Origin of the sequence: Cobetia sp. MM1IDA2H-1, assembly GCF_002916775.2 — a bacterium.
Taxonomy (GTDB): Bacteria; Pseudomonadota; Gammaproteobacteria; order Pseudomonadales; family Halomonadaceae; genus Cobetia; species Cobetia marina.
On record NZ_CM133225.1, the window covers coordinates 56880 to 169713 of the forward strand.

At 63.2% G+C, this 112834-nt stretch carries 103 protein-coding genes, 2 tRNA genes, 1 other RNA gene and 1 pseudogene (1 of these 107 running past the window's edge); 65 read left to right on the forward strand and 42 right to left on the reverse strand.

Annotated elements, in window-relative coordinates; genetic code table 11:
* Positions 1-1118, forward strand: the 3' portion of a protein-coding gene (locus tag BOH68_RS00255) for a Fic family protein (RefSeq protein ID WP_077379644.1). It extends 187 nt beyond the left edge of the window; only the last 1118 of its 1305 coding nucleotides appear in the window; the start codon falls outside the window, past its left edge; it ends in the stop codon at positions 1116-1118.
* A 155-nt stretch (positions 1119-1273) separates the two neighbouring features.
* Here BOH68_RS00255 and trhA read toward each other — a convergent pair whose 3' ends face one another.
* Complete coding sequence (gene trhA / locus BOH68_RS00260; RefSeq protein WP_077379642.1) at positions 1274-1972, reverse strand: PAQR family membrane homeostasis protein TrhA; 699 nt, start codon at positions 1970-1972, stop codon at positions 1274-1276.
* Between the two features lie 134 nt (positions 1973-2106).
* Entirely contained in the window at positions 2107-2742 is a 636-nt protein-coding gene (ribA, locus tag BOH68_RS00265) for a GTP cyclohydrolase II (RefSeq protein WP_077379640.1), read from the reverse strand.
* A 339-nt stretch (positions 2743-3081) separates the two neighbouring features.
* Here ribA and hemE point away from each other — a divergent pair, with 339 nt between their 5' ends.
* The 7 genes from hemE (at position 3082) to BOH68_RS00300 (ending at position 10543) form a co-directional block, all read left to right on the forward strand.
* Positions 3082-4179, forward strand: coding sequence for a uroporphyrinogen decarboxylase (hemE, locus tag BOH68_RS00270; RefSeq protein ID WP_077380000.1), 1098 nt, complete (start codon positions 3082-3084; stop codon positions 4177-4179).
* Positions 4180-4235: 56 nt separating this feature from the next.
* Entirely contained in the window at positions 4236-4607 is a 372-nt protein-coding gene (locus tag BOH68_RS00275; RefSeq protein ID WP_136939468.1) for a VanZ family protein, read from the forward strand.
* Between the two features lie 271 nt (positions 4608-4878).
* Positions 4879-5742, forward strand: a complete 864-nt coding sequence (gene speE, locus BOH68_RS00280) for a polyamine aminopropyltransferase (RefSeq protein WP_077379636.1) — start codon at positions 4879-4881, stop codon at positions 5740-5742.
* 413 nt (positions 5743-6155) lie between these two features.
* Positions 6156-7181, forward strand: a complete 1026-nt coding sequence (locus tag BOH68_RS00285; RefSeq protein ID WP_077379634.1) for an amino acid ABC transporter substrate-binding protein — start codon at positions 6156-6158, stop codon at positions 7179-7181.
* A 229-nt stretch (positions 7182-7410) separates the two neighbouring features.
* Complete coding sequence (locus tag BOH68_RS00290) at positions 7411-8601, forward strand: amino acid ABC transporter permease (RefSeq protein WP_077379632.1); 1191 nt, start codon at positions 7411-7413, stop codon at positions 8599-8601.
* Between the two features lie 10 nt (positions 8602-8611).
* Complete coding sequence (locus BOH68_RS00295; RefSeq protein WP_077379630.1) at positions 8612-9736, forward strand: amino acid ABC transporter permease; 1125 nt, start codon at positions 8612-8614, stop codon at positions 9734-9736.
* Between the two features lie 78 nt (positions 9737-9814).
* Complete coding sequence (locus BOH68_RS00300; RefSeq protein WP_043331784.1) at positions 9815-10543, forward strand: amino acid ABC transporter ATP-binding protein; 729 nt, start codon at positions 9815-9817, stop codon at positions 10541-10543.
* Positions 10544-10687: 144 nt separating this feature from the next.
* Here BOH68_RS00300 and BOH68_RS00305 read toward each other — a convergent pair whose 3' ends face one another.
* Entirely contained in the window at positions 10688-11224 is a 537-nt protein-coding gene (locus BOH68_RS00305) for a hypothetical protein (protein WP_077379628.1), read from the reverse strand.
* A gap of 374 nt (positions 11225-11598) precedes the next feature.
* Between BOH68_RS00305 and BOH68_RS00310 the strand changes: the two genes are divergently transcribed.
* Together BOH68_RS00310 and BOH68_RS00315 are read left to right on the forward strand one after the other, a co-directional pair.
* Positions 11599-13527 (forward strand): methyl-accepting chemotaxis protein, encoded by a 1929-nt coding sequence (locus BOH68_RS00310; RefSeq protein WP_181013930.1) that lies wholly within the window; start codon positions 11599-11601, stop codon positions 13525-13527.
* A 257-nt stretch (positions 13528-13784) separates the two neighbouring features.
* Positions 13785-14213 carry a host attachment protein gene (locus tag BOH68_RS00315; RefSeq protein ID WP_077379624.1) on the forward strand — a complete coding sequence of 143 codons (429 nt, stop codon included), beginning with the start codon at positions 13785-13787 and terminating at the stop codon, positions 14211-14213.
* Positions 14214-14360: 147 nt separating this feature from the next.
* Here BOH68_RS00315 and BOH68_RS00320 read toward each other — a convergent pair whose 3' ends face one another.
* Positions 14361-15308: a LysR family transcriptional regulator gene (locus BOH68_RS00320; RefSeq protein ID WP_077379622.1), complete on the reverse strand. Its 948-nt coding sequence runs from the start codon at positions 15306-15308 to the stop codon at positions 14361-14363.
* Between the two features lie 281 nt (positions 15309-15589).
* Here BOH68_RS00320 and BOH68_RS00325 point away from each other — a divergent pair, with 281 nt between their 5' ends.
* The gene (locus BOH68_RS00325) at positions 15590-16366 is read left to right on the forward strand and encodes a ferredoxin--NADP reductase (RefSeq protein ID WP_077379620.1); all 777 of its coding nucleotides are present in this window, start codon (positions 15590-15592) and stop codon (positions 16364-16366) included.
* Positions 16367-16604: 238 nt separating this feature from the next.
* Here BOH68_RS00325 and glnK read toward each other — a convergent pair whose 3' ends face one another.
* The 3 genes from glnK to BOH68_RS00340 form a co-directional block, all read right to left on the reverse strand.
* On the reverse strand, positions 16605-16943 hold the full coding sequence (gene glnK, locus BOH68_RS00330) for a P-II family nitrogen regulator (RefSeq protein WP_024951507.1): 339 nt from the start codon (positions 16941-16943) through the stop codon (positions 16605-16607).
* Between the two features lie 150 nt (positions 16944-17093).
* Positions 17094-18341, reverse strand: a complete 1248-nt coding sequence (locus BOH68_RS00335) for an ammonium transporter (RefSeq protein ID WP_077379618.1) — start codon at positions 18339-18341, stop codon at positions 17094-17096.
* A 32-nt stretch (positions 18342-18373) separates the two neighbouring features.
* Entirely contained in the window at positions 18374-18712 is a 339-nt protein-coding gene (locus tag BOH68_RS00340) for a P-II family nitrogen regulator (RefSeq protein WP_065392452.1), read from the reverse strand.
* Between the two features lie 436 nt (positions 18713-19148).
* Between BOH68_RS00340 and BOH68_RS00345 the strand changes: the two genes are divergently transcribed.
* Positions 19149-19523 (forward strand): accessory factor UbiK family protein, encoded by a 375-nt coding sequence (locus BOH68_RS00345; protein WP_077379616.1) that lies wholly within the window; start codon positions 19149-19151, stop codon positions 19521-19523.
* An 85-nt stretch (positions 19524-19608) separates the two neighbouring features.
* On the opposite strand, the gene BOH68_RS00350 is transcribed toward BOH68_RS00345, so the two are convergent.
* Positions 19609-19887: a CBU_0592 family membrane protein gene (locus BOH68_RS00350; protein ID WP_077379614.1), complete on the reverse strand. Its 279-nt coding sequence runs from the start codon at positions 19885-19887 to the stop codon at positions 19609-19611.
* 526 nt (positions 19888-20413) lie between these two features.
* Here BOH68_RS00350 and BOH68_RS00355 point away from each other — a divergent pair.
* Entirely contained in the window at positions 20414-20695 is a 282-nt protein-coding gene (locus tag BOH68_RS00355; protein ID WP_139345497.1) for a hypothetical protein, read from the forward strand.
* 352 nt (positions 20696-21047) lie between these two features.
* Complete coding sequence (locus tag BOH68_RS00360) at positions 21048-22586, forward strand: YifB family Mg chelatase-like AAA ATPase (RefSeq protein ID WP_077379610.1); 1539 nt, start codon at positions 21048-21050, stop codon at positions 22584-22586.
* Between the two features lie 28 nt (positions 22587-22614).
* On the opposite strand, the gene BOH68_RS00365 is transcribed toward BOH68_RS00360, so the two are convergent.
* From BOH68_RS00365 to BOH68_RS00380, 4 genes are all read right to left on the reverse strand, one after another.
* Complete coding sequence (locus BOH68_RS00365; protein ID WP_077379608.1) at positions 22615-23646, reverse strand: Lnb N-terminal periplasmic domain-containing protein; 1032 nt, start codon at positions 23644-23646, stop codon at positions 22615-22617.
* A gap of 10 nt (positions 23647-23656) precedes the next feature.
* Positions 23657-24808 carry a pyridoxal phosphate-dependent aminotransferase gene (locus BOH68_RS00370; protein ID WP_077379604.1) on the reverse strand — a complete coding sequence of 384 codons (1152 nt, stop codon included), beginning with the start codon at positions 24806-24808 and terminating at the stop codon, positions 23657-23659.
* Positions 24809-24896: 88 nt separating this feature from the next.
* Complete coding sequence (locus tag BOH68_RS00375) at positions 24897-25427, reverse strand: hypothetical protein (protein ID WP_139345496.1); 531 nt, start codon at positions 25425-25427, stop codon at positions 24897-24899.
* Positions 25415-26425: an alpha/beta hydrolase gene (locus BOH68_RS00380; protein ID WP_077379600.1), complete on the reverse strand. Its 1011-nt coding sequence runs from the start codon at positions 26423-26425 to the stop codon at positions 25415-25417. The genes BOH68_RS00375 and BOH68_RS00380 overlap by 13 nt, the downstream gene beginning before the upstream one ends.
* Before the next feature lie 282 nt (positions 26426-26707).
* Between BOH68_RS00380 and BOH68_RS00385 the strand changes: the two genes are divergently transcribed.
* Entirely contained in the window at positions 26708-28888 is a 2181-nt protein-coding gene (locus BOH68_RS00385; RefSeq protein WP_077379597.1) for a malate synthase G, read from the forward strand.
* A gap of 279 nt (positions 28889-29167) precedes the next feature.
* Positions 29168-29584 carry a PaaI family thioesterase gene (locus BOH68_RS00390; RefSeq protein WP_077379595.1) on the forward strand — a complete coding sequence of 139 codons (417 nt, stop codon included), beginning with the start codon at positions 29168-29170 and terminating at the stop codon, positions 29582-29584.
* A gap of 27 nt (positions 29585-29611) precedes the next feature.
* Here the strand turns inward: BOH68_RS00390 and BOH68_RS00395 are convergent, their stop codons facing one another.
* Positions 29612-30031, reverse strand: a complete 420-nt coding sequence (locus BOH68_RS00395) for a DUF423 domain-containing protein (protein WP_077379593.1) — start codon at positions 30029-30031, stop codon at positions 29612-29614.
* 115 nt (positions 30032-30146) lie between these two features.
* Between BOH68_RS00395 and thiS the strand changes: the two genes are divergently transcribed.
* The 4 genes from thiS to BOH68_RS00415 all read left to right on the forward strand — a co-directional run bounded on the left by thiS (position 30147) and on the right by BOH68_RS00415 (position 33171).
* Positions 30147-30347 carry a sulfur carrier protein ThiS gene (thiS, locus tag BOH68_RS00400; RefSeq protein WP_077379591.1) on the forward strand — a complete coding sequence of 67 codons (201 nt, stop codon included), beginning with the start codon at positions 30147-30149 and terminating at the stop codon, positions 30345-30347.
* A gap of 67 nt (positions 30348-30414) precedes the next feature.
* Positions 30415-31248 carry a thiazole synthase gene (locus BOH68_RS00405; protein ID WP_077379589.1) on the forward strand — a complete coding sequence of 278 codons (834 nt, stop codon included), beginning with the start codon at positions 30415-30417 and terminating at the stop codon, positions 31246-31248.
* A gap of 61 nt (positions 31249-31309) precedes the next feature.
* Positions 31310-32134 carry a tRNA (guanosine(46)-N7)-methyltransferase TrmB gene (gene trmB, locus BOH68_RS00410; RefSeq protein ID WP_077379587.1) on the forward strand — a complete coding sequence of 275 codons (825 nt, stop codon included), beginning with the start codon at positions 31310-31312 and terminating at the stop codon, positions 32132-32134.
* A 128-nt stretch (positions 32135-32262) separates the two neighbouring features.
* The gene (locus BOH68_RS00415) at positions 32263-33171 is read left to right on the forward strand and encodes a putative RNA methyltransferase (RefSeq protein ID WP_240704346.1); all 909 of its coding nucleotides are present in this window, start codon (positions 32263-32265) and stop codon (positions 33169-33171) included.
* 240 nt (positions 33172-33411) lie between these two features.
* Here the strand turns inward: BOH68_RS00415 and BOH68_RS00420 are convergent, their stop codons facing one another.
* Positions 33412-34341, reverse strand: coding sequence for an AEC family transporter (locus tag BOH68_RS00420; RefSeq protein WP_077379585.1), 930 nt, complete (start codon positions 34339-34341; stop codon positions 33412-33414).
* 228 nt (positions 34342-34569) lie between these two features.
* Between BOH68_RS00420 and BOH68_RS00425 the strand changes: the two genes are divergently transcribed.
* Positions 34570-35163, forward strand: a complete 594-nt coding sequence (locus tag BOH68_RS00425) for a hypothetical protein (RefSeq protein WP_077379583.1) — start codon at positions 34570-34572, stop codon at positions 35161-35163.
* Positions 35164-35221: 58 nt separating this feature from the next.
* Positions 35222-35881, forward strand: coding sequence for an SCO family protein (locus BOH68_RS00430; protein WP_077379581.1), 660 nt, complete (start codon positions 35222-35224; stop codon positions 35879-35881).
* Positions 35882-36305: 424 nt separating this feature from the next.
* Here BOH68_RS00430 and BOH68_RS00435 read toward each other — a convergent pair whose 3' ends face one another.
* Positions 36306-37013 (reverse strand): FKBP-type peptidyl-prolyl cis-trans isomerase, encoded by a 708-nt coding sequence (locus tag BOH68_RS00435; protein WP_077379579.1) that lies wholly within the window; start codon positions 37011-37013, stop codon positions 36306-36308.
* Positions 37014-37146: 133 nt separating this feature from the next.
* Positions 37147-37752 carry a TIGR02444 family protein gene (locus BOH68_RS00440; RefSeq protein WP_170877490.1) on the reverse strand — a complete coding sequence of 202 codons (606 nt, stop codon included), beginning with the start codon at positions 37750-37752 and terminating at the stop codon, positions 37147-37149.
* Positions 37753-37858: 106 nt separating this feature from the next.
* On the opposite strand from BOH68_RS00440, the gene BOH68_RS00445 reads away from it, so the two are divergent.
* Positions 37859-39793 (forward strand): ABC-F family ATP-binding cassette domain-containing protein, encoded by a 1935-nt coding sequence (locus BOH68_RS00445; protein ID WP_077379575.1) that lies wholly within the window; start codon positions 37859-37861, stop codon positions 39791-39793.
* A 3-nt stretch (positions 39794-39796) separates the two neighbouring features.
* Positions 39797-40585, forward strand: coding sequence for a pseudouridine synthase (locus BOH68_RS00450; RefSeq protein WP_077379573.1), 789 nt, complete (start codon positions 39797-39799; stop codon positions 40583-40585).
* A gap of 10 nt (positions 40586-40595) precedes the next feature.
* On the opposite strand, the gene BOH68_RS00455 is transcribed toward BOH68_RS00450, so the two are convergent.
* Complete coding sequence (locus tag BOH68_RS00455; protein ID WP_077379571.1) at positions 40596-41819, reverse strand: patatin-like phospholipase family protein; 1224 nt, start codon at positions 41817-41819, stop codon at positions 40596-40598.
* Between the two features lie 196 nt (positions 41820-42015).
* Positions 42016-42465 (reverse strand): YqaA family protein, encoded by a 450-nt coding sequence (locus BOH68_RS00460; protein WP_374700435.1) that lies wholly within the window; start codon positions 42463-42465, stop codon positions 42016-42018.
* 120 nt (positions 42466-42585) lie between these two features.
* Here BOH68_RS00460 and thiD point away from each other — a divergent pair, with 120 nt between their 5' ends.
* Together thiD and BOH68_RS00470 are read left to right on the forward strand one after the other, a co-directional pair.
* Entirely contained in the window at positions 42586-43386 is an 801-nt protein-coding gene (thiD, locus tag BOH68_RS00465; RefSeq protein WP_077379570.1) for a bifunctional hydroxymethylpyrimidine kinase/phosphomethylpyrimidine kinase, read from the forward strand.
* Positions 43387-43555: 169 nt separating this feature from the next.
* Positions 43556-44086 carry a chalcone isomerase family protein gene (locus tag BOH68_RS00470; RefSeq protein WP_258038368.1) on the forward strand — a complete coding sequence of 177 codons (531 nt, stop codon included), beginning with the start codon at positions 43556-43558 and terminating at the stop codon, positions 44084-44086.
* Positions 44087-44246: 160 nt separating this feature from the next.
* Here BOH68_RS00470 and BOH68_RS00475 read toward each other — a convergent pair whose 3' ends face one another.
* Positions 44247-45338 (reverse strand): TRAP transporter substrate-binding protein, encoded by a 1092-nt coding sequence (locus tag BOH68_RS00475; RefSeq protein WP_217493015.1) that lies wholly within the window; start codon positions 45336-45338, stop codon positions 44247-44249.
* Between the two features lie 444 nt (positions 45339-45782).
* Here BOH68_RS00475 and BOH68_RS00480 point away from each other — a divergent pair, with 444 nt between their 5' ends.
* The 3 genes from BOH68_RS00480 (at position 45783) to dtd (ending at position 48413) form a co-directional block, all read left to right on the forward strand.
* The gene (locus BOH68_RS00480) at positions 45783-46445 is read left to right on the forward strand and encodes a TRAP transporter small permease (protein ID WP_077379568.1); all 663 of its coding nucleotides are present in this window, start codon (positions 45783-45785) and stop codon (positions 46443-46445) included.
* Positions 46446-46569: 124 nt separating this feature from the next.
* A complete protein-coding gene (locus tag BOH68_RS00485; RefSeq protein WP_077379566.1) occupies positions 46570-47844 on the forward strand; it encodes a TRAP transporter large permease in 1275 nt (424 codons plus the stop codon).
* A gap of 119 nt (positions 47845-47963) precedes the next feature.
* On the forward strand, positions 47964-48413 hold the full coding sequence (gene dtd, locus BOH68_RS00490; RefSeq protein WP_077379564.1) for a D-aminoacyl-tRNA deacylase: 450 nt from the start codon (positions 47964-47966) through the stop codon (positions 48411-48413).
* Between the two features lie 123 nt (positions 48414-48536).
* On the opposite strand, the gene BOH68_RS00495 is transcribed toward dtd, so the two are convergent.
* From BOH68_RS00495 to BOH68_RS00520, 6 genes are all read right to left on the reverse strand, one after another.
* Entirely contained in the window at positions 48537-49583 is a 1047-nt protein-coding gene (locus tag BOH68_RS00495) for a TRAP transporter substrate-binding protein (protein WP_240499768.1), read from the reverse strand.
* Positions 49584-49834: 251 nt separating this feature from the next.
* Positions 49835-51241, reverse strand: coding sequence for a TRAP transporter large permease (locus BOH68_RS00500; protein ID WP_077379560.1), 1407 nt, complete (start codon positions 51239-51241; stop codon positions 49835-49837).
* Positions 51241-51810 (reverse strand): TRAP transporter small permease subunit, encoded by a 570-nt coding sequence (locus BOH68_RS00505; protein ID WP_077379558.1) that lies wholly within the window; start codon positions 51808-51810, stop codon positions 51241-51243. The genes BOH68_RS00500 and BOH68_RS00505 overlap by 1 nt, the downstream gene beginning before the upstream one ends.
* A gap of 503 nt (positions 51811-52313) precedes the next feature.
* Positions 52314-53150, reverse strand: coding sequence for an endonuclease/exonuclease/phosphatase family protein (locus tag BOH68_RS00510; protein WP_077379556.1), 837 nt, complete (start codon positions 53148-53150; stop codon positions 52314-52316).
* Complete coding sequence (locus BOH68_RS00515) at positions 53150-53794, reverse strand: thiol:disulfide interchange protein DsbA/DsbL (RefSeq protein WP_065392489.1); 645 nt, start codon at positions 53792-53794, stop codon at positions 53150-53152. The genes BOH68_RS00510 and BOH68_RS00515 overlap by 1 nt, the downstream gene beginning before the upstream one ends.
* 261 nt (positions 53795-54055) lie before the next feature.
* Complete coding sequence (locus tag BOH68_RS00520) at positions 54056-54739, reverse strand: c-type cytochrome (RefSeq protein WP_258038366.1); 684 nt, start codon at positions 54737-54739, stop codon at positions 54056-54058.
* Positions 54740-55053: 314 nt separating this feature from the next.
* Here BOH68_RS00520 and yihA point away from each other — a divergent pair, with 314 nt between their 5' ends.
* Positions 55054-55743, forward strand: a complete 690-nt coding sequence (yihA, locus tag BOH68_RS00525; RefSeq protein ID WP_077379554.1) for a ribosome biogenesis GTP-binding protein YihA/YsxC — start codon at positions 55054-55056, stop codon at positions 55741-55743.
* A 193-nt stretch (positions 55744-55936) separates the two neighbouring features.
* Here yihA and BOH68_RS00530 read toward each other — a convergent pair whose 3' ends face one another.
* The 8 genes and pseudogenes from BOH68_RS00530 to argH all read right to left on the reverse strand — a co-directional run bounded on the left by BOH68_RS00530 (position 55937) and on the right by argH (position 63105).
* The gene (locus BOH68_RS00530; RefSeq protein WP_077379552.1) at positions 55937-56386 is read right to left on the reverse strand and encodes a hypothetical protein; all 450 of its coding nucleotides are present in this window, start codon (positions 56384-56386) and stop codon (positions 55937-55939) included.
* 222 nt (positions 56387-56608) lie between these two features.
* Positions 56609-57331, reverse strand: a complete 723-nt coding sequence (locus BOH68_RS00535; protein ID WP_077379550.1) for an HAD family hydrolase — start codon at positions 57329-57331, stop codon at positions 56609-56611.
* The gene (locus tag BOH68_RS00540) at positions 57331-58389 is read right to left on the reverse strand and encodes a tyrosine recombinase XerC (RefSeq protein ID WP_077379548.1); all 1059 of its coding nucleotides are present in this window, start codon (positions 58387-58389) and stop codon (positions 57331-57333) included. The genes BOH68_RS00535 and BOH68_RS00540 overlap by 1 nt, the downstream gene beginning before the upstream one ends.
* The gene (locus BOH68_RS00545) at positions 58386-59177 is read right to left on the reverse strand and encodes a DUF484 family protein (protein ID WP_077379546.1); all 792 of its coding nucleotides are present in this window, start codon (positions 59175-59177) and stop codon (positions 58386-58388) included. Before BOH68_RS00545 ends, BOH68_RS00540 begins: the two co-directional genes overlap by 4 nt.
* Positions 59178-59247: 70 nt before the next feature.
* Complete coding sequence (dapF, locus tag BOH68_RS00550; RefSeq protein WP_077379544.1) at positions 59248-60078, reverse strand: diaminopimelate epimerase; 831 nt, start codon at positions 60076-60078, stop codon at positions 59248-59250.
* Complete coding sequence (lysA, locus tag BOH68_RS00555; RefSeq protein WP_077379542.1) at positions 60078-61349, reverse strand: diaminopimelate decarboxylase; 1272 nt, start codon at positions 61347-61349, stop codon at positions 60078-60080. The genes dapF and lysA overlap by 1 nt, the downstream gene beginning before the upstream one ends.
* Positions 61350-61483: 134 nt before the next feature.
* A pseudogene (lptM, locus tag BOH68_RS00560) lies at positions 61484-61618 on the reverse strand (LPS translocon maturation chaperone LptM); the annotation flags it as partial.
* A 92-nt stretch (positions 61619-61710) separates the two neighbouring features.
* Positions 61711-63105: an argininosuccinate lyase gene (argH, locus tag BOH68_RS00565; RefSeq protein ID WP_077379988.1), complete on the reverse strand. Its 1395-nt coding sequence runs from the start codon at positions 63103-63105 to the stop codon at positions 61711-61713.
* Positions 63106-63387: 282 nt separating this feature from the next.
* Between argH and hemC the strand changes: the two genes are divergently transcribed.
* The 5 genes from hemC to BOH68_RS00590 all read left to right on the forward strand — a co-directional run bounded on the left by hemC (position 63388) and on the right by BOH68_RS00590 (position 69041).
* Positions 63388-64335 carry a hydroxymethylbilane synthase gene (hemC, locus tag BOH68_RS00570; protein ID WP_255303209.1) on the forward strand — a complete coding sequence of 316 codons (948 nt, stop codon included), beginning with the start codon at positions 63388-63390 and terminating at the stop codon, positions 64333-64335.
* Positions 64328-65263, forward strand: coding sequence for a uroporphyrinogen-III synthase (locus tag BOH68_RS00575; RefSeq protein ID WP_308457349.1), 936 nt, complete (start codon positions 64328-64330; stop codon positions 65261-65263). Before hemC ends, BOH68_RS00575 begins: the two co-directional genes overlap by 8 nt.
* Positions 65264-66829, forward strand: a complete 1566-nt coding sequence (locus BOH68_RS00580; protein ID WP_077379538.1) for a uroporphyrinogen-III C-methyltransferase — start codon at positions 65264-65266, stop codon at positions 66827-66829.
* Positions 66826-68049: a heme biosynthesis HemY N-terminal domain-containing protein gene (locus tag BOH68_RS00585; protein WP_077379537.1), complete on the forward strand. Its 1224-nt coding sequence runs from the start codon at positions 66826-66828 to the stop codon at positions 68047-68049. Before BOH68_RS00580 ends, BOH68_RS00585 begins: the two co-directional genes overlap by 4 nt.
* A 407-nt stretch (positions 68050-68456) precedes the next feature.
* The gene (locus tag BOH68_RS00590; RefSeq protein ID WP_077379535.1) at positions 68457-69041 is read left to right on the forward strand and encodes a DUF2780 domain-containing protein; all 585 of its coding nucleotides are present in this window, start codon (positions 68457-68459) and stop codon (positions 69039-69041) included.
* A gap of 139 nt (positions 69042-69180) precedes the next feature.
* Here the strand turns inward: BOH68_RS00590 and ybiO are convergent, their stop codons facing one another.
* Positions 69181-71640, reverse strand: coding sequence for a mechanosensitive channel protein (ybiO, locus tag BOH68_RS00595; RefSeq protein ID WP_170877489.1), 2460 nt, complete (start codon positions 71638-71640; stop codon positions 69181-69183).
* A 426-nt stretch (positions 71641-72066) separates the two neighbouring features.
* On the opposite strand from ybiO, the gene BOH68_RS00600 reads away from it, so the two are divergent.
* From BOH68_RS00600 to BOH68_RS00615, 4 genes are all read left to right on the forward strand, one after another.
* Positions 72067-73023, forward strand: a complete 957-nt coding sequence (locus BOH68_RS00600) for an ABC transporter substrate-binding protein (protein WP_077379531.1) — start codon at positions 72067-72069, stop codon at positions 73021-73023.
* Between the two features lie 155 nt (positions 73024-73178).
* Positions 73179-74147 carry a FecCD family ABC transporter permease gene (locus BOH68_RS00605; protein WP_077379982.1) on the forward strand — a complete coding sequence of 323 codons (969 nt, stop codon included), beginning with the start codon at positions 73179-73181 and terminating at the stop codon, positions 74145-74147.
* Positions 74148-74196: 49 nt separating this feature from the next.
* Positions 74197-75300: a FecCD family ABC transporter permease gene (locus tag BOH68_RS00610; protein ID WP_077379528.1), complete on the forward strand. Its 1104-nt coding sequence runs from the start codon at positions 74197-74199 to the stop codon at positions 75298-75300.
* A gap of 132 nt (positions 75301-75432) precedes the next feature.
* Positions 75433-76293, forward strand: a complete 861-nt coding sequence (locus tag BOH68_RS00615; protein ID WP_077379526.1) for an ABC transporter ATP-binding protein — start codon at positions 75433-75435, stop codon at positions 76291-76293.
* 87 nt (positions 76294-76380) lie between these two features.
* Here the strand turns inward: BOH68_RS00615 and ssrA are convergent.
* Positions 76381-76735: a transfer-messenger RNA gene (gene ssrA / locus BOH68_RS00620) on the reverse strand.
* Positions 76736-76916: 181 nt separating this feature from the next.
* Complete coding sequence (gene smpB / locus BOH68_RS00625; protein WP_077379524.1) at positions 76917-77393, reverse strand: SsrA-binding protein SmpB; 477 nt, start codon at positions 77391-77393, stop codon at positions 76917-76919.
* 162 nt (positions 77394-77555) lie between these two features.
* Between smpB and BOH68_RS00630 the strand changes: the two genes are divergently transcribed.
* Complete coding sequence (locus tag BOH68_RS00630) at positions 77556-77993, forward strand: type II toxin-antitoxin system RatA family toxin (RefSeq protein ID WP_077379522.1); 438 nt, start codon at positions 77556-77558, stop codon at positions 77991-77993.
* 72 nt (positions 77994-78065) lie between these two features.
* Positions 78066-78374, forward strand: coding sequence for an RnfH family protein (locus BOH68_RS00635; protein ID WP_077379521.1), 309 nt, complete (start codon positions 78066-78068; stop codon positions 78372-78374).
* Between the two features lie 159 nt (positions 78375-78533).
* Here the strand turns inward: BOH68_RS00635 and BOH68_RS00640 are convergent, their stop codons facing one another.
* Positions 78534-78962 (reverse strand): outer membrane protein assembly factor BamE, encoded by a 429-nt coding sequence (locus tag BOH68_RS00640; RefSeq protein WP_077379518.1) that lies wholly within the window; start codon positions 78960-78962, stop codon positions 78534-78536.
* A 78-nt stretch (positions 78963-79040) separates the two neighbouring features.
* On the opposite strand from BOH68_RS00640, the gene fur reads away from it, so the two are divergent.
* On the forward strand, positions 79041-79463 hold the full coding sequence (gene fur, locus BOH68_RS00645) for a ferric iron uptake transcriptional regulator (protein WP_077379516.1): 423 nt from the start codon (positions 79041-79043) through the stop codon (positions 79461-79463).
* Between the two features lie 155 nt (positions 79464-79618).
* On the opposite strand, the gene recN is transcribed toward fur, so the two are convergent.
* Complete coding sequence (gene recN, locus BOH68_RS00650) at positions 79619-81289, reverse strand: DNA repair protein RecN (RefSeq protein WP_077379980.1); 1671 nt, start codon at positions 81287-81289, stop codon at positions 79619-79621.
* A 364-nt stretch (positions 81290-81653) separates the two neighbouring features.
* Between recN and grpE the strand changes: the two genes are divergently transcribed.
* The 3 genes from grpE to dnaJ all read left to right on the forward strand — a co-directional run bounded on the left by grpE (position 81654) and on the right by dnaJ (position 85739).
* Entirely contained in the window at positions 81654-82283 is a 630-nt protein-coding gene (grpE, locus tag BOH68_RS00655; RefSeq protein WP_077379514.1) for a nucleotide exchange factor GrpE, read from the forward strand.
* 216 nt (positions 82284-82499) lie between these two features.
* Entirely contained in the window at positions 82500-84422 is a 1923-nt protein-coding gene (dnaK, locus tag BOH68_RS00660) for a molecular chaperone DnaK (protein ID WP_077379512.1), read from the forward strand.
* A gap of 168 nt (positions 84423-84590) precedes the next feature.
* Complete coding sequence (dnaJ, locus tag BOH68_RS00665) at positions 84591-85739, forward strand: molecular chaperone DnaJ (RefSeq protein WP_077379510.1); 1149 nt, start codon at positions 84591-84593, stop codon at positions 85737-85739.
* A gap of 133 nt (positions 85740-85872) precedes the next feature.
* Here dnaJ and BOH68_RS00670 read toward each other — a convergent pair whose 3' ends face one another.
* Positions 85873-86898, reverse strand: coding sequence for an esterase-like activity of phytase family protein (locus BOH68_RS00670; RefSeq protein ID WP_077379508.1), 1026 nt, complete (start codon positions 86896-86898; stop codon positions 85873-85875).
* 210 nt (positions 86899-87108) lie between these two features.
* Here BOH68_RS00670 and dapB point away from each other — a divergent pair, with 210 nt between their 5' ends.
* The 5 genes from dapB to BOH68_RS00695 all read left to right on the forward strand — a co-directional run bounded on the left by dapB (position 87109) and on the right by BOH68_RS00695 (position 93987).
* On the forward strand, positions 87109-87915 hold the full coding sequence (gene dapB / locus BOH68_RS00675; protein ID WP_077379506.1) for a 4-hydroxy-tetrahydrodipicolinate reductase: 807 nt from the start codon (positions 87109-87111) through the stop codon (positions 87913-87915).
* A gap of 577 nt (positions 87916-88492) precedes the next feature.
* A complete protein-coding gene (gene carA, locus BOH68_RS00680; RefSeq protein WP_181013928.1) occupies positions 88493-89638 on the forward strand; it encodes a glutamine-hydrolyzing carbamoyl-phosphate synthase small subunit in 1146 nt (381 codons plus the stop codon).
* A 67-nt stretch (positions 89639-89705) separates the two neighbouring features.
* Positions 89706-92936: a carbamoyl-phosphate synthase large subunit gene (gene carB, locus BOH68_RS00685; protein WP_077379502.1), complete on the forward strand. Its 3231-nt coding sequence runs from the start codon at positions 89706-89708 to the stop codon at positions 92934-92936.
* Positions 92933-93409: a transcription elongation factor GreA gene (gene greA, locus BOH68_RS00690; protein ID WP_077379500.1), complete on the forward strand. Its 477-nt coding sequence runs from the start codon at positions 92933-92935 to the stop codon at positions 93407-93409. The genes carB and greA overlap by 4 nt, the downstream gene beginning before the upstream one ends.
* A gap of 125 nt (positions 93410-93534) precedes the next feature.
* Positions 93535-93987 carry a hypothetical protein gene (locus BOH68_RS00695; RefSeq protein ID WP_077379498.1) on the forward strand — a complete coding sequence of 151 codons (453 nt, stop codon included), beginning with the start codon at positions 93535-93537 and terminating at the stop codon, positions 93985-93987.
* A 106-nt stretch (positions 93988-94093) separates the two neighbouring features.
* On the opposite strand, the gene yhbY is transcribed toward BOH68_RS00695, so the two are convergent.
* Positions 94094-94408, reverse strand: coding sequence for a ribosome assembly RNA-binding protein YhbY (gene yhbY, locus BOH68_RS00700; RefSeq protein ID WP_077379496.1), 315 nt, complete (start codon positions 94406-94408; stop codon positions 94094-94096).
* A gap of 175 nt (positions 94409-94583) precedes the next feature.
* Here yhbY and rlmE point away from each other — a divergent pair, with 175 nt between their 5' ends.
* The 15 genes from rlmE (at position 94584) to pnp (ending at position 110822) form a co-directional block, all read left to right on the forward strand.
* Positions 94584-95312 carry a 23S rRNA (uridine(2552)-2'-O)-methyltransferase RlmE gene (gene rlmE, locus BOH68_RS00705; RefSeq protein WP_077379494.1) on the forward strand — a complete coding sequence of 243 codons (729 nt, stop codon included), beginning with the start codon at positions 94584-94586 and terminating at the stop codon, positions 95310-95312.
* Positions 95313-95761: 449 nt separating this feature from the next.
* Positions 95762-97765 (forward strand): ATP-dependent zinc metalloprotease FtsH, encoded by a 2004-nt coding sequence (gene ftsH / locus BOH68_RS00710; protein ID WP_065392485.1) that lies wholly within the window; start codon positions 95762-95764, stop codon positions 97763-97765.
* Positions 97766-98155: 390 nt separating this feature from the next.
* Positions 98156-99049 carry a dihydropteroate synthase gene (gene folP, locus BOH68_RS00715; RefSeq protein ID WP_077379979.1) on the forward strand — a complete coding sequence of 298 codons (894 nt, stop codon included), beginning with the start codon at positions 98156-98158 and terminating at the stop codon, positions 99047-99049.
* Positions 99046-100398 carry a phosphoglucosamine mutase gene (gene glmM / locus BOH68_RS00720; RefSeq protein WP_077379492.1) on the forward strand — a complete coding sequence of 451 codons (1353 nt, stop codon included), beginning with the start codon at positions 99046-99048 and terminating at the stop codon, positions 100396-100398. The genes folP and glmM overlap by 4 nt, the downstream gene beginning before the upstream one ends.
* Positions 100399-100571: 173 nt before the next feature.
* Positions 100572-101318, forward strand: coding sequence for a triose-phosphate isomerase (tpiA, locus tag BOH68_RS00725; protein WP_077379490.1), 747 nt, complete (start codon positions 100572-100574; stop codon positions 101316-101318).
* Between the two features lie 5 nt (positions 101319-101323).
* Positions 101324-101710, forward strand: a complete 387-nt coding sequence (gene secG / locus BOH68_RS00730; protein ID WP_077379488.1) for a preprotein translocase subunit SecG — start codon at positions 101324-101326, stop codon at positions 101708-101710.
* Positions 101711-101773: 63 nt separating this feature from the next.
* Positions 101774-101860 (forward strand) — tRNA-Leu (locus tag BOH68_RS00735).
* Positions 101861-101963: 103 nt separating this feature from the next.
* Positions 101964-102040: transfer RNA gene (locus BOH68_RS00740), tRNA-Met, on the forward strand.
* A gap of 123 nt (positions 102041-102163) precedes the next feature.
* Positions 102164-102622, forward strand: a complete 459-nt coding sequence (gene rimP / locus BOH68_RS00745; RefSeq protein ID WP_077379486.1) for a ribosome maturation factor RimP — start codon at positions 102164-102166, stop codon at positions 102620-102622.
* 76 nt (positions 102623-102698) lie between these two features.
* A complete protein-coding gene (nusA, locus tag BOH68_RS00750; protein WP_077379484.1) occupies positions 102699-104192 on the forward strand; it encodes a transcription termination factor NusA in 1494 nt (497 codons plus the stop codon).
* 28 nt (positions 104193-104220) lie between these two features.
* On the forward strand, positions 104221-106671 hold the full coding sequence (gene infB / locus BOH68_RS00755) for a translation initiation factor IF-2 (RefSeq protein WP_077379481.1): 2451 nt from the start codon (positions 104221-104223) through the stop codon (positions 106669-106671).
* 27 nt (positions 106672-106698) lie between these two features.
* A complete protein-coding gene (gene rbfA, locus BOH68_RS00760; protein ID WP_065392581.1) occupies positions 106699-107124 on the forward strand; it encodes a 30S ribosome-binding factor RbfA in 426 nt (141 codons plus the stop codon).
* Positions 107124-108053 (forward strand): tRNA pseudouridine(55) synthase TruB, encoded by a 930-nt coding sequence (gene truB / locus BOH68_RS00765; protein WP_077379479.1) that lies wholly within the window; start codon positions 107124-107126, stop codon positions 108051-108053. The genes rbfA and truB overlap by 1 nt, the downstream gene beginning before the upstream one ends.
* Before the next feature lie 98 nt (positions 108054-108151).
* On the forward strand, positions 108152-108421 hold the full coding sequence (rpsO, locus tag BOH68_RS00770) for a 30S ribosomal protein S15 (protein WP_065392421.1): 270 nt from the start codon (positions 108152-108154) through the stop codon (positions 108419-108421).
* A 247-nt stretch (positions 108422-108668) separates the two neighbouring features.
* Positions 108669-110822: a polyribonucleotide nucleotidyltransferase gene (pnp, locus tag BOH68_RS00775; protein WP_077379477.1), complete on the forward strand. Its 2154-nt coding sequence runs from the start codon at positions 108669-108671 to the stop codon at positions 110820-110822.
* A 112-nt stretch (positions 110823-110934) separates the two neighbouring features.
* Here pnp and BOH68_RS00780 read toward each other — a convergent pair whose 3' ends face one another.
* A complete protein-coding gene (locus BOH68_RS00780; protein WP_077379475.1) occupies positions 110935-112116 on the reverse strand; it encodes an acetyl-CoA C-acetyltransferase in 1182 nt (393 codons plus the stop codon).
* Between the two features lie 278 nt (positions 112117-112394).
* Positions 112395-112775: an aspartate 1-decarboxylase gene (gene panD / locus BOH68_RS00785; RefSeq protein WP_077379473.1), complete on the reverse strand. Its 381-nt coding sequence runs from the start codon at positions 112773-112775 to the stop codon at positions 112395-112397.
* Positions 112776-112834: the final 59 nt, after the last annotated feature.

Consider the following 112834-nt stretch of genomic DNA (forward strand, 5'->3'; position numbering starts at 1 on the left):
TGTCCGGCGTGGTATTTGGCAGGGCCGCATTGCGCGATGCCCTTTACCAGGCATTGGGGCTGGAATCCGGACAGCTGGAGGCGCCCCGTGGGCAGGTGCCGGGGATTGATGTCTTCGTGGATGTCATGCTCGAAGTGGTGCGGACGGCCTTCCAGCCGCTGGCGCGTGAGCAGGTACTGGAATGGCATCGCCGGCTGGGCCCCTTCCTGCCGCGCAGCAGTGGTCAGCGTCTCGGTGAATGGCGTGATGGGCCCCATGAAGCGGTCAGCGGACGTTATGGCCTCAAGCGATTGCGCTACCGAGCGCCTGGCATGACCGGTGATGAACTTGCGGATGAGCTGGAGCGTTTCTGGCAGCGTCTGGAAGAGGAGGAGCCGGAGGCTGGCAATCCCGGAGTGATCAACGCCCTCAGGCTGCATGCCCACTGGCAGGCGCTCTCACCACTGGCGCTGGGCAACGGGTTGATCGGACGCTTGCTGCTGACTCGCTGGTTGACGCGCGTCGATACGCTGGCGGCATTGCAGCAGCAGGGAGAGTGGACGGGGCGGGTGGCGAAACACTGGGAAGCAGAGGCGTTGGAGCAGCTCTGCTGGCGTCGCCAGACATTGTTCACGGTGGTGGCGGAGCGTCAGGAGGAGCTGCGTGAGCTCGAACAGCATTGTCTTGGTACGCCGGGCACCTCGCCGAGTGGGCAAGCGCTTCCACCTGAGCTCAACCGTGCCTTGAATGGCGATGCGGCCGATGAGGTGCTGCCGGGCGACATGAATGCCTGGGTCGCGTGGTGGCTGAGACAGCTGCGCGATGGCGGACGACGGACGGCATCCCACTACCTGAGAGTGCAGCGTGCCGAGCGCCTGTGGATGGAACATGCCAGAACGCCACTGAATTCCCGTCAGCGCGAACTGGTGCTGACCCTGCTGGAGCGTGATGACGACGAGGGTATCGGGCGTGCGGAGTATCGCGCGCTTGTCGAGACCTCAGACCCGACGGCAGCGCGAGATCTCGCCGATCTGACCGCCAAGCAGGTGCTGGAAAGCTATGGTGTCGGGCGCGGCACGCGCTATCGGCTGCCGGTCTTCGCGCCGCAGGAAGACAGCGCCGTGAGAAACGAGCCCTGAAAAGCGCGTCTTGAAGGCGCGCCTTGAAAGCGAAAATATCGCGAAAAAAAGCGGGAAGGGTCATGACGACCCTTCCCGCTTTTTTTTCATCTGGCTTGCCAGTGCTCTCAAGTCAGTGCTCTCAAGCCAGTGTGCTCAAGAGAGCCTGCCTTGTGTCAAACCTCATACGGCAGCACACCTGTGTAGATCGCGAAGAAGTGGCAGGTGCTGCCGCCGAGCACGAACAGATGCCAGATGGCGTGGTGATAGCGCAGGCGTGTCATCAGGAAGAAGATGACGCCCAGGGTATAGGTGATGCCTCCGGCCACCAGCAGGATGAGCCCCGTCTCGGAGAGCTGCTCGACCAGCAGGGGTGACGCGAACACGATCAGCCAGCCCATCAATAGATAGACGGTGACGCGTAGCGCACTGAAACGCGCTGGCCAGCGCAGCTTGAGAAAGATGCCGCCCAGCGCGAGGGACCAGATGATGGCAAACAGTGTCCAGCCTGTCGGACCCCGCAGATTGACCAGCAGAAAGGGGGTATAGGTGCCAGCGATGAGCAGATAGATGGCGCAGTGGTCCATCAACTGGAAAGCGGACTTGAGGCGTGGGTGGCGGATGCCATGATAGAGCGTCGAGGCAGCGTAGAGCGCGACCAGGGTGGTGCCATAGAGGCTGATGCTGATGATCTTCCAGGGATCGGCCTCTGCCGCCAGACAGGCCATCACGATCAGCACCACGGTGCCGATGAGTCCCATGACAGCGCCGAGACCGTGGCTGGCACTATGTAGCCATTCTTCAAACCGGGTATAGAGAGCGGGACGTGACGATGTCTCGGATGACGATGTCGGTGAGGGTGAGGGCTTGCGCATGGTGATGTCTCCGGCGCGGATTCCTCTCAAGCCTACTCTCTATAGGATGACGCCGTCATGTCACGCTCTTTCGCCGCCTTCATGGGCTCTCGATGGGCGGGAGCACATCAGTGCCCCCTCCCGCATCTCGATCTCTACTCGCTGCGCTCGATATCCACGTCGCTGGCGTGGGTGAAGTCATCGAGTGCCATCATGTGGCCAAGCTTGCCGGCCTTGGTCGAGAGGTATTGCTCGTTGTGCGGGTTCAGACCGGTGGTGATCGGCTGACGCTCGCTGATGGTGACGCCATCGCGGGTGAGCGCATCGACCTTGCGCGGGTTGTTGGTCATCAGCTTGAGGGTGCTGACCCCGAGATGCTCCAGCATCGGGACGCAGATATCGTAGCGGCGCATATCAGCGCCGAAGCCCAGGCGCTCATTGGCTTCGACGGTATCGGCACCGCCATCCTGCAGCTCATAGGCGCGAATCTTGTTGAGCAGGCCGATGCCGCGCCCTTCCTGACGCAGGTAGAGCAGCACGCCACGCCCTTCGGCGGCAATGCGCTTGAGCGCTTCCTGCAGCTGATAGCCGCAGTCACAGCGCATGGAGAAGAGGGCGTCGCCGGTCAGGCACTCGGAATGCACACGGCCCAGCACCGGGGCACCGTCATCGATGTCGCCCAGGGTCAGAGCGATGTGGTCCTTGCCGGTGGTTTCGTCCTCGAAACCGTGCATGGTGAAGGTCGCCCAGGGGGTTGGCAGCCGCGAGGCGGCGATGAATCGAATGGTCACTGTTCACCTCGAACGCCCGAACAATCGCCGGGCTGAAAAAGCACGGGCATGCGGGGACTCGGCAATGTCTCGATGAGTGATTCACGTCATTGGCGGCCAGCATGCAATCATCAGGCGAGTTTACCAGTCTGAAGCGTGCGACTCATCGCCTGCGATGGAAAAGCGTTGTTGCCGACACCACCACAATCCGTGGAAGCACTTCAGGAGGAGAGGCCGGGCGGGTGTCTGGGCGGAAAGCGAGGGGAAAGCCAATGCATTTGTTGCATCGTCGCGATGGGCGGGATTTTGCTCAGGCTCTGATAGAATGCCGGGACATTCCCGAGCTGATGTGTGATTCTGATGACCCTGAAGAATGATCGCTTCCTGCGCGCGCTGGCCCGTCAGCCGGTTGACCGTACCCCTGTCTGGATGATGCGCCAGGCGGGCCGTTATCTGCCGGAATACCGTGAAATCCGCGGTCAGGCCGGTGGCTTCATGGACCTGTGCATGGACACCGCGCGTGCCTGCGAGGTGACGCTGCAGCCGCTGGAGCGTTTCCCGCTCGATGCCGCGATTCTGTTCTCCGATATCCTGACCATCCCGGATGCCATGGGCCTCGGGCTTTACTTCGAGACAGGTGAAGGTCCGAAATTCCGCAAGACGGTGCGCACCGCCGCGGAAATCGAGGCGCTGAGCGTTCCGAACGTCGAGCGTGATCTCGATTACGTCATGCGTGCCGTCTCGACCATCCGCCGCGAGCTGAACGGTCGCGTACCGCTGATCGGTTTCTCCGGCAGTCCCTGGACACTGGCGACCTATATGGTCGAGGGCGGTTCCAGCAAGGACTTCCGCCATGTGAAAGGCCTGATGTATTCCAGCCCCGAAGCCATGCATCAGTTGCTCGACACCCTCGCTCAGGCCGTCACCGATTACCTGAACGCCCAGATCGCGGCGGGTGCCCAGGCAGTGCAGATCTTCGATACCTGGGGCGGCACCCTGTCCACACCGGCCTATCTCGAGTTCTCGCTGCGTTACATGGAGCAGATTGTCGCTGGCCTCAAGCCTGACAGCGAAGGCAATCGCGTGCCGGTGATCCTGTTCACCAAGAATGGCGGCCAGTGGCTCGAGCACATCGCCGCCAGCGGTTGTGACGGTGTCGGCCTGGACTGGACCACCGAGATGTCGGATGCGCGCGCGCGCGTCGGCCATCGCGTGGCCTTGCAGGGCAATCTGGACCCGAATGCGCTGTTCGGCACTCCCGCCGCGATTCGTGCCGAAGTCGGCCGCATTCTCGATAGCTACGGTCAGGGGCCTGGCCACATCTTCAACCTGGGGCATGGCATCAGCCAGTTCACTGACCCGGGCAACGTCAATGCTCTGATGGACGCTCTGCATGAGCTGAGCCCCGCCTATCATCAGGATGACACCGCCAACGCCACGCCGCTGGCGCGCGATTGAACCATGTCACTGATGGCTGACAGCCCCGCCGTGTCTTTCATGGCGGGGTATCACGCATGACGCCGCTGGAGCAACGCCTCGCGCCGAGGCGAGGCTGGGCGTGCGTGGCACTGTTCTGCCTGCTGCTGATCCTGTTCGGCACGCTCTCGCCGGGTGAGCCTCACCCGGAGCAGACCTTCCCCTGGGACAAGCTGCAGCATTTCTCCGCCTTCGCCTTGCTGGCACTGACCACGCGGCTGGCCGGGTTGAGCAGTCTTGTCATCCTGCCCGCCTTGCTGCTGCTGGGCGTTGGCATCGAGGGGCTGCAGCTGGTGATTCCCTATCGCGGGGCAGAAGTGCTGGATGCGCTGGCGGATTTCCTCGGCATTCTTGCCGGGCTTGGCTGCCACCTGGGCGGACGTCTGATGGTGCGCCTGAGCCGCCTGTGACGGGCCGTGTGCCAGGCCTCTACCCGCCAGAAGAGGCCTGGCGGGTGAGTCGTTGGTCATCGCGCGTCAACCCCAGTGCCTCGAGATCGTGCACAAGCTCTTTCCACTCCGCGTGTCTTTGGCTATGGTGCTGCGCCTGAGTCCTGTTGATTGATCAGGACTGCATCGCCCGATGACGCGTGCGTCGATGATTCAGGCCTTGAGGGTCTGATGTCCCGTCCTCTTATTCATACCTTGATATCCGACTCCGATATCCCTTGTGAGGGTTCTCATGACCGAACATCTCGATGGCTCCTGGTTCACCGAAATCTTCGACCGCCACGGCAGCGCCTTCTCGCTCAAGGTCAGCCACAAGCTGCATGACGAGCAGACGCCTTATCAGCACCTTGAGGTCTATGCCACCGAGACCTACGGCAATCTGATGGTGCTGGACGGCTGCGTGATGCTGACCGACCGCGACAACTTCCTCTACCACGAGATGATGTCGCATCCGGCGCTGTTCACCCACGCGGCCCCCAAGCGTGTCGTCATCATCGGGGGGGGCGACTGTGGCACCCTGCGTGAGGTGCTCAAGCACCCGGGCGTGGAGAAGGTCACCCAGATCGACATCGATCCGGCGGTCACGCGGGCTTCCGAGCAGTTCTTCCCGGCACTGGTCGAGTCCAATGATGACCCGCGTGCCGAGCTGCTGTTCGAGGATGGCGTCAAGTGGGTCGACAACTGCCCGGACGAGAGCATCGACGTGCTGATCGTCGATTCCACGGATCCGGTCGGTCCGGCGGAAGGTCTGTTCAAGACCGACTTCCTCAAGCGCTGCCACCGTATCCTCAAGCAGGGGGGGGTGATGGTGCAGCAGAGCGAGTCGCCGCTGTATCACACCGACTCCATCATCAAGGACCTGCGCAACGACATGGGCGAAGCGGGCTTCGACAGCGTCGCGACCCTGCCGTTCCCGCAGCCGGTATACCCGTCCGGCTGGTGGAGCTGCACCCTGGCGGGCAAGGGATGTGACGTGAAGTCCTTCCGTGAGGAAGACGCGGCTGCGGCCAGCTTCGCGCGCGATTTCTATACCGTGGAAGGCCATCGTGCCGCCCTGGTACTGCCTCCCTTCATGCAGCGTCTGCTGGAAGACTGAGTCATCCAGAAGCGCATCGGGGCGTGAAGGATGCGTTTCAGTGCGCGGTAGCGTTGAGTCAGGGTGGCTGCGACATTGGTCGCAACTCCCCAGACCGGAGCGCAGGAAAGTTCAAGAACGGCCGTTTCGTCATGAAACGGCCGTTTTTATTTTGCACCGATATGAAGCGAACGAGGCGTCAGACGCCACTATCTGCACGCTTGTCTCGCCATATGATCGACGGTCGGCATCGGGAGGTTTGGCCGTTTTCACTGCCGTTCGGCTGTTTTTTCAGCGTTGAACGCAGCGGATCACACGATAGGCGGAAATTGGAACGGAGCTTGCTATTGTCGAGGGGTGCCATGCACAGCATTGCACCATCACCGTCTCGGGGTGTTTCCGAGCGGATTCCAGACATACGCGAGGGATTCAAGATGCATAACAACAAGAAGCCACTGCTGATCGCTAGCGCCGCCCTCCTGGCTGCCTCGGTAGCCAGTGGTGCCAGTGCCGCGACTCTGGATAGCGTCAAGGAAAAGGGCTTTGTCCAGTGTGGTGTCAGCACCGGTCTGCCGGGCTTCTCGGCGCCGGATGACGCCGGCAACTGGCAGGGCCTGGATGTCGATGTCTGCCGTGGTGTCGCGGCGGCTGTGCTGGGTGATGCCAGCAAGGTGCGCTACGTCCCGCTGACGGCCAAGGAACGCTTCACCGCGCTGCAGTCCGGTGAAATCGATGTCCTGTCGCGCAACACCACCTGGACCGCCACGCGTGACACGTCTCTGGGCCTCAACTTCGCCGGCGTGAACTATTACGACGGCCAGGGCTTCATGGTCAGCAAGGACCTGGGGGTCTCCAGTGCCAAGGAGCTGGATGGCGCGGCGGTCTGTATCCAGTCCGGCACCACCACCGAGCTGAACCTGGCGGATTACTTCCGCCTCAACGAGATGTCCTTCGAGCCGGTCGTCTTCGACACCTCCGACCAAACCGTCAAGGGCTTCGAAGCGGGCCGCTGTGACGTCCTGACCTCCGACCAGTCCCAGCTCTACGCCCTGCGCATCAAGCTCTCCGATCCGGCGTCCGCCATGGTACTGCCGGAAGTCATCTCCAAGGAGCCGCTGGGCCCCGTCGTCCGTCAGGGCGATGACCAGTGGTTCAACATCGTCAAATGGACCCTGTTCGCTCAGATCAACGCCGAAGAGATGGGGCTGACCTCCGACAACATCGAAGCCAAGAAGTCGGATACCAATCCCAATGTCGCGCGTCTGGTCGGTGCCGATGGCAACTACGGCGAAGCCATGGGGCTGCCGGCTGACTGGGCCTATCAGGTCATCAAGCAGGTGGGCAACTACGGGCAGATGTTCGAGCGCAATGTCGGCACCGGCTCCGCTCTGGGGATCGAGCGTGGTCTGAACGCGCTGTGGACCGACGGCGGCGTCCAGTACGCACCGCCCGTTCGCTGATGCCTCGGCTCGCCTGGAGGTCCAGCGCGAGCCGGGTGAACCGTGACGCAGGCTGAGCAAGGACGCTGGCCAGGGAGAAGTGGCCATACGGTCATTTCCCCTGGCCAGCGTCGTGAGGGGCTTGGTCTGTTCCCCGTGATCCTTTCCTCGAGTGCCGAGAGATAACTGATCTGCCGTTCGATAGGGCGGCAGGCGGAAGTCGCATAGCTTTCCGGCGGAGATTGCCTGTATGACACAACCTGCTTCTCGCCCGCCGGCCACGGTCAAGCCGCCATTCTGGCGTGACCCGGCCAAGCGAGCACTGATCTTCCAACTTCTGATGCTGGCAGGCGTGTTCGGCGTGTTGGCGATCATCGTCAGCAATACCCTGACCAACCTCGAAAGCCGTGGCATCACCACCGGCTTTGCCTTCCTGGACAACACCGCAGGCTTTGGCATTCTGCAAAGTCTGATCGACTATTCCGAGCAGTCCACCTATGGCGATACCTTCATCGTCGGTCTGCTCAACACCCTGCTGGTATCCGCACTGGGCGTCATCGCGGCCACCGTGATCGGCTTCATCATGGGGATCGCCCGTCTCTCCCCCAACTGGCTGATCTCGCGGCTGGCGGCGGTCTACATCGAAGTCTTCCGCAATATTCCCCTGCTGCTGCAGATCTTCTTCTGGTACTTCGCCGTTCTTCGCACTCTGCCGAGTCCGCGAGGTTCGCTGTCGCTGGGCGAGGCCTTCTTCCTCAACGTGCGCGGTCTGTTCGTGCCGGCACCGATCACCTCCAGCGGCTTCTCGGTGGTGATTGCCGTGTTCGTGCTGGCCGTCGTCGCCAGCGGCATCTTCAGCTACTGGAACCGCCAGCGTCAGGCCCGTACCGGTCAGCGCTTGCCGGCGGGCTGGATCTCGCTCGGCCTGATCATCGTGGCGCCGCTGCTGGCCTACTTCGCGATGGGCATGCCGCTGAGCTGGGAGCTGCCGGAACTCAAGGGCTTCAACTTCCGTGGCGGCATCACGGTCGTTCCCGAGTTCCTCGCCCTGTGGGTCGCGCTGTCGGTCTACACCGCGGCGTTCATCGCCGAGATCGTGCGTTCCGGCATCGAGGCGGTACCGCACGGCCAGACGGAGGCCTCACGGGCGCTGTCGCTGTCAGGTGGCATGACGCTGCGCCTCGTGGTGGTGCCGCAGGCACTGCGCGTCATCATCCCGCCGCTGACCAGCCAGTACCTGAACCTGATCAAGAACTCGTCGCTGGCCACGGCCATCGGCTATCCCGATCTGGTCTCGGTCTTCGCGGGTACCACGCTCAACCAGACGGGTCAGGCCATCGAGGTGATCGCCATGACGATGCTGGTGTATCTGACCATCAGTCTGCTGGTCTCCATGTTCATGAACTGGTTCAACGCCCGCATGGCGTTGGTCGAGCGCTGAGGGTCTGCCCATGTCGATTGAAAAGACCCTGTCACGGGTTACCGAGAAGATGATCGATTCCCGCCCGGCGCCAAGCGACAGCATCGGTGCGGTGGCCTGGCTGCGAGCCAATCTGTTCGCCGGACCGATCAATACGCTGTTCACGCTGTTCGCGCTGTATCTGGTCTACCTGCTGGTGGTGCCCAGCCTGCAATGGGCGCTGATCGATGCCGACTGGAGTGGCACATCGCGTGCTGATTGCACGGGTGAGGGGGCCTGCTGGGTCTTCATCAGTGCGCGCCTCGATCAGTTCATCTATGGCTTCTATCCGAGTGAGGAGACCTGGCGGGTCGATATCGTGTTCGCCATCTTTGCCGCGCTGATCGCCTGGCTGGCGATTCCGAAACTGCCGGCAAAGGGCTGGGTCGCCATCGTCACTCTGGCGGTCTTCCCCTTCATCGCCTACTTCCTGCTGCATGGTGGCAGCTTCGGGCTCGAGGTCGTCGGCACCCACGAGTGGGGCGGCCTGATGCTGACACTGGTACTGGCGGTGGTGGGTATCGTGGCGGCACTGCCGCTGGGGATCCTGCTGGCGCTGGGGCGTCGCTCCGATATGCCGATCGTGAAGAGCATCTGCGTGGTGTTCATCGAGTTCTGGCGCGGTGTGCCGCTCATCACGGTGCTGTTCATGGCCTCGGTGATGTTGCCGCTGTTCGTGCCCGGTGAGGTCAATCTGGACAAGCTGGTGCGTGCACTGATCGGCATCACCCTGTTCCAGAGTGCCTACATGGCGGAGGTGGTGCGTGGTGGCCTGCAGGCGATCCCGAAAGGGCAGACCGAGGCCGGCATGGCGCTGGGGCTGGGCTACTGGCGCAACATGGGGCTGATCGTGCTGCCCCAGGCGCTCAAGATGATGATCCCCGGCATCGTCAACACCTTCATCGCCCTGTTCAAGGACACCTCGCTGGTGCTGATCATCGGGCTCTTCGATCTGCTCGCCATCGTGCAGGCCGGTCTCGCCGACCCCAAATGGCTGGGCTACTCCATCGAGGGCTATGCCTTCGTAGCACTGGTCTTCTGGGTCTTCTGCTTCAGCATGTCGCGCTACAGCCAGTATCTCGAGCGCCTGCTGCATACCGGTCACAAGAAGCGCTGATCACGGCGCCAAGGAATCTTCATCATGACAACGACAACATCCGCCTCGCAGGGCAACACCGGTGCCGATGAGCGCCCGATGATCGAGCTCAAGGGCCTCAACAAGTGGTACGGCGACTTCCACGTGCTGCGTGACATCAACCTGAGCGTGCGCAAGGGCGAACGTATCGTCATCTGCGGGCCTTCAGGGTCCGGCAAGTCGACGATGATCCGCTGCATCAATCATCTCGAGGAGCATCAGGAAGGCGATATCGTGGTCAACGGCATGCCGCTGACCCAGGACATCAAGCAGATCGAGGCGATCCGTCGCAACGTCGGCATGGTCTTCCAGCACTTCAATCTGTTCCCGCATCTGACGGTGCTGGAGAACTGCTGTCTGGCGCCGATCTGGGTACAGAAGCGGCCACGCCGCGAGGCGGAAGCCGAAGCCATGAAGTACCTGGAGCGGGTGCGCATCGCCGATCAGGCCCACAAGTTCCCGGGGCAGCTGTCCGGCGGCCAGCAGCAGCGTGTCGCGATCGCACGCTCGCTGTGTCTGAGCCCGGAGGTGATGCTGTTCGATGAGCCGACGTCGGCGCTGGACCCGGAGATGATCAAGGAAGTGCTGGATGTCATGGTCGAACTGGCCAATGAAGGCATGACCATGCTGTGCGTGACCCACGAGATGGGCTTCGCCAAGACGGTGGCGGATCGTGTCATCTTCATGGATCAGGGGCAGATCATCGAAGAGAACGCGCCGGAGCCGTTCTTCAACAATCCGCAGTCCGAGCGGACCCAGCTGTTCCTCAGCCAGATACTGGGGCATTGAGGCCACGGACTGATCGGATGATGTGAGCCGCAGAAAAGACAACGCCCTGTGTGATGACAATCACGCAGGGCGTTTTCGTATGTCTTCCACAAGGGCGTCAGTGAGTGCTTGCTTCGCCCTAGCGTCACCCATCGTGACATGTCATCAGAGGCTGGGCTCCGTCCTGCGTGCCTCGGTGCTGCTGGTGTCCGGAAGCTCATCGTCGCCGCCCAGGCTCGGTTCCTGCGGCTTGGCGGCGGCCTTGGACGATGCTTCGGCAGGCGTCGGTGCCGCCGGTGTGGCAGCTGATGCCTCTTCGCCCTCGCGCGGCCAGGTGACACTGCGCGGCTTGCCGACCCAGCTGTCGTCATCGTCATGCACGGCAGGGCGACGTGAGATGGAGCGCGTGACAAGTGCGGCTGCATCCAACGAGTGGTTGGCGCCACGTACGCTCATCACGTGATGCGGCGCCATCAACAGCTCGAACAGCAGACGCGTGAGAACGAAGGCCAGCAGGAAACCGCCGACACCCTGAGACAGGACTGGCCATTGTGCCAGCAGTGAATTGTCCGGCCCGATGGGCGTCAGGTGCTGCAGCGTCCAACCGGTAGCCGCGACCAGAAGGCCCAGCTGGATCGACAGGTGAGCGGTGACCAGCACACGGCGGGGCAGTGGGCGGCGCATCAGGATCAGATCGCGCATCGAGACATCTCCGGAACAGAGCAAAAGAGTGAGAGGGCGAGAAAGAGGGCAGAGCGGGCCCTGTGTGCAGCGGATGTTAGCACGCACTTCGCCAGCCGCGTCATGTCCGGGAGTGGCGACGGCCATGTCGGTCGTTCTGGTCGAGAGTCGCTATCGCGCGATCCTGCCATCAGGTGTCGCAATGGCGTGGTGGTACGGAAAGCCCGATACAGCGTCCGGGAGGCGAGTGCGGGGTAAAGGCAGGATGAGCCGTGCCGATAGTCACACATGGCGGCATGCACTGCATGTCTCATTCACGAATGCCATCCCCGCCACAGCAATGTGATGGTCACGGTTCGTCACTTGCCCGCTGAATCTCCAGCCAAGGAATGCCGATGTTTGCTTCATTACGTGCACGTATCACGCTGGCCTGCGTGGCTATCGTGCTGGTCGCGCTGGTCGTGGTCAGCAGCTTGAATGCCTGGACCACCTTCCGTAATACCCATGCAAGTGAAAGTGACTTCCAGCAGAGGCTGCTGCAGTCCAACAGTGCACAGCTGAATCAGTGGTTCGATGTACACGTCAATGCGGTGATGGGCATCGCGGCGGGGAGTCTCGAGCAAACCCCCGAGCGCGCCTTGACGCAGGCGATGAAGCAGGGGGATTTCAGCAAGACGTACGTGGGCTTCCCGGATGGACGTTTTCGTTACTTCGATGGGCGCCCCGCCAGCCCCGGCTATGACCCGCGAGAACGTGGGTGGTACAAGAGCGCCGTCGCGGCCGGCAAGCCCGTCATTACCGCTCCCTATGTCGGGGCCACCAGTGGCAAGCTGGAAATCAGTGTTGCCGCTCCAATCTATCGCGGCCGGCAATTGGTGGCCGTAGTGAGTGGCGATCTGCCGCTCGAGTTCATCACTCGGACAGTCTCCGGCCTTTCTCCGACCCCCCACAGTTTCGCGTTTCTGGTGGATTCTGATGGCGTGCTGATCGCACACCCGGAGGCCGACAAGGTATTGACTCCCATGAGTACACTGTCGCCTGAACTGACGCACGCCGCGCTGGAGGCCAGTGACAGACGTGTCATGTCGGCTGAGCGAGCGCTTGCGATCGACATCGATGGGCGTGATTACCGGTTGTTCAATGCCGCATTGGCGGATGTGGAGTGGCAGTTGGCATTGGCATTGGATGTCGCTGATGCCGATGGCTCGCTTCATGCCCAGTTATGGACCACGTTGATCTCGACGTTGCTGGTGCTTCTGGCGGCTGCCGGCGTGATGTGGTGGATCGCCAACCGCAGTTTGCGCGGGTTGGCATTGGTGCGTGATGCGCTTGTGGATATCGCGGCTGGCGAGGGTGATCTCACTCGCCGCATCTCGGTCAGCGGGCGCGATGAGGTCGCTGAAATAGGGAATGCCTTCAATCGCTTTGTCTCCACGCTCAATGGGGTCTTGAGCGAGATTCGTCTGGCCAGCAGTGCGGTGCAGACCGCGGCAGCCGAGATAAGTCAGGGGAGTCAGGATCTCTCGGCGCGCACCGAGCAGGCCGCGGCCAATCTGCAGGAAACCTCCGCCTCGATGGAGCAGATCTCCGGCACGGTGGCCCAGTCAGCCGATTCCGCGCGCGAAGCGGATGGCCTGGCCAGTTCGGCAAGTGAAGTGGCACGCCGTGGCGGGGCGGTCATCGGCGAGGTGGTGACCACCATGCAGGGGATTGACGAGGACTCGCGCAAGATCACCAAGATCGTCAGTGTCATGGATTCCATCGCCTTCCAGACCAATCTGCTGGCGCTCAACGCCTCTGTTGAAGCGGCGCGTGCCGGCGAACAGGGGCGAGGCTTCGCGGTAGTGGCAGGCGAGGTACGGACTCTTGCTCAGCGCTCTTCTGAAGCCTCACGGGAAATCGCGACACTGATCAGTTCCGCCAACGAGCGCACGCGCGATGGCGCCGAGCAGGCAAGGCTCGCAGGGATCACCATGAACGAGATAGTCGCCAGCGTGGCCCGCGTGAACGAGGTGATCGGTGAGATCAGTCATGCCACTCAGGAGCAGAATCATGGTGTGGGTCAGGTCTCGAGTGCGGTGGCGGAGCTGGACCAGGTAACGCAGCAGAATGCAGCGCTGGTGGAGGAGTCGGCCGCTGCCGCTGATGCCCTCTCGGAGCAGTCTGCGCGTCTGGCCGAGATGGTGGGGCGCTTCCGACTGGATGGCCCTGCACAGCCGCCGGCAATGGCGCCGCGCAGCGCAGGCACCCTTTCCGCACAGTACTCCAGCCCCCGCGCTGCCAGAGCCGTCGCATCGGAGGAGCTGGATTGGCAAGCCTGGTAAGGCCGTCAGTACATGGGCTTGTCCGTCACGAATGACACGCACCAGACGCCAGGGCCGCCCTTAGGGGCGGCCCTGGCGTTTTGGGTTATCGACGGTCTTGTCGACCTACAGGGGGGGCGGGCTGGCGGGGCGGTGTGCGGGAAATGAGCGGTAAGGGTTGAATGTTCACTCCGCTGCCAGCATGTCCTCTGATGAACGCAGAAGATGATCGTCAATATCTGATCAACGACGCCTCACGAGAGACAGGGAGTGTGTAAATGGTTACTTACATCGTTGCTGCTGATGCCGCCCGCGCTCGTATCTTTGCCCGTGCTGCCGGCAAGGTCACTGAAGTGGACAGCCTCGTACATCCTGAAAGCCGTCAGCATACCGGTGACTTGAGAACCGGTGGCAAGGGCGAGTCCAGTGGCGGGCACGGTAGCCTGCATCAGACGGGAGATGATGGCGCGACCTCGGACAAGCATCAGGACTTCTTCGCCAAGGAAGTGGCGCAATATCTCAAGCAGGCGGCCAACGACGGCAAGTTTGATCAGCTGATCATCGCTGCCGCACCCAAGTTCCTCGGTGCGCTGCGTGACAAGCTCGACAAGCCGGTGGCCAAGCTGGTCAGCGAGACCGTCGACAAGGATCTCTCCCATGAGAGTGCCGACGACATCAAACAGCGCTTCACTGGCCTGAATCACTGAAGTCGGTGACATGACGGCAGGGCGTTACACGGCCTGCTGAATCTGAAAGCACCGTCAGCGGACTCGCTGGCGGTGCCTGTGCGTTGGCGTCATGCAATATGGAGGGTAAGTGAGTGCTTGCGTACCTGCAGCCATGCTGCTTGATGGTCACGGTACCTGATGCATCTCGATCTCGTCGCTGCGTGAGGCGGAGCCACTCAGGGTGCGGCAGCTCGTCACGAACTCGCGCATGGCCTGGGTAATGAAGCGGTCGCGATGATGGACGAAGCGATAGGCGCGAGTCAGCTCCAGCCATGGGGTGGGCAGCTCGACCAGGCTACCGCGCCGGAAGGCGTCTCGCAGCGCCAGTCGTGAAACGCAGCCGATTCCCAGGCCGGCCTCCACCGCGCGCTTTATCCCCTCGGTGTGCTCCAGTTCCATCATGATGTCGAGTCGCTGGGCCACGCTGTCCGAGGGGCTCTCGAGGTGTGGGCGCAGTGCCTGCTCGAAGGTGCTGCGGGTGCCAGAGCCCCGTTCACGCATGATCCAGCGCGCCTCCAGCAGGCGTGCGAGCGTCACCTCTCCTCGGGCCAGAGGATGCGAGGGAGCGCAGAAGATGCTCAGGCGATCACTTACCCAGTGCGTGGCTTCCAGCAATGGGTGCTCCACCTCGCCTTCCACCAGCCCGATATCGAGCTCGAAATGCGCCAGCTTCTCGATCAGCTGGTGGGTGTTGAGGACATGCAGCTCTACACGGCTAGCCGGATGATGCTCAAGGAAGCTGCCGACGATCTGGGGCGCCAGGTAGTTGCCGATGGTCAGGGTGGCGCCGATTTCCAGTGAACCGGTGGCATCCTGCTGGCCGAGCAGCTGCTCGAGTTCTTCCGCCTGATCCAGCAAGGCGATGGCCTTGGGAAGCAGTTCGCGGCCAAGGCCATTGAGGCGCAGGCGTTTGCCATGCCGGTCGAACAGGCGGCAGTCGAACTGGCGCTCCAGTTCGGCCAGAGCCGTGCTGGCGGCGGACTGTGACATCGCGAGGCTTTCGGCTGCCAGCGAGACGTTGTCGTGGCGTGCCACGGCAACGAAGACCGCCAGTTGTCGCAGGCTGTAACGCATTCCGCCTCCTTGTGCATGCAGGCAGTGTCGAGAGGAGCTCGCTGGCCAGCGCAACACCCGGTTCGCGCTGCAATGTGAAGCAGGCCATTGCCGGGCTTGTAATGCGATTCATTCGCAATCAATATTGATAGTCTGGATAACCTATATCCAGATAAACCATTTAACGCATAACCCAACAGTGACTACAATCGCTGCATAGTTCATTGGGTCATAAGCTGTTATTTGCTTATTCCATAATAGAATGCTTGATTTCAAGGGGCGCGACCCCGGGAGGCCACCAGGTGAGCAGTCTGACCACTACCGAAGTCATCGACGTCCATCATTGGAACGACTCGCTGTTCAGCTTCCGCACCCAGCGGGAAGACAGCCTGCGCTTCAAGAATGGCCAGTTCGTGATGATCGGCCTGGAAGTCGAAGGCAAGCCGCTGATGCGCGCCTACTCGATCGCCAGCCCGAACTACGAAGAGCATCTGGAGTTCTTCTCCATCAAGGTGCAGGACGGCCCGCTGACCTCACGCCTTCAGCACCTCAAGCCGGGTGACCAGATCATGGTCTCGCGCAAGCCCACCGGAACGCTGGTGCTGGACGATCTGCTGCCGGGCGAGAATCTTTACCTGTTCTCCACCGGAACTGGCCTGGCGCCCTTCCTGAGCGTGATTCAGGACCCGGAGACCTATGAGCGCTATGACAAGATCATCCTGATGCACGGTGTGCGCCATGTCTCAGAGCTGGCCTATGCCGACATGATCGCGGAAGAGCTGCCCAAGCACGAGTATCTTGGGGAAGAGATCGCCGAGAAGCTGATCTACTACCCGACCGTGACGCGCGAGGAGTTCCGCAACCAGGGCCGCATCACGGATCTGGTCGAGAATGGCAAGCTGTTCGAGGACATCGGCCTGCCGCCGCTGGACCCGAAGCGTGACCGCGCGATGATCTGCGGCTCGCCGGCGATGCTCGACGATATCAGCGCCATGCTGGATGCCCGTGGCTTCGCCATCTCGCCGAAGATGGGTGTGCCGGGTGACTATGTGATCGAGCGTGCCTTTGTTGAGAAGTGAGCGTGTTGAGAAGTGAGCATGTTGAGAAGTGAGCGTGTTGAGAAGTGAGCATGTTGAGAAGTGAGCGTGTCGAGACGTAAGCATGTCGAGAAGTGATGCTCTGAGCATGAACCACGAGCATCACGCATGAACGGCACGTGCTGAAACGAAAAAACCGCAGGCCAATGGCCTGCGGTTTTTTGTGTGCTCATGTCACCCGTCGGGGCAGCACGTCATCGCCAGGGCTTGCACCAGGGGCTTAGACGGCGTCCTTGCCGGTCTCGCCGGTACGGATGCGAATGACCTGCTCCAGCGGCGAGACGAAGATCTTGCCGTCACCGATCTTGCCGGTGTTGGCGACATTGGTGATCGCCTCGATCACGGAATCGATCATGGCGTCATCCACGGCGACCTCGAGCTTCACCTTGGGAAGGAAGTCGACCACATACTCGGCACCCCGATACAGCTCCGTGTGGCCCTTCTGGCGGCCAAAACCCTTGACCTCGGTCACGGTGATACCCTGGACGCCAATCTCGGACAGGGATTCGCGTACGTCGTCGAGCTTGAATGGCTTGATGATGGCAGTGACCAGTTTCATCGTCTCTCTCCTTGGGTGATGGTGCGGGTGGCGTTGCTGCTCGCCACGCCAGCCCCTATTGCTCAAGCATACACCGCTTATCCGGTCAGGAAAAAAGACTCCCGCCAGGTGGCGGGAGTCTTTGGGTGTCGCGTGAGTCTCGATCCTTGATTACTTGCGGCTGGAGGTGAATTCCGGATACGCCTCCATGCCACATTCCGCCAGATCGACGCCTTCGTACTCTTCCTCTTCGCTGACGCGCAGTCCCATGATGGTCTTGATGACCAGCCAGACCACGAAGCTTGCGATGAATACCCAGGCGAAGATGGACACGGCGCCCAGCAGCTGTGCGGAGAAGGTGGCATCGTCATTGGTCAGCGGCACTGCCATCAGGCCCCAGAGACCGACTACACCGTGGACGGAGATGGCACCGACCGGGTCATCGAGCTTGAGCTTGTCGAGGCCGACGATGGAGAACACCACCAGCAGGCCACCGACGGCGCCGATCAGGGTGGCAGCACCGACACTCGGTGCCAGCGGACCAGCGGTGATGGCGACCAGGCCAGCCAGGGCGCCGTTGAGGGCCATGGTCAGGTCAGCCTTGCGGAACCACAGGCGGGCGAGGATCAGGGCAGCGATGACACCCCCGCAGGCAGCGGCGTTGGTGTTGACGAAGACCTGAGCGACCGCGTTGGCTTCATCGATGTTGGACAGCACCAGCTCGGAGCCGCCGTTGAAGCCCAGCCATCCCAGCCACAGGATGAAGGTGCCCAGGGTCGCCAGCGGCAGATTGGAGCCCGGGATGGCGTTGATCTCACCGTTCTTGCCGTACTTGCCCTTGCGAGCCCCCAGCAGCAGCACGCCAGCCAGTGCGGCGGAAGCGCCTGCCATGTGCACGATGCCGGAGCCGGCGAAGTCACTGAAGCCCGCTTCGCTCAGGAAGCCGCCACCCCAGGTCCAGTAGCCCTGGACCGGGTAGATGACGCCCGTCATGACCACGGCGAAGGCCAGGAAGGCCCACAGCTTCATGCGCTCGGCGACTGCACCGGAGACGATGGACATGGCGGTCGCCACGAACACCACCTGGAAGAAGAAGTCGGAACGCGCGCTGTAGTAGATGTCGCCACCGGAAGCGAGCGCTTCCTCAGCGGTATTCTCGGCGCCGATCAAGAAGCCCAGGCTCGGCAGGAAGCCGCCTTCGGCGCTTGAGTACATGATGTGGTAACCGACCACCATGTACATGGTGCAGGCGATGGCGAACAGCGCCACGTTCTTGGTCAGGATCTCGGTAGTGTTCTTGGCGCGTACCAGGCCAGCTTCCAGCATGGCAAAGCCGGCAGCCATCCACAGCACCAGGGCGCCACAGACCAGGAAATAGAAGGTATCAAGTGCGTACTTGACCTCGATGATCTCGTTCATGCGGGATTCTCCTTTATTATTGTGCGCGGGGCTCAGACAGCATCGGCGCCGCGTTCACCGGTACGGATACGGATCACGTCATCCAGCGGGGTGACGAACAGCTTGCCGTCGCCGATCTTGCCGCTGTTGGCTGCCTGGGTGATGGCGTCCAGCACCGTTTCCACACTGCTGTCATCAACAGCCACTTCAATCTTGACCTTGGGAAGGAAGTCGACGACATACTCGGCGCCGCGATACAGCTCGGTGTGGCCCTTCTGTCGCCCGAAGCCCTTCACTTCCGTGACCGTGATGCCTTGCACGCCGTTGTCGGCCAGCGCTTCACGCACGTCGTCCAGCTTGAAGGGTTTGATGATGGCGGTGATCAGTTTCATGTGCTGCCCCCGTTTGCTACCGCAATGATCTGTCATGTTGAGTGCGGCCAATCAGACACTGCTGGTGGCCTGTTCCTGACAAGTGCATCGCACGAGGTATGCCATGAGGTTAAAAAATCTTTAAATTCATCTAGTTGTGCTGAGGGAAAAAGCAGCTCCGCAGCAAGGCCAAAAATGACGGCAAGAAGAACGCCATGGCGATGCACCGCTTTGGTGCCTGAATTGCGGCTTTCGAGGTAGGAGATAGCGCTAATATGGTGCACAAGGTCCGTGCCTGCCGTCAGTGGCGAGAGATTCGGGGTCGAGACATGCGTCAGGCCAGCGGGTTGCGTATCCTTGCAACATGACATGATGTCCCCCACGTTTCGGGGAGATCCTTTTCTCTGACCGACAGCCCCATGATGGGCCCGTCGGCTTGCAATGGCTGAGGTGGAGCATGTTCAAGAACGACGTCATCGGGCGTATGGCCCAGCAGATCGGTGAGCGCCTCCAGGACGCCTCGCACGGCCCGGAAGAGCTGCAGAAGTCCGTACAGGGTGTGATGCGCAGCGCCTTTGATCGCATGGAACTGGTGTCGCGCGAGGACTTCGACATCATGATGGATGTGCTGACGCGGACTCGCGGGCGTGTGGAGTCGCTGGAGAAGCAGGTCATCGCACTTGAGGCGCTGCTGGAGAAGCAGGGACTGGTGGCGGGTGCTGCGTCGACCACCGAGCCTGCCGTGGCGGTGGACGATGAGGGAGAGGCTGCGCTGGCAAAGCGGGAAGCCGCCAGCCACGCCGAGGAGATCGAGCGTCAACGCGACGCCTGAATGACATGCTGCCAAAAAAACCGCCACACCCGTCGAGGTGTGGCGGTTTTTTTGTGTCCGTCGCATGAGGCGGGTGCCGGGCAGGTCAGACCGTCTGTGGACGAGACCCCATCAACCAGCGAACCAGGCCCACCAGAGATGCCACGATCCAGAACACCTCGATCACGAAGCTGGCGAGATTGAAGTTGATGCACAGGCTGATCAACAAGAGGATCGCCCCGCTCAGATTCATGAGGTTGTAGGCCAGGCTGCGTGCATCGAGCCTGCCAATCTGCAGCAGAAAGAAGGCACCGACCACCAGAGAGGTGCCGAGCATGCCGATGATGTCCGCCATGGGTGCCAGCGAGGCAAGCATGTCTTGCATGGGGTGTTACTCCTGAAACAAGCCGAAGTCGTCCTGAATGGCTGGCCCTTTCCATGGGTTGGACGATTCTCTGCCACCCTTGGGTGGCCTCCTTGAGACAGCTTGGCGGTTGTATCAGCAGGGCCGAGACAACCGATCAAATATACCAGCAGTCCCCCTCTTGAGGCACTCCTGTAGCGCCTGGAGTACCGCCTTGCATGTTCCATCAGCACTCTTCTGGTGCAGGCCCGAGGGCTTGTGATCAGCCAAGTGTTCCATGTCGCCAACTTCGTGAAATATCTGCTAGAACGCGCGTTATTTCATGGAAAAAGCCGGTTGATGGACTATTTTCAACGTTCAGTCCGCATGAATGTCTCGAGCTGAACAGACACGGCAGCCAGTCCGGCGCATCGAAGGAGGCTGGCATTGGGTGGGGCCTGCGCGACTCTCGGGAAAGGCACTCCCTTCCCCCGCGCCTCTTCTCTTGAGCCCAGCCTCCTGAGTCATGCTAGGGCGTTTCTCCGTTCACTTCTTCATGAACATCTCCGTGAACTACTTCGTGAAGCTCTTCATGAAGCTCTTCATGAAATTCATGCCGCGATGTCGACGGGAAACGCTGCCGTTTGTTCATCGTGCGGGTGCCTTGCCCGTTCTGGGTGACGATATTGCCTCTCTGCCGCCTGTTTCGCCGGTCTGGCCGGGTGCTGGAGGAGGGCTGATGTCGCCCTCAAGTGTTGATTCAGAGTGTAATGCGTCACGCTTCGATGAGGTGGTGCGGCTCGGTGTCCATATCGATAGGGTTTGGCGTTGCCAGATGATGGATATTTGAGCGCTGGGAAATGTCCTGTCGAGGGGGTTATGTAATGTTATACACAGTCGGTATTTTCCTTACGTATCCAGTAATTCTAGGGGTTGGTGGCGTAATGAAAATTATGAAACGGGTGGCTGGAATTGCTGATAATACCGTTGCGGTGCAGTGAGGACATGCCGTGTCCGGCAGCGCGAGTGACATTTGAGGAGTGCCGTATCGCCAAGCGTTGAGTCGTATGCACGCTGGCAGGTATGAGATTTGCCATGCTGGAGGAGATGGCACCGGTATCGTGCCCTCGCGCTCATGGCAGGCGGGTGCCTGCTCCGATTGCGCCGTGCAGCAGAGAGGCGGCATCACGCAGGGAAGACTCATGTCATTGGCAATGTTGCGCACGCGCGCATCTCTTGGTCTTGAAGCTCCGGAGGTGCAGGTAGAGGTACACCTCTCCAACGGGCTGCCGGGGCTCTCCATCGTTGGCTTGCCGGAAGCGGCGGTGAAGGAAAGTCGTGAGCGAGTGCGCAGCGCATTGCTCAATGCAGGCTTCGAGTTTCCAGCGCGCCGAATCACCCTCAATCTGGCCCCGGCTGACCTGCCCAAGGAGGGGGGGCGCTTTGATCTGCCGATCGCACTGGGCATCCTGGTGGCATCCGGTCAGGTGCCGGAAGAGGCCGTGGCGCAGATCGAGTGTCTGGGCGAGTTGGCACTCGATGGCAGCATTCGCTCCGTCACTGGCGTACTGCCTGCTGCGCTCTGCTGTCGCAAGGCCGGGCGCACCCTGGTGGTGCCGCGTGGCAATGCCGATGAGGCCGCGCTGGCGGAACAGCTGGATGTGCTGTCCGTGGGCCATCTGCTGGAGTTGGTGGCGCACCTTCTCGGGCGAGAGAGGATCACGCCGCATGTCTGTTCCGTCACTCCTCAGGCGCGACTCCCGGAGCCGGACCTGAGCGAGGTGCGTGGCCAGCATCAGGCGCGGCGTGCGCTGGAGATTGCCGCTGCGGGAGGCCACAACCTGCTGTTCGCGGGGCCGCCGGGTACGGGCAAGACGATGCTGGCCAGTCGCCTCTCCGGCATTCTGCCGCCGCTGGGGGAGGCCGAGGCCCTGGAAGTCGCGGCGGTACGCTCGGTCTGCGGGATGCCGATCATGGAGCGCTGGGGCCAGCGGCCCTTCCGGGCGCCGCATCATACCGCCAGTGGTGTCGCGCTGGTCGGGGGTGGCTCCAGACCGCGTCCGGGAGAGGTGTCGCTGGCCCATCATGGCGTGCTGTTTCTGGACGAGCTGGCGGAATTTGATCGTGGTGTGCTGGAAGTGATGCGTGAGCCGCTGGAGAGCGGCCGCATCCTCATCTCGCGTGCCAGCCACCAGCGGCGCTTTCCGGCACGTTTCCAGCTGGTGGCGGCGATGAACCCCTGCCCGTGCGGCTATCTTGGTGACAGCCGTCGCAACTGCAGTTGCACGCCGGCCCAGATCCAGCGCTATCAGGCGCGCCTATCTGGCCCGCTGCTGGACCGTATCGATCTGCAGGTCGAGGTACCGGGACTGCCTGCTGAGGAGCTGACGTCCGCGACCCCCGGTGAGGCCTCGGACGCAGTGCGCGAACGGGTGCTGGCAGCCCGCGCTCGTCAATTGGCCCGCGGCGGGCTCAATGCCCATCTCGACACCCATGCCCTGGAAGCCGCCTGCCAGCTGGAGGACGGCGAGCGTCAGTGGCTGGCCGGCGTGCTGTCGCGTCTCAATCTCTCGGCGCGTGCCTATCACCGGGTCTTGCGTGTCGCGCTGACGTTGAGCGATCTCATTGCGCAGGATGGCGTGCAGCGGCCCCAGCTGATGGAAGCCATCGGCTATCGTCAGCTGGATCGAATGATGGGGAGAGACCCGGCCCGCCCGGGAGCGGAACAGCGCAGCGCCTGAGCACTGCCTGTCGGGCCGCGTCGCCCGTTCAGAAGGACGGGCTGTCCGCGCCGGGGATGCCCTCACGGATCAGGCGCGAGAAGTCGCCGTCCGGGTGCTCGTCGGCGGCGATGGCGGCAGGGTTGATCAGACTTCTGGCCTTGAGCTCGGCGAAGGGCGCGGCGTCACTGAGCGCATCCTGGTCCGCGACATATTCCGGCAGATAGCCGGAGAGCAGCAGTCGATAGTCCAGCGGCAGGCCGTCGGTGAGGCGCGTCATCATCGCGTAGACGAGGGTGGTGCAGTTGCTGGTGGCGGTGTTGTAGAAGCGTGGCTGAGTGCGCAATGTCTCGGCTTCGTCGACGTAGGCCAGCAGCAATTCGCGGATCAGTTCGCGCGGCATCTGCACCCGATAGAGATGCACCTGCTCCCCGCGCACGTTGCTGCGCACGCGGATGATGTCGCGCTCGTCAGCGGCGATCACCGCCAGTTCGTACTCCTTGAACATCCCGCCCAGTGTCGAGAAGGCCTCGTCACGCTCCTTGCGGATTTCCACCGAGAAGGCCAGATGGCGTCCATCGGCGAAACCGAAGCTGACCAGCGTATGAGCGATCTGCGGCCCCATCCAGTGACTGGTCAACAGATCCACCGAGGTCAGTTGATCCAGAGGATAGTCCCGACTCTCCCAGCGCGGCGTGTAATCCTCAGGCGTGCGCCACTCGAAGTTGCGCACCTGTTCGAGGTGCAGGATGTCATCTTGGCTGACGCTCCCCTCGACCAGATGTTCGACCTCCGGTGCCCAGTCGCGGTCCGCCCGCGGGGTGATGCTGTTCCACCAGCCGAGGCTGGCGACCAACAGCATCAGGTAGCTGCCCGCCAGTCGCCAGCGAATCGCATGGAGTTGCGGCGACCACAGCGCAATGACACAGATGAGGCTCAGCGCACCCGCGAGGACGGCCAGTGTCGTGCGAAGCCCCTCCGGTCCCGGCAGGCGGAACCACAGGGCAGGCATCAGCCACAGGCTCGCCCCCAGCAAGGCAAGGCTGGTGACGCTGCGGAGCACGATGCTGGTCAGACTCATCGGCCGGCACTCATGCGCGATTCTCTTCGACGATGGCCTGCTCAAGACGCGCCAGTCGACCCGGCACCAGGCTGTCCTCCAGGGTCGAGATGCGCAGGATATGGCCGAGCGCCGGGTGAGGGGAGCGGGTGATCAGCACGCCCTGCGCCATCAGTTGCTGTTGAACCTGAGCGGCCCGCTCGGCGCTCTTGAGGCGCACGCAGAGGAAGTTGGTGGCACTGGGGAGGACGTCAGCCCCCAGCGAGCGCAGGTGCCCGGCAAGCTGATCACGACACTGGATGACCGCGGCGACGTGAGTCGCGGCTTCTTCGGGATGCTCCAGCAGCAGCTCGCCGGCTGCCAGTGCCGGCGCGCTGACGGCATAGTGGATCCGAACCTTGGTCAGAAGGGCGAGATCCTCACGCTCGGCGATCATGAAGCCGAGACGCAGGCCCGCCAGTCCATAAGCCTTGGAGAAGGTGCGCAGCCGGAAGGTACGAGCCATCGGGGCATTGTCGGCCTGCGCCGCATCGGGGCGGAAGTCGTGATAGGCCTCGTCCAGCAGCAGGCTGCAGTCCGCTGGGAGCGCATCACGCAGTGCTCGGACATCCTCATCCGAGTGCAGGTGCCCGCTGGGGTTGTCCGGGTTGGCGAGATAGACGACACGGGCCGCATGCTGACTTGCCGCCGCGGCGAGTGCGGCGAGATCCGGTGCCAGCTGGGCGAAATGGAGGGCATCATCAGAGGCATGGGCTTCGGTATATGGCACTTCAATGACCTCAGCACCGAGACCGCGCGCAAAGTACGCCAGTGTGGGGTAGGTGCCGGCACTGGTGATCACGCGCTCTCCCGCACAGATGGTGGCGCGCATCACCAGCGCCAGCAGGCTGTCGGCGCCGGCGTCGACCAGCAGCGTCTCGTAGGCGACGCCCAGGCGCTCGGCCAGTTGATGGCGCAGTTGCCAGGCATCGGCGTCCGCGTAGCTGCGGCTCAGGTCTGCCAGGGCATGGCCCAGCTCGCCGCCGAGTACCGCGTGGGGCATGTCGAGCCCTTCATTGGAGCCGTACTGATGCGGCAGCGCATGCCCCAGTCTGCGTTCCAGCGCCTTGATGCCGGGGAACGGGTTGTGCGGTCCCTCCTGATAAAGGTGGGCCAGGAAACGGCGGGGAGTGGCGGTAGTCATCTTGGCTCCAGAGGCGGTAACGGATGACGCCGGGAGGCAGGAGGTGGCCATGCGGCGTCAGAGAGTGAGTCGAGGAGACAGTGGGCGCTCAGGAGGCAGGTCGCGCACTGGCAAGGGCGTCAAGCGCCGCCTGATCGAAGGCGCCGCTGAGCGTGAATGTCCGGGTCTGCTGGCGCTCCGCGCTGAGACGGCGCACCAGCTCCAGTGTCAGCTGGTAGGGCTGCAGGGTGCGGTCGGAGAGCCTCAGGGGGCCACCGCTGGTATCCAGGCGTGCCACGAGGCGCCATTGCAGACTGTCGATGCCGGGGCGATCGTTGCTCCAGTTGAGCACCTGCGGGCCATCCTTGAGCGCCAGCAGGGCACGTGTCAGCGCTTCATTGAGTGCGCCGGGCTGCACCTCGAGACTGGTATCCACTTCAGGAGGTGCCAGCAGCAGGACCTGCTCGCCCAGTGGCGGGGCCCAGCTCTGCTCATCCAGCAGGCGGGCAGCACTCTGGCCCAGGCCATAGATGGGGTCGCGCTCCGCGCGTGGCACCTGATCCAGTCCCATGCAGCCGGTCAGACCGGTGATCAACATCAGGCTCGCCAGTGTTCGCAGCCCGCGACTCATTCGTGACATGCCGGGGCGCCTCCCCTGTCATCAGGGGCCTCAAGTTCCGGGCGCGGCGACAGCGCATCGAGGAAGGCATCCAGCTCGGCGAACAAGGCCGTGCGAATCGGCTCGGCCTCATTGACCAGATGATGCTGCGCCTCGGGGTGGCGATGAATCCGCGCGTTGGGGAACTTGCTGGCCAGCACGTCGAGATTCCACTGCCAGTCCACCGTGGTGTCCTGTTCGCCCTGCAGGATCAGGGTGGGTAGCGAGCAGGGCGGGAGGGCCTGCAGGCGTGGAATCCATGCGCGCATGGCCGAGACCCACTTCACGGCGAGTCGATCCGCCTGAAGCGGGTCGTTGGTGCTCAGGAACTCGTAGAACGCCGCGTCATTGGTATTCGCGCGGTACTTGCGCGGAATGGAGTCGATGAAGGGGCGCGCCATGCTATGCAGCCAGCGGGACTGCGGCCACCCCCAGGGGCGAACCAGCGGGGCGAGCAGCGCGATTCCCTGCCAGCGCGAGTCACTGCCACGCATCAGGGCGTCGGTGGCCAGCACGGAGCCGCCGGTGCTCTGACCGATCCCGAACCAGGGGTGCGGCGCCAGGTCGTGGACTTCCAGATACTCCTGAAACGCCTGCAGGCAGCCGACATAGTCACCGAAGTCATCGATGGAAGCCGGCTCGCCGGAGGACAGGCCATGCCCCGGCAGGTCCCACAGCGCGACCTGCCAGCCCTGCTTCAGCAGGTGGGCCAGCAGGTGCCGATACAGCGCGAGGTGATCGAAATATCCATGCACCACGAAGATGGTGCCGCGCGGACTCGGGGGAGTCCACAGCTGTGCCCACAGGCGAAAATCGCCAGCATCGAGGTGTCCGGCATGTACGGTGACATGTGCGCTGCGCAGTTCATCCAGGCCATAGTGGCTCAGGTAACAGGCCAGCGGGCTGGTCGTCTGACCGGGCAGACACTCAGGCAGACGAATGAAAGGGCCATAATCGAGCAGTGCGCTGAAGTCGGGCATGGTGATCTCCATAATGCTGCCATGCTAGCGGCTGGAGCTGTCGTGAGCCATAGGAAAAAACAGTGTTTCTTCATACAAGGGCTGCGTGTCGCGAACTGCCAGCATTCGTCATGCCATTTCCAGAACACGGTAATCCGGTTTCAGCCTCTTGTTCATTGGTCAAAGCCCCGCTTCCGCCAGCCACGGCATCGGGTATGGTGAAGTGATCCACAACCGCCCGGCAGATGATTCATTCCACGTACGGTTCGTCAGTTGATATTCGTTTCCAGGGAGAGCACACGCATGACCGATCGCATTCAACTTGAACGTCTGGCCATTGATGCCGGACTGCACCGCTTCATCGAGGAGGAAGCGTTGCCCGGTTCCGGTATCGCCTCGGCCGACTTCTGGTCCGGCGTCGATGCGTTGCTGCACGAGCTGGCGCCACGCAATCGCGAGCTGCTGGAAACGCGCGAACAGCTGCAGGCCAGCATCGACCAGTGGCACCGTGAGCATCCCGGCAAGGTCGAACTGCCCGCCTACAAGGCCTTCCTGAAGGAGATCGGCTACCTGGAAGACGAGCCGGCCAGTGTCGAGGCCACCACCGCCAACGTGGACAGCGAGATCTGCCAACAGGCAGGACCGCAGCTGGTCGTGCCGGTGATGAATGCCCGTTACGCCCTGAACGCCGCCAATGCGCGCTGGGGCTCACTCTATGACGCCCTCTACGGCACCGACGCGATCAGTGATGAAGATGGCGCCGAGCGCGGCAAGGACTACAACCCGGTGCGGGGTGCCAAGGTGGTGGCCTACGCACGCCAGGTGCTGGATACCATCGCGCCGCTGGCTGGCGGTACGCACCATGACAGCGAGGGGTACTCCATTCGTGACGGCCACCTGCTGGTGCGGGTCGGCGGGCGTGACCTGAGCCTCAAGTCGCCGGAACGCTTCCTCGGCTATCGCGGCGACGAAAGCGCGCCAAGCGCGATCATCTTCGCGCACAACGGGCTGCACGCGGAGCTCGTGATCGATGCCGAGCACCCCATCGGCAAGACCGACCCCGCCAACGTCAGTGACCTGATCATGGAGGCTGCGCTCTCCACCATCATGGACTGCGAGGACTCGGTGGCCGCGGTGGATGCCGACGACAAGGTGGCCGTCTATCGCAACTGGCTGGGCCTGATGAAGGGCGATCTGACCGAGACGCTGGAGAAGAAGGGTCGCCAGATGACGCGCAGGCTGAATGCGGACCGTGAATACACCGGCGCCGATGGCACCACCCGCGTGCTGCATGGTCGCTCGCTGATGCTGATCCGCAACGTCGGTCATCTGATGACCAACCCGGCCATCCTGCTGGAAGATGGCAGCGAGGCGCCGGAAGGCATCATGGATGCCATCTTCACCAGTCTGATCGCGCTGCATGATCTCAAGGGTGACAAGGACAGCCGTGGCGGTATCTGCAACTCGCGCACCGGCTCCGTCTACATCGTCAAGCCCAAGATGCACGGTCCGTCCGAGGTCGCCTTCGCTGACGAGCTGTTCTCGCGTGTCGAGCAGCTGCTGGGCCTGCCGAATGCCACGCTCAAGATGGGCATCATGGACGAGGAGCGTCGTACCACCGTCAACCTCAAGGCCTGCATCGCCGCGGCCAGCTCCCGTGTGGCCTTCATCAATACCGGCTTCCTGGATCGCACCGGTGACGAGATGCACACCTCGATGGAAGCTGGTCCGATGCTGCGCAAGGGCGACATGAAGGGGGCGGCCTGGATTCAGGCCTACGAGAAGTGGAACGTGGATATCGGGCTGGAATGCGGTCTGCGGGGTCGCGCCCAGATCGGCAAGGGCATGTGGGCGATGCCGGACCTGATGGCGGCGATGCTGGAGCAGAAGATCGGCCATCCCCGCGCCGGTGCCAATACCGCCTGGGTCCCGTCACCGACCGCGGCCGTGCTGCATGCGCTGCATTATCACCAGGTCTCGGTGAAGGACGTGCAACATGACCTGCTCAGTCGCCCGCGCGCCAGTCTCGATGACCTGCTGACCATTCCGCTGGAGCTTGATCCCCAGTGGAGTGCCGAGGAGATCCAGGCCGAGCTGGACAACAACGCCCAGGGGATCCTCGGCTATGTGGTGCGCTGGATCGATCACGGCACCGGTTGCTCCAAGGTGCCGGACATCCACGATGTCGGCCTGATGGAAGACCGCGCCACGCTGCGCATCTCCAGCCAGCACATCGCCAACTGGCTGCATCATGGCATCGTCGACAACGCCCAGGTGCAGGACACGCTGGAGCGCATGGCGGGCGTGGTGGATCGTCAGAACGCTGCGGATCCCAGCTATCAGGCGATGACGGCGGATCTCGAGGGCTCCATCGCCTTCCAGGCTGCCTGCGAGCTGGTGTTCCAGGGACGAGTGCAGCCGAGTGGCTATACCGAGCCGGTACTGCATCGCCGCCGCCTCGAGAAGAAGCAGCAGGCTCACTGAGGCAGCGTCAGCGCTGCGCCATGAGCGTGGCACTGCGGATGCGGATCTTGGACATGCACGACGGCGGCTCTCGAGCCGTCGTCGTGCTTTCTGGCGATGCCATATTTCCCGAGACGGCATTTGACGCTAGCCTTGCCCCCAGTAGCGCGCAACCGTACGATCAGCGCCCGCTCAGCCACTGCAGCGCCTGAAACGCGATGGTGTGGCGATCCCTGGTCACCACGCCTGTGCGTGTCGGTGCCACCAATCTGTCGTAGTCATCCTGTCGAGGAGAACGTCATGCCCGTCATGCACGCTGCTGCCATCGAGGACTTTCTCGATGATGTCTTCCCCCAGCGCCTGGGCACCATAGAAGCCGTGGGGGATGGCTGGGCCACCATGGGACTGGCCATCGAGGACGAGCATCTGCGTCCCGGAGGCAGCGTCTCCGGTCCGGCGATGATGGCGTTGGCCGATGTCTGTCTGTATGTCGCGATCCTGGGGGAGATCGGCCCGGAGCCGATGGCCGTGACCAGTGATCTCAACATCCATTTCCTGCGCCGTGCCCGCGGTGACCGGGATCTGATGGCCACCGCACGCCTCCGCAAGCTCGGGCGGCGTCTCGCCGTGGGCGAGATCGAACTGTTCAGCCATGGCGACACGGACCCGGTCGCTCTCGTGACCGCAACCTATGCCTTGCCGGATCGCGATGACTAGCGGCAGGTGGTGGGGGTGATCGCCCCGCTACAGCTTGTTGGCATCCTTTTCCTCGCTGCCGCGCTGACGCCAGCCGGTGATGGCCAGGCTCAGCCAGCCCGCGATCAGCAGCAAGCCACCGATGGGCGTGATGATGCCCAGCTGGGTGCGCGCCGTGGTGGCCAGCGCATACAGTGAACCGGAAAACAGCAGCATCCCGGCCGCCCACAGCCCCAGCGTCAGCATCTGCCCGCGCAGGGGCTGCACCGAGCGCCAGGCCAGCACGCCGACCGCCGCCAGCACGTGCCACATCTGATAGCGCACGCCGGTCTCGAAGACGCGCAGCATGTCCGCGCTCAGAGTGCCGCGCAGGCCATGACTGGCGAAGGCGCCCAGCGCGATGGTGGACATGCCGGCCAGGCCCATGGCCAGCCACCAGTGGCGGGAGTGGGAGTCGTTGTGACGCATAGAGAGAAAATTCCTTGAGGGCAGGTGGCGAGGGCATATCGTACCGACGATGTTGTGCCTACGCCTGTCCACGTAAAGCCGCTACAATGGCGGCCTCTTTTCGCGGGAGGACAGCATGCAGATACAGCTAAACGGTGAAGATCATGTGGTGGCGGATGCCATGACAGTCGCCGCTCTGGTCGAGAGTCTCGGACTTCAGGGCCGCCGCCTGGCAGTCGAGCGCAACGAGGACATCGTGCCACGTAGCGCTCACGCCGACACCCTTCTGCAGGCCGGTGATCGCATCGAGATCGTCCACGCCATCGGTGGTGGTTGAACGTCCCGCTGCCAGGGTCGATAGCTTTCACTTCACGCTCGCTCACGTCCAGCTCGATGAGGTCATCATGACAGACAGTTCTGCCCAGACGCTTAACGCCCCCGTCACCCAGGTCGCCGGTGACAGTCCGCTGGTCGTCGCCGGTCGCGAGTTCTCCTCGCGCCTGCTGGTCGGCACCGGCAAGTACAAGGACATGGATGAGACCCGTTCCGCCATCGAGACCTCCGGCGCGGAAGTGGTCACCTTCGCGGTGCGTCGCACCAATCTGGGCCAGAATGCCGATGAGCCGAATCTGCTCGACGTGCTGTCGCCCAGTCGCTATACCTTCCTGCCCAATACCGCCGGTTGCTACAACGCGCGTGACGCGGTGCGTACCTGCAAGCTGGCGCGTGAACTGCTGGATGGCCACAATCTGGTCAAGCTGGAAGTGCTGGGCGATCAGGACACGCTGTATCCCAATATCGTCGAGACCCTCAAGGCCGCCGAGGAGCTGGTCGCCGATGGCTTCGACGTGATGGTGTATACCTCCGACGACCCCATCGTCGCCCGTCAGCTCGAGGAAATCGGCTGCTGCGCCATCATGCCGCTGGGCTCGCTGATCGGCTCCGGCCTCGGCATCCTCAACCCGCATACCCTGTCGCTGATCATCGAGCGCGCCAACGTGCCGGTGCTGGTGGATGCCGGGCTGGGCACGGCGTCCGAGGCGGCCTTCGCGATGGAGCTCGGCTGTGATGGCGTGCTGATGAACAGCGCCATCGCCCATGCTCGCCAACCGCTGCTGATGGCGGACGCCATGCGCCAGGCCGTGATCTCCGGCCGTGGTGCCTTCCTGGCGGGACGCATGCCGACTCGCCTGACGGCGCGCGCTTCCTCGCCGGGGGCCGGCCTGATCACCGGCTGACCTCCTGAATCATTCGAATCCGATGCTCGCGCATCGCTCATGCAAAGACCAAGACGACCCCATGACTGACGAGACTTCCAAGCCGCAGGACGACACGTCCACTTCTGCTCCTGCTGACGATGCGCAGCAAGAGAGCGTGCAGAACGAGAGCGTGCAGAATGAAAGCGCGCAAGCGACCCCTTCCGTGGCGGATGAAGCCGTCGCCCGCAAGCGTGGCATCAAGAGCTACGTGATCCGCGGTGGGCGCATGACACAGGCCCAGACCCGCGGGCTCGAAGAGGTCTTCCCGCGCCTTGGTCTGCGTCACGAGCAGGGCGAGCTGGACCTCGAGGCGCTGTTCGGTCGCCGTGCGCCGCTGGTGATCGAGGTCGGCTTCGGCATGGGCAAGTCGCTGTGCGAGCAGGCTCAGGCCAATCCAGGCACCGACTTCATCGGGATCGAGGTGCATGCTCCTGGTGTCGGCAAGCTGCTGGATGATGTCGACAAGCTGGGTCTGACCAATCTGCGCGTCTATCGTCACGATGCATTGGAAGTGCTGGCTGACTGCGTGCCGGCAGGGTGTGCCGACACCTTCCAGCTGTTCTTCCCGGACCCGTGGCCGAAGAAGAAACACCACAAGCGTCGCATCGTGCAGCCAGCCTTCGTCGAGCTGGTGCGTCGTGTGCTCAAGCCGGGCGGTCACTTCCATATGGCCACCGACTGGGAGAACTACGCCGAGGCCATGGCCGAAGAGATGGCCGAGGCACCGGGCTTCGTCAACACGGCTCCGGCCGAGAGCGCCCCCTATGTGCCGCGTCCGGATTTCCGTCCGCTGACCAAGTTCGAGCAGCGCGGCGAGCGTCTCGGTCACGGCGTGTGGGATCTGATCTTCGTCAAGCAGGACTGATTCGCGCCTCGTGCGCAGTGGCGGCATCATCACGATGCTGCATCGCGGCCGCCTTCGGGTGGCCGCTTGCGTCTGAGACCCGCCGCTTTTGCCTTTCTCTTCCCACCTCGTCCCGAGAGCTGATGACCATGACGACGCCCACCCCTGAGCCGGCTGACCGGCCGACCATGACGCCACTGACGACCCTGACCTGCCCACTGGATGCCCAGCGGCTGATGCGAGATGGCCAGAGCTGGTGCTGCGCCGATGGCCATCGCTTCGATATCGCGCGTCAGGGGCACGTCAATCTGCTGCCGGTGCAGCGCAAGCGCAGTCTGGACCCCGGCGACAGCAAGGCGATGGTCAGCGCTCGCCAGCGGCTGTTCGCCCTCGGTGGCTATCAGCCTCTCGCCTCGGCGCTGGCACGACGAGTGCTGGCGCTGGCAGGGCAGGCAAGTGCGCTGGCCGTGCTGGATGCCGGCTGTGGGGAAGGCTTCTATCTGCGTCAGCTGGCAGGCGCTGCCGATGAGCAGCGGCGCTCGCTGACGGCGGCGGGACTGGATATCTCCAAGCACGCGGTGCTGGCGGCAGCGAAGCAGTCACGCGATGCCGCCTGGCTGGTGGGCACCAACGCGGCACTGCCGTTGGAAGACGCCTGTGTGGATGTGGTGATCTGCGCCTTCGGCTTCCCCGTCTGGCAGGAGTTCGCGCGTGTGCTCAAGCCCGGGGGCCATGTGGTGCTGCTGGAGGCGGGAGCCGAGCACCTGCTGGCGTTGCGCAGAATTCTCTACCGGGAGCTGAAGCCCGCGCGTGGCGAGGCCGGGGTGATGGCCGCCGAAGCTGCAGGTTTCGTGGTGGAGGGGGAGGTCGAGCATCTGCATGCAGGGCTTTCATTGACCAGCAATGAGCAGATCCGGGATCTGCTGACCATGACCCCGCATCTGTATCGTGCCGAGCGTGATGGTCTGGCACGAGCCGAAGCCATGACGGCCTTGGCGGTCGAGCTGCACGCGGAACTGAGGGTGTTCACGCGCGAGGAGGCACAAGGCGCGGCGTAAATAGAAATTCTTCGCATTTGGCTTGCAAAAGCAAATGAGAATGATTATCTTGTCTGTGCGGTGTCCGGGCAGACATCGCAGGGCGCAAGCCCATCCGCGGCGGCGGAGTCAGGCCCCCGCTGCGGAGTTTCTCCTCATCAAGCTAGTCACGGTCTTGGGCATCCTCATTTGGGATGCCCTTTTTCTTGTGTGCGGTTCATGCCGAGAGCCCTCAGGTCGCGAGCCGCGACGGAGCCTCCGTCAGGTCGCCAGCCACAGGGGCAGGGTCAGCATCGCCAGCAGCGTCTGCGCGGTGATCAGCGCCGCCATCAGTTCGGCATTGCCACCCAGCTGGCGCGCCAGGATGTAGGCTGACGTAGCAGTGGGCAGCGCGGCAAACAGGATGGCGACATCGCGTGCCACTCCAGTCAGGCCAACGCCGGCGCACAGCCCCACCACCAATGCCGGCATCGCCAGCAGCTTCAGCAGACTCGCCAGCCATGCCACGCTGCCACTGTTCATCAGTACTCGTGGTCGCAGCGCCACGCCTACCGCCACCAATCCCAGTGGCAACGCCGCGCGCCCCAGCAATGTCAGCGCATCGCCGCTCCAGCCCGGCAGGCCGATGCCGCTGAGATTGAGCGCCGTTCCCGCCAGACAGGCCAGCACCAGAGGGTTGCGGGTCAGCGCCTTGAGTGAGCGCAGCAGTCCGCCGTCACCCAGAGTGCCGGCGCCGATGAACGCCAATACGCACAGCAGGTTGGCCGCTGGCACCATCAGGGCCAGCGCCACCGCCGCGACGGTCGCACCGGCACTGCCATGCAGCGCTGCCGCGCCGGCCACGCCGACGTAGCTGTTGAAGCGGATGCTGCCCTGGAAGAGTGAGGTGAAGGACGCGGCATCGCCCAGCTGGCGGCTCAGCCAGTCGGGGGCATGACGCCACCCCAGCCACAGCGCGGCAGCGAACAGCAGCATCGAGCCCAGCATCACGCAGGCCAGAGGGATGACCGGGACGCTGGCCATGTCAGCGCGCGCCAGGGTGGACATCAGCATGGCAGGGAACAGCACGTAATAGATGAGGCGTTCCAGCTCGCTCCAGAACCCCTCGCCCGGGAAGCGCTTCCAGCCCAGCAAGGCGCCCGCGACGATGAGCAGGAAGAGAGGACCGAGCGCCTGTTGTACACTTGCCATTCTGTCTCCTGGGCGTGCTCACGGTGCGGATGGGGCGTCGTGGCCAAGAACGTCTCGTGCCTCGACGTGACACGATGTCTCGGCGGCTGCGCCCGCCGGGGGGCCTGATAAGCTTGTCATGAGTGGCTCACCTGCGCATTCATTCATGTGTCTTAGCCTGTCGACCTGTTTGCCACGCGACTGTCTCCTCCTGTTCCGGCGTGCTGCCGGATTGTCATCGGAACCGCCATGTATCGCGCCGAAGAAGAAAATGCCCGCCCGCCCTTGCTCAACCTGCTGATCATGGTGACGCTGCTCACCATCGTCGTATCGCTCTATTACCTGATCGACTACTACCTTGTACGTGACGGCAGCAACGGCAAGGTCACCTGGTTCGCCCCCAACCAGTCCTGCGAACTCAGCCATGCGCCCTGCAGTGCCGAGCTGGGGCGCTTCGGGCGTATCACGCTCGCACTCGATGGTGACATCAGCCCGCTGACGCCGCTGGGTATCCGGGTGATCACGGAAGATGTGGCACCCGAGGGCGTGGAGGTCGATTTCATCGGTCGCCACATGGACATGGGGGTCAAGCGCAGTCTGCTGACCACCCGGGATGCGCCGACGCAGGCACGTCAGCACTGGTCGGGGGAAGGACAGCTCGGTTTCTGCAGCAGTGCCACCATGGCATGGCGAGCACAGGTGATCGTGACCACTGAACGTGGCCGCCTGGGCAGCTGGTTCGACTTTGACAGCCATCCGCCTGCCTCCACGGCGGAGCAGCTCGAAAGCTCGGTCAACCAGCTGTTCTCCCCTGACGAAAGAAGCGTCCGGCGAGACAGCTAGCGCGCGGCGAGGCGTGAGGCGTCTGACCGGCAGGCCACCACTGACAAGGAGTCCAGGCATGCAGGAGGAGAACAGGCAGACCCTGCGCTGGCTGATGCTGGGCGTGGTGGGTGTCGTGGCACTGGTGGGCGCGGGGGTGACATGGCAGGCCCTTCACCGACCGTCGGCGCCGGTGTCCGGCATGCAGGCGTGGGCGAGCCTTGGCGGGCCCATCCAGTTGACATCGGCACGGGGCGACTTCCGGCTCGCCGAGGTCAGCATGGGGGAGGCCGCACCACCGGATGCCACGCCGGTGGTGGCACTCTATTTCGGCTATACCCAATGTCCGGATGTCTGCCCGATGACGCTGGCGGCCCTGCGCCAGGTGCTGACCGAGTTGCCGGCGTCGGCGGCCGCTCGCGTGGTACCGGTGCTTGTCTCTCTGGACCCTGAGCGTGATACGCCAGCACGTCTTGCCACCTATGCCGGGCACTTTGGTCCGCGTTTCATCGGGGTCACGGGCAGCGATACCGAACTGGCCGAGATCGCGCGTCGCTACGGGGTCAGTCATCGGCGTGTCGATGCCCCGGATTCCGAGCTGGGCTATACCGTGGATCATGGTGCGGCGCTATATCTCGTCTCCGCGCAGGGGCGCATCTACGATCGCATTCCCTTCACGCCAGGCGCGGCCGGCATTCGGGCCGGCCTGACTCGCGTGCTGAGCGAGACCGCTCCCTGACGTCTCCTTGTCGTGCTGTCATGTGCGTCTCGGACACGAGGGAAATACACATTGTCCACAAGTTGGCAAGAGCCTGTGACGAGAATTGTGGATAATCATTCCGCCATCTTTCAGCAACCTGCTGTTTTTGAAAGTAGACTTTTGTATTTCAACAAAATCAACAAGTTAAGGCGTACATTGCCGATTTCGGGAGTCAGTGTTCACTTTGCCGCCACCCCTGACGGCCGCTGAGTTGCCATGTATCACGGCCGGTTGTCAACCTGTGGTCAATAGCTTCCCCACAGAATTATCCACAGGCAGATCGCTCACCTGGAGGCCCGTTTCACGCTGCCTGTCCCGTCGCGGGATGCCTCCTGCACAATGAAAAAGCCGCCCCTGAGGGCGGCTTTTTCCTGGCTGACGGCGCGCATTCGCGCGTCAGGGGTTACTTCGCGGCATCTGCCTTGGTCACGTCGAGCAGCTCGACCTTGAAGGTCAGCGTCTCGTTCGGGCCGATCGGGCCGCCAGTGCCAGCCTTGCCGTAGGCGAGGTCGGCCGGGATGTAGAGCATCCAGGTATCCCCGACGCTCATTTCCTGCAGCGCTTCCTGCCAGCCCTTGATGACCTGGTTGACCTTGAAGCTGACCGGCTCGCCACGCTGGTAGGAGCTGTCGAAGACGGTGCCGTCCAGCAGCTTGCCTTCATAGTTCACCTTGACGGTGTCTTCCGCGTCCGGGCTCTCGCCGTCACCGGATTTCAGCACCTTGTACTGCAGGCCGGAATCCAGGGTCTTCACGCCATCCTGCTTGGCGTTCTCGGCGAGGAACTTGTCACCGGCCGCCTTGTTGTCGGCCGCCTGCTGTTCGGCCATCTGCTGCTGCTCTTCCATCTTCTTCTGCTGGAACTTCGAGAGCGCATCGGCAATTTCCTGATCGCTCATCTTCATGTCGCCCTTGGCATAGACGTCACGCACGGCTTGCGTGAAGGCATCCAGGTCAAGATCAGTGATGTCCTGAGACAGGCTCTTGCCCAGTGTCGCACCGATGCCGTAGCTGAGCTGTGCCTGGTCGTCAGAGAGGCTGTCATCGGCGGCAAAGCTGAACGGGGTAACCAGGAGGGCGCCGAGCGCGACGGCACTAACCAGCTGTTTCATGAAAACTCCTTCAGGATGGGATGGGCCTGAGACGGGCCCGAAACGCATATGCGGCACGCAGCGTGGCATGACCATGCTGATGCTCCGGTGCTACTGGGACTCTAACAGTCGCGTACAAGTTCCGCATCTGCCATTAGGGTTGAGACGAGCTTCGCCCGGCGCGGCTCGTGGCCAGCAGGTGCAGGGCACGTGCGATGCTGTCGTCGCCCTCGTCGAGCGCCGCCTGACCGGTAAGCTGTCGCAGCGACTGCAGGAAGGCGCGTTGGGGGTCATGGCATGACATGAACGGTGGCGTGGGAGCATGGGCCGGAGGGCTGAGGGCTTCCAGGCGTGCCAGCGCTTCCTGCTCCGCCGACAGTTCACAGGCCTTCAATTGCTGATACAGCGTTTCCAGCCGGCGTGTGGTGGCCGCGCTTCGCGTGTCGGTTGGCTCCGTCAGGTGCTGCTTGAGCTGTCGGCGACGCTCGCGCAGTGTCACGGTCATCCCGCGTTGCCAGTCACGCACCTCACCGAGCATCAGGCACGGCGAGGCGTCCAGCGCCACACCGCGTGCGGCCAGCCAGTGAATCCATAGAAGCTCGCAGACATCGAGACCGGCCTCGTCCTGCAACAGCAGACAGGCACTCATCACGTCAGTCGGCTCTGCGCCATCTTCCTGGTCGTAGGGCAGGCCCTGAGGAGCAGGCTGTGCGTAGAGGGACAGCGCGTAGTCCCACAATCCGGTAGAATGTGCGCCCATCAAGTCGGCTTTCCTGTGGTTCATGGCGGTCATGCCTGTGGTTCACGGCGGTCATGCATGCTGCGCGCGGGAGCCGACGCCCCCGGATTTTCTGATCGAGGTTGTCATGATTGCACTGCGCCAGCTCGCCCTGCAACGCGGCGGAGCCCCGCTGATCGACGAAGCGGACCTGACGTTGCATGCCGGTCACAAGGCGGGCATCGTCGGCCCCAACGGAGCCGGCAAGTCCAGCCTGTTCGGGCTGATTCTCGGTGAGCTGATCCCCGACAGCGGCAGCGTCTCGCTGGCCGGTGGCGTGCGGGTCGCGCACATGGCACAGGAAATCGATGCGCTGGAGCGCCCGATCGTCGACTACGTCATGGACGGGGATCACGCGCTGCGCGAGACGGAGCGGGCTCTGGCCGCCGCCGAAGAAAGCGGCGAGCATCAGCGTCAGGCCGAGCTGCACGCTCACTTCGACACCCTCGATGGCTATACCGCGCGTGCGCGTGCCGAGCAGCTGCTGGTCGGGCTCGGTTTCCGCCAGGCCCAGCTCAGTCAGCCGCTGGCGGCCTTCTCGGGGGGCTGGCGGATGCGGGCCAATCTGGCGCGCACCCTCTTCACGCCGTCTGACCTGCTGCTGCTGGATGAGCCGACCAACCACCTGGATCTCGATGCGCTGCTGTGGCTGGAACAATGGCTGGCACGCTACCCCGGCGCGCTGCTGCTGATCTCCCACGACCGTGACTTCCTCGATGCGGTGTGTGATCACATCATCCACTTCGATCGTCGCAAGCTGGTGGTCTACAAAGGCAACTACAGCCGCTTCGAGCGAACGCGTTCCGAGCGCCTGGTGCGTGAGCAGGCCGAGCACGAGAAGACCATGGCGCGTCGCGCCGAGATCGAGGACTTCGTGCGTCGCTTCAAGGCCAAGGCCACCAAGGCACGCCAGGCCCAGAGTCGCCTGAAGATGCTGGAGCGCATGGAGGAGACGGCGGCGGTGAAGGCCGATTCGCCGTTCCACTTCACGATTCCCTGCTCCGACAAGATCTCCCATCCGCTGCTGGGACTGGACCGTGCGGTGATCGGCTATCCCGGTCAGCCGCCGCAGCTGTCCGGGGTGCGCTTCTCGCTGCTGCCGGGCCAGCGCATCGGCCTGCTCGGCCCCAACGGCGCGGGCAAGTCGACCCTGATCAAGGCGCTCACCGGTGAACTGGCTCTGGTCGAAGGCCAGCGCACCGCCGGCGAGCATCTGGCCATCGGCTACTTCGCCCAGCACCAGGTCGATGGGCTCGACCTGACCTCGACTCCCTTCAATCATGTGCTGCGTCTCTCGCCGGGGGCCGGGGATCTGGAGATCCGCACCTTCCTCGGCAGCTTCGGCTTCCATGGGGATGAAGTGTACGCTTCGGTGGAATCGTTCTCCGGTGGCGAGAAGGCACGCCTGGCGCTGTCGCTGATCGCGTGGCAGAAGCCCAATCTGCTGCTGCTGGATGAGCCGACCAACCACCTGGATCTCGACATGCGCGAGGCGCTCACCGATGCGCTGGCGACCTTCGAAGGCACCGTGATTCTGGTCTCCCACGACCGCCACCTGCTGCGCGCCTGCGTGGATGAATTCTGGTGCATCGCCGATGGCCGCGTGACGCCCTTCGATGGCGATCTCGACGACTATCGTGCCTGGCTCAAGGCGCGGGTCGAGGGCGAGCGGCGTGAGGCGCGCGCCCAGAAGGATGCCGAGGCTGGCAGCGACGGCACGCGCACGCCGGACCGCAAGGAAGCCCGTCGTCAGGCCGCCGAGCTGCGCGAGAAGCTGCGCCCGCTCAAGAAGCTCAGCGACAAGGCCGAGCAGAAGATGAGCAAGGCGCAGGGGGAGCTGGACAAGGTCGAGGAAGCGCTGGGCGATGCCACGCTCTATGAGGCGGACCGCAAGAGCGAACTGACCCGGCTGCTGGCAAGTCAGGGCGAGATCAAGGGACGTCTCGAGGACGCCGAAGCCGAATGGTTCGAGGCCCAAGAAGCGCTGGAAGAGATGGAAGCCCAGCTCAAGGCGGCGGACTGAGGCATGCGGCTGGATCGCTGGCTGACGCGCCAGCCGCAGCTCAATCGCCGCCTGGCGTTGTGTGCGCTGGCGGCGGGGCGTGTGCGGATCAATGGCCAGACGGTCCGCGATCCGCTGCACGAGGTCGGTCCCTTCGATGCCATCGCGCTGACAGCCGATACGCTGGCGGACAATGACGCGACGCCAGGCGAGATATGCCTGCAGGCGCCACGTCGTCCACGCCATGTGCTGCTCAACAAGCCTGCCGGGGTCGTGACGGCCTGTCATGACCCGGAACATCCCACCGTCATCGATGTGCTGCGCGATTCGCTTGAATCACGTGGAGAGGATGACGGCTGGCTCGAGGAAATCCATCACGTCGGACGACTGGATCGCGCCACGACCGGTGCCTTGCTGCTGACCAACGACGGTGATGTCTCGTCACGCATCAGTGATGCCGGACTGGATGGGCCCGCCAAGCGCTACCGCATGGGGCTGGAGCAACCGCTGTCGGAGGCGGCGCAGGCCGAGGCGATCTCGCGGGTGGCGCAGGGCGTCCTGCTCGCCAATGACGCTCGGCCGACGCTGCCCGCGCGGCTCGAGTTTCTGGCCGCGGACGAGGCGCGCCTGACACTGCACGAAGGGCGCCACCATCACGTCAAGCGACTGTGGCGCACTTTGGGCAGTCGCGTGGTGTGGCTGCACCGCGAGTCGGTAGCGGGGCTGAGTGTCGCCGGGCTCGCGGTGGGGGACTGGCGAGAGCTGACGCGTGACGAGTGCCTGCGGCTCGGCGCGGCGCTGGCACATGAGTGAGACCGCTGCCTCAGCGGCCGCTGGCCTGGCTCGGCAGACCCTCATCCTCCTCTTCGCTCTCCGTCGGGGGGACATCCGGGGCTGACAGGCTGATCAGCTCACCCCGCGAGTTGCGGGTGAAGTTGCGGACGATGACCCCGATGTTGCGCGGCAGGGGATCGAACTGCTCGCAGCGGTTCAGCACCTCATGCATGTCCCCATAGCCGCTGCGACGACGTGAATCGATGGTCGCACGCGAGAAATCGATATCCTTGAGTGAGGTCTCGTCGGGGCGGGCCGCCGCCAGCAGACGCACGACATTGATGGACGGTTGCTGGGTCATGGCCAGGATGTCGTGTATTTCCTGAGACTGGCGCAGGTCTTCCGGCAGCAGGTCGGCCAGGTGCTCCAGGCCCATGCGCAGTGCCTGATTCTCTTCCATCAGATGCAGATGCTCACCGGCGCGGCTGGAGTACTGGATGTCCTTCTCGCGTAGCTGGGCTTCCTGCAAGGTTTCCGGCACCTTCCCGTAGGCGCTCCACAGGTCGATGACGTAGCAGTTGACGATCGTCTCGCTGTGCGCGCGCTCCGACAGCACCCAGCTGATCGGCGTGTTGGAGTAGAGGCCGCCATCCCAGTAGGCCTGACCGTCGATCCACACCGGCGGGAATGCCGGCGGCAGGGCACCACTGGCCAGTATGTGGCGGTGATCCAGCGCCTCTTGTGACGAATCGAAGTAACGCAATGCGCCGCTGCCGATATTGACCGCCCCGACCGATAGCCGCACGTTCTCCGGGTGACGGGCGTCGAGGCGCTCGAAGTCCACCAGGCGATTGAGGGTGTCTCCCAGCGGTTCGGTGTCGTAGAGACTGGGCGGTTCGCCGAAGAAGCTCTGCCAGATGGGAACTGTCCACAGGGGGCGCGGACGGAAGAAGCCCGGGATACCCCACAGCATGGCGGAGGAGCGCGCGACGCTGCGCTCCCAGGGGTGGAAGGCCGGCCCGAGGCTGTTGGCCGGTTGCGCGATGCCATACCAGAACGCTTCGAGGGCCTTGAGGCGCTCGCCATCCGGATTGCCCGCGATCAGTGCGCCATTGATGGCACCGACCGAGGTCCCGACGACCCAATCGGGCTGGATGCCGGCCTCTGCCAGTGCCTCGAACACGCCGATCTGGTAGGCGCCAAGGGCACCGCCGCCTTGCAGGACCAGAATATTGAGCGCGTCAGCGCAGAAGTCGCAGGATGTATCACGCATGAAACCTTCTCCTTTCCGGTAGCGCCACGCTGATGGCCTGCACGGCCTCGGCTACCTGATTGGCAGGTGATCGGCTTGTGGCAATGAAAGCGAACACGAATTGTGCAGTGCAGCATAGCAGCTGTCAGCATAGCACGCTCCTGTGGCTCCTGTGGCTCGTGCATGGGCGGCCTGTGCGCGTGGCCTGACGGGTGATTCACGTACACCAGGGGGTCAGCCAGTGGTCCGCGATCACCAGCAGCAGGGCGTAGCGGCCGCCCTTGGCGACCAGGATCAACAGCACGCTCTTCCACCAGGGCAGGCGGAAGACGCCTGCCAGCACCGTCAAGGGGTCACCGATCACGGGTGCCCAGCTGAGCAGCAGGCTCCAGGCACCGATGCGGCGATACCACAGCGTGCCGCGCGCCAGCGCTCGCCGCGAGACCGGGAACCAGCGACGAGTCCGTAGGCGCCGTGCGCCGCGTCCCAGGGCGACATTGATCAGGCTGCCCAGCGTGTTGCCAAGCGTTGCGACAAGCCATAGCGCCCATGGGGCGACCCCCTCGCACCACAGCCCCGCCAATGCGGCTTCCGACCCGCCCGGCAGCAGCGTGGCGCTGGCCAGTGCTATCAGGCCCAGCGACAGCAGGGCGACCACGTCATCCATGCCGCGATTTTCCTGAACCGCAGGGGCCGAGCCGAGGGTGAGGCAGCTGGGTGGCTTTCTTCCCCTCGCCGCTCGGGTATGCTGTTGGCAAATTCATGTAATTTTCCGGGAGTCTCGTGCATGCATATTCCGTGCGTCCTGACGATTGCCGGCTCAGACCCATCGGGCGGGGCCGGCATTCAGGCGGATCTCAAGACATTCTCCGCGCTGGGGGCGTATGGAGCCAGCGTGATCACGGCACTGACCGCCCAGAATACCTGTGGCGTTCGCAGCGTCGAGCCGGTGTCGTGCGCCTTCATCGGAGCACAGCTGGATGCCGTGCTGGATGATCTCGATATCATCGCCATCAAGATCGGCATGGTCGCGGACCCGGCTGTCGTGGAGCTGCTGGCGGACAGGCTCCGTCAGCGTCGCCCGCGCTGGATCGTGCTCGACCCGGTGCTGGTGGCCAAGAGCGGCGATGCGCTGGTCAATGACGCGGCCATCCAGGCGGTGGCAGAGCATCTGGTGCCATTGGCGGACATCATCACGCCCAACCTGCATGAAGCGGCGGTGCTGCTGGGCGAGCGTCGTCTGATCGGGCGGGAGGACATGCCTCAGGTCGCGCGTGAGTTGCGCGCACGCGGTGCCAATGCTGTTCTGATCAAGGGGGGCGCACTGGAGGGCCAGGCCTGCGATGACCTGCTGGTCAGTGATGCCGGTGAGCAATGGCTGTGCGCGCCACGGATCGAGACCGACAACCTGCACGGCACCGGCTGCTCGATGTCCTCGGCGATCACGGCGCGACTGGCGCAGGGGCTGTCACTGACGAGAGCCGTGGAGGAATCGCGGGAATGGCTGCTGGGGGCGCTGCGTGCCTCGGATCAGCTGAATGTCGGCAAGGGGCGTGGCCCCGTGCACCACTTTCACGCACTCTGGTGAGACTGTGCGTCGCGAGAGCCTGAGCTGACCCCTCGCGCGTGAGAGGAACGCCTCCCTGTCACTTCCTTGAAGAGTCGATGCCATGTCCCGCTCCCGGATTCGCCTGCCCTTGCCAAGGGCTTTCTCGTCTCGGTGGTTGCGCACCAGCCTGATGGCTGGAGTGCTTGCCATGCTTCCCTCCTGGGCGTTTGCCGCCGAGATACAGGGAGTGACCTTCGCGGATCAGGCCGAGACGCAAGGCGGCCAGCCGCTTGAGCTGATCGGTACCGGGCTGTTTACCTATCTGGTATGGGACGCCTACGTCGGTGGCTATTATCAGGATGCCCGGCGGCCGCGGCCTGCACCACTCAGCGATGTCTCGCGACGTCTGGTGCTGGAGTATTTCCATGCCATCGAGGCGGCTGACTTCGCCAAGGCGACCACCAGGGGCGTGCGCCAGAATCTTTCCGAAGCGAATTTCGCGGCGATCGAGGCGGAGCTGTCGCGCTTCAATGCAGCCTATCGGGACGTGTCGCCGGGAGATCGCTATGCGCTGGAATGGCAGGCAGAGGAGGGTGGCAAGGGACGGCTGACGCTGGCGCTCAACGATACCTTGCTCTTCGAGAGCGCTTCGCTGGCATTGGCCAACGGGGTGTTCGCGATCTGGCTTGGCGACTCCCCCGCGCGCGACGACTTTCGTTCACAACTGCTGGGGCGTTAGCCGTCAGCCTCTGAACTTCCGGGCGGCTCGCGCCCATGGCGAGCCCTGCCTCATCAAGACGCCCCTGCCGGTTACCCGGCAGGGGCGTCTTGTCATCTGACACGGCCATCGTTGCCGTCAGGAAGGTCTCCCGTGGCAACTCGCTGGCCAATGCTGCGGCTTACTTGGCTTCTGCCGCCTTGATGTCGGCCTGCAGCGTGTCGAGGATCTTGCTGCCGCGCTCGCCGGCCTGCTCCCGGAAGACCTCCCAGCCTTTCTCGCCGACCGGACGGAAGGCTTCACGCTGCTCGTCGTTCAGCGTGATGATCTTGATGTCGCTGTCCTGCTTGATCTTCTCGAGACGGTCCGCGTTGTACTCCTCCTGCTTCTCGAAGATATACGGGCGCATCTCGTTGGTGACCTTGTCGAGCATCTGCTGCTGCTCGTCATCCAGGCCGGAATAGAAATCGCTGGAGGCCACCAGCGTGGTGATGAACTGCGCCTGCTTGGCCTGGATCATGTAGTCCTGAACTTCATAGAAGCTCATTTCCTGAATGGCGAACACCGGGTTCACCTGGCCGTCTATCTGCCCCAGCTGCAGGCCGGAATAGACTTCCGAATACGGCAGCGGCGTCGGGTTGGCGCCATAGGCCCGATAGCTCTCCACCAGAATCGGTGACGTCATGGTGCGAATCTTGAAGCCTTTCATGTCCTCAGGCGTCTCGATGTCACGGTTGCCGGTCCAGACCATCCAGCCTTCCGGAATCACGCCCAGCAGCTGAAGGTTCTGCTCGGTGTAGGCCTCGGACAGCATGTCGATGGCCTTGGAGTTGCCGAGCACCTCTTCATTGACGGCGTTGTCGTCGGAGAACAGGAAGTGCAGCGTGAAGACGCCTGATTCAGGAATCACCGAGGCCAGGTGACCCGGTGACGCAAAGGTCAGCTGGATGGCATCGCTCTGCACCAGTTCGGTGAGCTGTGAGGAGGTACCCAGCGCGCCGTAGGGGTAGATCTCGACATCGATGTCACCGCCGGAGGCCTCTTCGATGCGTTTCTTGAATTCCTGAGCGTAGGCATCCTGCACGCTGCCGGAGACTTCCTCCAGCGCGAAACGCCAGGTGTCAGCCTGTACGCCCGCGGAGGCCAGTGCCGCCATGCCGAGGCCGGCCGTGAGGGCGCCTCCCTTGAGGAGCGCGGCAAGACGAGAAAGGTGAACAGGAGTTCTGGGCGTCTCGCGATTCTGCTCGGGTGACGGGTTCCATTGCATCGTCATCTTGTTCTCCTTGTGTGATTTCCATCAGCGCCGGGTGGTATGGGGCGAACCCGGCGTGCAACTTGCATCATTTAGATAATATTGCCATTCTTAATATAATAAAAAAATTACCAAATCGGATAGTGTGATTAGAATTTATTATGAATAGGCTGAGCCTGTCCGCATGAGATTCTGGTACTCGATGACTCCTGCTCCGGGTCGGTGGCATGCCCTGCCAGATGGCTCGGTAGAGGCAGTCCGCGTGCTTGTTCGTAGTGTCGCTAATAAAGGGCACCGTCAATAAAGCTAGATCATGACTCACCAAAGTGAAAATCACGGCGGTGTCTCGGAAAATTTCAATGGATCGTACTGGCAAATTCAGACGGCGTGGCGCAAATCGCTGTGCTTGCGTCGCCTGACAGAAAGCCTGCCTGGCAGGAAGCCACATCAACAGGAAGCCGCTTCATGAATTCGCCCCCCTCCAAGTCTCCCCCCGCTGATGAGACCCGGCCCACCCCGGCCGAGGCGCAAGGCGCTCAGGATCCCCTCGCACATCTGCCTGCACCGCTGCGCCGCCTGGCGGCGATATTCGAACGCGGTGATCAGGGCCTGGCACACGTCGAGCGCTGGCTGATCGCGCTGTGCGTGCTGGGCATGGCGACGGCCAGTATCGCCAATGTGATCGGGCGCAACGTCTTCAACTACAGCCTGCCGTTCACCGAAGAGCTGATGCAGATCCTGCAGCTGTGGCTGACCTTTCTCGGCATCAGCTACGGCGCGCGCGCCGGACGCCATATCCGCGTGACGGCACTGCTGGACTTCATGCCGCCGTGGTTGCGCAAGGTGCTGTTGATCGCCGGACAGGTCATCACCTGTGCGCTGCTGGCCTACCTGGCCTGGCTGGCGGTGGATTATCTGCAGAGCCTGGCCAGGTCAGGGCGTGTCACGCCGTCGCTGCGCTGGTCGCTGGCGGCACTCTATGCCGTGGTCCCGCTGGGGCTGGCGCTGGGCGCCCTCCAGTATCTGATGGCGATTCTGCGCAATCTGCTGGCACAAGGTGCCTGGCTGTCGTGGCGTACGGCGGAGATAGACGAGAACGAGGAAGTCGACGGTAGCGGTGCGCTCTAGCACGTCTCTTCCATTTCGGATGCGAGCCTGTGGCGCGGGAGTGAAGGCAAGAGATGCCTTGGCTGATGCGTGTTGCAGGGCTCGTGATTGATCACACTACATTGACCCAGGGACGGAAGCTGCGATGTGGATTCTGCTCGTGATGGTGGGGCTGCTGTTGCTTGGGGTACCCATGATGGTGCCATTGAGTGTCGGCACCTTCTTCTTGTTGTTCAGCGATTTCCCTTTTCTCAAGCCAGAGCTGGTGATCCAGCAGATGATCGGTGGCCTGCAGCCGGTGGTACTGACGGCGGTCCCCATGTTCATTCTGGCGGCCGATATCATGCTCAAGGGCTCCACCGCCCAGCGTCTGCTGGATGTGGTCGAGCGTTTCGTCGGCCACTGGCGTGGCGGTCTGCCGGTGACCACCGCGCTGGGCTGTACCCTGTTCGGCGCGGTGTCCGGCTCCACCCAGGCCACAGTGGTCGCGATGGGGCGCCCGCTGCGCCCGCGGCTGCTGGAAGCCGGTTACAGCGACAAGTTCACCATCGCGTTGATCATCAATGCCTCTGACATCGCGCTGCTGATTCCGCCGTCCATCGGCATGATCATCTACGGTGTCGCGACCGGTACCTCGGTAGGGGATCTGTTCATCGCCGGTATCGGTCCGGGGCTGATGATCCTGGTGCTGTTCTCGCTCTACTGCATGTGGAAGTCGTGGAAGCTGGGCATCGCGCCGCAGCCCAAGGCGGACTGGCCTGCGCGCCTCAAGGCATTGAAGCGCGCCAGTCTGCCCGCCGGCTTCCCGGTGATCATCATCGGCGGCATCTACTCGGGGATGTTCTCGCCGACGGAGGCCGCCACGGTCTCGGTGATCTATGCGCTGATTCTCGAGATGCTCATCTACCGTGGCGTCACGCTCAAGGACCTGCCCGGCGTGGCCTTCTCCACCGGTCTGATCACCGCGGTGGTATTCATTCTGGTGGCGGCGGGCGCCGGCTTCTCGTGGATGATCTCCTTCGCCAAGATTCCGGATGCCATTCTCGGCGGGTACATCCCGTACCTGTCAGAACACGCCCTGGCGCTGCTGGCGGTGATCGCGGTGGCCTATTTCGTCGGTTGCATGTTCGTCGATCCCATCGTGGTGATCCTGATTCTGGCGCCGGTATTTGCCCCGGCCGTCGATGCCGCCGGACTGGACCCGGTGCTGGTCGGTACCCTCGTCACCCTGCAGGCGGCGATCGGTTCGGCGACGCCACCCTTCGGCTGTGACATCTTCACGGCGGTGGCGGTGTTCCGGAAGCCTTACATGGAGGTCATCCGTGGCACGCCACCCTTCATTGCCCTGCTGTTGCTGGCGACGGTGCTGCTGATGCTGTTCCCGCAGATCGCGCTCTTCCTGCCCGGCCTGGCCAGCTAGCCACCGATACGGCTCGTTGGACATGCGCATCACGAACGCCCCGCAGACTCGGTCTGCGGGGCGTTCGTGTCTGGTATGCTCCTGCTCATCATCATTCATCTCTTGAAGGAGCAAGTGGCATGCGAGCATTGATCCAGCGCGTCACCCAGGCACAGGTCGTGGTGGAGAACGAGACGGTCGGCGCCATCGCGGGCGGTCTGCTGGTGCTGGTGGGGGTCGAGAAGGGCGATGATGAGGCGCGCGCCGACAAGCTGCTGCACAAGCTGCTGCACTACCGTGTCTTTGGCGACGAGAACGACAAGATGAATCTCAACGTCCAGCAGGCGGGTGGCAGTCTGCTGCTGGTCTCGCAGTTCACGCTGGCGGCGGACACCGGCAGTGGCATGCGTCCCAGTTTCTCCTCGGCAGCGCCACCGGCGGAAGGCGAGCGGCTGTTCGCGTATCTGGTCGACAAGGCGCGTGAACGCGGGGAGGAGCTTGGCGTGGGAATCGAGACCGGACGCTTCGGGGCCAACATGCAGGTCTCGCTGCTCAATGATGGGCCGGTGACCTTCCTGCTCGAGAGCTGAGCCACCGCTTCACGCACTCTGCAGACCCAAAAAAAGCCGCTCCCGAGGGAGCGGCCGCAAGCATTGGATGACAGGCCTGCGCCGTCTCGCGCGGGAGAGCGGCGCAGGTAAAGCAGGGACTCGTTACTGAATGCCTTCCGGATTACGGGCGTTCAGGAAGGCCTGTTCGGAGACTTCGTGCCACTTCTCGACCTTGCCTTCGAAGGTGGTGTAGGACTCGTAGATGCGGCCTGCCAGCTCATTGGAGTCGCCGAGTTTCTTGACCACTTCGCCTGACAGTTCGCGTGCCTTGTCGAGCACGTCCTGCGGATAGCGACGCAGCTCGACCTTGTGCTCGTTGAGCAGTGTCTCGAGGGCATCGTTGTTGCGCGCGGTGTACTCGTCGAGCATGTCCTGGTTCACGTCACGTACCGCGGAGCGCAGGATGGCCTGCAGGTCCTTGGGCAGCTCGGCCATGGCGTCGTCATTGACGATGGCCTCGAAGGTGACGGTCGGCTCGTGCCAGCCCGGATAGTAGTAGTACTTGGCGGCCTGATAGAGACCGAAGGCCAGGTCGTTGTACGGCCCGATCCATTCGGTGGCATCGATGGCGCCGGACTGCAGCGAGGTGAAGATCTCGCCGCCCGGCATGCTGACGGTCGCCACGCCCATCTGCTGCATGACATCGCCACCCAGCCCCGGCATGCGCATCTTCAGACCGTCGAGATCGGCAACCGAGTTGATCTCCTTGTTGAACCAGCCGCCCATCTGCACGCCCGAGGCACCACCGGCCATGACTTCGACACCGAACTTGTCATAGACCTCGTTCCAGAGCTCCAGACCCCCGCCGTAATGCAGCCAGGCGTTCATTTCCTGTGCGGTCATGCCGAAGGGGACGGCGGCGAAGAACTGGGCTTCCGGCGCCTTGCCTTTCCAGTAGTAGGAGGCCGAGTGGCCGATCTGCGCCGTACCGGAAGAGACGGTGTCCAGTACCTCGAAGCCCGGCACCAGCTGTCCGGCGCCGTAGACCTTGATCTTGAGGCGTCCATCAGACATCTCATCGACGAGGCGCGCGAGGCGCTCGGGACCCTGGCCTACGCCCGGGAAGTTCTTCGGCCACGAGGTGACCATCTTCCAGGTGTAGGTATCCGCGGCATTGGCGATGGCCGGTAGGGTGCCCATGGCGGTCATGGTGCCGACGGCGATGCCGAAGGCGAGTTTGTTGAGTTGCATGGCATGCTCCTTGAAGTGCCCGATTGTTGTTGTGCACCGGTCAGTGACTGGCGCTGGGCAAGAGGTGGGCCGCGAACGGCTCCCGTGCATCTGCATGAGCCGTCTGGCGGCTCTCCCATCAGCTGGCGGGGCGAGCCCCGCCAATTCAGTTGCTGCTCTGTATTTGTTCTGTCCGTGTTCTGTCCTTGTACTGTCTCGTCAGTGTTGGCCTAGAACTGGGCCGGCAGCCAGGTGGCCAGGCCCGGGAAGGCGGCCAGCGCCCCCAGCATGCATAGCTGGATCAGGATGAACGGAATGACGCCCTTGTAGATCTGCTTGGTGCTGACTTCCTTGGGCGCGACGCCGCGCAGATAGAACAGCGCGAAACCGAAGGGCGGCGTCAGGAAGGAGGTCTGCAGGTTGATGGCGATCATGATGCCCAGCCAGATCGGGTCGAGGCCCATGGCCAGCAGCACCGGGCCGACGATCGGCACCACCACGAAGGTGATCTCGATGAAGTCGAGGATGAAGCCGAGCAGGAAGATCACCAGCATCACCACCAGGGTGGCACCGATGACCCCTCCGGGCATGTTCTCGAAGATCTCGGTGACGACCTCTTCGCCGCCGAAACCACGGAACACCAGCGAGAACAGCGCCGCACCGATCAGGATCAGGAAGACCATCGTGGTGACGTTGGTGGTGGAGCGCACGACTTCCGTCAGCGTCTTGAAGCTCAGCTTGCGGTTGGCGACGGCCAGCATCAGCGCGCCGAAGGCACCTACGGCAGAGGCTTCTGTCGGCGTGGCCAGTCCGCCGAGAATCGAGCCCAGCACGCAGACGATCAGCACGATCGGCGGCACCAGTCCCTTGAGGAGCAGCCAGCCGATGCCACCGGTGTGGCCCAGCTCCTTCATCAGCGCGTCACGGTCCACGGCCGGCGCCTTCTCGGGCTTGAGCCAGGCGATGATGGCGATGTAGACGATATAGGCGACCACCAGGATCAGGCCCGGCACCAGGGCGCCGATGAACAGGTCGCCCACCGAGACGGTCTTCGGGCTCCAGATGCCCATCGACAATTGCGCCTGCTGATAGGCGGAAGACAGTACGTCGCCCAGCAGAACGAGTGCGATGGACGGCGGAATGATCTGTCCCAGGGTGCCGGTGGCACAGATGGCGCCAGTGGCGAGCGACGGGTCATAGCCACGCTTGAGCATGGTGGGCAGTGACAGCAGGCCCATGGTCACGACGGTCGCGCCGACGATACCGGTGGAGGCCGCCAGCAACATGCCGACGATGGTCACGGAGATGCCCAGGCCGCCACGCAGTGAGCCGAACATCAGCGCCATGGCGTCGAGCAGCGTCTCGGCGACCTTCGATTTTTCCAGCAGCACGCCCATCAACACGAACAATGGCACGGCCAGCAACGTCTGATTGGTCATGGTGCCGTAGAGGCGATTGGGCATCGCCGACAGGAAGCTGGCATCGAATACGCCCTGGGTAATGCCCAGCGCGTCCAGCCCCATGCCCAGCCCGGCGAAGGCCAGCGCGGTACCGGCAAGCGACAGCGCCACCGGATAGCCCAGCATGAGAACGACACAGATACACACGAACAGCAGCAGCGGCATGATCTCGAGCATTACACCAGCTCCTCATCGTGATCAGGGGTGTCATCGCTCGCATGCGGCGACGGCAGCCGCCCGCACAGGAACAGGAGGTGGCGACCAGCTTCAGCGACACCTTGCAGCATCATCAGGATGGCGACCGCGGGGATCAGGCTCTTGAGCAGATAGACGCCAGGCAGGCCACCGGATTCGGGGGAGGCTTCCTTGATGCTCCATGAGTCGCCGACATAACCCAGGCTCGAGAGCAGGATGAAGATCATCACCGGGAACAGCAGTAACAGGGTGCCGCCGAGGTCGATCCACGACTTCCCGCGATGGGACATGCGCTGGTAGAAGATATCCACGCGGACATGGTTGTCATGCTTGAGCGTGTAGCTGGCGGCGAGCAGGAAGACGGTCGCGTGCATGTACATCACGGATTCCTGCATCGGAATGCTGTTGATGTTGAAGGCGTAGCGCAGCATCACGATGGCGAATTCGACCAGCATCATGATGACGACCAGCCAGGACACGCAGCGTCCCAGCCCTTCGGTCATGCGGTCGAGCCCTGTGAGCCAGCCGGGGGTAGAGGCAGTGGCAGACATGGAATCCCCTTGGCCTGCGGGTAGCAGGTGATATTTGTTGGCGTTGTTGTTGCCGAGTCTGGCGTTGCGTGTGCCGTCATCGTAGTCGGGGCGATCTCGTGTGCACGCTGACGATCGTCACATCAGTTCAGGCTTTGCTCATGTTGTAGCTTTGATGAGACGTCGGCAATCCGGCAATCGTCGTTTCAGACAACGCTATTCCACGCTGGTGGATGGCAGATGCCAGTGAGGCCATGCAGGTTCTCGGCAGTCATCAGCGTTGCTTTCACGATTAATCCACGCCCTCGGACAGGCCAAGAGTAGCGAGTGGCTGGCCAGTGACAAATGGATCATTGGTCTGACAGGCGAGATATATCTTTCGATTCAGTCACTTGGATTGAAAAATCCATGCAGGACGGGAACGGGAAGGTGGCAATCAAGGTGACGGACAGGCGGGTCCCGGCGGATATCGAGGATGATATCCAGGCACCCGTGAGAGGACTGAGAATTGAGGTGAGGGCGTGTCAGGCCAGGCCAAGCGCCTTCTGACAGGCCACGGGGAGGTGCACTTCCACCGCAAGAGGTAGATGGTCTGAGAAGAGGTGGGACAGGGTGCTGGGGTGCTCGATGTGCAGGGTGGAGGAGGCCAGAATATGGTCCAGACCCCGCCGTGGCTGCCAGGCAGGATAGCTGTTGATCGCCTTGCTGGGCCGCGAGTCGAGCGCCTCGCAGAATCCCTTGTGCTGGCGCAGTTGTGCCAGGGTGCAGTTCAGGTCGCCCATCACGATGACGTGCTTGAGCGGTGCGATCAGCTCTCCGAGATAATCGAGCTGCTTGCGCTGGATTCGCGCGCCAAGTGCCAGATGCGTGACGAAGACATGCAGTGCATGCTCCCCCTCGCCGAAGCGAGCATGGATGGCGCCGCGTCCCGGCAGGGTGCCGGGCAGGCTGTGCTCTTCGAGATGGCTGATCGGCAGGCGCGACAACAGGCCGTTGCTGTGCTGTGCCAGCCGGCCGAGGTTGCGATTGAGCTGCTGATAGCGATGCGGGAAGTGAGCCGTCTCGGCCAGCGCGTCCACCTGATTGACGTTGCCGGAGCGGAAGCTGCCGCCGTCGACTTCCTGCAGCCCGACGATGTCGTAAGGCGTGATGGCCCCGGCAATCAGTTCCAGGCGGCGGTGGCGCTTGGGATGTGGCAGCAGATGTTGCCAACCGCGGGTGACATAGTGATGCCACGCCGCGGTATGGATACCGACCTGCATGTTGAAGGTCAGCAGACGCAGCGGCGAACCCGACAATCCATGCCCGGCATCATCCGCTGCGTCGGCGGCCACTGGGGAGTCGTCAGCGGCCTCTGCCATCAGGCGGCGTCCTTGTCGCCAGCCTTCTCTTCACGCACCTGCTCGACCAGCTCATCGGTGATCTTGAGCATGTTCTTGAGCGAGCCAGCCGTGCTCGGAGAGACGACATAGCGACCGTCGACGATCAGTGCGGGGACACCCATGATCTTGTAGGCGCGCATCTGTGCGTGTGCCTGATTGACCTGGCTCTTCACGCCGAAGGAGGTCAGGGACTTCTCGGCGTCTTCTTCGCTGACACCGTAGTCGCTGTAGAAGGCGGCGATGTCTTCCGGGTCGGTGAGACGCTGGTGGTCCTTGTGGATGGCATCGAAGAAGGCCTTGTGGGTCTCATCGAGAATGCCCAGATCCTTGGCGGCATAGAAGGCATAGGCGTGCTTGACCCAGTCCTGCCCCATGGTGGCCGGCAGACGATGGAAGGTCACGTCACCAGGCAGCTCATCGACCCAGGGCTCGAGGCTGGATTCCAGTGCGTAGCAGTGTGGGCAGCCATACCAGAATGCCTCGACCACTTCGACGTTGCCGGCCGGTGCATCGGTCTTCACCGGTTCGTCGAGTACCTGATAGTCCTTGCCAGCTTCAGCGGCGAACACGCTTGCTGACAGGCCAAGGCCCGCCACCAGAGTCAGTAGGGGTTTCCACTTCATGGAACATCTCCATCGGGTTGAGGCATGCCCGGGCATGAGACCCGGCAACATTAGTGATGCATCGAGTATGCGTGTCAGCCACCACCGCTGTCGAGACTGCCGGGCGGGACACGGCGGATCACTGTCTGGCCAGCCTAGCGTGACAAGGTTGACCGCTGGATGAACGCCGTTCGACCACGTTGCCGTGCAGAGCACGCCACGCCGTGCCGGAGCCGGTCGCCATCGCAGATGTCATACGTGACATCAGCCTGACTGGATGCCTCAGCGCAGGCCGTGAAGATACTCGGCGACCTGCTGCATGTCGCTGTCACTCATGCGTGCGGCGATGCTGCTCATGATGTCATTGGGGTCGTTGTCACGCGTGCCGTCACGAAAGGCCTTCAGCGAGGTGATGGTGTAGGCGGGGAATTGCCCAGCCAGCGCAGGATAGCCTGCTGAATCAATCCCCTCGCCGCGAGGGCCGTGGCAGGCGGTGCAGGCCGCGATACCTCGCTCAAGCGAGCCGGCCCGGTACAGCACCTCACCTGCTTTCGCGGCGTCGGGCTCTGCCTGGCCGCGGTTGGCGGGCTGCTCAGCATAATAGGCCGCGATATCGGCAATGTCCTGATCGCTCAGGGTGTCGGTGAGGCCTGCCATCTGGGGAACCGCGCGACGACTCTCGCGGATATCCGTGATCTGCTTGCGCAGATAATGGGCCTGCTGTCCGGCGAGGTGCGGGAAGGCGGAGGCTGGGGACACGCCCTGCGCACCATGGCAGGCAGCACAGACGGCTGCCTTGGCCTGGCCGGCGCTGGCATCCGCAGTGATCTCGTCTGCGCCAGCGCGGGGCGAGAGGCTGAGCGCCAGCAGGGCGCTCAAGGTGGCGAAAATCGTCGTGGCAAGTACGCCCCAGCTCGAACTCAGCGGCCCTTCACGGTGCTGCGGTGATCTCATCAGCTTGTTCATGTCACTGGTCCCTGTTTGCGCAAATCCCGCAGTGGAGTCATCCCGGCGCTGGTGGCAAGCATCACCCGAGGAGAAGTACGTCAGACGCCTCGCAGCCCGTGAGAGCTGGGTGGTACACTAGCGCATCATGAGCGTGATGCTTGTCATTACGGCAGTATAGCGAATCCCCTTCAGGGCGCGTTAATGTGCCTGCCGCCTGCCTGTCGAGCTGACAGCGCCAGTGGTGCTCTATTCCGTTTCACCGGCCGTTTCTTCTGCTCTCACGTGATGTCGCGCGGGCGAGACGTCCGCCATCAACAGGTATTCAGATTCTCATGGCCGAGTCAGCCACTCCGTCCCCCAAGCTTCACTATCGTCAGGCACGCTTCTTGATCAGCGCCGCCACCCTGGCCCAGTGCCCGACGGATGTCGGTGCCGAGGTGGCCTTTGCCGGTCGCTCCAATGCCGGAAAGTCGAGCGCCATCAATGCCCTGACGTCCCAGAAGGCGTTGGCGCGTACCTCCAAGACGCCTGGCCGCACTCAGCTGATCAACTATTTCACCATCGGTGAAACGGGCCGCCATCTGGTCGACCTGCCCGGCTATGGCTATGCCAAGGTGCCGGACAAGGTGAAGCGTGAGTGGCAGTCCCATCTGTCCAACTACCTGCGCAACCGCCAGTCGCTGCGCGGCCTGGTGCTGCTGATGGATGTGCGTCACCCGCTGTCAGAATTCGACCAGATGATGCTGGGCTGGGCCGATGAGGCACAGATGCCGGTGCATATCCTGCTGACCAAGGCGGACAAGCTGAAGCGTGGACCGGCGGCGGCGAGCCTCCAGAAGGTACGGCACGCCCTCAAGGAGTGGGAAGACCTCGTCACCGTGCAGCTGTTCTCGTCGCTCAAGTATTCGGGAGTCGAGCAGGTGCACGCCAAGCTCGATGAGTGGCTGGCGGACCCGGCGGTGATGGAAGGTGTCACGGAGGGTGAGGCCGATGAAGCCCCCCAGGACCCGTTCGACGACTGAGTCGTCCGTGTCATGACATGTGCTGCTGCATAAAAAGAGACGCCGGTCACCCTTGGGTGACCGGCGTCTCTTTTGTGGGGCGTCTCTTTTGTGGGGCGTCCAGTTATGGGGCATCCAGTTATGGGGCGTCCAGACCTCTGCCCTGGCGGGGTCGGTCACCTGTGGCCGACCGCCTGTCACCGTTCATCACTGCTCACATGAACAGGCTGGGAGCGGTGTTTTCTGACAGCAGTCGCTGAGGGACCTGCGGCATCGCAGCCTGGCTCGCCCGCACCTCGAAACGTGTCAGGTGGCCACCCTGGGAGCTGTCGGCAGGGGCATTCAGGCTGCGTGCCCGTGGATCACCGCCCGACATGTCGATGATCGCTGCCGGTACCGAGGTCACGCCTCGCGTGGCGTTTTCCATGCTGGTTCGCGCACTGTAGACCGCAAGTACGATCAGCATGGCGCAGAGCACGACCTGTCCTGTGCCGATCAACACTCCCTGCCAGGCACTGGCATGCGGCAGGGCCAGCGGACCGGGATCCTGCTGGAATCTCTCGATGATGTCGGTGGCGTCGCGGGACTCGGCGTCGTCACTGATGGCGCGGGAATATTGCCAACTCTGGCAGATGACACGCCGAGATGATGATTGAGTGCTCATGCTGTCCTCTCCAGTCGCGACGACATCGAACGTGAGTTCTCGGATGCCCCTGGCAGGCCCGTGGAAGGCTGGGTCGTCAGGCACGAGAAACTTGTACAACAAATATGGTCTCCGCCATAAAGTTGTACAAGTTTTAATTTGTGTATCGCTTTTCTGGAACGTCAGTCCAGGTGACAGCAGGTAACCGACGGTCAGGTCTGGAAGGTCAGAAGCGCTGTCGTTTCATCGTGATGCATTCAGGTGCCGCAACAGTTCCGGAAGCTCCCGGACATGCGAGATGACATGGACTCCGGCGGGAACCGGCTCCGGCGCGCCACGCCCCTTCACGTCGATCCATGCCGCCTGCATGCCGAGACGTACTGCCGGCAGGGCATCTTCCTTCCATGAGTCGCCGACATGCAGCGTGGTGGAGGGGCGGCTGCCCAGACGTGCCATGGCGGCGAGGAAGGGGCGTGCATCCGGCTTGGGCGCCAGCCATTCGCCGGCGGCGATGCTGAACTCGAAATGATGGTCCAGCGCCAGGCGTGTCAGGTCGACATTGCCATTGGTGATGGCGCCGAGGCGGTAATGCCGGGCCAGTGAGTCGAGCAGCTCGCTGGCTTCCGGAAAGGGCTGCAATTCGTGGCGCAATGCCAGGAAGCGTTCGACGGCCGCATGTGACCAATGATGGGCCTCCTTTTCGCCATGGCCGGCATCGCGCAGCATGATGCGCATGGCTTCACGGCGCAGCCAGGTGAAGTCACCACGCCGCAAGGGGTGTTCCAGCCCGAGTGCCATGCGGCGACGGGTATATTCCTCGAGGGGAAAATCAGTGGCATGACCGATCTCACCGTCCAGCCAGGCGTAGTGTTCCGTCTCGGCGCGCTCCATGATCGGGCGATTGGCCCACAGGGTGTCATCGAGATCGAAGGTCAATGCGGTCAGCGAAGGCGTCGTTGCGGGCATCACAGGGGATCATCCTTGAGCGGAACATCAGCAGGGGAGGCGGCGTCAATGTCAGCCGGCGTTGCCTCTTCTGGCCCACGCTGGCGACGTGCACGCGGGTGAGCCTGGTCGTAGGCGCTGGCCAGCTGTTGCCAGTCGAGTCGGGTATACACCTGGGTCGTGGAGAGATGGGCATGGCCCAGCAACTCCTGCACGGCGCGCAGATCGCCACTGGATTCCAGCAGATGGCTGGCGAAGGAATGGCGGAGTCGGTGGGGGTGCAGGTGCTCCGGCAGGCCGCGTGTCTTCGCTTGCGTCACCAGACGAAGCTGCACGCCGCGTTGTCCCAGCCGCTGGCCTCGCTGGCCGACGAACAGGGCAGTCTCGTCAGCAGGCGCGAGTTGGCCACGCACCTTCAGCCAGGCATCCAGCGCCTGACGCGCCCGCGAGCCGATGGGCAGCTGGCGAGGCTTGTTGCCCTTGCCGCGCACGCGCAGGCGGCGTGTCTCCAGCATGTCGAGGTCGAGACTGACCAGTTCCGAGAGTCGCAGCCCCGAGCCGTAGAGCAGCTCCAGCATGGCCTGATCGCGGATCGCCAGTGGCGTGCCGTCGTGCGGGCAGTCGAGAAAGCGTGACAGGCTGTCGATGTCCACCGGGCGAGGGAGGTGGTCCGGCAGGCGCGGTGTCTGTACCAGGCCCGCCGGGTTGTGCGCCAGAATGCCGTGATCGACCAGCCAGCCACAGAAACGACTGATCGCCGCGCGACGTCGGGCCAGTGAACGGGGGGCAAGCCCACGACTGCGCTCAGCGCCCAGGAAGCGACGCAGCGTCGGCACATCCAGGGCCTGCCAGTCTGCAGGAGGCCGTGCGGTGGCGCTGGTGTCGGCATCCACCGTGGTCTCGGCCGGTGAGGGGCGCAACATGAAGTGGATCAGTGCCTCGAGATCGCGCTGATAGGCGCTCACGGTCGCTGCGCTGCTGTCCTGGGCAAGATGGGCGAGAAACTGCTGGCAGGGGCGGGTCAGCGCCTGGCGCCTCGCAGTGTCGAGGGAGTCATCCGGGAGGTCAGAGGCGCTCATCGCGCGGCCTGATCATCACGCGAGGCAGCGGAGTCTGACGTGTGACTCGTCGCATGACGCCCGAGGCAGCGCGCCAGCACATCGCCGAGATATTCGGGGAAGAGAGTGTCGAGTCCGGCACGGAACTGCTCGGCCTCGGCACTGGCGACCACCAGATAGCCCAGACATTCGCCACGGGTCAGACGCACGATGACGGCGGAGCCGCGCGTGGCATCCGCCTGGCTGGCCTCGACCAGATCGTGGCACTCCGCCCCCAGCGGCCAGTCATGGTCCGGCAGCAGGGCTTCCCAGCGCGTGCGTGGCATCGCCAGACAACGGCTGGCGCGGCCTTCGAGCAGGCGCTCGAATTGCTCGGCACGCGCATCATCGAGCACCTGACGCGGTGGCTGGGTCGCGGGGCCGGCGCCGCGTTGCCACAGGCAGACGGCGGCGATGTCGAACAGCTCGCTGAGACGGGTTGCCAGAGTCTCCGCAAGGGCATCATCCGATTCGGCATCCATCAGATCCAGCACGATCTGACGCAGTCGCTGATAGCGGCTTTCATTGTCGCGGGCGGTATTGAGCAGCTCCTCGAGACGCGCCTCGGCCTGCTCGGTACGTCCGCGCAGGTCATGCACCAGCCGCTCCAGCAGCGAGACGCTGCCACCGCGTGCTTCGGGGTGTGGCACGCGCAGCTGCTGGAGCAACCCTTCCCGACCCTCGAAGAAATCCGGATGCGTGGCCAGCCACTCGGCGACCCGGTCCGGGTCCAGCGTGCGCGGGCGACGTGAGGCGGATGGCTCGGCCATATGGCTCTCCTTGCGAGGGTTGGCGACGGGACGCCGGCGCTTCGCGCAGGCGTCCCCTGTCAGCGGCGGCTTACAGGATGATGCGGCCTTCGAAGACGGTCTCGGCAGGACCGGTCATGAAGACAGGGTGACCTTCGCCGCCCCATTCGATGCTCAGGGTGCCGCCAGGCAGCGTGACATCGACAGGACTGGCGAGCAGGCCACGACGAATGCCGGAAGCGACGGCCGCACAGGCACCGGTGCCACAGGCCAGCGTCTCGCCGACGCCACGCTCGAAGACGCGCAGGCGCGCTTCGTGGGGCGAGACGACTTCCAGGAAGCCGGCATTGACGCGCCTGGGGAAGCGCGGATGCGCTTCGATCAGCGGACCGACCTCTCGTACCGGTGCCTCGTCGACGCTGTCGACCAGCAGCACCGCATGGGGGTTGCCCATCGAGACGACACCGATCTCCAGGGACTCGCCGCCGACCTCCAGCGCATGCACCGGCAGATCCGTCTCGGCCTCGAAGGGCAGCGCGGCGGGGGCGAAGCGCGGAGCGCCCATGTCGACGCGGACTCGCCCGTCATCGGCCACTACCAGTGTCAGCGGGCCACCGGCGGTCTCGACGCGGATCTCGCGCTTGGTGGTCAGGCGCTGATTGAGCACGAAGCGCGCAAAGCAGCGGGCCCCGTTGCCGCAGTTCTCGACCTCGCTGCCATCGGCATTGTAGATGCGATAGCGGAAGTCCATGTCCGGGTCACGGGGTGGCTCGACCACCAGCAGCTGGTCGAAGCCGATACCGAAATTGCGATGCGAAAGCCGTCGGATATCGGCATCGCGCAGGCGGCCACGCTGGGAGATCAGGTCAATGACCATGAAGTCATTGCCCAGACCGTGCATCTTGGTGAAGTGCACCAGCATCAGTCATCACCTTCCGGCAGCAGTTGCTCACCGGTCCACAGTTCTTCCAGACGTTCGCGGCGACGCACCAGGTGCATCTGGCCGCCATCCACCATCACCTCGGCGGGACGACAGCGGCTGTTGTAGCTGGAGGCCATCACGAAGCCATAGGCGCCGGAGGAGCGAACGGCAAGCAGGTCGCCCGGGGCGATGGCCAGTTCGCGGTCCTTGCCCAGAAAGTCGCCTGTCTCGCAGACCGGGCCGACCACGTCGTAGCTGGCGCTTGCACGTGACTCGCGCGTGTCGACGGGCACGATGTTCTGCCAGGCCTGATACAGCGACGGACGGATCAGGTCATTCATGCCGGCATCGATGATGGCGAAGTTCTTCTCTTCGCCGGGTTTGAGGTACTCGACACGCGTCAGCAGGACGCCGGCGTTGGCGGCGATGGAGCGACCCGGCTCGAACAGCAGTGTCATCTCGTTGCCATGCTCGTAGCGCGCCAGGCGTTCCAGCAGGGCGCTTGCGTAGGCGAAGGGCTCCGGCGGCGTCTCGTTCTGGTAGGGCACGCCGAGGCCGCCGCCGAGATCCAGATGCTCGATGATGATGCCGCGCTCGCGCAGGCGGTCCAGCAGCACCAGCAGGCGCTCGAGGGAGTCGAGGAACGGCGCCAGCTCGGTCAGCTGGGAGCCGATATGACAATCGACGCCTACCACCTTGACGTGCTCCATGGCGGCGGCGGTCTCGTAGACCTCCAGCGCCTGCTCGACCGGAATGCCGAACTTGTTGGCCTTGAGGCCGGTGGAGATGTACGGGTGGGTGCCGGCATCGACGTCCGGGTTGATGCGCAGCGACACCGGTGCGATACGCCCGAGGCGACCGGCGACGGCATTGAGGCGCTCAAGCTCGGGCAGCGATTCGACGTTGAAGCACTTGATGCCCAGCTCCAGCGCGCGCTGCATCTCGGCGGCCTGCTTGGCGACGCCGGAGAACACGACCTTGGCGGGGTCTCCGCCGGCCTTGAGGACGCGCTCCAGCTCACCGGCGGAGACGATGTCGAAGCCGGCACCCAGACGTGCCAGCACGTTGAGCACCGCCAGGTTGGAGTTGGCCTTCACGGCGTAACAGATCAGATGCGGGTGGTCGCCCAGCGCATCCTGATAGGCCTTGAAGTGGCGCTCCAGCGTGGCACGGCTGTAGACGTAGCAAGGCGTGCCGAACTGCTCGGCCAGCGTGGCGAGAGAGGCGTCTTCGGCGTGCAGCACGCCATCCTGATATACGAAGTGATCCATGATCCGGCCTGCAAGATGTCGCGCCGGCGGGCATCACCCGCCGGAGATGTAAGGGGGGCTCAGGCGTCGCTGCCGGAAGTCTCGGTAGCGGCGGTGCGCTCTGTCTCGGCAGCAGCCGGTGCAGGGGCGGGTGCCTCGGCACGTTGTCCGCCGGCATCGGCGTCCGCCGGCAGATACAGCGGGCCCTTCTGACCGCAGCCGGTCAGAAGGCCTGCGCCCAGCAGCAGGCCCGCAAGGGTACGAAGGGCGTGACGGGCGGACTGGCTCATCAGATGACGCATCGGGCGGCCTCCTGGCAGCTGACGATGAAGCGGTGAGGGCCTGACGGTGCAGTACACGGTCAGGCCCCGACTTGACGGTTTCAGGCGCGGCTGGTCAGCGCCTCACGTGCACGCTGCACGGCAGCACGCACCTGATTCGGCGCGGTGCCCCCGATGTGATTGCGCGCCGCGACGGAACCTTCCAGCGTGAGCACGTCGAAGACGTCCTGTTCGATGGTGTCGGAGAACTGCTTGAGTTCATCCAGCGTCATCTCGGACAGGTCACGCTTCTGCTCGATGCCGAAGGCGACGGACTTGCCGACGATCTCGTGGGCATCCCGGAAGGCGACACCCTTGCGCACCAGGTAATCCGCCAGATCAGTCGCGGTGGCGAAGCCCTTGCTGGCCGAGGCGTACATGTTGTCGGACTTGGCGCGGATCGCCGGAATCATGTCGGCGAAGGCGCGCAGGCTGCCGCGTACGGTATCGATGGTATCGAACAGCGGCTCCTTGTCTTCCTGATTGTCCTTGTTGTAGGCCAGCGGCTGGGACTTCATCAGGGTCAGCAGGCTCATCAGGTGGCCATAGACACGGCCGGTCTTGCCACGCACCAGTTCCGGCACGTCCGGGTTCTTCTTCTGCGGCATGATGGAGGAACCGGTGCAGAAGCGATCCGGCAGATCGATGAAGTCGAACTGGGCGCTGGTCCACAGCACCAGCTCTTCGCTCATGCGTGACAGGTGCATCATCAGCAGGCTGGCGAAGCTTGTGAATTCGATGGCGAAGTCACGGTCGCTGACGGAGTCGAGGCTGTTCTCGGTCGGACGATCGAAGCCGAGCAGCTCGGTGGTGACGTGGCGGTCGATGGGGAAGGTGGTGCCGGCCAGCGCCGCGGCGCCCAGCGGCAGCACGTTCATGCGGGCACGGCAGTCACGCAGGCGATCCTGGTCACGGGCGACCATTTCCTGCCACGCCAGCAGATGGTGGCCGAAGGTGACCGGCTGAGCGCTCTGCAGGTGAGTGAAGCCCGGCATGATGGTGTCGGCTTCCTGCTCGGCCAGGCCCAGCATGCCTTCCCGCAGACGCGTCAGCTCGGCGTCGATGACGTCGATCTCGTCGCGCAGGTAAAGGCGGATGTCGGTGGCCACCTGATCATTGCGTGAGCGACCGGTGTGCAGCTTCTTGCCGGTGTTGCCGATCTTGGCGGTCAGACGTGCCTCGATGTTCATGTGCACATCTTCCAGCGCGACGGACCACTCGAATTCGCCGCGAGCGATCTCTTCGCTGATCTCCTTCAGTCCTTCGATGATGGTGTCGCGCTCTTCCTCGCTCAGCACGCCGACGCCGGCCAGCATGGTGGCGTGGGCGATGGAGCCACGAATGTCGTGCTGCGCCATGCGCTGATCAAAATCGACGGACGCGGTGAAGCGGGCCACGAAGGCATCGGTCGGCTCGCTGAAGCGGCCGCCCCAGGACTGATTGGTAGATTCGCTCATCGGGATCTCGAATTGTGGTGACATGTCCAGAGTTCGGCGTCCGGTGCACGGTCGCGCAGCCGGTATCGTTGACCTTGGAGTGTACCAGACTCCGTCGGATGGGCGAGGGGGGCGCGCACCAAGATGCGTTGCGGCCAGGGAGGCGTGTCATCGTGACGCTTCCGGGGATTTTCCCCTTGGCCATCAGTGGCTTTATGATGACGGTATCCGGTGGCGGCCAATGTTGGCCGTCACGAACGTTTCGACTGTCGCGCCAGCGTCGCGCGTCCCAAGGAGAATGCCGTGTCCCGCCGTGAGACCCTGCGTATCGCGACCCGCAAGAGCCTGCTTGCCCTGTGGCAGGCTGAACACGTCAAGGCACGTCTGGAAGCCCTGCATCCCGGCTTGACGGTCGAGCTGGTGCCGATGTCCACGCGGGGCGACAAGATTCTCGACACGCCGTTGGCCAAGATCGGCGGCAAGGGCCTGTTCGTGAAGGAACTGGAAGAAGCCATGCTGGATGGCCGCGCCGACATCGCCGTGCACTCCATGAAGGACGTGCCGATGCATTTCCCGGAATCGCTGGGGTTGGCCGTGATTCTCGAGCGCCATGCGCCCACCGATGCGTTCGTCTCCAACGACCACGCCAACTTTGACGCGCTCCCCCAGGGGGCTCGCCTGGGCACCTCCAGCCTGCGTCGTGGCCTGCAGGCCAAGGCCGCCCGTCCGGATCTCGAGGTGCTCAGCCTGCGCGGCAATGTCCAGACGCGTCTCGGCAAGCTGGATGCCGGTGAGTTCGACGCCATCATCCTCGCCACCTCCGGCCTGCAGCGCCTCGAACTGGATGCACGCATCACCGCCGAGATGGACGCCGAGACCTGTCTGCCGGCCTGTGGACAAGGCGCGCTGGGCATCGAATGCAATCTGCAGGACGAGGAGATTCTCGCCCTGCTGGCACCGCTGGCTCATGAAGACTCCAGTCGTTGCGTGCTGGCCGAGCGCGCCATGAATACGCATCTGGAAGGTGGCTGCCAGGTACCGATCGGTGGCTATGCCGTGCTGGAAGAGGGTGGCAGGCAGCTGTGGTTGCGGGCACTGGTCGGCAATCCCGATGGCAGCGTCATCCTGCGTGCCGAGGCGCGTGGTCCGGCCGATACGCCCGAAGCGCTGGGCATCGCCGTGGCGGAAGATCTGTTGCAGCAGGGGGCCGGCGAGATTCTGGCGGCGGTCTATGGCGATGCGCGTGACTGATGGCGCCCGCAATGCGGAGGTGGATGACCGGGCGATGCCTCGCGCGGCATCGAGTGGGCGGTCGTCTCTTGAAGTGCTGACGACGCGTCCGGGCTCGCGCGGTGCCGTGCTTGATGCGATGCTGAGAGACGTTGGCTGCGCCGTGGAGTGCCTGAAGCTGATGGCGCTCGAGCCGCTGCCGCTGGAGCCCGCCGGGCGTCAGGCGATTCTCGACATCGACCTCTATCGAGGGGTGGTGGTCATCTCGCCTCAGGCCGCCGGCTACCTGGCGGACTGGCTGGAAGACTGGTGGCCGCAATTGCCCGAGGGGCTTGCCTTCTACGCGGTGGGCTCCGCGACGGCAGAGGTACTCCACTCACGCCTCGGCGTTCGGGTGAGAGTGCCGCCACACGCCACGCGTGGCGCACATGTCGAGGTGGATGCCCCGGTCGGCACGACCAGCGAGGCCCTGCTCTCGCTGCCGTCCCTGCAGCAGCTTCAGGGGCAGCGCTGGCTGCTGGCGGCCGGAGAAGGCGGGCGCGCCTTGCTGGAGGACACCCTGGTGGCACGCGGTGCCCAGGTGACGCGTCTGGCGCTTTATCGACGCCTTCCGTTGGCTTTGTCCTCTCAACAGGCTGGCCGTCTGGCGGCGGGCGCGTATGATGCAATGGTGGTGACCAGCAATACGCTGCTTGAGGCGGTAGTGACCTCGGCAACGACGCGGACCTTGAACCAACCGCTAATCGTGTCGAGCAACCGTTTGGCTACACTGGCACACGCTCATGGGTTCGAGCGCGTGACGGTCGCCGCGGATGCCTCACCCGGGGCCCTGAGGCAGGCAGTGCTGGATGCCTGCGCCCCGACTCGCCATGCGAGAGAGACCGGCGCCACTGCGCCTGGTCCGCGCGAGGCCATCGATTCCCAAGAATCCGGAAAAGGGCAAGCGTAGATGAGCAACCGAGAACACGATCAGGAAGACCACGGCTCTGCCGGCACCACGCCAGGCAAGCCGAGCGACAAGGATGCTGCCGCTCGCGCATCAGATGCCTCTTCCGCTCCCGGCGAACACGCCGAAGACACTGCCTCTGGCCGCCCTGGCGCCGAGGCCTCCCGTTCGTCCTCCTCTTCCTCGTCATCCGCCACGGCTGACGCCCCACGTGAGCGACGCTCGCGTGGCGGGCGCAACCGTCGCGGACGGGGAAAGGGACAGGGCAGCTCCTCCTCTTCATCCTCCACTGCCAGCGAGTCCACGCCCGTGAGCCAGACTTCCGACGATAACGCCTCGACGCCTTCCGGCGCGAAATCTCCCTTCCCGAAGCAGACCGATACCGCGCCTGCCGCCGAGACGACCACTGCCTCGACGGCGTCCGGCAAGGGCGCTGCCTCAGGCAAGGGAGGGGCTTCAGACAAGAGCGGCGTGACGGGCAAGAGTGCCGGTGCCGCCATGGGTGGCGCGGGAGGAGGCACGCCGCCGAGCGAGCCGCAGGGCAGCAAGAAGAGTGCTGCCGGCGGCATCGCACTGGTGCTGGTCATTCTTCTTGCCATCGTCGTCGCGGTACTGGCCTGGTTCGGCTGGCAGCGTCTGAACGCCCTGCCGGATGCCCAGGGCCTCGACAAGCAGGTCAGCGAATCCGTGACCCAGCAGGTCGGCCAGGTCGAGAGCAAGGTCGCCAGCCTGTCCGGCAAGCTCGACAAGAACGCGTCGCAGGTCAGTGATCTCGACAAGCGTCTGTCCGGCGAGAGCCAGCAGACCGAGCAGGCGCTCAACAAGGTGCTCGAGGAGCTCAGCAAGACCCAGCAGACCGATGCCCGCGACTGGCATTACGCGGAGGCCGAATACCTGCTGCGTCTCGCCAATCAGCGTCTGCAGCTGGAGCGTGACGTGAACGGTGCCGACGCACTGCTCGAGAACGCCGATGCGCGTATCGCCGAGGCGGACAACCCCGCCCTGCTGCCGGTTCGCAAGGCGATCCAGTCCGAGCTCGCCAGCCTCGACAGCGTGCCGCGTGTCGATCGCAGTGGCATCTACCTGGCGCTGCTCGCCGAGCAGGAACAGCTGGCGCGTCTGCCGCTCAAGCAGGACGTGGCCGAGATCGCCGCCAAGGTCGAGAACGACGCTCCGCCCACCGGCGGCTGGCAGCAGCAGCTGGCGCGCTTCGGCAATGAGCTGAAGAATCTGGTCACCGTGCGTCGTCACGACGAGGCGCTGGAAGCCCTGATCACGCCGGAGCAGGAATCCTATCTGCGCCAGAACGTGCGTCTGGTGCTCGAGCAGGCCCAGCTGGCGCTGCTCAAGGAAGAGCCGAAGCTGTATCAGGCGGCCATCGACAAGGCGATCACGCTGGTCAACGGCTACTACGATACCAAGACCGATGGCGTGCAGAATGCCGTCGCCAAGCTGGAAGACCTCAAGGGCAAGACCATCCGCCCGGAGCTTCCGGATATCTCCGCATCTCTCAACACGCTGCGTGAGCTGATCGAACGCCGCGCCCAGTCCGGGGGTGGTGAGGCATGAGAAAACTGATACTGCTGATCATCATCGGCCTGGCCATCGGTGCGCTGTTCGGTCAGCTGATGCAGTCGTTCCCCGGCTATTGGCTGATTCGTGTCGGTGATACCTCGGTCCAGACGTCCTTCTGGTTCGGGCTGGTGCTGCTGCTGGGCGCCTTCGTGGTACTGCATTTCGGCCTGCGTCTGCTGTCGCGTTTCGCGCATCCGTTCTCGCGCCTCAAGGTTTGGAACAGCCGCACGCGCCATCGCAATGCCACTCGCAAGACCGTGCGTGGCCTGGTGGCACTGGCCGAAGGCCGCTGGAAGCGTGCCGAGAAGTCGCTGACCCATTCTGCGGAGGACTCCAGCACACCGCTGGTCAACTATCTGTCCGCAGCACTCGCCGCCCACTATCAGGGGCGTTTCGAGCAGGCGGATACGCTGCTCAAGCGTGCTCATGAGTCCACTCAGGGCTCCGAGAGTGCCGTGGGGCTGGTGCAGGCGCAGCTGATGCTGGATCGCCAGCAGCACGAGCAGGCACTCGCGACGCTGACGCGTCTCGACAAGCAGCTCGGCGAGCACCCGCAGGTCCTCAAGCTGCTCAAGCAGGCGTATCTGGCGGTGAATGACTGGGATGGCCTGCGTCGCCTGATGCCGCGTCTCGACAAGCAGGACCTCATCTCACCGGAAGAGAAGAAGGAGCTGGAACAGCGCGCCTACGTGGCACTGATCCAGCAGGCCGCGCGTAATCCGGAAGACATCGAGCGCGTGCGCAACCTGTGGGCCGACATGCCGGACCACCTGCGCAGCGACGTGAATCTGGTCGCCCTGTATGCCGAGGCATTGATCGCCGGTGGGCAGGAAGGGCTGGCAGAGCGCCTGCTGCGTCACTCGCTGAAGGAATGCTGGGATTCACGTCTGGTGCTGCGCTATGGCCTGCTGGACGTGGATGCGCCGCGTCAGCTGGTGTATGCCGAGAAGTGGCTGCAGGAGCGTCCGAATGACCCGGACCTGCTGCTGTCGCTGGGTCGACTGGCATTGCGCAATGCCAACTGGGGCAAGGCGCAGGAGTATTTCGAGGCCAGTCAGCGTCAGCGTCCGAGCGGCACGGTGTGTGCCGAGCTGGCACGTCTGTTCGCCAATCTTGGCGAGCACAACAAGAGTCAGCTCTACTATCGCCAGAGCGTCGAGCTGCTGGATCGTTCACTGCCGGCGCTGCCGCAGCCCAGCAAGGACAACGCCTGATCGACGCCGCCCGTCGGGCGGCGCTGCACATTGTTTCCTCATTTCGCGAGAAGATGAAAAACTGCCGCCGGCCAGGTCTCTGGTCGGTGGACATTGGTTACTCTCCGGGTATCCGCGTTCATGCCATGGCGTGACGGGATACCCTTCTTTTTGCCTGTCAGATGGCGCTTTTCCCCCTCCGTGGTGGTGAGGGTCTGAGCCGGTAGCGGTCTCGGGCGGCCCTGCAAGACTCGGGGTTGCAGACCCTGCAACCGGCGATCCATGCCCGCCGTGGGGCGCTGGGCACCCATGGCGCTGGCTGTCGGCATTTCCTCCGTGCGATGATTCCGCGTGATGAATGATCTGCCGTCACGGCAGGCCATTCCTGAGCCTTGTTCGGCTTATCCCCAAGACATAATGGAGTCTGCATGTTGCAAAAGTCCCTGGCCCTGATGGGCGCCTCCGTACTGGCCGTGTCACTTGCCGGCTGTGCCGCTACCGGCAACAGCTCTTCCGGCAATACCGCCAGCTCCTCCAGCTCCTCCAGCTCCATGATGAGCCTGGCCAGCAGCATGCTGAGCAGCCAGACGGGCCAGTCCCTGCCGGCAGCCGACCTGATGTCCAGCCTGACCTCCCAGCTGGGCGTGTCTTCCACCCAGGCGCTGGGTGGCTCCGCTGCCATGCTGGCACTGGCTCAGTCCCAGCTGGGCTCCAGCGCGACCTCCGAGCTGTCCAGTGAAGTGCCGCAGCTGTCCAGCCTGACCAGCAGCAGCTCTCTCTCGACCCTGTCCAGCCTTGCCAGCCTGAGCGGCAATGACAATGCCACGGCATTGGCCAGCACCGTCGGCAATGTCGATGACAGTGCGTCTCTGGACAGCGCCTTCTCCGCGCTGGGCATGGACAGCAGCATGGTGTCCCAGTTCGCGCCGGTGCTGCTCAGCTACATGGGTGGCGAAGGTGTCAGCTCGACGCTGCTGAGCTCACTGTCTGGCCTGTGGGGCACCGGCTCCTGAGCCAGCCTCGCGCATGAGGTGTGAGGCATCGGTTTACGCCCGCACATGAAAACGCCCCCGAGCCATTGGCTCGGGGGCGTTTTCGTTTCAGTCCGGCGCCCATCGCAGGCAGCCGTGTCGGGATACCCCGGGCGCGCGATCAGTCGCCGTCGGCATCCGGTTGGGTGGTCTGACGGATGCGCTGTTCCTCGGCATCCACGACTTCGCCGTCCTTGGTGGCATGGCGGGTCAGCGGGGTCTCCTCGCGACGCTGAGCCACCTTGGCGGCGGCCTCACGCTGCTCGGGAGTCTTCGGCTGACCGGCGGCGGAGCCATCGATCACGAACGGTTCGTGCATGGTGCGAACGTTGGCCGGCGGCGCACCACCGTCCTTGTCCTGACCGAAGTACATGGTCATGTGCGGGAACGGGATCTCGATGCCGGCGGCGTCGAAGTGCTGCTTCACGAGCTTGTTGTACTCGCGGCCGATGGCCCACTGGTTGCCCGGGCTGGTCTTGATCATCACACGGATGTTGACCGAGCTGTCGGCGAGCGACGAGACGCCAGCGATGGTGACCGGCTCGAGAATCTCCGCGCCATAGCTGCTTTCCTGGAGTTCATCGAAGGCCGCACGCAGGTGCACGATGGCGTGATCGACGTTCTCGCGGTAGGAAATGCCGTACTCGCCGACATGGTAGGCGAAGTCACGCATGTAGTTGGAGACGGTATCCACCGAGGAGAACGGCACGATATGGAAGGTGCCGGACAGATCGCGGATGCCCACCGAGCGGATGGTCAGGCGTTCCGCCGTCCCGGTCACGCCACCGGCGGTGACCACGTCACCGGTGTTGATGGCATTCTCGAGCTGGATGAACACGCCGGTGATGATGTCCTGCACCATCTTCTGGGCCCCGAAACCGATCGCCAGACCGAGCACCCCGGCACCGGCCAGCAGCGGCGCGATGTCGATGCCGATCTCCGACAGCACGATCATCGCGGTGAAGACGATCATCGCGATGGCGATGGCATTGCGGAACAGTGCCAGCAGGGTTTCCACGCGTGAGGAGGGCTTGCCCTTGCCGGTATCCGGATTGAGCTTGTGCTCGATCAGGCTGGCGATGCCGACCCAGATCACGACCGCGAAGGCGAGGATGAACAGCACATGGAAGATGCGTGACAGCAGCAGGGCTCCGGCGTCCGTTGCCAGCCAGTCGCCAAGCGCCACGATGCTCCAGGCATTCAGCACCATGCCGACCACGACGACCAGGATGATGGCGCGCATGATGCGCAGTGCGGTCGGGATGTAGGAGTTGAGGCGCGTCTCCAGCATCGGCAGCTGACCACGCAGCTTGTCGGACACCTGGATGCGCTTGCCGATCAACTGCGTCAGCACGCGAGACAGCAGTGCCCCGCCACCGATGGCGAGCAGCGTCTTGAGCGTCGCGGCCATCATGAAGGGCAGCGCCTCTTCCGGTGTCGTCTGCGAGATGATGAACAGGGTCGCGAAGTAGGCCAGCGCGATCAGGTGCCAGGTACGGGCCAGAATGCGCAGGCAGACGGCGATGAAGGCATTGTGGGTCTCGCGGGCCTGATCGAGCAGGCGGTCACGCAGCAGAACACGGTTGCGGCTGATGACCACGATGGCCCAGATCAGCGCGATACCCATGATCAGCAGGCTGACGAAGCTGCCCACGGCCGGTGCCAGATTGTTGTTGATCATCGGTACCACGACGAGGATGCCGTAGCCGATGAAGCCGGCGAGCAATGCCAGTGAACGATTCCAGTAGCGGGCGACCTCATCTCGCATCGGCATCAGGCGCAGGCCCTGGTAGCCGGAGGAGAACAGCATGCGCATCAAGGCCTTGACCAGCTCGATCACCAGATAGGCATTCAGGAACATCGACTCGCGCTGTCCTATCACGCCCTGTTCGCCATAGGCGAAGATGGCCAGCAGATAGCCCCCCAGGAACGCCAGACCGATCACGGCCACATCGACGATCGCCGCGATGATCACTGCCATCAGGGTGCGCAGCAGCGGGCTGCGGTGCTGACCATCCAGCGACCATTGGCTGACGCGACTGAAGAGCGGATGGGCCAGCCGGCGCAGGACCAGGAACAGCCCGATGGTGGAGATGACCACCAGCCCCAGACTGATGGCTTCGGTCATGAAGCGCTCCCAGTCGATGCTGCTGGCATCTTCACTGCCGAGGCCGCTGAGCGTCTGGATCATGCGGTCCAGGGTCGCGGAAAGCTCTGCGACAAGCTCCTGGCTGATCTCGGCCAGCTGGCGGGACAGTGACGGTGAGTCCTCGCTCAGCGTGACTTCCGCCCCCGCCACCTCGGCTGCCTGTTCGCTCGTCTTGCTGTCCAGCTGGCGCAAGCCTTCAATCAGTGCTTCACGCTGGTCGGGGTCCTCGAGCAACGTCGCAAGACTCTCATAGGACGAACTGGCGGCGTCAGCATCGCTGGCGGGGGCGGCATGCGCCAGGCCACTGACGCTGAGGCACAGCATGATCGCCAGTGCCATCAGGCCCTGTAACCAGCCGGCACTCAGGCGCGAGGCGATCGATGACGTTGCGGTTTGCGCGGGAGGGGAGTGGGGGGGGATCGGGGTCGCCACTGATGGCTTCTCCTGTCTGGTGAATGTCGGATGGAGATGGAGTCGAGTCATGCGGGCTCCCTGAGGTGACTCGGAGGCACCCGGATAGCTGAGCGTCTGCGCCTTTTGGACATCGGCATGGCCACGTCATACGTCAGGCGCTGTCGATTGGATGTGGGAGCGTGATGTGCGCATCCCGCGCACGCACTCTCCTGTGTTATCGGGGCGATTGCAGGTAACCCAACCCCCGATGACGGTATGCGAGAGATTCTTCAGCGCCACAGCCTGCGGCAGCGCTGCGCATCCTTCAAGCCTTGCTCACCGGATTGTTGCAATGTCGCGTTGCAGGAACTGATGTGGCCCGATGGCTGGACAGGCGGTATTGTTGCGATCAATTATTATTACCATCCGATCTCGCGCCCTGATATTCGCTCCCTGGAGAAACGAATGACCCACTCTTCCCATGTGTTTGCTGTTCCTGCCCTGTCCCGCCTGCGTCGTGGGCTGATGGCGTCACTGGCGGTCGTGTTGATGGGAGCCACGGTGTCTGCCGAGGCTCGTGAGGTCCAGACCGCCTATGGTGAACTGGAGCTCGAGGGCACTCCGCAGCGCGTGGTGACGCTCTATGAAGGGGCATTGGATGTGGCGGTCGCCAGCGAGGTGACGCCGCTGGGCGCGGTCACCACGCGCGGCGGTGATGGCGTGGCCAGCTATCTCCAGTCTCGGGTGCCGGAGATCGAGATCGTCGGTACACCGCGAGAGTTCAATCTCGAGGCCATCGTGGCGCTCAAGCCGGACATGATTCTGGCTCCCCCGGGGCTGGACAAGGCGCAATATCAGCTGATGTCGCGTCTGGCGCCGACCATCGTGCCAGGCGGGGAGGCGCTCAGCCGGGAGGCCTGGAAGCAGCAGAGCCGAGTCTATGCCCTGGCACTCGGGGAAGAGGCCGAAGCGGAGCTCGAGGCGCGTCTGGCCGCCATCGACGCTCACGCGGCGCGCCTGAAGGCCGAGATGACTACACCGCAGACTGCCAGCCTGGTGCGTCGCATGCCGGGTGGCCTGATGGCGATGTCCGATGAGCTGTTCGCGACCGGCTTGCTCGCCGCGACCGGCTATCAGCTGGTGGGCGGGGATCTGGTCAAGCCGGGGCGTCCGCACTCCGACCCGCTGAGCGATGAGAACATGGCGCGCATCGATGCCGACACACTCTTCCTGGCGACCCTGGATGATTCTTCTGAGGCTGCCGCTGACGCCCTGGCGAAGGAGCCGGCTTTCCAGCGTCTCGAGCACGCATCGCGTGACAGTCTGGTCGGCGTCAATGGTCAGTTGTGGACCAGTGCCAGTGGCCCGCTGGCGGCCGAGGCGCTGCTCAAGGACATCGAGCAGGCGCGCAGTGATGGGTAAGCGGGACTGGCCCGTCTCGACTCATCAGGCGTCATGCCGTCAGGTCGGGAGGCAGCATGGCGGCTGAAGGAGCGTCCTCACGGCCTGGCTCCCCACAGACAGCTCTTCGCCCGGCGACCCGCAAGGTCGCCGGGCGTCTGTCGTTGGGGCAGGTCATGCCAGTGGCGTGTCTGGCGGCGGTACTGGCCTGCCTGGCCAGTCTGTTGTGGGGCGCGGGAGATATCGGCCCTGCCCAGGCGTGGGCGGTATTGATGGGGCAGGGCAGCGAGGAGGCCCGCTTCGTGGTCACCGAGCTGCGTGCACCGCGTACCGTGATCGGCATCGCCGTGGGCATGATGCTGGCCTGCGGCGGCGCATTGATGCAGGTGGTCGCACGCAATCCCCTGGCGGAGCCGGGGCTGCTGGGTGTCAGCGCAGGCGCGGCCTTTGCCGTCGCCATCGCCCTGTTGCTGGGGATGGAGGCCGCAGGCCTGCATGTGCTGGTGGCTCAGGCTGGCGCCTTGCTGGGCTGCCTGTTCGTGATGAGCACGGTGCGGCTGAGTGGTGCACGCCAGGACCCCGTGCGCCTGGTACTGGCCGGTGCAGCGCTTTCCAGCCTGCTGGTGGCTCTCACGTCGCTGGTATTGCTGATCGACCAGCGCGCGGCAGACGAGATCCGTTTCTGGGTCATCGGCAGTCTGGCAGGGCGTTCGCTGGAGGCGCTGGGTGGCAGCCTGCCGAGCCTCATGCTCGCCCTCGCGTTGACGCTGTGGCTGGTCAGGCCGCTGGCGGCATTGGCGCTGGGAGAGGCGGTGGCCAGTGGACTTGGCCATCACCCGGGGCGCGTGCGCAAGTTGACGGTACTGGTGGTCGCGTTGCTGGTCGGGGCCGCCACGGCCCTCGCGGGGCCGATCGCCTTCGTGGGACTGGCCGTGCCTTATGTCGCGCGTGCGCTGTGTGGCGCGGATATCCGCCGCACCTTGTGGTTGTGCCTGCCGCTGGGCGTGGTGATGCTGGTGAGCGCCGACGTGGTCTCGCGTCTGCTCGTTCGTCCTTCCGAGTTGCCGCTGGGCGTGCTGACCACGCTGCTGGGCGCGCCGGTACTGATTGCCGTGGTGCGCGCTCGTCGCCTGCCGATTCTGTGAGTCAGGCTTCAATGCGCCGTTCTTCATGACAGATAACCCGGAAACGCCCATGTATCGCTCCGCTCCTTCTTCATCGGCCTCTTCTGATGCCGGGGTGCCTCGGCGCCAGGCATCATGCCCTGTCGCCACGGCACCGGCCGATACGTTCTGGTGGCGCTGCGGGCCCCTGTCGTTGCTGTGGCATCGGGCCCCATTGCTGGCCAACCTCGGTCTGCTGCTGGCACTGCTGAGTGCCTGCGTGGCCGCCTTGATGCTGGGCAGCGCGGGCCTGGGCCCCTACGCCGCCCTGAAGGCCGCGTTCGGCCATGGTGAATTCGCCGATGTCTTCGTGGTCCGGGAGCTGCGGCTGCCGAGACTGCTGGCCGGCCTCGGAACGGGCGCCGCCTTCTCGTTGGCAGGCTGTCTGATGCAGACACTGGCCAGCAACCGTCTCGCCACGCCGGGCATCATCGGCATCGATAATGGTGCGACCGCCTTTGCGGTTGCCTCCGTCGTCGGGCTCGGCGCCTCGCTGGCGCCACCGGCGATGGCACTGAGCGGCGCCGTGGTCGCCACGGCGCTGGCCTTCGGGCTTTCCGGTGGCATCGGCACGCGCGGCTATCGCTTCCTGGTCGCGGGGATCGGCGTCGGGGCGCTGTTCGGTGCCGGTACCCAGCTGATGCTGGCGCGGGTGTCCATCGATGTCGCCAACAGCGCCTATCCGTGGACGGTGGGGAGTCTCAACGCACGGGATGCCTCCTCGCTCGAATGGCTGGGCATTGCCTTGCTGCTGGCGGTGCCGGCGGCGTTGTGGCTGGGGCGAGGGCTCAATACGCTGCGCTTTACCGATTCTGTCGCCATCGGACTTGGTCAGCATGTCGCCCGTGTGCGCATGGCGACGCTGTGGCTCTCGGTACTGCTGACGGCCGCCGCGGTGGCCGTGGCCGGCCCGGTGGGCATGGTGGCGCTGGTCGGTCCCGAGATCGCCCGCTACCTGTCGCGTCACAAGGGAGTGCCCTTGCTGGGTTCGGCATTGGCAGGGGCGCTGGTGATGGTGCTGGCGGACCTCGCGGGACGCACGTTGCTGTCACCTCTCGAGATTCCGGTCGGCATCGTGATGGCGGTGGTCGGCAGCCCCTATCTGCTGTGGATCCTGCTGCGCAGCCCGCGCTAGTCAGGCTGTCCTGTCCGGCCGATGCCCCCATTCACCGTGTGGCTGCCATGTCTGCATCACCGACATGAGAGCCGCCCGCAGCCCTCGCGGACCAACCGGGTCACGAGGGTCATCGTTTCAGGAGAATGCGCCATGAGCGCTGAACATCATCCACGCTGCGGGGACACCGTGGCCGCCACTCTCAAGGCCAGTGAGCTGTCGCTGGGGTATGGCAGCGGACAGCGGCATGTGGCCGTGATCGATGCGCTGACGCTGGCGCTGCCGGATGGCAAGGTGACGGCCATCGTCGGGCCCAACGGCTGTGGCAAGTCCACGCTGCTGGCCGGTCTGGCCCGCCTGCAGGCACCGCATGCTGGTGCGGTATTGCTGGAGGGTCAGGACATACGGCGTCTCGGGCGCCGTGATGTCGCGCAGCGCATCGCGCTGCTGCCCCAGGAGACGCACTCGCCGGAAGGCGTGACGGTGCATGAGCTGGTGCGCTTCGGTCGCCAGCCGCATCAGGGAGCCTTCCGTCAGTGGTCGCAGGAGGATCAGGAGGTGGTCTCGGCGGCGATCGCGGCCGCTGACATCGAGAGTCTGGCCGACCGTGAGCTGGCCTCCATGTCCGGTGGCCAGCGTCAGCGTGCCTGGATCGCGATGGCGCTGGCGCAGCAGACGCCGCTGCTGTTGCTGGATGAGCCGACCTCGGCGCTGGATCTCGGTCATCAGATCGAGGTCTTCGAACTGATCCAGCGGCTGGCCCACGAGGAAGGCAAGACCATCGTGATGGTGGTGCATGACCTGGCCAGTGCCTGTCGCTATGCCGACCACCTCGTGGCGATGCATGCGGGCAGCGTGGTCGCGGAAGGTCCGCCCTCCGAAGTGGTGACACCGGCGCTGGTACGCAAGCTCTATGGTGTCGATTGCCGGCTGATTCCTGACCCCGAGACCGGTACCCCGCTGTTGATCGGCGTGCGGCGCACGGACGAGCGCCTGAGTGGCAGTGCTACCTGAGAGCGCCTGGCACGACTCGGTGCGTGGAATATCAGACAGCAGAAAACAAGAAGGCCTCCCCGAGGGGAGGCCTTCTTGTCACGGATATGGTGGAGGCGACGGGAGTCGAACCCGTGTCCGCCGGCACTCCGCCTTCGGCTCTACATGCTTAGTTTCATTATTTGATTTAACACGACTGCCGCCAATGAACAGGCTACAGCAATGCGATTCTCTGAGTTTTAATCTCGACCTTAGAGACGTCGGCCAAGACGATCCTGTTTATACGGGCTCGTTCTCAATCCACCTTGAACAGGCGCAACGGTATCATGAGCAGCTTATGCAGCTAGAGCGTAGTTGTCGTCGTTTGCGACTATATATTTGCAACGTTTTATTTACGAGATACGTTACGATCTCGGCATGCACCTCAGGGTTTGCCACCAGCGTCGAATGCCAGAACGCCCCCATAACAGTGTTACTGCTTGCTGCTTTGCTACGGTGTCATCATAACAGGTGGAGACTGTGCTACGCCAGTTCAAGGCCTCAGGAATTTTTTCTGATCTGACAGTGATTTGCCGTGATTCAAAGCCCTTGTCTCTCACATCGCAACGGCGCAGGCGCGGGGCGTGATCATGGCGCTGACAGTCTCAGCGATCCCGCAGGATACGTGCCTTCTGGCGATTCCAGTCACGGTCCTTCTCGGTGGCACGCTTGTCATGCATCTTCTTGCCTTCCACCAGCGCGATCTCGCATTTCACGATCGCGTTCTTCCAGTACAGCTTGATGGGGACACAGGTGTGACCCTTGTCCTGGGTGCGCGAGAAGATGCGCGCGATCTGCTTCTTGTGCAGCAACAGCTTGCGCGTGCGTTGCGGGTCCGCCACCGCGTGGGTGTTGACCGTCTCCAGCGGATGGATATGACAGCCGAGCAGCCAGGCCTCACCGTTCTTGATCACGATGTAGGTGTCCGTCAGCTGGCCCTTGCCCGCCCGCAGCGCCTTGACCTCCCAGCCTGCCAGTACCAGCCCCGCCTCGAAGGCTTCCTCGATGTGGTATTCGTGGCGTGCCTTCTTGTTCTGGGCGATCAGGTTGCCGCCCTGTTGGGGTTTCTTTTTCTTGCCCATGTTGCCTCGTTTGTCGTGTGCTCCTGCCACTGCCCGACGGACAGCTGGCGCATCCTTCTGGATGGGGGGAGGCGTGTTACCATTCAAGGCCAGACGGCACTTCATGCGCCGGCCCATTGTTCATGATACGCAAGGCGCGTATCCAAGTCAGCGGAGAGCTAGATGCCTACGGTCAACCGGTCTGCCCTGGTTCGGCACTCGGCCCAGGCGATGTTCGATCTGGTCAATGATTTCGAGCGTTACCCCGAATTCCTGCCGGGCTGCAGCGATGCCCAGTTGCTTGAGCAGGATGACGCCCATCTGGTGGGCAGGCTGACTCTGTCCAAGGCGGGCATGGAGCAGAGCTTCGTGACCCGCAATGATCTGTTCGCCCCCCAGCGCATAGAGTTGAGTCTGGTCGACGGCCCTTTCAAGCGTCTCGAGGGACGCTGGCTGTTCACGCCGCTGAGCGAGGATGCCTGCAAGGTCTCGCTGGAGCTGGATTTCGAATTCAGCAATCGCCTGCTGGGCATGGCCTTCGGCAAGTTGTTCAGTCAGGTCGCCGGTCAGATGGTCGAGGCGTTCACGCGGCGTGCTGACCAGCTGTACGGCGCGAATTGATGTCCGCCACAGGCAAGGCCGTAGAGAAGGCCTGATGACGTGGTCTGAAAGGTGAGTCCGACAGGAGCAAGCATGAGCGACAGAATCACGGTCGAGGTGGCCTATGCGCTGCCGGAGAAGCAGAAGATCGTCTCCCTGGCCGTCGCGCCGGGAACCACGGCGCGCGAGGCCGTGCGCATGGCACATCTCGAGCAACATTTCCCGACACTGGGCGCCGAGGTCTTTCTCGAGGCGGATCTCGGGATCTTCGGCAAGGCGCTGCGCAAGCCCGATGAGCACGTGCTGGATGCCGGTGACCGGGTCGAGGTCTACCGTGCCTTGATCAACGACCCCAAGCTTGCTCGCAAGCGCCGAGCCGACAAGGCACGCGCCGAGAAGTAGCGGTGTCCTCACCGGGCATCGGCGACCGTACGCAAGACGGGGCACCCTGGGGTGCCCCGTCTGTCATCACGACTCGGTCCCTCTTGCCGTCCGAGCGCTTGCGGGCATGCCGTTTCCCGCCAGCCGGCCCCGTCGATGACGGGCCCGCTGGCGGTCGACTTACAGCTCGTCCGGCAGGTCAGCGGCGCCTGCACCACTGTCGTTGCGGTTCGGCTGTGCGGCACGCGGGTCGATGTCGAGGTCCGGCACGATGACGGTTTCCTTGTCGATGTCGCCGCTCTTGTCGATGGTGGAAAGCACATCGCCGTCGAAATTCAGCGTGACGCGCTTGTTGATGATCTCGCCGTCCGCTTTCTTGAGGCGATATACGTAGTCCCAGCTATTCTCACTGAAGGGAGCGGTTAGCAGCGGTGAACCCATCACATAGATGACCTGTTCGCGGCTCATGCCCGGCTTCAATTGCTCGACCATTTCCGGCTTGATCAGGTTGCCCTGTGGAAGGTCGCGCTTGTAGACGCTGAAGTAGCTACACCCGGTGAGCAGCGACAGGGCGCTGCAAAAGGCGACTGTTTTGATCAAGTTTTGCATTTGCCCTGAAGATTCCCTATCGTTTTGCCTTGGCCGATCATACCTGATACATCAAGCGACTGCGAAGAGTACCCCAGCATGGCCGATCAGAACCATGAACTGCGCAAGGCGGGACTCAAGGTAACCCTACCGCGAGTCAAGATCCTGCAGATCCTCGAGAAATCGATGGATCGACACCTGAGTGCCGAGGACGTGTACAAGGCGTTGCTTGAGGCTGGCGAAGATGTCGGTCTGGCGACGGTTTATCGTGTGCTCACCCAGTTTGAAACTGCTGGACTGGTGATGCGTCACAATTTCGATGGCGGCCATGCTGTCTTCGAATTGTCCCAGGAAGAACACCATGACCACATGGTATGTCTGGACAGCGGCGAGATCATAGAGTTCTGTGATCCCGAGATCGAGCGCCGCCAGCGCGAGATCGTCGAGGAGCATGGCTATGAGCTGGTCGAGCATGCGCTGGTGCTCTACGTGCGTCCCAAGGACACCAAGAGCGACAGCTGATGCTCAGGCCTCGCCTGTGTCAGGGATGACAAGGTTCGCTGCAGGACAGAAACACCAACGGCCGCCCCACAGGGGCGGCCGTTGGTGTTTCTGGCGTTCGAACTGCCAGGAGGTTCATTGGACGAATGGACGTCGGGAAGGCGGCCTGTCGGGGCTCAGTGACGGCTGTCCGCCGCGCTGAGCATCTCGCGAGCGTGTGCCAGGGTCTGCTCGGACAGGTGAATGCCGCCCAGCATGCGTGCCAGCTCCCGCACGCGACCACTCTCGTCCAGCAGTGCCATGTGGGTACGTGTGGTGTTCTTCTCTGCCTGCTTCTCGATATGCAGATGTTGGTGCGCCTGGGCCGCGACCTGAGGCAGGTGGGTGACGGTCAGCACCTGACCCTTGTCGCCCAGTCGGCGCAGCAGCTGACCGACGATCTCGGCGGTCGCACCGGAGATGCCGACATCCACTTCATCGAAGACCAGGCTGGGAATGGTCGAGCGACTGGCGGCCACCACCTGAATGGCCAGCGAGACACGGGACAGTTCACCGCCCGAGGCGACCTTGGCCAGCGCCCGCGGCGGCTGCCCCGGGTTGGCACTGATGCGGAAGTGGATGCGCTCCATGCCTTCGGGTTGCGGGCGCTCGCGTGGCTCGACGGCAACCTCGAACGTCGCCTTGCCCATGCCGAGGAAGGCCAGTTGATCCTGGATGTCGCTGGCCAGCTGGGGGGCGGCAGCGGCTCGTGACGTCCCGACCTCAGTAGCCAGGATCTTCCAGGCATCCCGGCGGGCCGCCACTTCCTGACGCAGGGCCTCGATGGCCTCCTCGTCACCCCCGAGCCCTTCCAGCTCCTCGCTCAGTCGCTGGTGCAGGCCATGCAGCTCCTCGGGCAAGACATGATGCTTGCGGGCGATCTGGTGGATGCGCCCAAGGCGCTCATCGACGAAGGCCAGACGCTCCGGGTCGAGTTCGGTGACTTCGACGAAGCGGTTCAGCTCGCGTGCCGCTTCTTCTATCTGGATGCGTGCCTCTTCCAGCATGCCCAGTGCGCTGGCCAGCGAACCCTGCTCGCTGCCCGGCAGGTGTGTCAGTCGCGCCACGGCCTGATTGAGGCGCGCGAGGGCACCTTCATCATCATGATCGCAGCACTCGGCGGCGGCCTGTGCCTCGCTGAGAATCTGTTCGGCATTGGCCAGGGTTTCCTGCTCCTGCTCCAGTGCCTCCAGCTCGCCCTCGCTGAGTGCCAGCTCATCAAGCTCCTCGACCTGATAGCGCAACAGCTGGCGACGAGCGCGTACCTCGTCGCCATCATTGCTCATGCGCTTGAGGCGGCGATGTGCCTCCTGCCAGTGGCGGAAGTCCTCGCGCAGCTGCGTCACCTGCGTCTCGATCCCGGCGTACTCGTCGAGCTGACGCAGGTGCGTCTCTTCCTTCAACAGCGAGTGGTGGGCGTGCTGGGAATGGATGTCGATCAGGTGCTCACCCAGTTCCCGCAGGTCCGCGATGGTGCAGGGGGTGCCGTTGATCCAGGCCTTCGAGCGTCCGCTGGCGGTGATCACTCGGCGCAGCAGGCAGTCGTCGCTGCCCAGCTCACGTTCGTCGAGCCACTCGCGCGCATCGCTGAGGCTTGTGATATCGAAGCGTGCGATGAGATCCGCGCGATCCGCGCCGTGTCGCACGCTGCCGGCATCGGCACGTTCGCCCAGGCACAGGCCGAGCGCACCGAGCAGGATGGACTTGCCGGCACCCGTCTCGCCGGTGATGGCGGTCATGCCGCGGCGAAAATCGAGTTCCAGTGTCTCGACGATGGCGAAATCTTGAATGGCGAGCTGTAGCAGCATGACTACCTCCGAAGGGAAGCTGGGGCGTACGCCGTGCCGATCATTGCCCGTTTCGGGGGTGACTACGGAGTCGCCATACAGGATGTACATACAGTGTATATGGCTTTTTATACAGCACGCTCCGTCGGCCTTCAATCCATGCCGGACTCAGCTGGCAGAAAAGCCGCATCGAAGGCTTGAGAAGCCGAGTGCCGGCCCCATATAAAGGCCCTGACACTCATCGTCGGCAGCAATGGCGCGGCCTTGCTGCCCTACAGGCAACTCATGGCCTGTCTTCAGGGGTTTGCCTTCGTCGTCTCGAGGCAGGCTCCGCAGGCCACGAACAGGGCAATGGCGCACAGACGTCGGCCCGCAGGAGAACAGCATGGCTCAGGATCCGCAGACCCCGATGGATGAAGAACTTCAGCGTGCCGCTCGCGACGCCGAGCCGCAGCCGGAAACTCCGGAAGGCGAAGTGATTGAAGACATACTGGATGCCACCGATGTCGCCGCCGAAAGCGAAGGTGAGCTGATCGACAATCCGGAAGCCGAGATGCTGGCCGCTCAGGTCGAGGAACTCGAGCAGGCGGTTAAGGAGGCGAAGGACCAGGCGCTGCGTTCAGCTGCCGAGGCGCAGAACGCGCGCCGTCGCGCCGAACAGGATGCCGAGAAGGCTCGCAAGTTCGCGCTGGAGAAGTTCGTCAAGGAAATGCTGCCGGTGGTGGACTCGCTCGAGAAGGCGCTTGAGTCCATGAGCGACGACGAGGCAGCCAAGGCACATGTCGAAGGTATCGAGATGACCTTGAAAATGCAGCTGGATGCCCTGAACAAGTCAGGCGTCGAGCAGCTGGACCCCCACGGCGAGCCCTTTGACCCGGAATACCATCAGGCGGTCGCCATGGTGCCATCTCCGGATGCCGAGCCGAACAGCGTCATCGACGTGATGCAGAAGGGCTACACCCTCAATGGTCGCCTGGTGCGTCCGGCGATGGTCGCGGTCAGCAAGGCCAACTGAGGCCCTGCGGGGTCGAGTGGCCATGAGGGCATGTGTCGTGATGGCACATGCCCGCCCTGCGGGGCTTCAAGGAGGATCAGGGCGGCAAAAAATGCCAGCACACCCTTGAAAGCCTGACGCGTGACCCCACTTATTGAAGCAAGTTCAGGTGCCGACACAAGGTACCGACAACCAGACTCATCTTTCAGGCTAGCAACAGATTCGAGGTATACGATTATGGGACGCATCATCGGTATTGACTTGGGTACTACCAACTCCTGTGTGGCAGTGCTCGACGGCGACAAGACCAAGGTCATCGAAAACGCTGAAGGTGGCCGCACCACGCCGTCCATCATCGCCTACACCGACGACAACGAGATCCTTGTCGGTCAGTCGGCCAAGCGTCAGGCAGTGACCAACCCGGAGAACACCCTGTTCGCGGTCAAGCGTCTGATCGGTCGCAAGTTCAAGGATGATGTCGTCCAGAAAGACATCAAGATGGTGCCGTACAAGATCGTCGAAGCCGACAATGGCGATGCCTGGGTCCAGGTGAAGGACAAGAAGATGGCACCGCCGCAGATCAGTGCGGAAATCCTCAAGAAGATGAAGAAGACCGCAGAAGACTACCTCGGTGAAGAAGTCACCGAAGCGGTCATCACCGTGCCGGCCTACTTCAACGACTCCCAGCGTCAGGCGACCAAGGACGCCGGCCGCATCGCGGGTCTCGAGGTCAAGCGCATCATCAACGAGCCGACTGCCGCGGCACTCGCCTACGGCATGGACAAGTCTCGTGGTGACAAGACCATCGCGGTCTACGACCTGGGTGGCGGTACCTTCGATATCTCCATCATCGAAGTCGCGGACGTCGACGGTGAGACCCAGTTCGAAGTGCTCGCCACCAACGGCGACACCTTCCTGGGCGGTGAAGATTTCGACATGCATCTGATCAACTACCTCGTTGACCAGTTCAAGTCCGACAGCGGCATCGACCTGTCCGGCGACAATCTCGCCATGCAGCGTCTGAAGGAAGCTGCCGAGAAGGCCAAGATCGAGCTGTCCAGCGCTCAGCAGACCGACGTGAACCTGCCGTACATCACCGCAGACAACACCGGTCCGAAGCACCTGAACGTCAAGGTGACCCGTTCCAAGCTCGAGTCGCTGGTCGATGAGCTGGTCGCTCGCTCCCTGAAGCCGTGCCAGACCGCTCTGGCCGATGCCGGCCTGTCCGCTTCCGAGATCGACGATGTCATCCTGGTCGGTGGTCAGACTCGCATGCCGCTGGTGCAGTCCAAGGTCGCTGAATTCTTCGGCAAGGAAGCGCGCAAGGACGTCAACCCGGATGAAGCGGTCGCCGTCGGCGCCGGTATCCAGGGCGGCGTGCTGGGTGGCGACGTCAAGGACGTGCTGCTGCTGGACGTGACGCCGCTGACGCTGGGCATCGAGACCATGGGTGGCGTGCTGACTCCGCTGATCGAGAAGAACACCACCATCCCGACCAAGAAGTCTCAGGTGTTCTCCACCGCTGACGACAACCAGGGCGCGGTGACCATCCACGTCCTGCAGGGTGAGCGCAAGCAGGCGGCACAGAACAAGTCCCTGGGGCGTTTCGACCTGGCCGACATTCCGCCGGCCCCGCGTGGTGTGCCGCAGATCGAAGTCGCCTTCGATCTGGATGCCAACGGTATCCTGAACGTGTCCGCCAAGGACAAGGCCACCGGCAAGGAACAGTCCATCGTCATCAAGTCTTCCGGTGGCCTGTCCGACGAAGAGATCGAACAGATGGTGCGTGACGCGGAAGCCAACGCCGACGAAGACAAGAAGTTCGAGGAAATGGTTCAGCTGCGCAATCAGGCCGATGGCATGATCCACGCGACCAGAAAGACCCTGACCGAAGCCGGTGACAAGGCCGAAGCCAGCGAGAAGGAAGCCATCGAGACGGCGATCTCCGAGCTGGAAGAAGCCCTGAAAGGCGACGACAAGGACGCGATCCAGGCCAAGCTGGATGCGCTGACCGAAGCCTCCGGCAACCTGGCGCAGAAGATGTACGCCGAGCAGGGTGCCCAGGGTGAGCAGGCTGGCGACGGTCAGGCTGACAAGAAGCAAGACGACGACGTGGTTGACGCCGAGTACGAGGAAGTCAACGACGACAAGAAGTCCTGAGGGATCTCTTGAACGACGTCTGATGACAGCGCGGGAGCCTTGCGAAGGTGTCCCGCGTTGTCGTTTGCACCGGTAGCGTATCGCGTGGGCGCACGCTGTCGGTGACAGCCGATATCCCAGAACAGACAGGCAGCCTTGGGCTGCCAGCAATCCAGGCGGACCTGATCCATGTCCAAGCGTGATTATTACGAAGTGCTTGGTGTCGAGCGTGGCGCCGACACCAAGGACATCAAGAAGGCGTACCGACGCCTGGCTCAGAAGCATCACCCTGACCGCAATCCGGATGACGAGGCCTCGGCGGAGAAGTTCCGCGAAGTGTCGGAAGCCTACGAAGTGCTGTCCGATGCGGACAAGCGCGCGGCCTATGACCAGTTCGGTCATGCCGGTGTCGACGGCCAGGGCGGCGGTGGCTTCGGCGGCGGTGGCTTTGGTGGTGGTGCCGGTGGCTTCGGCGACGTGTTCGGCGATGTCTTCGGTGACATCTTCGGTGGCGGCGGTGGCCGTCGCAATCCGAACGCTCCTCAGCGTGGCAGCGACCTGCGCTACAACCTTGATCTCGATCTGGAATCGGCGGTCGCGGGTACCACGGTCGACATCCGCGTGCCGCGTCTGGCTGCCTGTGGTCACTGTGATGGTGACGGCGCCGAGCCGGGTTCCACCAAGGAAACCTGCCCGACCTGCAACGGCATGGGCAAGGTGCGCATGCAGCAGGGCTTCTTCGCGGTCGAGCAGGCATGTCCGACCTGCCACGGGCGTGGCGAGAAGATCAGCGTGCCGTGCCGCAAATGTCACGGCGAAGGCCGCGTGCAGGAATCCAAGACCCTCTCGGTCAAGATTCCGCCGGGCGTCGACACCGGTGACCGTATCCGCCTGAACGGCGAAGGCGAGGGCGGTGTCAACGGCGGGCCGTCAGGTGATCTGTATGTCCAGGTCAATCTGCGCGAGCACGAGATCTTCAAGCGTGATGGGCGTCACCTGCAGTGTGAAGTGCCGATCAGCTTCGTGGATGCAGCGCTCGGTGGTGAGCTCAACGTCCCGACGCTGGATGGTCGTGTCGTGCTCAAGATTCCGGCCGAGACCCAGACGGGCAAGTTGTTCCGACTGCGCGGCAAGGGCGTCAAGCCGGTGCGTGGTGGCCCTGCCGGCGATCTGCTGTGCAAGGTGGTCATCGAGACACCTGTCAGCCTGAACGAAGAGCAGAAGGAGCTGCTGCGCCAGTTCCAGCAGAGTCTTGGCGATACCGGCAAGAGCCACTCGCCGAAGGAGAACAGCTTCTTCGATGGCGTGAAGAAGTTCTTCGAGGACATGAAGCCCTAGGCTGCGTCTTCGTTCTCCTCCGCGCTGGCGGATGCGCAACGCGAAAGCCCCACCCCGATGACTCGGGTGTGGGGCTTTTTCATTGTCAGGGCTCGCCTGACATGTCATCAGCGATGCGCTGTCAGGCGATGTTTCACTCTTGAGAGGCTGGCGTGAAGGCCTCGGGCTCGATCACCGCGAAACAGCTCAGCAGCGTGGTCTGGAAGCTGCTGAAGTTGTCATCCGAGACCATCAGGAAGCGATTGCCCTCCAGGTGCGTGAGCCCTTCGAAGTTGTCCAGTGACCACCCCTCGCCACTCGACAGGCGGGCAAGGGTGCGGACCTCGACGGTCGTCCCCGGCTCTCCCAGATGTGCGCGACGCAGGCTGATGACCAGCGGATAGGGCGGCGAGAAGGCGCGCTCCAGCATCAGGATGTCCCCGTCCGGCAGCATCTCCATGGCGGTCAGGCTCGAGCCCGTGTCGCTGGCCAGGGGGTAGCGCCATTCCTGCTTGCCATCCAGCGTAAACAGGCGCGTGGTGCCTTCGTCCATGCCCTCCGGGGTGGCTTCCAGACCGGCGAGCAGGCCGTACTCGGGGTGCAGGGTCAGCGCCTCCATGCCATTGTTGGGGGCGGCACCGCGTACGCCCACGGGGGTGGCGGGTTCGCTGATCGCCAGTCCGCTGGGCAGGAAGTGCTCGACTCGGGGTTGCTGCTCGAAGCTGATGACCAGACGGGTATCGCCGCGCCGGCCGTTGTGGTCCTTCAGCAGCTGCATGCCTTCGGCATCGCTCAGGGCGCCTTGCAGGGAGATGTCGGTCTCGTCGCGCAGCGTATAGGTCTTGAGTGCCTTGGCACCGACCAGCTCCCCATGGCGGAAGGCCAGACGCAGGCGGTGCAGCCAGCCTCGGTCCGACACGGCGTACAGCAGGGATTCATCCTTGTCCCAGCCGATATCGGACAGGCCGCCGACGGGGGTGCCATCCAGCCACTTGCCTGGCAGCTTGAGGGTGCCGCACCACTGGATCTCCGGCAGCTGGCTCATCTGCTCCGGCGAGGCCAGCGAGTAGGGGCGCGGGTGAACGCCACAGGCACTCAGCAGGCCGGCAACTGCCGTGGCAAGGGTCGCAAGGCGCAGCAGGCGCCAATGACGAATGGCATAACGATGAAGTAGCGACATGCTGACTCCGGGAACTGAGCGGTGAAGAGGGAGTGACGTGGACGGGCAGGAACTCAGTCTCCCGCTACTCTAGCGCGTAACGGGGGCAAATACATGACGTCAGCCAACGCTGCAGGCGGCTGATATACTCGCGGAGACAGCACAGGTGGCACACCCTCATCATCGCCGTGGGGTGGCTGCCCTCAAGACCCACAACAGGCAGGAGTCAGCATGACCCGTATCGCAATCATGGGCGTCGCCGGACGCATGGGACGCACGTTGGTCGAGGCCGTCGGTGCCGTGGAAGGCCTGACGCTGACAGCGGGCATCGTCGAGGCCGGCAGCTCCCTGGCAGGTGCCGACATCGGCGAGCTGGCGGGGCAGGGGCGTCTGGGTGTGGTCGCCAGTGACAGTCTGGCCGCCGTGGTGGATGACGTCGATGTCGTGATCGATTTCACCGCACCGCAGGTGACGCTGGCCAATCTGGCGCTGTGCTCGGAGCACGGCAAGCGCATGGTCATCGGCACGACCGGTTTCAGCCCGGAGCAGCTCGAGCAACTGGATGGCTATCGCGACAGCGTGCCCTTCGTGTTTGCCGCCAACATGAGCTCCGGCGTCAATCTGACGCTGAAGCTGCTGGAAACGGCAGCCCAGGCACTGGGGGATGCGGGGTATGACATCGAGATCATCGAGGCGCACCACCGCCACAAGGTCGATGCCCCCTCCGGCACGGCACTGGCGATGGGCGAGGCGGTGGCACATGCCATCGGTCGTGATCTCGAGACCCACGGTGTCTTTGCACGCGAAGGACAGTGTGGTCCGCGCGCCGACAAGGAAATCGGCTTCGCCACCGTGCGTGCCGGTGACATCGTCGGCGAGCATACCGTGATGTTCGCCACCGAAGGCGAGCGCATCGAGATCACCCACAAGGCCTCAAGCCGCATGACCTTCGCCAAGGGCGCGGCGCGTGCCGCCGAGTGGCTGTCAGCGCGTGGCGTCGGACGCTATGACATGCAGGACGTGCTGGGTCTCAAGTGATGTCCCGTCGGGGGCTCGGGTCGAGATCGCGTCCCGGGCACTCGATTTGCCGCGTTCGAGTGGCTTCCGGGCGCATCGTGGAAGCTGTCACCGCCGACAGGATATTGTCCGTCGGCAGTGATGGATGTCGCACCTTGCGGCGGGAAACGTTCCTGGCAGGTGATTCAGGGGACAGGCTCGCGATCACTCCCGATGCTCCAATAAGCTGACCGCTGTGACGAAACGACCGTATGGTGGGCACTGCCGCCCGCTCGCGGTGCAGTCATGGGGTGGTCAGCGCCGCAGGATTCGGGTAATCTCTACCCAATTTGGCCGCACTCTTGGGGCCGCTGTGACAAGCAATATTCCGAAGAATGATAACAAGCGGGATGAAGCCTGATTTTTCGGTTTCGTCCCGCTTTTTTGCAGCCTGAATTTGCCGCTTCCGGCGAGCGCTCCTCACATGGGGAAGGCGCGTGGGAAGAGTGGCAGCGGGACCCAGACTCGGCGTCAGCCGAGTACGACAATCAAGCAGCATGTCCGGTGTTCGACCGCGGATTCCGGGCAGGAAAGTGGACACTTAGGGGAGGACGTTGCGTTGATCAAACCCGCGATACTGGCCTTGGAAGACGGCAGTGTATTTCACGGCAGCGCCATCGGCGCTGATGGGCAGACCAGTGGCGAGGTGGTGTTCAACACTGCCATGACCGGCTACCAGGAAATCCTGACCGATCCCTCCTACACCCGACAGATCGTCACTCTGACGTATCCGCACATCGGCAATACCGGCATCAACGACGAGGACAACGAGTCCGATCATGTCGCGGCCGCCGGCCTGGTCATCCGCGACCTCCCGCTGCTGGCCAGCAACTTCCGCTCCACTCGCTCTCTCGATCAGTACCTGCGTGACGAGAATGTCGTCGGCATCGCGGATATCGATACGCGTCGTTTGACGCGCATCCTGCGCGAGAAGGGCTCGCTGAACGGCGCCATTCTCGCCGGTGAGGATGCTCAGGGAGATGACTCCGTCGAGCGTGCGCTGGAAGCCGCTCGTGCCTTCCCGGGCCTCAAGGGCATGGACCTGGCCAAGGAAGTCTCCTGCCGCGAGTCATTCGAGTGGCACGAAGGCGAATGGACCCTGGGAGAAGGCTACGCCGACACCCGTGAGTCAGAGCGCCCCTTCCACGTGGTCGCCTACGACTACGGCGTCAAGCACAACATCCTGCGCATGCTGGCATCGCGTGGCTGCCGTCTGACCGTCGTGCCGGCGCAGACGCCTGCCGCCGAGGTGCTGGCGCTCAACCCGGATGGCATCTTCCTGTCCAACGGTCCGGGCGACCCCGAACCCTGCGACTACGCCATCACCGCGATTCGTGAAGTGCTCGAGACCGAGACGCCGGTCTTCGGCATCTGCCTCGGTCACCAGCTGCTGGCCCTGGCCTCCGGTGCGAGCACCGTCAAGATGGGCCACGGTCACCATGGTGCCAACCACCCGGTGCAGGATCTCGACAGTGGTGTGGTGATGATCACCAGTCAGAACCATGGCTTCGCGGTGGATGAAGCCGGTATGCCGAGCCATCTGCGCGCGACCCACAAGTCGCTGTTCGACGGCAGTCTGCAGGGCATCGAGCGCACCGACCGTCCGGCCTTCAGCTTCCAGGGTCACCCGGAAGCCAGCCCCGGCCCGCAGGACGTCGCCCCGCTGTTCGATCGTTTCATCGAGATGATGCGCGCGCGACGCTGAGCCGAGCGCAGGCCCGAGGGCCTGATCCATCGTTGAGTTCAGTCACCAGATCATTGCGGGAAGAGACATGCCGAAACGTACAGACCTGAAAAGCATCCTGATCATCGGCGCCGGCCCCATCGTCATCGGCCAGGCGTGCGAGTTCGACTATTCCGGCGCACAGGCCTGCAAGGCCCTGCGTGAAGAGGGTTACCGGGTCATCCTGGTCAACTCCAACCCGGCCACCATCATGACCGACCCGGTGATGGCCGACGCGACCTACATCGAGCCGATCACCTGGGAGACCGTGGCGCGCATCATCGAGAAGGAGCGTCCGGACGCCATCCTGCCGACCATGGGTGGCCAGACCGCACTGAACTGTGCACTGGCCCTGGAGCGCGAAGGCGTGCTCGAGAAATTCGGCGTCGAGATGATCGGTGCCAACGCCGATACCATCGACAAGGCCGAAGACCGTGATCGCTTCGACAAGGCGATGAAGAAGATCGGCCTAGCGTGCCCGAAGGCCAAGGTCGCACACTCCATGGAAGAGGCCTGGGAAATCCAGGCCGAGCTGGGCTTCCCGTCCATCATCCGTCCCAGCTTCACCATGGGCGGTTCCGGCGGCGGCGTGGCGTACAACCGTGAAGAATTCGAAGAGATCTGCCATCGCGGTTTCGAGCTGTCGCCGACCCGTGAGCTGTTGATCGACGAATCGCTGCTGGGCTGGAAGGAATACGAGATGGAGGTCGTTCGTGACAAGAACGACAACTGCATCATCGTGTGTGCCATCGAGAACTTCGACCCGATGGGCGTGCATACCGGTGACTCCATCACTGTCGCCCCGGCACAGACCCTGACCGACAAGGAATACCAGCTGATGCGTGATGCATCGCTGGCCGTCCTGCGCGAGATCGGTGTCGAGACCGGTGGCTCCAACGTCCAGTTCGGCATCTGCCCGGACACCGGTCGCATGGTCGTGATCGAGATGAATCCGCGCGTGTCGCGCTCCTCTGCACTGGCCTCCAAGGCGACCGGTTTCCCGATCGCCAAGATCGCCGCCAAGCTGGCCATCGGGTATACCCTGGACGAGCTGCAGAATGACATCACCGGTGGCAAGACGCCGGCGTCCTTCGAGCCGTCCATCGACTATGTCGTCACCAAGATTCCGCGCTTCACCTTCGAGAAGTTCCCGCAGGCCAATGACCGTCTGACCACGCAGATGAAGTCGGTCGGCGAAGTCATGGCCATCGGTCGTACCTTCCAGGAATCCCTGCAGAAGGCACTGCGTGGCATGGAGACCGGTGTCGATGGTCTCGATCCCATCGTGGCCGACTATGGCGACGAGAACATGGCGCGCATCAAGGGCGAGCTGCAGGCCGCCGGTGCCGAGCGTATCTTCTACATCGCCGACGCCATGCGTGCCGGCCTTGGCATCGAAGAGATCTTCCGTCTCACCAACATCGACCGCTGGTACCTGGTGCAGCTGGCCGACCTGATCGCTCAGGAAGGCGAAGTGGCGGCAAGTTCTCTGGGCGAGATGGATGCCAATCGTCTGTTCCGTCTCAAGCGCAAGGGCTTCAGTGATGCCCGTCTGGCGCGCCTGATGGGCGTGTCCGAGAAGGCCTTCCGCAAGCATCGTCAGCAGCAGGGCATTCGCCCGGTCTACAAGCGTGTCGATACCTGTGCCGCGGAGTTCGCTTCCGACACCGCCTACATGTACTCCACCTACGAGGAGGAGTGTGAGGCCGAGGTCAGCGACAAGAAGAAGATCATGGTGCTGGGCGGTGGTCCGAACCGCATCGGTCAGGGCATCGAGTTCGACTACTGCTGCGTCCACGCCTCCCTCGCCATGCGCGCGGACGGCTACGAGACCATCATGGTCAACTGCAACCCGGAAACCGTGTCCACCGACTACGACACCTCCGATCGCCTCTACTTCGAGCCGGTGACGCTGGAAGACGTGCTGGAGATCGCCGACAAGGAACAGCCTGTCGGTGTCATCGTCCAGTTCGGCGGTCAGACGCCGCTGAAGCTGGCCCGTGAGCTCGAGGCCGCCGGTGTGCCGATCATCGGTACCACGCCGGACGCCATCGATCGCGCCGAAGACCGCGAACGTTTCCAGCAGATGATCGAGAAGCTCGGTCTCATCCAGCCGGAAAACGCCACCGCACGCAGCTTCGAGGAGGCCTTCGTCAAGGCCGAAACCATCGGCTACCCGCTGGTGGTGCGTCCGAGCTACGTGCTGGGCGGACGCGCGATGGAAATCGTCTACTCCGCTTCCGAGCTCGAGAACTACATGACCCACGCGGTCAAGGTCTCCAATGACTCGCCGGTGCTGCTGGATCACTTCCTGAATGCCGCCATCGAGGTCGACATCGACGCGGTGTCCGATGGCAAGCAGGTCGTGATCGGCGCCATCATGCAGCACATCGAGCAGGCTGGTATCCACTCCGGTGACTCGGCGTGCGCACTGCCGCCGTACTCGCTGCCGGCAGACGTCCAGGAAGAGATGCGTGAGCAGGTCAAGCGCATGGCGCTGGAGCTCAACGTCATCGGTCTGATGAACGTTCAGCTGGCCTGGCAGGATGGCGTGATCTACGTCATCGAGGTCAACCCGCGTGCCTCGCGTACCGTGCCCTTCGTCTCCAAGTGCATCGGCCAGTCACTGGCGCAGATCGCCGCGCGTTGCATGGCCGGCCAGACCCTGGAAGAGATCGGTTTCACCCAGGAAATCGTACCGACCTTCTACAGCGTCAAGGAAGCGGTGCTGCCGTTCGCCAAGTTCCCGGGTGTCGATCCGATCCTGTCACCGGAAATGAAGTCCACCGGTGAAGTGATGGGTTCTGGCGATACCTTCGCCGAGGCCTTCTACAAGGCGCAGCTGGGCGCCGGGGAAGCCATCCCGACATTGACGGGCGATCGCAAGGCGTTCCTGTCCGTGCGCGAGTTCGACAAGGCGGGCGTTATCGAGGTGGCCCGCTCTCTGGTAACATTGGGCTTTACGCTTTGTGCTACCCGTGGCACGGCAGAGGTGATTGCCGCTGCCGGGCTCGAGGTTGAACCCGTCAACAAGGTGTTCGAGGGGCGGCCGCATATCGTCGACATGATCAAGAACGGCGAGATCGCCTACATCGTCAACACCACTGAGGGACGTCAGGCCATCAATGACTCGTCCGTGATTCGCCGCACTGCGCTGGCGCACAAGGTGCCCTATGCCACGACGCTGGCGGGTGCCAATGCCGTGTGCATGGCGCTCGAGTACGGAAACGATGTCAAGGTCCGTCGTCTCCAGGATCTGCATGCAGGAGTCATGATATGAGTAGAAGTCCGATGACCGTCGAGGGCGAAGATCGCCTGCGCAAGGAGCTCGAGCACCTCAAGGGCACGGAACGCCCCAAGGTCATCGCTGACATCGCGGAAGCACGTGAGCACGGCGATCTCAAGGAGAACGCCGAGTATCACGCCGCGCGTGAGCAACAGGGTTTCATCGAGGGGCGTATCCAGGAGATTGAAGCCAAGCTCTCGATGTCCCAGGTCATCGATGTCACCAAGCTGCCCAAGACAGGCAAGGTGATCTTCGGTACCACGGTTGATCTGATGAACCTCGATGACGACAGCGAAGTGCGCTATCGCATCGTGGGTGAGGATGAGGCCAGCATCAAGGACGGCAAGATCTCCGTTACCTCACCGATCGCGCGTGCGCTGATCGGCAAGGAAGAAGGGGATGTCGTGGTCGTGCGTACCCCGGGTGGCGATGTGGAGTATGAAATCTCCGAAGTGCATCACATCTGAAGCACGTCACATCTGAAGAGCATCGCCTCTGATTCGTCAGATCCTGATGTCGTGACAGCCCTGCCGGTCATCCCGGCAGGGCTGTTTTTTTGCCTGCGGGCACGAAATCCTTCAGGGAGGGAGTAATGGAAGTACAGGGAAGTCAGCCGGAAAAGCGCATCATGGCAACCTCCATGGTGGCCATCTTCATGGTGCTCGGGTTCATGCTGTTCGGGGTGGCATATGTGGTCTCCCAGTCGTTTGCCTATCGGTACACCGGGGACTCGGCGCTGTTGACGCCGTCATTGGTCCTGGGGAGTGCCCTGTTGGCGAGGGGAGTTTTCCACTTGGTGGTGCCGCTGGCGCACTTCGGCAATCAGTCGCTTTATCTGCGGCCGTCACCACTCATGGGGTGTCGCAAGATCGAGTATGAGCTGATCGAGGATTTCACCTTCGACAAGAAGACGCTGGTCATCAAGTATCGTGATGCCGGCAGCAGTGAGGGGGAGTCCAGACAGACGACACTCAAGCGTCATCAGGTCACCCAGCGGGCGCTGGACGACATCACCTTTGAGCTGAATCAGCGCGTCAGGTCGTGATTGTCAGTCACAGAAAACAGAAACGCCGCCCTCGATGAGGGCGGCGTTTCTGTCTGCGGCAGGCGTGGCGTGCGAGGTGAGCCTCGTCAGGCCTGGGCCCGGCGGCTTACTTTTCGCTGAAGCGCTGTACGTTGGACAGCTTCGGCTTGGCCTGCGGGTTGCGGCGATACAGCAGGGCGATCTTGCCGATGCTCTGGATCAGGGTCGCGCCGGTTTCGCTGCACAGGTGGCGAGCCACCTCGCCACGGGCTTCGCGATCATTGATCGCCAGCTTCAGCTTGATCAGTTCGTGATCGTGCAGTGCGCGCTCGAGTTCGGTCACGACGCCGTCGGAAAGGCCGTTTTCCGAGACGGTGACGATCGGGTCAAGATGGTGCCCGATACTGCGAAATGCTTTCTTTTGTGACTGTGACAAGCTCATGGTATCGTAAAGTTTCCCTGTTGGCGTCCGATGGGAGCGGGGAGCGTAGCGAAAGACAGGGTCGACTCCAGGGCTTGAAATCCAGGGGTGTGAACCCGTCTGTTGCGCAGGCAATGTCTGTGCCCGCGGGCGGAACCGCGCGCAGGACCCGCCATTCTACTCCATGACGACGCTCATGACACGACCCGTGCGCAAGCTTGCTACGCCTTTCGTGTCGTCGTTATCCCCCCGCACCATCTCCCGCCAGTATTCGATTTCCCCCGACATTCCAGGTGACAACGTGGCTCACCCCAGCAAGAGCAGCGCTGGCTGGATGAAGGAACACTTTGATGACGCCTATGTCCAGCGCAGCTGGGCCGATGGCTATCGTTCCCGTGCCAGCTACAAACTGATTGAAATCGATGACAAGGACCGCCTGCTCAAGCCGGGCGCTACCGTCATCGACCTAGGTGCCGCCCCCGGTGGCTGGAGCCAGATCGCCGCGGATCGCGTCGGCATGGAAGGCGTGGTCATCGCCTCCGACATCCTTGAGATGGACGCCCTGGCCGGTGTCGATTTCATCCAGGGTGACTTCACCGAAGAGACCGTGCTGAACCAGATTCTGGCCACCTTGGGGGATCGCCCGGTGGATCTCGTGATCTCCGACATGGCGCCCAACATGAGCGGCATGAGCGCGATAGATCAGCCTGCCGGCATGTATCTGGTCGAGCTGGCGCTGGATCTGGCGCGCCAGACGCTCAAGCCGGGTGGCAACTTTCTGGTCAAGGTCTTCCAGGGAGAGGGCTTCGATGCCTACCTGAAGGACATGCGTGGCAGCTTCAACAAGGTCGTCACGCGCAAGCCGGAAGCGTCGCGCGCCCGCTCGCGTGAGGTCTATCTGCTTGGGCAGGGGTTCAAGGGCTGACGTTGCCCTCGATGCCAGGCGATCCCGATTTCTGCCCCGGGCGGCGACTTCATCACCGGTTAAGGCGGCCGATGGCATACTTGGTCAGGCTGGAATCATTGTGCCTCGGTCGAAGTCGTTGTATCTCTGATATAGGCCGACTATCGGCTGAATAGTCCGGTGCCGGCCTTTAAGCAATGGTTGCCGGCCCCCATCTGGTGTAGTGTCGATAGCATTGGGCCTTGAGCACGGAGGGCCGGTAACAGGTTGATGAGATGCCAAGGTCGCATCATCATCGATCGGCAAGCAGAACAACGCAGGCAAGCTTTGAGTGACTCGGTAGGCAAGGCGGCGTGTTGCGTCGTTTGATACCCCGCAGGCACGATCAGATAGCATGGCAGGCCACCACAAGACGGCAGTCGGAGTATTCACGGCATGCCAAGACAGATTCATGCAATGAGGGTGTCCCCTTGAACGACATGGCGAAGAACCTGATTCTCTGGTTGATCATCGCGGCAGTGCTACTGACGGTGTTCAACAACTTCAGCGTCGATACCTCGCCGCAGGCGATGAACTATTCACAGTTCGTCCAGCAGGTGCAGAACGACCGGATCAAGAGTGTGACCATCGATGGCTACACCATCGAGGGTGAGCGGGCCGACGGCTCCAGCTTTACCACCATCCGGCCGGCGGCGTCCGATCCCAAGCTGATGGATGACCTGCTCTCCAACAAGGTGGAGGTCATCGGCAAGAAGCCTGAGCAGCAGTCGCTGTGGACACGTCTGTTGATTGCCAGCTTCCCGATTCTGATCATCCTGGCCATCTTCATGTTCTTCATGCGCCAGATGCAGGGTGGTGGTGCCGGCAAGGGTGGCCCGATGAGCTTCGGCAAGTCGAAGGCCAAGCTGCTGAGCCAGGATCAGATCAAGACCACCTTCAGCGACGTCGCGGGCTGTGACGAAGCGAAGGAAGAGGTCGAGGAACTGGTCGACTTCCTCAAGGACCCCAGCAAGTTCCAGCGTCTTGGCGGTCAGATTCCGCGTGGCGTGTTGATGGTGGGGCCGCCGGGTACCGGCAAGACCCTGCTCGCCAAGGCGATTGCCGGCGAGGCCAAGGTGCCGTTCTTCAGCATCTCCGGTTCTGACTTCGTCGAGATGTTCGTCGGTGTCGGTGCCTCCCGTGTGCGTGACATGTTCGAGCAGGCCAAGAAGCAGGCGCCGTGCATCATCTTCATCGATGAGATCGACGCCGTCGGCCGCCACCGTGGCTCCGGCATGGGCGGTGGTCACGATGAGCGCGAGCAGACCCTGAACCAGCTGCTGGTCGAGATGGATGGCTTCGAAGCGAATGACGGCATCATCGTCATCGCAGCAACCAACCGTCCAGACGTGCTTGACCCCGCATTGCTGCGCCCGGGCCGTTTCGACCGCCAGGTCATGGTAGGCCTGCCGGACATCCGTGGCCGCGAGCATATCCTCGGCGTTCACCTGCGCAAGGTGCCGATGGGCGACGACGTGGTGCCGGTCAATATCGCACGGGGTACGCCGGGCTTCTCTGGCGCGGATCTGGCCAACCTGGTCAATGAAGCGGCCCTATTCGCTGCACGTCGCAACAAGCGCCTGGTCGGCATGGAAGAGCTCGAGCTGGCCAAGGACAAGATCATGATGGGCGCCGAGCGCAAATCGATGGTCATGTCCGAGAAGGAGAAGCGCAACACGGCCTATCACGAGTCCGGTCACGCCATCATCGGTCTGGTGATGCCAGAGCATGATCCGGTCTACAAGGTCTCGATCATTCCGCGAGGCCGTGCGCTGGGTGTGACGATGTTCCTGCCGGAAGAGGACCGCTACAGCTATTCTCGCCAGCAGATCATCAGTCAGATCTGCTCGCTGTTCGGCGGTCGTATCGCCGAAGAGATGACGCTGGGGCCGAATGGTGTCACCACCGGGGCTTCCAATGACATCAAGCGTGCCACCGAGCTTGCCCACAACATGGTCGCCAAATGGGGTCTCTCCAGTGAAATGGGCCCGATCATGTACGATGAGGACGAGTCTCACCAGTTCCTCGGCGGTCCGGGTCAGGGCGGCGGCAAGCTGAAGTCGGGCGACACCACCTCACGTCTCGACAAGGAAGTGCGTCGTATCATCGACGAGTGCTACGCCAAGGCGCAGCAGATCCTTGAGGAGAATCGCGACAAGCTGGATGCGATGACCGAGGCGCTGATGACCTACGAGACCATCGATGCCGAGCAGCTGGCCGACATCATGGCAGGGCGCACTCCGCGTCCGCCCAAGGACTGGGGTGGCCCGGCCGGTGGTGGTGACAGTGGTCTCGTCGCTCCGGTGGCCGACACGCCAAAAGCTGAGGCGCCTGAGGCCCCCGGGTCTGACGGTGATGACGCAGACACTGACGACGGCGAGGAAGATACGCGCCGCCGTCCGTCAGACCCGCTGGGTGGTCCAAGCGGTCACTGAGCCATGAATCAGCCATCATCGCGCTGACTCTCACAACGCCCGAGCGGACCTTCCGCTCGGGCGTTGTCGTTTTCGGGGCAGACATTCGCGGCACCCTGGATGCCCCGAGGCGGCTGATGGCAGATGATGTCATCCGCGATCAGGCGTCGGGGTGAGCCGGGTAAGTGTGGGTGAGGCGATGTGACTCACTATCCTGCGCGGCGTGGCTCAGGTTCCTGACCCTGATCAGATGATTTGCCTGGGCAGATGGCGTTGCCATCTGCTGACGCCCCATGTGGCGGCCGTTCGACGCCTTGCGCGGCCGATGAGGCCTCTTTAAAGTGGGTGCCCGATTCCTTCTCCGGCAGCCATGATGTTCGTCCTGGCTGCCCGTTTTCTGCATGGGTGATCATGTCGACTTACGCTGATTCACTGCCACGCGAGCCCGTGGTGGGCCATTCAATGGCGCTTGACTGCGGTGGACGCACGCTTGACCTGTCACGCCCGCGTGTCATGGGGATTCTCAATGTGACCCCGGACTCCTTCTCGGATGGTGGGCGCAGCGCGACCCTGGATGCCGCGCTGCGCCATGCCGAGCGGATGCTGGCCGATGGCGCCGCCATCATCGACGTGGGCGGTGAGTCGACCCGCCCGGGGGCGAGCCCTGTCAGTGCGGATGAGGAGCTGGCACGTGTCTGTCCGGTCGTCGAGCGGCTGGTGAGCGAGCTGGGGGCGCTGGTGAGCGTCGATACCAGTACCCCGGAGGTGATGCAGGAAACGGCGCGTCTCGGGGCTGGCATGATCAATGACGTGCGTGCATTGCGTCGTGAGGGCGCCCTTGAGGCGGCCGCACGCAGCGGCCTGCCGGTGTGCCTGATGCACATGCGTGGCGAGCCGGACACCATGCAGCAGGATACCGCCTATGCGCAGTCGATCGAGGATGAGGTCAGTGACTTTCTAGCCGAGCGCATCACCGTCTGTGAGGCCGCAGGGATCGAGCGTTCGCGTCTGTTGCTGGACCCCGGCTTCGGCTTCGGCAAGTCCCTGCAAGACAATCTGCGTCTGTATCACCGCATGGCGCAGCTGCACGAATTCACCCTCCCGCTGCTGATCGGCACCTCTCGCAAGAGCATGATCGGCAATGCGCTCGGGCGCGCGGTAGAGGATAGACTGGCTGGCAATCTGGCGCTGACGGCACTTGCCGTCCGTGAAGGTGCCCGATTGCTACGCGTTCACGACGTGGCCCCGACTGTCGATGCTGTCGACATGACGTGGGCCGTGCTACAGGAAGGCACGATACGATGAGTCGACGTTATTTTGGTACGGATGGTATTCGCGGCACGGTCGGTGAATTCCCGATCACGCCAGACTTCATGCTCAAGCTGGGCTGGGCGGCCGGGCGTGTCTTTGCACGCCATGGCCGCGGCAAGGTACTGATCGGCAAGGACACGCGCATCTCGGGGTACATGTTCGAGTCGGCGCTCGAGTCCGGTCTTTCTGCCGCAGGCGTGGATGTCTCCCTGCTGGGGCCGATGCCGACACCGGGCATCGCCTATCTGACGCGGACCTTCCGCGCGGATGCCGGTATCGTGATCTCGGCCTCGCACAATGCCTATCCGGACAATGGCATCAAGTTCTTCTCCGCGGCCGGCACCAAGCTGGATGATGCGCTGGAAGCCGAGATCGAGGCCGAGCTGGATCGCGATATCGAGATCGTCGGGCCGGATAGCCTCGGCAAGGCCTCGCGCATCCAGGATGCCGCCGGCCGTTACATTGAATTCTGCAAGTCGACCCTGCCGGGCCGTCTGGGCCTGCATGGCATGAAAGTGGTGCTGGATTGCGCGCATGGCGCGACCTACCACATCGCGCCGAATGTCTTCCGTGAGCTGGGCGCCAAGGTCAGCGTCATCGGTGGCGAGCCGGATGGTCTGAACATCAACCAGGATGTCGGCTCCACCAACCCGCAGGCACTGCGGGCGGCCGTGATCGAGCAGGGCGCCGATCTTGGCGTGGCCTTCGATGGCGACGGGGACCGTCTGATCCTGGTTGATGCCGATGGCCGGGTCATCGATGGCGATGACATCCTCTACATGATCGCGCGGGATCGTCACGAGCGTGGGGTGCTGGGGGGCGGTGTCGTCGGTACGCTGATGTCCAACTTCGGTCTGGCGGCAGCGCTGGAAGGTCTGGGAATTCCCTTCGAGCGTGCCAAGGTCGGTGACCGCTACGTCATCGAGCGTCTGGAAGCCAATGGCTGGCAGTTGGGGGGGGAATCCTCCGGTCACATCGTCTGCAGCCATATCCAGAGCACCGGGGATGGCATCGTCTCCGCGCTGCAGGTGCTGGCGATCATGGCGCGTGAGGAATGTTCTCTCAGTGAGTTGCTGGTCGGTTTCGAGAAGGCGCCGCAGGCGTTGATCAACGTACGTCTGACTCCGGGCTGTGACAACCAGGCGCTGATGGCGGCGGATGCCGTCCAGGCCGCGGTAGCGGAAGTGGAAGAGACGCTGGGCAGCGAAGGTCGCGTACTGTTGCGTCCCAGTGGTACCGAGCCACTGATCCGTGTCATGGTCGAGGGGCGGCCGCACTTTGATGTGCAGGCACTGGCCCGTCAGATCGCCTCGGCGGTCGAGGCCAGCATGCAGGCCCGCTGATATCACCCGCGGTCATCAGAATCGACGACAGGCGCCCAGTGCGCCTGTCGTCGATTCTGAGCGTCATGAAAGGCCCGATCGAGCGTGCCTGCAGGGCTTGACAGTTCGCGATGAGGTTGTCAGTCAGGGGCCGCTCCATTACCATCCTCGCACTGCTCATAAGGGAGAAGCACATGCGTACACCGCTGATTGCCGGTAACTGGAAGATGAATGGCGATCTTGCCCTGATCGACGAGTTCGCCGACGCACTGGGGGCCGCAGCGCTGCCCCAGGGGGTTCAGGTGGCGTTGGCATTGCCTTTCCCTTATTTGAGCGCTGCGCGCGAGCGGCTGCCGGCGACGGTCCTGCTGGGCGCCCAGACGTTGAACCCGGCGGAATCAGGCGCCTTCACCGGTGAGGTGGCAGGCAGCATGCTCAAGGATGTGGGCATGACGCTGGTGCTGGTCGGGCACTCCGAGCGTCGCAGCCTGTATGGCGAGGACGATGCTGCCGTGCTTGCACGAGTCAATGCGGCTCTCGCGTCAGGCCTCACGCCGGTGCTGTGCATCGGTGAGACGCTGGAAGAGCGTGAAGCCGGTGAGTCGGAGCGTGTCGTGCTGGGTCAGCTGGAGGCCGTGTTCTCCGAGCTGTCCGCTGAGGCGCGTACCCGTCTTGTCGTGGCCTATGAACCGGTCTGGGCGATCGGTACCGGCCGCACGGCATCGCCTGAGCAGGCGCAAGCCATGCACGCCGCTATCCGTGCACGCCTGGGCGAGTGGTCCGCGTCTCTCGCGGATGCCATGCAATTGCTGTACGGCGGTAGCATGAAAGCTGCCAATGCCGCCGAGCTGCTCGCGCAGCCGGATATCGACGGCGGCCTGGTGGGAGGTGCTTCTCTCCAGGTCGACGAATTCCTAGCCATTTGCCAGTCTGCAGGTTGAATCTCATGCAAGTAGCCGTTCTGATGGTCCATGTGGTACTCGCGGTCGCACTGATCGTGCTCGTCCTTCTCCAGCAGGGCAAGGGTGCCGAAGCTGGCGCTGCCTTCGGTGGTGGTGGTGCTTCCCAGACCGTTTTCGGGTCCAGCGGTAGTGGCAACTTCCTCGCGCGCTTCACCGGCGTGCTGGCAGCAGGCTTCTTCGCGACGTCCCTGACCCTGGCCTGGTTCGCCTCCAATGCCAACCAGACCTCCGTGGAAGCGGGCATCCCGAATGCCACCGTGATCGAGCAGCAGAAAAATTCACTGCCATCACTTGACGACTCCAGTGAAAGTGTGGAGAATACGTCGCCAGTGCTCGAGGAAAGCGGCAACGCAGACCAACCAGTACTCTAAGGAATTCAAGGCATTATCGTTTGAATTCTTCCGGGTAACGTCTCAGGCGATACCCGCCCCCGTGCCGAAGTGGTGGAATTGGTAGACACGCTATCTTGAGGGGGTAGTGACCTTATGGTCGTGGGGGTTCAAGTCCCCCCTTCGGCACCATCCTGTTAGATCGATTGGCAGTCTGGACGCAACTCTGCCACCTTTGAAAGACGTCATTCCTTGACCTCCTTTTACGGTGACATTACCATCGTCCGACTATTGTTGCGGGGTGGAGCAGTCTGGTAGCTCGTCGGGCTCATAACCCGAAGGTCATCGGTTCAAATCCGGTCCCCGCTACCAAGTTTCTTGAAAGGCCCCTTCCTATGAAGGGGCTTTTTGTTAGCACCAGTGCCAATCAGCCACCTAGCTCTCCTCTCTACTCCCGGTCAGGTGCCTGATGCAACTGCTGTAGGAGCCTCGTCTGTGTCAACCAAGGACGCTACGCTTAAAGCGCTTATCGATCCCGTCGTTTCTGCTCTGGGCTTCGAGCTCTGGGGTATCGACTATCTCTCCCAAGGCAAGCAGTCCCGTCTGGTGATCTATATCGACCATTCCGATGGCATTTCCGTGGATGACTGCGCAAGCGTCAGTCGTCAGGTCGGTGCCGTGCTGGATGTCGAGGACCCCATCACGGGCCAGTTCCAGCTTGAAGTTTCATCCCCAGGCATGGATCGTCCGCTGTTCACGCTTGATCAGTACGAGCGCTACATCGGTCATGTGGTGGCACTGCGACTGCGTCAGGCCTTCGATGGCCAGCGCAAGTACCAGGGGCTGGTGACTGGCACCGAAGACGGTGATGTCGTGATCCGGGTCGACGAAGAAGAATACTGCTTTCCGATCGAAAGCATCGACCAGGCACGCATTGTGCCGCAGTTCAAATAACTGACGTTGTCGGCACATTGCTCGCTTGGCGAGCTCGAGTCGATGCGCAAGGACAGGTTTCTGGCGAGGCAAAGTCATGAGCAAAGAGATTCTGCTGGTCGTTGACGCCATCTCCAATGAGAAGGGCGTGCCGCGGGATGTGATTTTCGAGGCCGTCGAGGCGGCACTGGCTTCGGCTTCACGCAAGCGTTTCGATCAGGAAGAGGCGGATATCCGCGTCAAGATCGATCGTGTCACCGGTGATTATGCGACCTTCCGTCGCTGGACCGTCGTGGAAGACGACGAGTTCGAGACGCCGGACTACGAGATCAAGGCCAGCATCGCCGAACAGCGCGAAGAGCCGCTGGCGCTGGGCGCCGTGGTCGAGCAGCAGATCGAGTCCGAAGCCTTCGGTCGTATCGCTGCCCAGACGGCCAAGCAGGTCATCGTGCAGAAGGTGCGCGAAGCCGAGCGTGCCGAAGTCGTTCGCCTGTACGCGGAGCGTGAAGGCGAGCTGGTCGCGGGGATCGTCAAGAAAACGACACGTGACGGCCTGATCATCGACCTGGGCGACAACGCCGAAGGCTTCCTGCCGCGCGGCGAGATGATCCATGGCGAGCGTTACCGCTTGAACGAGCGAGTACGCGCATTGCTCTGGAAGGTTGATACCGAGGCGCGTGGATCCCAGTTGATACTCTCGCGGACGCGTCCGGAGCTGATCATCGAACTGTTCAAGATCGAGGTGCCGGAAATCGCCGAGCAGCTGATCGAGATCAAGGGCGCGGCTCGCGATCCGGGCTCGCGGGCCAAGATTGCGGTCAAGAGCAATGACAAGCGCATCGACCCGATCGGTGCCTGTGTCGGCATGCGCGGCTCGCGTGTGCAGGCCGTGTCAAACGAACTGCGTAATGAACGCGTGGATATCATCCTGTGGGATGACAATCCTGCCCAGTTGGTCATCAACGCCATGGCACCGGCCGATGTCGGCTCCATTCTGGTCGACGAAGACACCCATTCCATGGATGTCGCTGTCGCCGCGGACAATCTGGCACAGGCCATTGGTCGTAGCGGTCAGAACGTGCGCCTGGCCAGTGAGCTGACAGGTTGGTCGCTCAATGTCATGACCGAGGCGGAAGCCGAGGGCAAGCGCGAGCAGGAAATCGACAGCTTTGTCGAATATTTCATCACTCATCTCGAGATTGAAGAGGATCTAGCCCGTGTCCTGGTGGACGAGGGCTTCACCTCACTCGAGGAAATCGCCTATGTCCCGCTCGAGGAAATGCTCGAGGTCGAGGGCTTTGACCAGGATCTGGTCGAGGAGCTGCGCGCTCGGGCCAAGGATGAACTGCTGAATCTCGCCATCGCCACTGAAGAGCAGCTGGACGGCGCACAGCCGGCCGAAGATCTGCTCAACATGGAAGGCATGGAGAGTCATCTGGCATACATCCTGGCCAGCAAGGGTATCGTCACCATGGAAGACCTTGCCGAGCAGGCCATCGATGATCTGAAAGACATCGAAGGCGTCGACGAAGAGCGAGCAGCGGCGTTGATCATGACCGCCCGCGCGCCCTGGTTCGCAAGCGAACAGTAACTAGGTCACGGGCTCAGGAGGGTCGTACATGTCAGAAATGACAGTCAAAGAATTCGCCAAGAAGGTGGGCCGCGAGTCAGCCCGCCTACTGGAACAGATGCACGAAGCTGGTTTGAAGCACAAGTCAGAGAACGACGCCGTGTCCGAGGTCGACAAGCAGAAGCTGCTTGACCACCTCACCAAGAGCCACGGCGGTGGTGCTGCCCCGGCAGCGCCGAAGAACCGCATTACCCTGACCCGCAAGACCAAGTCACGCATCAACACTGGCGGCGGTCGCGGCAAGTCCATCGAGGTGCAGGTCCGCAAGAAGCGTACCTACGTCAAGGATGGTGAAGAGCAGGCCGCAGATGCGCCGGCGACTGAGGCACAGGCTGCCAAGGCGCCTGCCGCCGAGAAGCCGGCTGCTGCCCCGCAGCGTGATGAGCGTCGTGGCAACGACAACCGTCGCGAAGAGCGTCCGCGCCAGAGTGCTCCGGCCGCTGCCGCTGCACCGGTCGCGGATGCTGCGCCGGAAGTCAATGCGCCGCCGAAGGAGCCGCGTGGTGATGCACCGCGTCGTGCCAAGGCTGCGCCGCGTGATGAATCACGTGATCGCCGTGAGGCCCGTGAAGATCGCAGCGAGCGCAAGCGTGGCGGGGCCAAGAAGGTCAAGCGCGCAGAGCGTCGCGGCGGTCGTCGTGGTGGTCGCGATACCAATCGCCAGCCGCCGAAGCCGGTCCAGACCTTCGTGCGTGAAGTCTCCATCCCCGAGTCCATCTCGGTGGCAGATCTCGCCGACAAGATGGCCGTCAAGGCGTCTGAAGTGATCAAGGCCATGTTCAACATGGGCGCTGCGGTCACCATCAACCAGACGATCGATCAGGAAACCGCGACCATCGTGGTCGAGGAAATGGGTCACACGCCCAAGCTGATCAAGGATGACGCGCTCGAGACAGCCGTTCTCGAGGGTATCTCCTACGAGGGTGAGCAGATCACTCGCGCGCCGGTCGTCACTGTCATGGGTCACGTTGACCACGGCAAGACCTCGCTGCTGGATTACATCCGCCGTACCAAGGTGGCCACAGGTGAAGCGGGTGGTATCACCCAGCACATCGGTGCCTACCACGTCGAGCACGACAACGGCGATGTGACCTTCCTGGATACTCCGGGCCACGCGGCGTTCACCGCCATGCGTGCTCGTGGTGCCAAGGCGACTGACGTGGTCATCCTGGTGGTGGCTGCCGATGACGGCGTGATGCCGCAGACCATCGAGGCTGTCGAGCACTCCAAGGCCGCGGGTGTCCCGCTGGTCGTGGCAGTGAACAAGATCGACAAGGAAGGCGCTGATCCGGACCGCGTGAAGAATGAGCTGTCCCAGCACGGCGTCATCTCCGAGGAATGGGGTGGTGATACCCAGTTCGTCCACGTTTCCGCCAAGACTGGCGAAAACATCGACGCGCTGCTGGAAGCCGTCCTGCTGGTCTCCGAAGTTCTCGAGCTTCAGGCCGTGCCGTCCGCGCCGGGTAAAGGCGTCGTGGTCGAGTCGCGTCTCGACAAGGGCCGTGGCCCGGTCGCGACCGTGCTGGTCCAGAACGGTACCCTGAAGAAGGGCGACATCGTCCTCGCTGGCCTGCACTACGGCCGCGTGCGTGCGCTGATCAACGAAGTCGGCAAGCAGGTCGATTCCGCGGGTCCGGCCATGCCGGTCGAGATCCAGGGCCTAGGTGGCACGCCGGAAGCCGGTGAAGAGTTCACCGTGGTCCCGGACGAGAAGAAGGCGCGTGAAGTCGCCAACTTCCGCCAGGGCAAGTACCGCGAGGTGCGTCTGGCGCGTCAGCAGAAGGCCAAGCTGGAGAACATGTTCTCCCAGATGGGTCAGGAAGAAGTCGCCAAGGTCAACGTCGTCCTCAAGGCCGACGTGCAGGGGTCTCTGGAAGCCATCCGTGGCGCTCTGGAAGAGCTCTCCACCGACGAAGTCAAGGTGGCCGTGGTCTCTTCCGGCGTCGGCGGCATCACCGGCACCGATGCCAACCTGGCACTCGCTTCCGAAGCGATCCTGGTCGGCTTCAACGTCCGTGCTGACGCTTCCGCCCGTGAGATCGTCGAGCGTGAAGGCCTGGATCTGCGCTACTACAGCGTCATCTACCAGCTGATCGACGAGGTCAAGCTGGCCATGAGCGGCATGCTGGCACCGGAATTCCGCGAGCAGATCGTGGGTGTGGCCGAAGTGCGCGATGTCTTCAAGGCACCGAAGATCGGCGCCATCGCCGGTTGCATGGTCGTCGAAGGCACCATGTACCGCTCCAAGCGCATCCGCGTGCTGCGTGACAACGTGGTCATCTACGAAGGCGAGCTGGAATCCCTGCGTCGCTTCAAGGATGACGTCAACGAAGTCCGCAACGGCATGGAATGTGGTATCGGCGTCAAGAACTACAACGACGTGCAGGTGGGCGACAAGATCGAGGTGTTCGACCAGATTCAGGTCGAGCGTAGCCTCTGATAGCGCCCCTGCGAGGAGAGATCACGGATGCGTGAATACAGCCGTACTGACCGCGTGGCGGACCAGATCCAGCAGGAGCTCGCGCTGTTGATTCAGCGCGAGGTCAAGGACCCGCGCCTTGGCATGCTGACGGTCAGCGCCGCCAAGGTCAGCCGCGACCTGTCCTACTCCGATGTCTACGTGACCCTGCTGGGTGACGACAGTCCGGAACGCATCAAGGAAAATCTTGCCGTGCTCAAGCGCGCGGCAGGTTTCCTGCGCTCCCAGCTGGCGCGCACCATTCAGCTGCGTCACGTGCCGGAACTGCGCTTTCATTACGATGAGAGCGTCGTTCGTGGCCATCACCTGTCTTCACTGATCAATACGGCGGTCGCTGATGACCGCAAGCGCAGTGCAGAACGTGGTGATGATGACAGCGAAGACGGTGCCCCGGGCACCACGCCGGACGCCTGATGGGCCGTCGTCGTCGCGGCCTGCCGATTGACGGCGTACTGTTGCTGGACAAGCCCAAGGGCATGTCCAGCAACTACGCGCTTCAGAAGGCACGCCGCCTCTACCAGGCACAGAAGGCAGGGCATACCGGCACGCTCGATCCGATGGCAACCGGCTTGCTGCCGGTCTGCTTCGGTGAGGCCACCAAGTTCTCCTCGCATCTGCTCGAGGCGGACAAGGTCTATCGGGCACGGATCAAGTTTGGCCAGGTCACCGACACCGGTGATGCGGAAGGCGAGATACTGCGTGAGCGGGAGATTCCCGAGCTTGCGGAGTCCGAGCTGGAAGCGGTGCTGGACCGGTTCCGTGGCGAGATAGATCAGGTGCCGCCGATGTACTCCGCGCTCAAGCACCAGGGACGTCCGCTCTATGAGCTGGCGCGCCAGGGAATTGAAATCGAGCGTGCAGTCCGTCGCGTTACCATCTACAATATGGCGCTTCTTGCACGGCACTCCGATGGTATCGAGATCGAAGTGGCGGTCAGCAAGGGCACCTACATACGCAGTCTGGCCGAGGATATCGGCGAGGCGCTGGGCTGTGGAGCCCACCTCACGGCACTGCGTCGTCTCAAGACAGGCCCGTTCACGGGTGATGCCATGCTGGATTTCGAGCGCCTCGAGGCGCTGGCAGATCAGCAGGCACGTGAAGGCGTTCTGTTGCCTGTCGACATCCTGCTCGATCATCTTCCACGTCTCGACATCACTGCCGAGATGGCTCGGAAGATATTGCGTGGTCAACAGGCTGAAACGACGACAGGGTCGCTGGAAGTGGACTCCCTGGCTCGTGTGTATCAGGACCAGCAGTTGCTCGGGCTGGTCCGGATTGCGGCGGAGGGCATCATCGCTCCTCGCCGACTGCTCAGCTCCGCTGTCGAGGCGGCGGCTGGGTGAGCTGATTGCGGCCTGGCCGCAAGCCGCATGAAGACTGCAAATATGCGTGGTCTTCGACATTTCTTATCTACCAAGCATATTGCTTACTGGAGAGACAGATGGCACTTACCGCTGAGAAGAAGGCTGAGATCGTTAGCGAATTCGGCCGTGGCGAGAACGACACCGGTTCCCCGGAAGTTCAGGTTGCACTGCTGAGCGCCAACATTGATGGCCTGCAGGGCCACTTCAAGGCCAACAAGCAGGATCACCACTCCCGTCGTGGTCTGATCCGCATGGTCAACCAGCGCCGCAAGCTGCTTGACTACCTCAAGCGCAAGGATTTCGAGCGTTACACCGCTCTGATCCAGCGTCTGGGTCTGCGTCGCTAATCAGCGATGTTGCCGCCATGCATTCCGGTGCATGGCGGGCCCCCGGTGGGCACAGGAAAACCGACACTGCCTGCGGGCGGTGTCGGTTTTTTTGTGCCTGATACCGTGGGGAGAAGCGGGCGGGCAATCGCCTCCCGATCCGGCTGCAGCCCGCATGCTGCGTGAGACTCACTCGCTTTTCATTGTCTGCGCCGCGCATTACCATGAGCGCCGGACATCGACGACATCAGACTAAAGGACATGCGCCGTGAACCCGGTTACGCACAGCTTCCAGTACGGTAATGACACCATCACGCTCGAGACCGGTCGCATCGCGCGTCAGGCCACCGGCAGCGTGATGGTGACCATGGGCAATACCTCGGTGTTGTGCACGGTAGTGGCCAGCAAGTCCGCCAAGCCTGGACAGTCCTTCTTCCCGTTGTCGGTGCATTATCAGGAGCGCTCCTACGCGGTCGGCCGCATCCCCGGCAGCTTCTTCAAGCGTGAAGGGCGCCCGACGGAAAAGGAAACGCTGACCTCACGGCTGATTGATCGCCCGATCCGACCGCTGTTCCCGAAAGGCTTCATGAATGAGGTGCAGGTGGTCTGCACGGTGATGTCGGCAGAGCGCAATGTCGATCCGGATATCGCGGCGCTCATCGGTACCTCGGCGGCGCTCAGCATCTCGGGTGTGCCCTTTGCCGGCCCCGTGGGAGCAGCGCGTGTCGGCTTCAGTGAGCAACGGGGCTACTTCCTGAATCCCGGCTACAGCGAGCTTGCCCACTCCGAGCTGGACATGGTGGTGGCAGGTACCGAGCAGGCAGTGCTGATGGTCGAGTCCCAGGCGCAGGAACTCCTGGAAGACGAGATGCTGGGCGCGGTGCTCTACGGCCATCATGAGATGCAGAAGGTGATCACGGCGATCGAGATGTTTGCCGCCAAGGTCAATCGTCCCCAGTGGTCCTGGGTCGCCCAGACGCACGATAGCGTGTTGATGGAGGCGCTGGAGCGTGAGGTGGGCGAGGAGATCGGTGAGGCCTACCGTCTGCATGACAAGATGGAGCGTCAGGATGCGCTGGCATCACTCAAGGCTCGGGCGATTCAGGCGCTGGAGACGCAAGGGGATGCACGCTTCGAGGCGAGTGCGGTGGCCAGTGCCTTCGCTGCACTGGAGAAGCGCATCGTCCGTCAGCGCGTGATTGCCGGTGAGCCGCGCATCGATGGTCGTGATGCACGCACCGTGCGTCCGCTGGACATCGCCGTTGGCGTCCTGCCCAAGGCCCACGGCTCTGCGCTGTTCACGCGCGGCGAGACACAGGCCATGGTGACGGCAACATTGGGCACCACGCGTGACGCCCAACTGGTGGAGGGGCTGTCAGGTGAGAAGCATGATCGCTTCATGCTGCACTACAACTTCCCGCCTTACTGTGTCGGCGAGACGGGCTTCATCGGTTCTCCCAAACGTCGCGAGATCGGTCATGGGCGTCTGGCGCGACGTGGGATCGAGTCGATGTTGCCTACCGTCGAGGACTTCCCCTACGCGATCCGTGTCGTCTCCGAGATCACCGAGTCCAATGGTTCAAGCTCCATGGCGTCCGTGTGTGGGGCGTCGCTGGCATTGATGGATGCCGGGGTACCGCTCAAGGCGCCGGTGGCGGGGATTGCCATGGGGCTGGTCAAGGATGCCGATGACGTGGCCGTGCTGACCGATATTCTCGGGGATGAAGATCACCTGGGGGATATGGACTTCAAGGTCGCGGGGACGGCAGAGGGCGTCACGGCATTGCAGATGGACATCAAGATCGAGGGGATCGATGAGGCCATCATGGAGCAGGCGCTGGAGCAGGCCCTTGAGGCGCGCCTGACCATTCTCGAGCAGATGAACGCTGTCTTGAAGGGTAGCCGCGAAGAGGTGTCCGACAACGCCCCGGCGATGCTGTCGCTGAAGATCGCGCCGACCAAGGTCCGTGACGTGATCGGCAAGGGTGGCTCGACCATTCGCAAGATCTGTGAAGAGACCGGTGCCAATGTCGATCTCGACGATGACGGCAGCGTGCGTATCTATGCCGAGCACAAGGCCCAGGCCCAGGCGGCCGCTCACTATGTCGAGGGCATCATCGCCGAGGCGGAGATCGGCAAGCTGTACGCCGGCAAGGTCGCTCGCATCGCCGATTTCGGGGCCTTCATCACCTTCATGCCGGGCACCGATGGCCTGCTGCATATCTCCCAGATCGTCGAGGAGCGCGTCAATGACGTGCGCGATTATCTCAATGAAGGCGATGAGGTCGTGGTCAAGGTGCTCGACATCGACAACCGCAATCGCGTCAAGCTGTCGCTGAAGGAGATCAGCGAGGAAGAGAAGGCGGCTTTCGTGGCACGTCAGGCAGCCGAGAAGCTTGCTGAGGCGGCAGACGGCCAGTAAGGCCACCATCCCCTCAGCCCAATGAAAAGCCCCCGCCAGCAGGACTGGCGGGGGCTTTCTTGTCTCCTGGTGCCCGTGATCGCGGGGGCAGCGGGAGATCATCCGTGAGCGATCAGCTGCGCTCGATGGCCAGTGCGACACCCTGGCCGCCGCCGATGCACAGGGTCGCCAGACCCTTCTTGGCATCGCGGGCGATCATCTCGTGTACCAGCGTGACCAGTACACGGCAGCCGGATGCCCCGATCGGGTGGCCCAGCGCGATGGCACCGCCATTGACGTTGACCTTGTCGGCATCCCAGCCCAGCTCCTTGTTGACGGAGAGCGCCTGGGCGGCGAAGGCTTCGTTGGCTTCGACGAGATCGAGATCTTCCAGGCTCCAGCCGGCCTTCTTGAGGCACAGGCGGGTGGCGGGAGCCGGCCCGATGCCCATGATCTTCGGGTCGACACCGGCGTTGGAGTACGCCTTGATGGTCGCCAGCGGCGTCAGGCCAAGTTCGCGGGCCTTGTCGGCGGAACACAGCATGACCACGGCGGCACCATCATTGAGCGCCGAGGCGTTGCCTGCGGTGACGGTACCATCCTTCTTGAAGGCTGGACGCATGCCGGCAAGTTTCTCGGCAGTGGTGCCGGCACGCGGGTTCTCGTCGGTGTCGAAGACGACCGGGTCGCCCTTGCGCTGCGGAATCTCGACCGGAACGATCTGGCTCTTGAAGCGGCCCGCCTCGATGGCCTCGCAGGCCTTCTGCTGGGATGCGGCAGCGAAGGCATCCTGCGCTTCGCGGGTGATCTCGTACTTCTCTGCCAGGTTCTCGGCGGTGATGCCCATGTGGATATCATTGAAGGCATCCCAAAGTCCGTCATGGACCATGGTGTCGATCGCCTTCCAGTCGCCCATGCGCTTGCCATTGCGGGAGTTGGGCAGCACATGAGGAGACAGTGACATGTTCTCCTGACCGCCGGCCAGAATCAGCTGGGCATCGCCACAGCGGATGGCCTGGGTGGCTAGATGCAGTGCCTTCAGGCCAGAGCCACAGACCTTGTTGATGGTCATCGCCGGCACGCCTTCCGGCAGGCCTGCCTTGATGACGGTCTGACGAGCCGGATTCTGGCCGCAGCCTGCCGTCAGCACCTGGCCGAGCAGAACTTCGTCGACCTGATCACCGCTCACCCCTGTGCTGGCGAGGATATCCTTGATGACATGTGCCCCGAGGTCAGCGGCGGAAATGCCGGCGAGGCTGCCACCGAAGGCACCTACGGCGGTACGACGAGCTGCTACGATCACCACATCTTGCATCTGAACGCTCCTGTTCTCTCGCGAGACTGTCTGAGTCAAAGACGCTGCGCCCTGCACTGTCGAATCGGGTAGAGGGCTTGCAGCCTTGCTGATGCGAGATTCCAGCATAAGGCAGTGTTGTGCAATGCGGCAATCGTCAAAGCGTCGTGGGTCTGTCAGCCATTTGCCATACGTGCTCCGGGTGCGCCCCTTTGCGTGGCCATCAACGACGACGCCAGCTCCGCTTTCGCGGGGCTGGCGTCGTCGTTGCGTGTTTCATTGCCGTGGGAGGACGGCGATCAGGCCATCTGCACCGGAATGGCGTTGGCCGTGTGGCTGACCTCATTGCCTTCCATCAGATAGACCATGGAGGGCTTGTGGGCCTCCAGCTCGCTCTCTGCATAGTTGGCGAAGGCGCAGATGATCACGCGGTCACCGACGTCGGCCTGGTGGGCCGCGGCACCATTCACCGAGATGATCTTCGAACCTTCTTCACCGCGGATGGCATAGGTGGTGAAACGCTTGCCATTGTCCACGTTGTAGATCTGGATCTGTTCGTACTCACGGATGCCTGCCATGTCGAGCAGGTCACCATCGATGGCGCAGGAGCCTTCGTAATTGAGAACGGCATGGGTCACGCGGGCCATGTGCAGCTTGGCCTTGAGCATGATGGCTTGCATCGGGATATCTCCGGTTGAGCGCCGCCGGGCGCAGGAGGCCTTGATGACCGGAACGCGGG

Excerpts from the sequence above, each read along its gene's own strand:
- trhA (WP_077379642.1), bottom strand. The coding sequence starts at position 1,972 with ATGCGCAAGCCCTCACCCTCACCGACATCGTCATCCGAGACATCGTCA.
- hemE (WP_077380000.1), top strand. The coding sequence starts at position 3,082 with ATGACCCTGAAGAATGATCGCTTCCTGCGCGCGCTGGCCCGTCAGCCG.
- BOH68_RS00275 (WP_136939468.1), top strand. The coding sequence starts at position 4,236 with ATGACGCCGCTGGAGCAACGCCTCGCGCCGAGGCGAGGCTGGGCGTGC.
- speE (WP_077379636.1), top strand. The coding sequence starts at position 4,879 with ATGACCGAACATCTCGATGGCTCCTGGTTCACCGAAATCTTCGACCGC.
- BOH68_RS00285 (WP_077379634.1), top strand. The coding sequence starts at position 6,156 with ATGCATAACAACAAGAAGCCACTGCTGATCGCTAGCGCCGCCCTCCTG.
- BOH68_RS00290 (WP_077379632.1), top strand. The coding sequence starts at position 7,411 with ATGACACAACCTGCTTCTCGCCCGCCGGCCACGGTCAAGCCGCCATTC.
- BOH68_RS00295 (WP_077379630.1), top strand. The coding sequence starts at position 8,612 with ATGTCGATTGAAAAGACCCTGTCACGGGTTACCGAGAAGATGATCGAT.
- BOH68_RS00300 (WP_043331784.1), top strand. The coding sequence starts at position 9,815 with ATGATCGAGCTCAAGGGCCTCAACAAGTGGTACGGCGACTTCCACGTG.
- BOH68_RS00305 (WP_077379628.1), bottom strand. The coding sequence starts at position 11,224 with ATGCGCGATCTGATCCTGATGCGCCGCCCACTGCCCCGCCGTGTGCTG.
- BOH68_RS00310 (WP_181013930.1), top strand. The coding sequence starts at position 11,599 with ATGTTTGCTTCATTACGTGCACGTATCACGCTGGCCTGCGTGGCTATC.
- BOH68_RS00315 (WP_077379624.1), top strand. The coding sequence starts at position 13,785 with ATGGTTACTTACATCGTTGCTGCTGATGCCGCCCGCGCTCGTATCTTT.
- BOH68_RS00320 (WP_077379622.1), bottom strand. The coding sequence starts at position 15,308 with ATGCGTTACAGCCTGCGACAACTGGCGGTCTTCGTTGCCGTGGCACGC.
- glnK (WP_024951507.1), bottom strand. The coding sequence starts at position 16,943 with ATGAAACTGGTCACTGCCATCATCAAGCCATTCAAGCTCGACGACGTA.
- BOH68_RS00335 (WP_077379618.1), bottom strand. The coding sequence starts at position 18,341 with ATGAACGAGATCATCGAGGTCAAGTACGCACTTGATACCTTCTATTTC.
- BOH68_RS00340 (WP_065392452.1), bottom strand. The coding sequence starts at position 18,712 with ATGAAACTGATCACCGCCATCATCAAACCCTTCAAGCTGGACGACGTG.
- BOH68_RS00345 (WP_077379616.1), top strand. The coding sequence starts at position 19,149 with ATGTTCAAGAACGACGTCATCGGGCGTATGGCCCAGCAGATCGGTGAG.
- BOH68_RS00350 (WP_077379614.1), bottom strand. The coding sequence starts at position 19,887 with ATGCAAGACATGCTTGCCTCGCTGGCACCCATGGCGGACATCATCGGC.
- BOH68_RS00360 (WP_077379610.1), top strand. The coding sequence starts at position 21,048 with ATGTCATTGGCAATGTTGCGCACGCGCGCATCTCTTGGTCTTGAAGCT.
- BOH68_RS00365 (WP_077379608.1), bottom strand. The coding sequence starts at position 23,646 with ATGAGTCTGACCAGCATCGTGCTCCGCAGCGTCACCAGCCTTGCCTTG.
- BOH68_RS00370 (WP_077379604.1), bottom strand. The coding sequence starts at position 24,808 with ATGACTACCGCCACTCCCCGCCGTTTCCTGGCCCACCTTTATCAGGAG.
- BOH68_RS00375 (WP_139345496.1), bottom strand. The coding sequence starts at position 25,427 with ATGTCACGAATGAGTCGCGGGCTGCGAACACTGGCGAGCCTGATGTTG.
- BOH68_RS00380 (WP_077379600.1), bottom strand. The coding sequence starts at position 26,425 with ATGCCCGACTTCAGCGCACTGCTCGATTATGGCCCTTTCATTCGTCTG.
- BOH68_RS00385 (WP_077379597.1), top strand. The coding sequence starts at position 26,708 with ATGACCGATCGCATTCAACTTGAACGTCTGGCCATTGATGCCGGACTG.
- BOH68_RS00390 (WP_077379595.1), top strand. The coding sequence starts at position 29,168 with ATGCCCGTCATGCACGCTGCTGCCATCGAGGACTTTCTCGATGATGTC.
- BOH68_RS00395 (WP_077379593.1), bottom strand. The coding sequence starts at position 30,031 with ATGCGTCACAACGACTCCCACTCCCGCCACTGGTGGCTGGCCATGGGC.
- thiS (WP_077379591.1), top strand. The coding sequence starts at position 30,147 with ATGCAGATACAGCTAAACGGTGAAGATCATGTGGTGGCGGATGCCATG.
- BOH68_RS00405 (WP_077379589.1), top strand. The coding sequence starts at position 30,415 with ATGACAGACAGTTCTGCCCAGACGCTTAACGCCCCCGTCACCCAGGTC.
- trmB (WP_077379587.1), top strand. The coding sequence starts at position 31,310 with ATGACTGACGAGACTTCCAAGCCGCAGGACGACACGTCCACTTCTGCT.
- BOH68_RS00415 (WP_240704346.1), top strand. The coding sequence starts at position 32,263 with ATGACGACGCCCACCCCTGAGCCGGCTGACCGGCCGACCATGACGCCA.
- BOH68_RS00420 (WP_077379585.1), bottom strand. The coding sequence starts at position 34,341 with ATGGCAAGTGTACAACAGGCGCTCGGTCCTCTCTTCCTGCTCATCGTC.
- BOH68_RS00425 (WP_077379583.1), top strand. The coding sequence starts at position 34,570 with ATGTATCGCGCCGAAGAAGAAAATGCCCGCCCGCCCTTGCTCAACCTG.
- BOH68_RS00430 (WP_077379581.1), top strand. The coding sequence starts at position 35,222 with ATGCAGGAGGAGAACAGGCAGACCCTGCGCTGGCTGATGCTGGGCGTG.
- BOH68_RS00435 (WP_077379579.1), bottom strand. The coding sequence starts at position 37,013 with ATGAAACAGCTGGTTAGTGCCGTCGCGCTCGGCGCCCTCCTGGTTACC.
- BOH68_RS00440 (WP_170877490.1), bottom strand. The coding sequence starts at position 37,752 with ATGGGCGCACATTCTACCGGATTGTGGGACTACGCGCTGTCCCTCTAC.
- BOH68_RS00445 (WP_077379575.1), top strand. The coding sequence starts at position 37,859 with ATGATTGCACTGCGCCAGCTCGCCCTGCAACGCGGCGGAGCCCCGCTG.
- BOH68_RS00450 (WP_077379573.1), top strand. The coding sequence starts at position 39,797 with ATGCGGCTGGATCGCTGGCTGACGCGCCAGCCGCAGCTCAATCGCCGC.
- BOH68_RS00455 (WP_077379571.1), bottom strand. The coding sequence starts at position 41,819 with ATGCGTGATACATCCTGCGACTTCTGCGCTGACGCGCTCAATATTCTG.
- BOH68_RS00460 (WP_374700435.1), bottom strand. The coding sequence starts at position 42,465 with ATGGATGACGTGGTCGCCCTGCTGTCGCTGGGCCTGATAGCACTGGCC.
- thiD (WP_077379570.1), top strand. The coding sequence starts at position 42,586 with ATGCATATTCCGTGCGTCCTGACGATTGCCGGCTCAGACCCATCGGGC.
- BOH68_RS00470 (WP_258038368.1), top strand. The coding sequence starts at position 43,556 with ATGCTTCCCTCCTGGGCGTTTGCCGCCGAGATACAGGGAGTGACCTTC.
- BOH68_RS00475 (WP_217493015.1), bottom strand. The coding sequence starts at position 45,338 with ATGACGATGCAATGGAACCCGTCACCCGAGCAGAATCGCGAGACGCCC.
- BOH68_RS00480 (WP_077379568.1), top strand. The coding sequence starts at position 45,783 with ATGAATTCGCCCCCCTCCAAGTCTCCCCCCGCTGATGAGACCCGGCCC.
- BOH68_RS00485 (WP_077379566.1), top strand. The coding sequence starts at position 46,570 with ATGTGGATTCTGCTCGTGATGGTGGGGCTGCTGTTGCTTGGGGTACCC.
- dtd (WP_077379564.1), top strand. The coding sequence starts at position 47,964 with ATGCGAGCATTGATCCAGCGCGTCACCCAGGCACAGGTCGTGGTGGAG.
- BOH68_RS00495 (WP_240499768.1), bottom strand. The coding sequence starts at position 49,583 with ATGACCGCCATGGGCACCCTACCGGCCATCGCCAATGCCGCGGATACC.
- BOH68_RS00500 (WP_077379560.1), bottom strand. The coding sequence starts at position 51,241 with ATGCTCGAGATCATGCCGCTGCTGCTGTTCGTGTGTATCTGTGTCGTT.
- BOH68_RS00505 (WP_077379558.1), bottom strand. The coding sequence starts at position 51,810 with ATGTCTGCCACTGCCTCTACCCCCGGCTGGCTCACAGGGCTCGACCGC.
- BOH68_RS00510 (WP_077379556.1), bottom strand. The coding sequence starts at position 53,150 with ATGGCAGAGGCCGCTGACGACTCCCCAGTGGCCGCCGACGCAGCGGAT.
- BOH68_RS00515 (WP_065392489.1), bottom strand. The coding sequence starts at position 53,794 with ATGAAGTGGAAACCCCTACTGACTCTGGTGGCGGGCCTTGGCCTGTCA.
- BOH68_RS00520 (WP_258038366.1), bottom strand. The coding sequence starts at position 54,739 with ATGAACAAGCTGATGAGATCACCGCAGCACCGTGAAGGGCCGCTGAGT.
- yihA (WP_077379554.1), top strand. The coding sequence starts at position 55,054 with ATGGCCGAGTCAGCCACTCCGTCCCCCAAGCTTCACTATCGTCAGGCA.
- BOH68_RS00530 (WP_077379552.1), bottom strand. The coding sequence starts at position 56,386 with ATGAGCACTCAATCATCATCTCGGCGTGTCATCTGCCAGAGTTGGCAA.
- BOH68_RS00535 (WP_077379550.1), bottom strand. The coding sequence starts at position 57,331 with ATGCCCGCAACGACGCCTTCGCTGACCGCATTGACCTTCGATCTCGAT.
- BOH68_RS00540 (WP_077379548.1), bottom strand. The coding sequence starts at position 58,389 with ATGAGCGCCTCTGACCTCCCGGATGACTCCCTCGACACTGCGAGGCGC.
- BOH68_RS00545 (WP_077379546.1), bottom strand. The coding sequence starts at position 59,177 with ATGGCCGAGCCATCCGCCTCACGTCGCCCGCGCACGCTGGACCCGGAC.
- dapF (WP_077379544.1), bottom strand. The coding sequence starts at position 60,078 with ATGCTGGTGCACTTCACCAAGATGCACGGTCTGGGCAATGACTTCATG.
- lysA (WP_077379542.1), bottom strand. The coding sequence starts at position 61,349 with ATGGATCACTTCGTATATCAGGATGGCGTGCTGCACGCCGAAGACGCC.
- argH (WP_077379988.1), bottom strand. The coding sequence starts at position 63,105 with ATGAGCGAATCTACCAATCAGTCCTGGGGCGGCCGCTTCAGCGAGCCG.
- BOH68_RS00580 (WP_077379538.1), top strand. The coding sequence starts at position 65,264 with ATGAGCAACCGAGAACACGATCAGGAAGACCACGGCTCTGCCGGCACC.
- BOH68_RS00585 (WP_077379537.1), top strand. The coding sequence starts at position 66,826 with ATGAGAAAACTGATACTGCTGATCATCATCGGCCTGGCCATCGGTGCG.
- BOH68_RS00590 (WP_077379535.1), top strand. The coding sequence starts at position 68,457 with ATGTTGCAAAAGTCCCTGGCCCTGATGGGCGCCTCCGTACTGGCCGTG.
- BOH68_RS00600 (WP_077379531.1), top strand. The coding sequence starts at position 72,067 with ATGACCCACTCTTCCCATGTGTTTGCTGTTCCTGCCCTGTCCCGCCTG.
- BOH68_RS00605 (WP_077379982.1), top strand. The coding sequence starts at position 73,179 with ATGCCAGTGGCGTGTCTGGCGGCGGTACTGGCCTGCCTGGCCAGTCTG.
- BOH68_RS00610 (WP_077379528.1), top strand. The coding sequence starts at position 74,197 with ATGTATCGCTCCGCTCCTTCTTCATCGGCCTCTTCTGATGCCGGGGTG.
- BOH68_RS00615 (WP_077379526.1), top strand. The coding sequence starts at position 75,433 with ATGAGCGCTGAACATCATCCACGCTGCGGGGACACCGTGGCCGCCACT.
- smpB (WP_077379524.1), bottom strand. The coding sequence starts at position 77,393 with ATGGGCAAGAAAAAGAAACCCCAACAGGGCGGCAACCTGATCGCCCAG.
- BOH68_RS00630 (WP_077379522.1), top strand. The coding sequence starts at position 77,556 with ATGCCTACGGTCAACCGGTCTGCCCTGGTTCGGCACTCGGCCCAGGCG.
- BOH68_RS00635 (WP_077379521.1), top strand. The coding sequence starts at position 78,066 with ATGAGCGACAGAATCACGGTCGAGGTGGCCTATGCGCTGCCGGAGAAG.
- BOH68_RS00640 (WP_077379518.1), bottom strand. The coding sequence starts at position 78,962 with ATGCAAAACTTGATCAAAACAGTCGCCTTTTGCAGCGCCCTGTCGCTG.
- fur (WP_077379516.1), top strand. The coding sequence starts at position 79,041 with ATGGCCGATCAGAACCATGAACTGCGCAAGGCGGGACTCAAGGTAACC.
- recN (WP_077379980.1), bottom strand. The coding sequence starts at position 81,289 with ATGCTGCTACAGCTCGCCATTCAAGATTTCGCCATCGTCGAGACACTG.
- grpE (WP_077379514.1), top strand. The coding sequence starts at position 81,654 with ATGGCTCAGGATCCGCAGACCCCGATGGATGAAGAACTTCAGCGTGCC.
- dnaK (WP_077379512.1), top strand. The coding sequence starts at position 82,500 with ATGGGACGCATCATCGGTATTGACTTGGGTACTACCAACTCCTGTGTG.
- dnaJ (WP_077379510.1), top strand. The coding sequence starts at position 84,591 with ATGTCCAAGCGTGATTATTACGAAGTGCTTGGTGTCGAGCGTGGCGCC.
- BOH68_RS00670 (WP_077379508.1), bottom strand. The coding sequence starts at position 86,898 with ATGTCGCTACTTCATCGTTATGCCATTCGTCATTGGCGCCTGCTGCGC.
- dapB (WP_077379506.1), top strand. The coding sequence starts at position 87,109 with ATGACCCGTATCGCAATCATGGGCGTCGCCGGACGCATGGGACGCACG.
- carB (WP_077379502.1), top strand. The coding sequence starts at position 89,706 with ATGCCGAAACGTACAGACCTGAAAAGCATCCTGATCATCGGCGCCGGC.
- greA (WP_077379500.1), top strand. The coding sequence starts at position 92,933 with ATGAGTAGAAGTCCGATGACCGTCGAGGGCGAAGATCGCCTGCGCAAG.
- BOH68_RS00695 (WP_077379498.1), top strand. The coding sequence starts at position 93,535 with ATGGAAGTACAGGGAAGTCAGCCGGAAAAGCGCATCATGGCAACCTCC.
- yhbY (WP_077379496.1), bottom strand. The coding sequence starts at position 94,408 with ATGAGCTTGTCACAGTCACAAAAGAAAGCATTTCGCAGTATCGGGCAC.
- rlmE (WP_077379494.1), top strand. The coding sequence starts at position 94,584 with ATGACACGACCCGTGCGCAAGCTTGCTACGCCTTTCGTGTCGTCGTTA.
- folP (WP_077379979.1), top strand. The coding sequence starts at position 98,156 with ATGTCGACTTACGCTGATTCACTGCCACGCGAGCCCGTGGTGGGCCAT.
- glmM (WP_077379492.1), top strand. The coding sequence starts at position 99,046 with ATGAGTCGACGTTATTTTGGTACGGATGGTATTCGCGGCACGGTCGGT.
- tpiA (WP_077379490.1), top strand. The coding sequence starts at position 100,572 with ATGCGTACACCGCTGATTGCCGGTAACTGGAAGATGAATGGCGATCTT.
- secG (WP_077379488.1), top strand. The coding sequence starts at position 101,324 with ATGCAAGTAGCCGTTCTGATGGTCCATGTGGTACTCGCGGTCGCACTG.
- nusA (WP_077379484.1), top strand. The coding sequence starts at position 102,699 with ATGAGCAAAGAGATTCTGCTGGTCGTTGACGCCATCTCCAATGAGAAG.
- infB (WP_077379481.1), top strand. The coding sequence starts at position 104,221 with ATGTCAGAAATGACAGTCAAAGAATTCGCCAAGAAGGTGGGCCGCGAG.
- rbfA (WP_065392581.1), top strand. The coding sequence starts at position 106,699 with ATGCGTGAATACAGCCGTACTGACCGCGTGGCGGACCAGATCCAGCAG.
- truB (WP_077379479.1), top strand. The coding sequence starts at position 107,124 with ATGGGCCGTCGTCGTCGCGGCCTGCCGATTGACGGCGTACTGTTGCTG.
- rpsO (WP_065392421.1), top strand. The coding sequence starts at position 108,152 with ATGGCACTTACCGCTGAGAAGAAGGCTGAGATCGTTAGCGAATTCGGC.
- BOH68_RS00780 (WP_077379475.1), bottom strand. The coding sequence starts at position 112,116 with ATGCAAGATGTGGTGATCGTAGCAGCTCGTCGTACCGCCGTAGGTGCC.
- panD (WP_077379473.1), bottom strand. The coding sequence starts at position 112,775 with ATGCAAGCCATCATGCTCAAGGCCAAGCTGCACATGGCCCGCGTGACC.